The organism is Leifsonia sp. 563, assembly GCF_040545055.1.
Taxonomy (GTDB): domain Bacteria; phylum Actinomycetota; class Actinomycetes; order Actinomycetales; family Microbacteriaceae; genus Leifsonia.
The window spans coordinates 56213-169837 of the sequence record NZ_JBEPLE010000003.1 but is presented as its reverse complement, the minus strand read 5'-3'; the positions used below and the strand labels follow the sequence as shown (position 1 = coordinate 169837).

At 69.0% G+C, this 113625-nt stretch carries 108 protein-coding genes and 3 rRNA genes (2 of these 111 only partly in view); 47 read left to right on the top strand and 64 right to left on the bottom strand.

What is annotated here, in order from left to right; translation table 11 throughout:
- Both ABIC47_RS11260 and ABIC47_RS11255 read left to right on the top strand, forming a co-directional pair.
- A protein-coding gene (locus ABIC47_RS11260; RefSeq protein WP_354480436.1) for an FAD-binding monooxygenase crosses the window boundary here: on the top strand, positions 1–1870 show its 3' portion. The gene continues 23 nt to the left of window position 1, outside the view; 1870 of the gene's 1893 nt are visible here — the last part of the coding sequence; the start codon falls outside the window, past its left edge; it ends in the stop codon at positions 1868–1870.
- A gap of 36 nt (positions 1871–1906) precedes the next feature.
- Positions 1907–2812 carry an MBL fold metallo-hydrolase gene (locus tag ABIC47_RS11255; RefSeq protein WP_354480434.1) on the top strand — a complete coding sequence of 302 codons (906 nt, stop codon included), beginning with the start codon at positions 1907–1909 and terminating at the stop codon, positions 2810–2812.
- 94 nt (positions 2813–2906) lie between these two features.
- On the opposite strand, the gene ABIC47_RS11250 is transcribed toward ABIC47_RS11255, so the two are convergent.
- Complete coding sequence (locus ABIC47_RS11250; RefSeq protein WP_269457367.1) at positions 2907–3584, bottom strand: IclR family transcriptional regulator; 678 nt, start codon at positions 3582–3584, stop codon at positions 2907–2909.
- A 160-nt stretch (positions 3585–3744) separates the two neighbouring features.
- Between ABIC47_RS11250 and ABIC47_RS11245 the strand changes: the two genes are divergently transcribed.
- The gene (locus ABIC47_RS11245) at positions 3745–4305 is read left to right on the top strand and encodes an ATP-dependent Clp protease proteolytic subunit (protein ID WP_020075990.1); all 561 of its coding nucleotides are present in this window, start codon (positions 3745–3747) and stop codon (positions 4303–4305) included.
- Positions 4306–4327: 22 nt separating this feature from the next.
- Here ABIC47_RS11245 and ABIC47_RS11240 read toward each other — a convergent pair whose 3' ends face one another.
- On the bottom strand, positions 4328–4801 hold the full coding sequence (locus ABIC47_RS11240; RefSeq protein ID WP_354480431.1) for a hypothetical protein: 474 nt from the start codon (positions 4799–4801) through the stop codon (positions 4328–4330).
- Positions 4802–5026: 225 nt separating this feature from the next.
- On the opposite strand from ABIC47_RS11240, the gene ABIC47_RS11235 reads away from it, so the two are divergent.
- Complete coding sequence (locus tag ABIC47_RS11235) at positions 5027–6052, top strand: glycoside hydrolase family 6 protein (protein ID WP_354480428.1); 1026 nt, start codon at positions 5027–5029, stop codon at positions 6050–6052.
- A gap of 2 nt (positions 6053–6054) precedes the next feature.
- Positions 6055–6501 (top strand): hypothetical protein, encoded by a 447-nt coding sequence (locus ABIC47_RS11230; protein ID WP_354480426.1) that lies wholly within the window; start codon positions 6055–6057, stop codon positions 6499–6501.
- Between the two features lie 7 nt (positions 6502–6508).
- On the opposite strand, the gene ABIC47_RS11225 is transcribed toward ABIC47_RS11230, so the two are convergent.
- From ABIC47_RS11225 to ABIC47_RS11195, 7 genes are all read right to left on the bottom strand, one after another.
- Positions 6509–7387 (bottom strand): alpha/beta fold hydrolase, encoded by an 879-nt coding sequence (locus tag ABIC47_RS11225; RefSeq protein WP_354480423.1) that lies wholly within the window; start codon positions 7385–7387, stop codon positions 6509–6511.
- Between the two features lie 47 nt (positions 7388–7434).
- Positions 7435–8064 (bottom strand): HAD-IA family hydrolase, encoded by a 630-nt coding sequence (locus tag ABIC47_RS11220; protein ID WP_354480420.1) that lies wholly within the window; start codon positions 8062–8064, stop codon positions 7435–7437.
- A 130-nt stretch (positions 8065–8194) separates the two neighbouring features.
- Positions 8195–9325 (bottom strand): NAD(P)/FAD-dependent oxidoreductase, encoded by a 1131-nt coding sequence (locus ABIC47_RS11215; RefSeq protein ID WP_354480417.1) that lies wholly within the window; start codon positions 9323–9325, stop codon positions 8195–8197.
- 5 nt (positions 9326–9330) lie between these two features.
- Positions 9331–10335, bottom strand: coding sequence for a Gfo/Idh/MocA family protein (locus ABIC47_RS11210; RefSeq protein ID WP_354480414.1), 1005 nt, complete (start codon positions 10333–10335; stop codon positions 9331–9333).
- A complete protein-coding gene (locus ABIC47_RS11205; protein ID WP_354480412.1) occupies positions 10332–11102 on the bottom strand; it encodes an amino acid ABC transporter ATP-binding protein in 771 nt (256 codons plus the stop codon). Before ABIC47_RS11205 ends, ABIC47_RS11210 begins: the two co-directional genes overlap by 4 nt.
- Positions 11099–11887 carry an amino acid ABC transporter permease gene (locus tag ABIC47_RS11200; protein WP_020075997.1) on the bottom strand — a complete coding sequence of 263 codons (789 nt, stop codon included), beginning with the start codon at positions 11885–11887 and terminating at the stop codon, positions 11099–11101. The genes ABIC47_RS11205 and ABIC47_RS11200 overlap by 4 nt, the downstream gene beginning before the upstream one ends.
- Before the next feature lie 18 nt (positions 11888–11905).
- Positions 11906–12772 (bottom strand): ABC transporter substrate-binding protein, encoded by an 867-nt coding sequence (locus ABIC47_RS11195; RefSeq protein WP_018189271.1) that lies wholly within the window; start codon positions 12770–12772, stop codon positions 11906–11908.
- A gap of 190 nt (positions 12773–12962) precedes the next feature.
- Here ABIC47_RS11195 and ABIC47_RS11190 point away from each other — a divergent pair, with 190 nt between their 5' ends.
- The gene (locus ABIC47_RS11190) at positions 12963–14084 is read left to right on the top strand and encodes a LacI family DNA-binding transcriptional regulator (RefSeq protein WP_354480408.1); all 1122 of its coding nucleotides are present in this window, start codon (positions 12963–12965) and stop codon (positions 14082–14084) included.
- Positions 14085–14136: 52 nt separating this feature from the next.
- Here the strand turns inward: ABIC47_RS11190 and ABIC47_RS11185 are convergent, their stop codons facing one another.
- The gene (locus ABIC47_RS11185) at positions 14137–14352 is read right to left on the bottom strand and encodes a hypothetical protein (RefSeq protein WP_231918967.1); all 216 of its coding nucleotides are present in this window, start codon (positions 14350–14352) and stop codon (positions 14137–14139) included.
- Between the two features lie 85 nt (positions 14353–14437).
- On the opposite strand from ABIC47_RS11185, the gene ABIC47_RS11180 reads away from it, so the two are divergent.
- Entirely contained in the window at positions 14438–15388 is a 951-nt protein-coding gene (locus tag ABIC47_RS11180; RefSeq protein WP_089879847.1) for a helix-turn-helix domain-containing protein, read from the top strand.
- Here ABIC47_RS11180 and ABIC47_RS11175 read toward each other — a convergent pair.
- From ABIC47_RS11175 to ABIC47_RS11155, 5 genes are all read right to left on the bottom strand, one after another.
- Positions 15361–15678 (bottom strand): hypothetical protein, encoded by a 318-nt coding sequence (locus ABIC47_RS11175; protein ID WP_354480404.1) that lies wholly within the window; start codon positions 15676–15678, stop codon positions 15361–15363. The genes ABIC47_RS11180 and ABIC47_RS11175 overlap by 28 nt on opposite strands.
- A gap of 119 nt (positions 15679–15797) precedes the next feature.
- Positions 15798–15971 carry a CsbD family protein gene (locus tag ABIC47_RS11170; protein WP_018189266.1) on the bottom strand — a complete coding sequence of 58 codons (174 nt, stop codon included), beginning with the start codon at positions 15969–15971 and terminating at the stop codon, positions 15798–15800.
- 90 nt (positions 15972–16061) lie between these two features.
- Positions 16062–16460, bottom strand: a complete 399-nt coding sequence (locus ABIC47_RS11165; protein WP_354480402.1) for a MarR family winged helix-turn-helix transcriptional regulator — start codon at positions 16458–16460, stop codon at positions 16062–16064.
- A 111-nt stretch (positions 16461–16571) separates the two neighbouring features.
- Positions 16572–17126: a MarR family winged helix-turn-helix transcriptional regulator gene (locus ABIC47_RS11160; protein ID WP_354480399.1), complete on the bottom strand. Its 555-nt coding sequence runs from the start codon at positions 17124–17126 to the stop codon at positions 16572–16574.
- Between the two features lie 35 nt (positions 17127–17161).
- Positions 17162–17476 carry a DUF7882 family protein gene (locus ABIC47_RS11155; protein ID WP_018189263.1) on the bottom strand — a complete coding sequence of 105 codons (315 nt, stop codon included), beginning with the start codon at positions 17474–17476 and terminating at the stop codon, positions 17162–17164.
- Between the two features lie 130 nt (positions 17477–17606).
- Between ABIC47_RS11155 and treY the strand changes: the two genes are divergently transcribed.
- The 5 genes from treY to ABIC47_RS11130 all read left to right on the top strand — a co-directional run bounded on the left by treY (position 17607) and on the right by ABIC47_RS11130 (position 26536).
- A complete protein-coding gene (gene treY, locus ABIC47_RS11150) occupies positions 17607–19871 on the top strand; it encodes a malto-oligosyltrehalose synthase (RefSeq protein ID WP_354480396.1) in 2265 nt (754 codons plus the stop codon).
- Positions 19868–21568 (top strand): malto-oligosyltrehalose trehalohydrolase, encoded by a 1701-nt coding sequence (gene treZ, locus ABIC47_RS11145; protein WP_354480394.1) that lies wholly within the window; start codon positions 19868–19870, stop codon positions 21566–21568. The genes treY and treZ overlap by 4 nt, the downstream gene beginning before the upstream one ends.
- Before the next feature lie 302 nt (positions 21569–21870).
- Positions 21871–23907, top strand: coding sequence for a glycogen debranching protein GlgX (glgX, locus tag ABIC47_RS11140; RefSeq protein WP_354480392.1), 2037 nt, complete (start codon positions 21871–21873; stop codon positions 23905–23907).
- Positions 23907–24764 carry a serine/threonine-protein kinase gene (locus ABIC47_RS11135; protein WP_020076010.1) on the top strand — a complete coding sequence of 286 codons (858 nt, stop codon included), beginning with the start codon at positions 23907–23909 and terminating at the stop codon, positions 24762–24764. Before glgX ends, ABIC47_RS11135 begins: the two co-directional genes overlap by 1 nt.
- Positions 24761–26536 carry a glycoside hydrolase family 15 protein gene (locus ABIC47_RS11130; protein WP_354480389.1) on the top strand — a complete coding sequence of 592 codons (1776 nt, stop codon included), beginning with the start codon at positions 24761–24763 and terminating at the stop codon, positions 26534–26536. The genes ABIC47_RS11135 and ABIC47_RS11130 overlap by 4 nt, the downstream gene beginning before the upstream one ends.
- 122 nt (positions 26537–26658) lie before the next feature.
- Here ABIC47_RS11130 and acs read toward each other — a convergent pair whose 3' ends face one another.
- The 3 genes from acs to ABIC47_RS11115 form a co-directional block, all read right to left on the bottom strand.
- A complete protein-coding gene (gene acs, locus ABIC47_RS11125; protein WP_354480386.1) occupies positions 26659–28638 on the bottom strand; it encodes an acetate--CoA ligase in 1980 nt (659 codons plus the stop codon).
- A gap of 153 nt (positions 28639–28791) precedes the next feature.
- Complete coding sequence (locus ABIC47_RS11120) at positions 28792–31134, bottom strand: ATP-binding cassette domain-containing protein (protein WP_354480383.1); 2343 nt, start codon at positions 31132–31134, stop codon at positions 28792–28794.
- Between the two features lie 35 nt (positions 31135–31169).
- Positions 31170–31739, bottom strand: a complete 570-nt coding sequence (locus ABIC47_RS11115; RefSeq protein WP_089879816.1) for a dihydrofolate reductase family protein — start codon at positions 31737–31739, stop codon at positions 31170–31172.
- 48 nt (positions 31740–31787) lie between these two features.
- On the opposite strand from ABIC47_RS11115, the gene ABIC47_RS11110 reads away from it, so the two are divergent.
- The gene (locus ABIC47_RS11110) at positions 31788–32798 is read left to right on the top strand and encodes a PHP domain-containing protein (protein WP_354480379.1); all 1011 of its coding nucleotides are present in this window, start codon (positions 31788–31790) and stop codon (positions 32796–32798) included.
- A gap of 81 nt (positions 32799–32879) precedes the next feature.
- Here ABIC47_RS11110 and ABIC47_RS11105 read toward each other — a convergent pair whose 3' ends face one another.
- From ABIC47_RS11105 to ABIC47_RS11095, 3 genes are read right to left on the bottom strand one after another with little or no spacing between them, the layout of a single operon-like run.
- Entirely contained in the window at positions 32880–33671 is a 792-nt protein-coding gene (locus ABIC47_RS11105) for a hypothetical protein (RefSeq protein ID WP_354480377.1), read from the bottom strand.
- Between the two features lie 46 nt (positions 33672–33717).
- The gene (locus ABIC47_RS11100) at positions 33718–34212 is read right to left on the bottom strand and encodes a MarR family winged helix-turn-helix transcriptional regulator (RefSeq protein WP_231374299.1); all 495 of its coding nucleotides are present in this window, start codon (positions 34210–34212) and stop codon (positions 33718–33720) included.
- Between the two features lie 23 nt (positions 34213–34235).
- The gene (locus tag ABIC47_RS11095) at positions 34236–35915 is read right to left on the bottom strand and encodes an MDR family MFS transporter (RefSeq protein WP_354480872.1); all 1680 of its coding nucleotides are present in this window, start codon (positions 35913–35915) and stop codon (positions 34236–34238) included.
- Between the two features lie 135 nt (positions 35916–36050).
- On the opposite strand from ABIC47_RS11095, the gene ABIC47_RS11090 reads away from it, so the two are divergent.
- From ABIC47_RS11090 to ABIC47_RS11075, 4 genes are all read left to right on the top strand, one after another.
- A complete protein-coding gene (locus ABIC47_RS11090) occupies positions 36051–36704 on the top strand; it encodes a TetR/AcrR family transcriptional regulator (protein ID WP_354480375.1) in 654 nt (217 codons plus the stop codon).
- A gap of 66 nt (positions 36705–36770) precedes the next feature.
- Positions 36771–37436 (top strand): phosphatase PAP2 family protein, encoded by a 666-nt coding sequence (locus ABIC47_RS11085; RefSeq protein WP_354480372.1) that lies wholly within the window; start codon positions 36771–36773, stop codon positions 37434–37436.
- 195 nt (positions 37437–37631) lie between these two features.
- Positions 37632–39563: a sigma-70 family RNA polymerase sigma factor gene (locus ABIC47_RS11080; RefSeq protein ID WP_354480370.1), complete on the top strand. Its 1932-nt coding sequence runs from the start codon at positions 37632–37634 to the stop codon at positions 39561–39563.
- 207 nt (positions 39564–39770) lie between these two features.
- Positions 39771–40043 (top strand): hypothetical protein, encoded by a 273-nt coding sequence (locus ABIC47_RS11075; protein WP_020076022.1) that lies wholly within the window; start codon positions 39771–39773, stop codon positions 40041–40043.
- A gap of 22 nt (positions 40044–40065) precedes the next feature.
- Here ABIC47_RS11075 and ABIC47_RS11070 read toward each other — a convergent pair whose 3' ends face one another.
- Complete coding sequence (locus ABIC47_RS11070; protein WP_018189244.1) at positions 40066–41184, bottom strand: S1C family serine protease; 1119 nt, start codon at positions 41182–41184, stop codon at positions 40066–40068.
- Between the two features lie 114 nt (positions 41185–41298).
- Here ABIC47_RS11070 and ABIC47_RS11065 point away from each other — a divergent pair, with 114 nt between their 5' ends.
- The 4 genes from ABIC47_RS11065 (at position 41299) to ABIC47_RS11050 (ending at position 44520) form a co-directional block, all read left to right on the top strand.
- Positions 41299–41517 carry a hypothetical protein gene (locus ABIC47_RS11065; protein ID WP_018189243.1) on the top strand — a complete coding sequence of 73 codons (219 nt, stop codon included), beginning with the start codon at positions 41299–41301 and terminating at the stop codon, positions 41515–41517.
- An 88-nt stretch (positions 41518–41605) separates the two neighbouring features.
- Positions 41606–41788 carry a hypothetical protein gene (locus tag ABIC47_RS11060; RefSeq protein WP_354480365.1) on the top strand — a complete coding sequence of 61 codons (183 nt, stop codon included), beginning with the start codon at positions 41606–41608 and terminating at the stop codon, positions 41786–41788.
- Between the two features lie 103 nt (positions 41789–41891).
- Entirely contained in the window at positions 41892–42116 is a 225-nt protein-coding gene (locus tag ABIC47_RS11055) for a hypothetical protein (RefSeq protein WP_018189241.1), read from the top strand.
- 124 nt (positions 42117–42240) lie between these two features.
- Positions 42241–44520, top strand: coding sequence for an ATP-binding protein (locus ABIC47_RS11050; protein ID WP_354480362.1), 2280 nt, complete (start codon positions 42241–42243; stop codon positions 44518–44520).
- Positions 44521–44592: 72 nt separating this feature from the next.
- On the opposite strand, the gene ABIC47_RS11045 is transcribed toward ABIC47_RS11050, so the two are convergent.
- Positions 44593–45153, bottom strand: a complete 561-nt coding sequence (locus ABIC47_RS11045; protein WP_354480360.1) for an RNA polymerase sigma factor — start codon at positions 45151–45153, stop codon at positions 44593–44595.
- Between the two features lie 103 nt (positions 45154–45256).
- Positions 45257–46312 carry a UDP-N-acetylglucosamine 2-epimerase gene (locus ABIC47_RS11040; protein ID WP_354480357.1) on the bottom strand — a complete coding sequence of 352 codons (1056 nt, stop codon included), beginning with the start codon at positions 46310–46312 and terminating at the stop codon, positions 45257–45259.
- A gap of 90 nt (positions 46313–46402) precedes the next feature.
- On the opposite strand from ABIC47_RS11040, the gene ABIC47_RS11035 reads away from it, so the two are divergent.
- Positions 46403–46687 (top strand): GNAT family N-acetyltransferase, encoded by a 285-nt coding sequence (locus ABIC47_RS11035; RefSeq protein ID WP_018189237.1) that lies wholly within the window; start codon positions 46403–46405, stop codon positions 46685–46687.
- On the opposite strand, the gene ABIC47_RS11030 is transcribed toward ABIC47_RS11035, so the two are convergent.
- The 4 genes from ABIC47_RS11030 to ABIC47_RS11015 form a co-directional block, all read right to left on the bottom strand.
- Positions 46647–47018 (bottom strand): hypothetical protein, encoded by a 372-nt coding sequence (locus ABIC47_RS11030; protein ID WP_231918973.1) that lies wholly within the window; start codon positions 47016–47018, stop codon positions 46647–46649. The genes ABIC47_RS11035 and ABIC47_RS11030 overlap by 41 nt on opposite strands.
- Before the next feature lie 58 nt (positions 47019–47076).
- Positions 47077–48126 (bottom strand): lipoate-protein ligase LplAB, encoded by a 1050-nt coding sequence (gene lplAB / locus ABIC47_RS11025; RefSeq protein ID WP_020076029.1) that lies wholly within the window; start codon positions 48124–48126, stop codon positions 47077–47079.
- A gap of 53 nt (positions 48127–48179) precedes the next feature.
- Positions 48180–48407: a hypothetical protein gene (locus ABIC47_RS11020; protein WP_018189234.1), complete on the bottom strand. Its 228-nt coding sequence runs from the start codon at positions 48405–48407 to the stop codon at positions 48180–48182.
- Positions 48408–48563: 156 nt separating this feature from the next.
- Entirely contained in the window at positions 48564–49439 is an 876-nt protein-coding gene (locus tag ABIC47_RS11015; RefSeq protein WP_354480352.1) for an alpha/beta fold hydrolase, read from the bottom strand.
- A 72-nt stretch (positions 49440–49511) separates the two neighbouring features.
- On the opposite strand from ABIC47_RS11015, the gene ABIC47_RS11010 reads away from it, so the two are divergent.
- The 8 genes from ABIC47_RS11010 to ABIC47_RS10975 all read left to right on the top strand — a co-directional run bounded on the left by ABIC47_RS11010 (position 49512) and on the right by ABIC47_RS10975 (position 55998).
- The gene (locus tag ABIC47_RS11010) at positions 49512–49943 is read left to right on the top strand and encodes a MarR family winged helix-turn-helix transcriptional regulator (RefSeq protein WP_018189232.1); all 432 of its coding nucleotides are present in this window, start codon (positions 49512–49514) and stop codon (positions 49941–49943) included.
- Between the two features lie 5 nt (positions 49944–49948).
- The gene (locus ABIC47_RS11005; RefSeq protein WP_354480870.1) at positions 49949–51247 is read left to right on the top strand and encodes an MFS transporter; all 1299 of its coding nucleotides are present in this window, start codon (positions 49949–49951) and stop codon (positions 51245–51247) included.
- A 5-nt stretch (positions 51248–51252) separates the two neighbouring features.
- Positions 51253–52215 carry a prolyl aminopeptidase gene (pip, locus tag ABIC47_RS11000; RefSeq protein ID WP_502910239.1) on the top strand — a complete coding sequence of 321 codons (963 nt, stop codon included), beginning with the start codon at positions 51253–51255 and terminating at the stop codon, positions 52213–52215.
- 10 nt (positions 52216–52225) lie between these two features.
- Positions 52226–52918, top strand: coding sequence for a nucleoside/nucleotide kinase family protein (locus ABIC47_RS10995; protein WP_354480347.1), 693 nt, complete (start codon positions 52226–52228; stop codon positions 52916–52918).
- 9 nt (positions 52919–52927) lie between these two features.
- On the top strand, positions 52928–53185 hold the full coding sequence (locus ABIC47_RS10990; RefSeq protein WP_018189228.1) for a glutaredoxin family protein: 258 nt from the start codon (positions 52928–52930) through the stop codon (positions 53183–53185).
- A gap of 50 nt (positions 53186–53235) precedes the next feature.
- Entirely contained in the window at positions 53236–54033 is a 798-nt protein-coding gene (locus tag ABIC47_RS10985) for an alpha/beta hydrolase (RefSeq protein ID WP_354480344.1), read from the top strand.
- Between the two features lie 98 nt (positions 54034–54131).
- Positions 54132–55103: an aldo/keto reductase gene (locus ABIC47_RS10980; RefSeq protein ID WP_354480342.1), complete on the top strand. Its 972-nt coding sequence runs from the start codon at positions 54132–54134 to the stop codon at positions 55101–55103.
- Between the two features lie 31 nt (positions 55104–55134).
- A complete protein-coding gene (locus ABIC47_RS10975; RefSeq protein WP_354480339.1) occupies positions 55135–55998 on the top strand; it encodes an aldo/keto reductase in 864 nt (287 codons plus the stop codon).
- Between the two features lie 81 nt (positions 55999–56079).
- On the opposite strand, the gene ABIC47_RS10970 is transcribed toward ABIC47_RS10975, so the two are convergent.
- The 5 genes from ABIC47_RS10970 to ABIC47_RS10950 all read right to left on the bottom strand — a co-directional run bounded on the left by ABIC47_RS10970 (position 56080) and on the right by ABIC47_RS10950 (position 60451).
- Positions 56080–56985, bottom strand: coding sequence for a LysR family transcriptional regulator (locus ABIC47_RS10970; protein ID WP_089879759.1), 906 nt, complete (start codon positions 56983–56985; stop codon positions 56080–56082).
- A gap of 64 nt (positions 56986–57049) precedes the next feature.
- A complete protein-coding gene (locus ABIC47_RS10965) occupies positions 57050–57760 on the bottom strand; it encodes a winged helix-turn-helix transcriptional regulator (RefSeq protein WP_354480337.1) in 711 nt (236 codons plus the stop codon).
- Positions 57761–57773: 13 nt separating this feature from the next.
- A complete protein-coding gene (locus ABIC47_RS10960) occupies positions 57774–58229 on the bottom strand; it encodes a VOC family protein (RefSeq protein WP_354480334.1) in 456 nt (151 codons plus the stop codon).
- Between the two features lie 46 nt (positions 58230–58275).
- On the bottom strand, positions 58276–58935 hold the full coding sequence (locus ABIC47_RS10955; protein WP_354480331.1) for an MOSC domain-containing protein: 660 nt from the start codon (positions 58933–58935) through the stop codon (positions 58276–58278).
- Positions 58936–58966: 31 nt separating this feature from the next.
- Positions 58967–60451 (bottom strand): peptide MFS transporter, encoded by a 1485-nt coding sequence (locus tag ABIC47_RS10950; protein WP_502910237.1) that lies wholly within the window; start codon positions 60449–60451, stop codon positions 58967–58969.
- Between the two features lie 139 nt (positions 60452–60590).
- Here ABIC47_RS10950 and ABIC47_RS10945 point away from each other — a divergent pair, with 139 nt between their 5' ends.
- The 4 genes from ABIC47_RS10945 to ABIC47_RS10930 all read left to right on the top strand — a co-directional run bounded on the left by ABIC47_RS10945 (position 60591) and on the right by ABIC47_RS10930 (position 63760).
- A complete protein-coding gene (locus tag ABIC47_RS10945; RefSeq protein ID WP_018189220.1) occupies positions 60591–61028 on the top strand; it encodes an Lrp/AsnC family transcriptional regulator in 438 nt (145 codons plus the stop codon).
- Between the two features lie 50 nt (positions 61029–61078).
- Positions 61079–61504, top strand: coding sequence for an SRPBCC family protein (locus ABIC47_RS10940; protein ID WP_354480324.1), 426 nt, complete (start codon positions 61079–61081; stop codon positions 61502–61504).
- Positions 61505–61592: 88 nt separating this feature from the next.
- On the top strand, positions 61593–62339 hold the full coding sequence (locus ABIC47_RS10935; protein WP_354480321.1) for a response regulator transcription factor: 747 nt from the start codon (positions 61593–61595) through the stop codon (positions 62337–62339).
- The gene (locus ABIC47_RS10930) at positions 62336–63760 is read left to right on the top strand and encodes a sensor histidine kinase (protein WP_354480319.1); all 1425 of its coding nucleotides are present in this window, start codon (positions 62336–62338) and stop codon (positions 63758–63760) included. Before ABIC47_RS10935 ends, ABIC47_RS10930 begins: the two co-directional genes overlap by 4 nt.
- Positions 63761–63792: 32 nt before the next feature.
- On the opposite strand, the gene ABIC47_RS10925 is transcribed toward ABIC47_RS10930, so the two are convergent.
- A complete protein-coding gene (locus ABIC47_RS10925; protein ID WP_354480317.1) occupies positions 63793–64626 on the bottom strand; it encodes an aldo/keto reductase in 834 nt (277 codons plus the stop codon).
- Positions 64627–64677: 51 nt separating this feature from the next.
- The gene (locus ABIC47_RS10920; protein WP_354480314.1) at positions 64678–68364 is read right to left on the bottom strand and encodes a proline dehydrogenase family protein; all 3687 of its coding nucleotides are present in this window, start codon (positions 68362–68364) and stop codon (positions 64678–64680) included.
- Between the two features lie 94 nt (positions 68365–68458).
- On the opposite strand from ABIC47_RS10920, the gene ABIC47_RS10915 reads away from it, so the two are divergent.
- Both ABIC47_RS10915 and ABIC47_RS10910 read left to right on the top strand, forming a co-directional pair.
- Entirely contained in the window at positions 68459–70048 is a 1590-nt protein-coding gene (locus ABIC47_RS10915) for a phytoene desaturase family protein (protein WP_354480311.1), read from the top strand.
- An 85-nt stretch (positions 70049–70133) separates the two neighbouring features.
- On the top strand, positions 70134–70685 hold the full coding sequence (locus ABIC47_RS10910) for an SRPBCC domain-containing protein (protein ID WP_018189213.1): 552 nt from the start codon (positions 70134–70136) through the stop codon (positions 70683–70685).
- A 10-nt stretch (positions 70686–70695) separates the two neighbouring features.
- Here the strand turns inward: ABIC47_RS10910 and ABIC47_RS10905 are convergent, their stop codons facing one another.
- A complete protein-coding gene (locus ABIC47_RS10905; protein WP_354480309.1) occupies positions 70696–71679 on the bottom strand; it encodes a DNA-3-methyladenine glycosylase family protein in 984 nt (327 codons plus the stop codon).
- Positions 71680–71765: 86 nt separating this feature from the next.
- On the opposite strand from ABIC47_RS10905, the gene ABIC47_RS10900 reads away from it, so the two are divergent.
- A complete protein-coding gene (locus ABIC47_RS10900) occupies positions 71766–73136 on the top strand; it encodes an FAD-binding oxidoreductase (protein ID WP_354480306.1) in 1371 nt (456 codons plus the stop codon).
- 22 nt (positions 73137–73158) lie between these two features.
- Here the strand turns inward: ABIC47_RS10900 and ABIC47_RS10895 are convergent, their stop codons facing one another.
- The 4 genes from ABIC47_RS10895 to ABIC47_RS10880 form a co-directional block, all read right to left on the bottom strand.
- The gene (locus ABIC47_RS10895) at positions 73159–73719 is read right to left on the bottom strand and encodes an acyl-CoA thioesterase (protein WP_018189210.1); all 561 of its coding nucleotides are present in this window, start codon (positions 73717–73719) and stop codon (positions 73159–73161) included.
- A gap of 109 nt (positions 73720–73828) precedes the next feature.
- Positions 73829–74155, bottom strand: a complete 327-nt coding sequence (locus ABIC47_RS10890; protein ID WP_354480303.1) for a nuclear transport factor 2 family protein — start codon at positions 74153–74155, stop codon at positions 73829–73831.
- A gap of 48 nt (positions 74156–74203) precedes the next feature.
- Complete coding sequence (gene menD / locus ABIC47_RS10885) at positions 74204–76024, bottom strand: 2-succinyl-5-enolpyruvyl-6-hydroxy-3-cyclohexene-1-carboxylic-acid synthase (RefSeq protein ID WP_354480301.1); 1821 nt, start codon at positions 76022–76024, stop codon at positions 74204–74206.
- The gene (locus ABIC47_RS10880) at positions 76017–76373 is read right to left on the bottom strand and encodes a PLD nuclease N-terminal domain-containing protein (RefSeq protein WP_020076048.1); all 357 of its coding nucleotides are present in this window, start codon (positions 76371–76373) and stop codon (positions 76017–76019) included. Before ABIC47_RS10880 ends, menD begins: the two co-directional genes overlap by 8 nt.
- A gap of 42 nt (positions 76374–76415) precedes the next feature.
- On the opposite strand from ABIC47_RS10880, the gene ABIC47_RS10875 reads away from it, so the two are divergent.
- Positions 76416–76769, top strand: a complete 354-nt coding sequence (locus ABIC47_RS10875) for a DUF4229 domain-containing protein (RefSeq protein WP_354480298.1) — start codon at positions 76416–76418, stop codon at positions 76767–76769.
- Between the two features lie 9 nt (positions 76770–76778).
- Here the strand turns inward: ABIC47_RS10875 and ABIC47_RS10870 are convergent, their stop codons facing one another.
- From ABIC47_RS10870 to ABIC47_RS10860, 3 genes are read right to left on the bottom strand one after another with little or no spacing between them, the layout of a single operon-like run.
- A complete protein-coding gene (locus tag ABIC47_RS10870; RefSeq protein WP_354480295.1) occupies positions 76779–77762 on the bottom strand; it encodes a 1,4-dihydroxy-2-naphthoate polyprenyltransferase in 984 nt (327 codons plus the stop codon).
- Positions 77763–77788: 26 nt separating this feature from the next.
- Entirely contained in the window at positions 77789–78988 is a 1200-nt protein-coding gene (locus ABIC47_RS10865; protein ID WP_354480292.1) for an AMP-binding protein, read from the bottom strand.
- A 9-nt stretch (positions 78989–78997) separates the two neighbouring features.
- On the bottom strand, positions 78998–79909 hold the full coding sequence (locus ABIC47_RS10860; RefSeq protein WP_020076052.1) for a 1,4-dihydroxy-2-naphthoyl-CoA synthase: 912 nt from the start codon (positions 79907–79909) through the stop codon (positions 78998–79000).
- Positions 79910–79965: 56 nt separating this feature from the next.
- Here ABIC47_RS10860 and ABIC47_RS10855 point away from each other — a divergent pair, with 56 nt between their 5' ends.
- Positions 79966–80958 (top strand): o-succinylbenzoate synthase, encoded by a 993-nt coding sequence (locus ABIC47_RS10855; RefSeq protein ID WP_354480289.1) that lies wholly within the window; start codon positions 79966–79968, stop codon positions 80956–80958.
- A gap of 7 nt (positions 80959–80965) precedes the next feature.
- On the opposite strand, the gene ABIC47_RS10850 is transcribed toward ABIC47_RS10855, so the two are convergent.
- The 10 genes from ABIC47_RS10850 to ABIC47_RS10805 all read right to left on the bottom strand — a co-directional run bounded on the left by ABIC47_RS10850 (position 80966) and on the right by ABIC47_RS10805 (position 94656).
- Positions 80966–81985, bottom strand: a complete 1020-nt coding sequence (locus ABIC47_RS10850) for an HAD-IIA family hydrolase (protein ID WP_354480287.1) — start codon at positions 81983–81985, stop codon at positions 80966–80968.
- Complete coding sequence (locus ABIC47_RS10845; protein WP_354480284.1) at positions 81960–82682, bottom strand: hypothetical protein; 723 nt, start codon at positions 82680–82682, stop codon at positions 81960–81962. The genes ABIC47_RS10850 and ABIC47_RS10845 overlap by 26 nt, the downstream gene beginning before the upstream one ends.
- 1201 nt (positions 82683–83883) lie before the next feature.
- Positions 83884–84000 (bottom strand): 5S ribosomal RNA (gene rrf, locus ABIC47_RS10840).
- A gap of 134 nt (positions 84001–84134) precedes the next feature.
- Positions 84135–87248: ribosomal RNA gene (locus ABIC47_RS10835) — 23S ribosomal RNA — on the bottom strand.
- Positions 87249–87662: 414 nt separating this feature from the next.
- Positions 87663–89186, bottom strand: a 16S ribosomal RNA gene (locus ABIC47_RS10830).
- Together the 16S, 23S and 5S rRNA genes form the textbook arrangement of a ribosomal RNA operon.
- Before the next feature lie 696 nt (positions 89187–89882).
- On the bottom strand, positions 89883–90953 hold the full coding sequence (ccsB, locus tag ABIC47_RS10825) for a c-type cytochrome biogenesis protein CcsB (RefSeq protein WP_354480282.1): 1071 nt from the start codon (positions 90951–90953) through the stop codon (positions 89883–89885).
- 9 nt (positions 90954–90962) lie between these two features.
- Entirely contained in the window at positions 90963–92591 is a 1629-nt protein-coding gene (gene resB, locus ABIC47_RS10820; RefSeq protein WP_354480279.1) for a cytochrome c biogenesis protein ResB, read from the bottom strand.
- Complete coding sequence (locus ABIC47_RS10815) at positions 92575–93315, bottom strand: cytochrome c biogenesis CcdA family protein (RefSeq protein ID WP_020076057.1); 741 nt, start codon at positions 93313–93315, stop codon at positions 92575–92577. The genes resB and ABIC47_RS10815 overlap by 17 nt, the downstream gene beginning before the upstream one ends.
- Position 93316: 1 nt before the next feature.
- Entirely contained in the window at positions 93317–93934 is a 618-nt protein-coding gene (locus ABIC47_RS10810) for a TlpA disulfide reductase family protein (RefSeq protein WP_354480276.1), read from the bottom strand.
- Entirely contained in the window at positions 93931–94656 is a 726-nt protein-coding gene (locus ABIC47_RS10805) for a histidine phosphatase family protein (protein WP_354480273.1), read from the bottom strand. Before ABIC47_RS10805 ends, ABIC47_RS10810 begins: the two co-directional genes overlap by 4 nt.
- A 152-nt stretch (positions 94657–94808) precedes the next feature.
- On the opposite strand from ABIC47_RS10805, the gene ABIC47_RS10800 reads away from it, so the two are divergent.
- Complete coding sequence (locus tag ABIC47_RS10800) at positions 94809–95567, top strand: JAB domain-containing protein (protein ID WP_051087265.1); 759 nt, start codon at positions 94809–94811, stop codon at positions 95565–95567.
- On the opposite strand, the gene aspS is transcribed toward ABIC47_RS10800, so the two are convergent.
- Entirely contained in the window at positions 95497–96825 is a 1329-nt protein-coding gene (aspS, locus tag ABIC47_RS10795) for an aspartate--tRNA(Asn) ligase (protein WP_029042887.1), read from the bottom strand. The two genes, ABIC47_RS10800 and aspS, sit on opposite strands and share 71 nt — an antisense overlap.
- Positions 96826–96898: 73 nt before the next feature.
- Between aspS and ABIC47_RS10790 the strand changes: the two genes are divergently transcribed.
- Positions 96899–98083, top strand: a complete 1185-nt coding sequence (locus ABIC47_RS10790; protein WP_354480269.1) for an acetyl-CoA C-acetyltransferase — start codon at positions 96899–96901, stop codon at positions 98081–98083.
- A 47-nt stretch (positions 98084–98130) separates the two neighbouring features.
- On the opposite strand, the gene ABIC47_RS10785 is transcribed toward ABIC47_RS10790, so the two are convergent.
- From ABIC47_RS10785 to ABIC47_RS10755, 7 genes are all read right to left on the bottom strand, one after another.
- Positions 98131–99258, bottom strand: coding sequence for a bifunctional 2-methylcitrate synthase/citrate synthase (locus ABIC47_RS10785; protein ID WP_018189191.1), 1128 nt, complete (start codon positions 99256–99258; stop codon positions 98131–98133).
- Positions 99259–99477: 219 nt separating this feature from the next.
- Positions 99478–99888, bottom strand: coding sequence for a hypothetical protein (locus tag ABIC47_RS10780; RefSeq protein WP_354480266.1), 411 nt, complete (start codon positions 99886–99888; stop codon positions 99478–99480).
- Between the two features lie 19 nt (positions 99889–99907).
- A complete protein-coding gene (locus tag ABIC47_RS10775; protein ID WP_354480264.1) occupies positions 99908–101041 on the bottom strand; it encodes a chymotrypsin family serine protease in 1134 nt (377 codons plus the stop codon).
- A gap of 200 nt (positions 101042–101241) precedes the next feature.
- Positions 101242–102159 carry a recombinase family protein gene (locus tag ABIC47_RS10770; protein ID WP_502910236.1) on the bottom strand — a complete coding sequence of 306 codons (918 nt, stop codon included), beginning with the start codon at positions 102157–102159 and terminating at the stop codon, positions 101242–101244.
- Between the two features lie 78 nt (positions 102160–102237).
- Positions 102238–102636 carry a hypothetical protein gene (locus ABIC47_RS10765; protein ID WP_354480261.1) on the bottom strand — a complete coding sequence of 133 codons (399 nt, stop codon included), beginning with the start codon at positions 102634–102636 and terminating at the stop codon, positions 102238–102240.
- A 51-nt stretch (positions 102637–102687) separates the two neighbouring features.
- Entirely contained in the window at positions 102688–103632 is a 945-nt protein-coding gene (prpB, locus tag ABIC47_RS10760; RefSeq protein WP_354480258.1) for a methylisocitrate lyase, read from the bottom strand.
- On the bottom strand, positions 103633–105204 hold the full coding sequence (locus ABIC47_RS10755; protein ID WP_354480256.1) for an MmgE/PrpD family protein: 1572 nt from the start codon (positions 105202–105204) through the stop codon (positions 103633–103635).
- Positions 105205–105235: 31 nt separating this feature from the next.
- Here ABIC47_RS10755 and ABIC47_RS10750 point away from each other — a divergent pair, with 31 nt between their 5' ends.
- The gene (locus ABIC47_RS10750) at positions 105236–105874 is read left to right on the top strand and encodes a LysE family translocator (protein WP_018189188.1); all 639 of its coding nucleotides are present in this window, start codon (positions 105236–105238) and stop codon (positions 105872–105874) included.
- 58 nt (positions 105875–105932) lie between these two features.
- Here ABIC47_RS10750 and ABIC47_RS10745 read toward each other — a convergent pair whose 3' ends face one another.
- Together ABIC47_RS10745 and ABIC47_RS10740 are read right to left on the bottom strand one after the other, a co-directional pair.
- Entirely contained in the window at positions 105933–106463 is a 531-nt protein-coding gene (locus ABIC47_RS10745) for a YbhB/YbcL family Raf kinase inhibitor-like protein (protein ID WP_018189187.1), read from the bottom strand.
- A gap of 9 nt (positions 106464–106472) precedes the next feature.
- Positions 106473–107249, bottom strand: coding sequence for a polyprenol monophosphomannose synthase (locus ABIC47_RS10740; RefSeq protein ID WP_020076069.1), 777 nt, complete (start codon positions 107247–107249; stop codon positions 106473–106475).
- Positions 107250–107402: 153 nt separating this feature from the next.
- Here ABIC47_RS10740 and trhO point away from each other — a divergent pair, with 153 nt between their 5' ends.
- Positions 107403–108290: an oxygen-dependent tRNA uridine(34) hydroxylase TrhO gene (gene trhO, locus ABIC47_RS10735; RefSeq protein WP_354480251.1), complete on the top strand. Its 888-nt coding sequence runs from the start codon at positions 107403–107405 to the stop codon at positions 108288–108290.
- A 100-nt stretch (positions 108291–108390) separates the two neighbouring features.
- Positions 108391–109977, top strand: a complete 1587-nt coding sequence (locus ABIC47_RS10730; protein ID WP_231371145.1) for a Na+/H+ antiporter — start codon at positions 108391–108393, stop codon at positions 109975–109977.
- Here ABIC47_RS10730 and ABIC47_RS10725 read toward each other — a convergent pair.
- Positions 109970–111523 (bottom strand): LssY C-terminal domain-containing protein, encoded by a 1554-nt coding sequence (locus tag ABIC47_RS10725; RefSeq protein ID WP_354480248.1) that lies wholly within the window; start codon positions 111521–111523, stop codon positions 109970–109972. The two genes, ABIC47_RS10730 and ABIC47_RS10725, sit on opposite strands and share 8 nt — an antisense overlap.
- A 45-nt stretch (positions 111524–111568) precedes the next feature.
- Between ABIC47_RS10725 and ABIC47_RS10720 the strand changes: the two genes are divergently transcribed.
- The 3 genes in view from ABIC47_RS10720 to ABIC47_RS10710 are tightly spaced (at most 57 nt apart) and all read left to right on the top strand, a layout consistent with a single transcriptional unit that may run on beyond the window.
- Positions 111569–112345: an isocitrate lyase/PEP mutase family protein gene (locus tag ABIC47_RS10720; protein ID WP_354480246.1), complete on the top strand. Its 777-nt coding sequence runs from the start codon at positions 111569–111571 to the stop codon at positions 112343–112345.
- A 57-nt stretch (positions 112346–112402) separates the two neighbouring features.
- Positions 112403–113425 carry an MDR family oxidoreductase gene (locus tag ABIC47_RS10715; protein ID WP_089879683.1) on the top strand — a complete coding sequence of 341 codons (1023 nt, stop codon included), beginning with the start codon at positions 112403–112405 and terminating at the stop codon, positions 113423–113425.
- Between the two features lie 28 nt (positions 113426–113453).
- Positions 113454–113625: the beginning of a DUF1304 domain-containing protein gene (locus tag ABIC47_RS10710; RefSeq protein WP_354480243.1), read on the top strand. Its footprint extends 227 nt past the window's final position; 172 of the gene's 399 nt are visible here — the first part of the coding sequence; its start codon is at positions 113454–113456; the stop codon falls past the right edge of the window.

Genomic DNA, 113625 nt, shown 5'->3' with positions numbered 1-113625 from the left:
CGTCTCCGGCGACCCGCGCATCCACGAGCCGGCCGGCACCGGGATCGACCGCCCCGCCGAGCTGCCGGACGAGATGGATGTGCTCATCGTGGGCACCGGCCCCGCCGGGATGATCGCCGCAGCCCAGCTCTCCCAGTTCCCGAACGTCACGACACGGATCGTGGAGCGCCGCCCGGGCCGGCTCGCCATCGGGCAGGCCGACGGCATCCAGGCCCGCAGCGTCGAGACCTTCCAGGCGTTCGGCTTCGCCGAGCGGATCATCGCCGAGGCCTACCGCATCACCGAGATGGCGTTCTGGAAGCCGGACCCCGCCGACCCGTCCCGCATCGTCCGCACCGCGCGGCCGGTCGACGACCCCACCGGCGTCAGCGAGTTCCCCCACCTGATCGTCAACCAGGCCCGCGTGCTCGACTACTTCGCCGAGGTGATGGCGAACTCGCCGGCCAGGATGACACCCGACTACGGCTACGAGTTCGTGCGGCTCGAGGTCGGCGAGGGCGAGCATCCCGTCGCCGTCACCCTGCGCCGGACGGCCGGAACGGACGAGGGCGCCGAGCGCGTGGTGCACGCGAAGTACGTCGTCGGCGCGGACGGCGCGCGCAGCAAGGTCCGAGAAGCCATCGGCTGCCACCTCGCCGGCGACCAGGCGAATCACGCCTGGGGTGTGATGGATGCGCTGGCCGTCACCGACTTCCCGGACATCCGCACCAAGTGCTCGATCCAGTCGGAGGCGGGCAACATCCTGCTCATCCCCCGCGAAGGCGGCTACCTGTTCCGGATGTACGTCGACCTCGGCGAGGTCTCGACCGAAGATAAGGGGGCGATCCGGGCCACCTCCATCGAGCAGATCATCGAGCAGGCCAACCGCATCCTGCACCCGTACACGCTGGATGTGCGCAACGTCGCCTGGCACAGCGTGTACGAGGTCGGTCACCGGCTCACCGACCGCTTCGACGACGTGCCGCCGGAGGAGCTCGGGATGCGCACCCCGCGCGTCTTCATCACCGGCGACGCCTGCCACACGCACAGCGCGAAGGCCGGCCAGGGCATGAACGTCTCGATGCAGGACGGCTTCAACATCGGCTGGAAGCTCGGGCACGTGCTCGACGGCCGCAGCCCGGAGAGCCTGCTCGCCACCTACTCCGCCGAGCGGCAGGTCGTCGCGAAAGACCTCATCGACTTCGACAAGCAGTGGTCGACCCTGATGGCGAAGAAGCCGGAGGAGTTCGAGAGCCCGTCGGAGTTGGAGGACTTCTACGTGCGCACCGCCGAGTTCCCGGCCGGGTTCATGACCCAGTACGCGCCGTCGCTGATCGTCGGGAAGCAGGTCCACCAGGAGCTCGCGACCGGTTTTCCGGTCGGCAAGCGCTTCAAGTCCGCTCCCGTGGAACGGGTGTGCGACGGCAACCCCGTGCACCTGGGCCACCATGCGCGCGCCGACGGCCGGTGGCGCATCTACGTCTTCGCCGACGCCGCCCGGGCCGGGGAGCCGTCGGCCGTGGCCGACCTCGCCGGCTGGCTGTCATCGTCGCCCGAGTCGCCGCTCGCCGCGACGCCGGCCGGCGCCGACCCGGACGCCTGGTTCGACGTCAAGGTGATCTATCAGCAGGACCACACGGCGGTCGACCTCGGCGCGGTCCCCGAGTTCTTCCTCCCGCGCGTCGGGCCGTTCGGCCTGATCGACTACGAGAAGGTGTACGCCGCCGACCCGGACGACGACATCTTCGCGGACCGCGGGATCGACCGCGCCGGTGCGATCGTCGTCGTGCGGCCCGATCAGTACGTGTCGGCGGTTCTGCCCCTGGCGGCCACGGACGAGCTGGCGGCGTTCTTCCGTCCGATCCTGCTCAGCCGGGAGCTGGCCGGCTGACGCGCGAGGGTCCGACGGTCGTCTAGCCTGGCGGTCGTGGACCGCTTCGAGACGATCGCCGAGGGCGTGCACGCCGTACGCATCCCCATGCCGGGCGGCGGGCTGCCGTACAGCCTGGCCTACCTCGTCGAGGACGATCGTGGACGCCTCCATGTGATCGACCCGGGCTCCCCCACGGTCGAGGCGGCCGGCGCGCTCCTGGGCGCGGTGGATGCGCTGGGCCGCGCGCCGCGCGACATCACGTCGATCGTCATCACGCACCTCCATGCCGACCACGCGGGAGGCGCCGCGGCCGTGCGCGCAGCGAGCGGCGCCACCCTGATGATGCACGCGCGCGAGGCCGAGGCCGCCGCGGCGATCACCCGAGGGATCCCCGAGCCGGACCTCGACGCGTGGGGCGTTCCCGCCGACCGCCGCCCGGAGCTGCTCGCGGCCGTCGCCTCACCCGTCGCGGCCGGGCTGCCCGCACCGGACGCGGTGCTCGCGGACGGGGACCTTCTCGACATCCCGGGCCGTCGCCTCCGCGCGTTGTGGACGCCCGGGCACACTCCCGGCCATCTGTGCCTCCACGACGAGGATGCCGGGCTCGTCTTCACCGGAGACCACGTGCTGCCGACCGTCAACTCGGGTCTCGGCCTCGGCGGCCCGACGGCCACCAACCCGATCGCCGACTACCTCGCCGGCCTCAGCCGCATCGGGGAGCTGGACGCGCTCGCCCTGCCCGGGCACGAGCATCCCTTCACCGGCCTGGCGGAGCGCACGGCCGCCCTGCGCGAGCACCACCTCCGCCGGTCACGGGAGGTCGCCGCGCATCCCGGCGGCACCGTGTGGGAGATCGCGCGCGACCTGACCTGGACCGGCGGCTGGGACTCCCTCTCCGGCTTCACCCTGCTCTCCGCCCTCGCCCAAACCGCCCAGCACCGCGACTTCGTCGCCCCCTGACGCTCTCACCCACCGTCGAGTCCGCACAAATTGCACACCAAACGCCGTGCGAGCGTGCAAAGTTTGCGGACTCGGCGGGGGGGGGAGGGAGGGGTCAGCGGAGGTCGGACTCGATGGCGGCGGCTGCGGTGCGCAGGCGCGCTCCGATCGCGGCGGCGTCCACGTCGTTCGCGACGTAGACGACGGCGAGCGCCGCCACCGGCTGCCCGGGCGCCACGACCGGCACGGCGATCGACGCGAGACCCGCGATCACCTCGTCGTGGCTGGTCGCGTATCCCCGCCGCTGCGCGAGTGCGGCGTCGTCGCGGGGATGCTCGCCCGGCAGCGCCCGCCACTGCGCCTCGGTCAGGGCGGACTGGATGGCGATCCCCGGCGCACCCGAAGCGAGCGGGTGCCGCGTGCCCGGCCGCTGGGCGACCGTGGCGTGCGCGTGCGACGGCTCCACGGTCACCAGCGTGACCACGTCGTGGCGGTCGAGCACTGCGAGGAAGGCCGTCATCGTGAGCTCGTTCGCGACGGCCGTCAGCTGCGGAAGGGCCGCCGACTGCAGGTCGCGCGACACCGACCGTGCGAGTGTCGCCATCCGCGGCCCGAGCTCCACCGCACCGGCCGCGTCGCGCACGACGAGCCCGTGGTCCTCGAGCGTGCGGAGGATGCGGTACGTGATCGAGCGATGCAGCCCTAGCCGCGACGCGATCACCGGGATGCTGAGCGGCTCCCCCGCGTCGGCGAGCAGTTCGAGCATCCGGATGCCGCGCGACAGGGTCTGCAGCGGCGGCGTCTGCGTACTCGTCTGGCCAGAGGGTTGCGCGGCATCATCGATAGGCACGTGTTCGATTATAGAAACACGCCTCCGCCGCGGTCTGCCCTGCGCAGATTCGCGACGGGCAGAAGCCGCAGACACCGCGGTCCGCGGCTCCCACACTGGGCTCATGGACACCGACAAGACCTCTCCCGTGCAACGGCTGCTCGACGAGCGCATCGTCTTCCTCGGCAGCGAGGTGACCGACGAGGTCGCCAACGACATCTGCGCCCAGCTGCTCCTGCTGGATTCGATCGCGCCCGACCGCGACATCTTCCTCTACATCAACTCCCCGGGCGGTTCGGTCACCGCCGGGTTCGCGATCTTCGACACCATGAACTTCGTGAAGGCCGACGTCGCCACGCTCGCGCTGGGCTTCGCCGCCTCCATGGGCCAGTTCCTGCTGTCGTCGGGGAAGCGCGGCAAGCGCTACGCCCTGCCGAACTCCTCCGTGGTCATGCACCAGCCGCACGGCGGCTTCGGCGGCACCTCGGCCGACATCCAGACGCAGGCGAAGCAGATCCTGCACTTCAAGCGGCGGATGGCCGAGCTCACCAGCGAGCAGACCGGACGCCCGGTGGCGCAGATCATCGAGGACGGCGACCGCGACCGCTGGTTCACCGCCGACGAGGCCCGCGACTACGGCTTCGTGGATGAGGTGGTCGGCTCGACGACAGCGCTCAAGCCGTAGCCGGCCTCCAGCCGCGGATCCGTCAGGCGGAAACGGGCTGCCGGGTGTTGACCACATCCACCCGGGCGTCGATGAACGAGTGCACGCTCTCGTGGATGTGGTACTGCGTGTGCGAGAGGCGCGCGTCCCTGCTCCGCAGCAGCGCGCGTGCGGCCGCCCGACGAGCCCGAAGACGCCCGAGCGAGATCGCGGAGGCGAGCAGCACCGCCAGAGCCAGCGCGGCGCCTGCGCCGTCGACCGCCGCCTGCCACCCGGGAGCGGTCACGGCGAGGGCGACCGCCCAGGCGGCACCGATCACGACGAGCGCCGTGCCGGCGGTCCACAGCGTGACGCGGGCGAGCCGCAGCGGATGCGTCGCGAGCAGCGCCCGGGCCTCCGCGTTCTCGCGCTCGTGCTGACGACGGCGCTCCTTCGCCCAGTGCAGGTCGCGCTCGTGGCGGCGGGCGAGCAGTTGGGCCCGGTCGTGGGCATGGTTGTAGGGCAGGGTGGTGTGCACGATACGTCCTTTGCGCGTTCGGGTTCTCCCGCGGACCGGTTTCGGGTCGGCTCCCGCGGGGCTCAAGACAGTAACTCGGGTGTGACATCCGCGAGCATAGCCAGAAAGACCGGTCTGTGGGTCGTTTGGAGGACACGGCTCTGTACCCCAATCCGGGCGACACGGATGCGGTCCACCCGGCGCTGTTAGGGTGTGGACTTCCGGGAGTGCGCGGAAGGGGAGCGGATGCGGAAACCGGTCGTCGCAGCAGTCGTGGGGGCGCTCGCCCTCATAGCGGTCGCCGCGGCCGTCGGCGTGGGCCTCAAAGCCGCCACGCCCGCCCCGGCGGCGAGCGCACCCTCCAGCCCTCCCCCGACCACCGACCGGCAGGCGCCGGCGTTCGCGTCGCCGCGGCTCTATCTCGATCCGAACACCGAGGCCGCCGCTGCGCAGAAGCGCCTGCTCGCCCTCGGGGACACCGCCGGTGCGGCCGTCGCCGATCAGATCGCCGCGGTACCGACGGCGGTCTGGCTGGGCGAGTGGTTCCAAGGTGACCGGCTGGTGACCGAGCTCCGCAACGACATCACGGACGCCCGAGCGCAGAAGGCCACCCCGGTCTTCGTCGCCTACGGCATCCCGAACCGCGACTGCGGCGGATACTCGAAGGGCGGCCTCGCCGCCGACCAGTACCTGCCGTGGATCCGCACCATGGCATCCACCCTCCAGGGCAGTGGCGCGGTCGTGCTGCTGGAGCCCGACTCGCTGGCCATGCTGTCGTCCGAGAAGTGCGCGGGGTCGGCGGAGGTCCGTCTTCCGCTGCTGCGCTCGTCGGTGAGCATCCTCGAGGGGGCGGGCGTCGCCACCTACCTCGACGGCGGGAACGCCCGCTGGCTGTCGCCGGACGACCAGGCCGCGTGGCTGAAGCGCGCGAACATCGAGGAGGCGCACGGCTTCTTCACCAATGTCTCGAACTTCGACACGACGCAGCGCGAACGCGACTACGCGGGCCGCCTCTCGTCGAAGGTCGGCTGGAAGCACTACGTGATCGACGTCTCGCGCAACGGCAACGGCTGGACGGGCACCTGGTGCAATCCGCCGGGCGCCGCTCTCGGGCAGGACCCGAAGGTGACGGAAGGAAGCGACGGCAAGCTGGATGCGCTGCTCTGGGTGAAGCATCCCGGCGTCAGCGACGGCAGTTGCAACGGCGGTCCGGCCGCGGGCGTCTGGTGGCAGGCCGGAGCGGAAGCGCTCGTGAACGGCCGCGACAAGTGACCGTGAGCGCCTGCGAGCACCTCGCCGCTGCCTGCGACCGCCTCGCCACGCGGACTCCACCCCTGTCGCCGGGGCGGTTCCTTCGCGACCTCGGCCACGAGGTCGCGGGGGTCCGGCGCGGTCCATTCTGGTTCCTCGACGCCGGGCGCGGCGGCTCCAACCGCATCCGCGGCCGCGGCTTCCGCCGGCACGTGGACGACGGGACGGAGGGCCAGGCGCGCCACTTCGCCGGGATCGTCTCGGTCGCCGCCCGCGTGGGGCCGGGTCCGGCCCGCTGGCTGTCCATCCACGTCGGACGAGACGCGCCCGACACCGCCGACGGCCGCCTCACGGACCTCGCGCTCGACTTCGTGCGGTCCGTCCGCTCGGGCGAACTGCCGCTGAGCGACACCGGCGGCTGGGTGCGGGCGCGGCTCTGCGCGGGCGCCGCATCCTTCCAGCGCTCCTGAGCCGCCGCTACTCCGTCGACGGCAGGTGACGCCCGCGGTGGATCTCGTACAGGCTCGCGTGCCCGGGCGAATCGGGGTCGTCGACGATCGGCTGGTCGGCCATGAACAGCCGGATGATGTGGGCCAGCTCGCCGGGATGGCTGAAGTTGATCGCGTGCGCCGCTCCCTCGATCCGCACCACCAGCACGTGGTTGTCCGTCGCCGACGCGATCTCCCGCACCCGGTCCGGGCCGGGCAGCAGCGGGTCGCGGTCGCCGATCACGACGAGGGTCGGGATGCGCAGCTCCAGCAGCCGCTCCAGCGACGGGTACGACGTGAGGGCGCTGAACATCTTGAACGTGCTCGGAACCCCGAAGCGGAGGTAGTCCGGCGTCGCCACCCGCATCATCCGGGGCGGCTCACGCCCTCCGTCCCGGGTCAGCTGGCCGATGGCCCGACGCAGCGGCCTGTTGTAGACGCCTCCCGCCGGCGAGACCAGGATGGCGCGCTCGATGCGCTCGGGATAGTGGTGCGCGAACTCGAGGATGACCGGGCAGCCCATGGAGTTGCCGACGAGGGTGACCGTCTCGATGCCGCGGTCGTCGAGGAACCGCGCTGCGTCGCGCGCGAGGTCCGGGATGTCGAGACCCTGCGGCACCTTGCCGCTCCGGCCGAAGCCGGGCAGGTCGGGGACGAGGGTGTGGAACTCGTTCGCGAGCCGCTCGGCGGTGGGCAGCAGGTACCGGCCGGACAGGCCGAAGCCGTGCACGTGCATCATCGCCGGGGCGTCCGGAGGGTTCGGCGATTCGCGGTAGAACACGTCGACCCCGTCGACGACCGTCCATCGCTCGGAGAGGCTCGACGCCGGTCGGCGCGGGAGGCGCCGCGGCACGCTCTTGGTGCTCATGGCGCGATCCTGCTCGCCTCAGGCGGCCTCGCGCAATGCAGTACCTGTCAGCGCAGCGCGGCCCGGAATCCGGCGTAGTCGTTGAGCCGGTCGAGACCCGCGGTAGCCGCGGATTCGTGCGACCCCACAACGACGACGCGAGCGCCGGACGCCACGGCGGCGGCGATACCGGCCTCCGCGTCCTCGAACACGACACAGTCGCCGATCGGGACGCCGAGCTGCTCGGCGGCGCGGAGGTAGCCCTCGGGATCCGGCTTGCCGCGGGTGACGTCCTCCGCGGCGACGAGAACGTCGGGCACGGGGACTCCGGCGGCGCGGAGTCGGCCGACGGCCAGCTCGCGCGGCGCGCTGGTCACCACGGCGACCGGCACTCCGTCGGCCACGAGACGGCGGAGCAGAGCGACCGCACCCGGGATCTCGACGATGCCGTCGGTGCGGGTGACCTCTTCTGCGACGAGCCCGCCGACCAGGCCGGCCCGCTCGTCGTCGGTCAGTGCGGGGAGGAAATGCGCGACCGTGTCGACCGCCTGCCGGCCGTGGGCGTACGCGAGCAGTGCCGACGCATCCAGCCCGTGCCGGTCGGCGAAGGCCGTCCAGACGGATTCGACCACCGCCGTCGAGTCGACGAGCGTCCCATCCATGTCGAACAGGAAGCCGGCCGCCGAGATCTCATCCACGCTCCGAGCTTAGGAGACGGCAGGGGATGCGCCCCCAGCCAGACGAGAAGGGCGACGAGAGGCGCGACGACAGGGGCGGAGGGGGCCCATCCCACGGTGCCGCCGGAGCGGCGGACCCCCTCCGCGACGTTCACACCAGGGCGGCTGAGAAGCGCGCGGGGCGGAACGTGTCGAGGAGCGGCGACTTCTCGCCGGTCAGGATCTCGCGGGCGAGGAGTTCGCCCGCGATCAGCCCGAGCGTCGCGCCGCTGTGAGTGAAGGCCACGAAGTAGCCGTCGATCTGCTCCAGCTCGCCGAGCACGGGCTCGCCGTCGCCGGGGATGGGCTTGCCGCCGATGCCGAAGCCGTCGAGCTCCAGCGTCGGATGGCCGTCGAGCACGCGCGACGCCTCCTCCAGCAGGCGGTCGACGATGCCGTCCGGCACGGTCACGGAGCCGTCGTCTCCGACGATCAGCGCCTCCTCCGACCAGGCCGAGTCGAGGGCGAGGGCGCCGGTCGGGGTCGGACGGACGGCGACGTTGGGCGTATTCAGCACGGCCGTGAGCCCGGTCTGCACCGGCTTGGTCCAGACGAGGAGCGCCTCGGGGCTGCCGTCCTCGATCGTCACGCCGTGCTCGGCCACCTGGGCGGGGACGCCGGGGCCGGTCGCGAGCAGCACGGCGTCGGCGTCGAAGCGACGGCCGTCGGGGGTGACCGCACCGACGGCGCGGCCGTCCTCCACCACGACCTCGACGTGTCCGGCGTTGGTGATCAGTGTTCCGCCGCGCGACGTGAACTCCGCCGCGAGGTACGCGATGAGCGACGGCAGGTCGACCCAGCCCTCGCCCGGGTTGAAGATGGCGCCCTCGGTGGCGATGGCCGCCGGGTCGACCCCGGGGGCCCACTCGGCGATGTCGTCGGCGCTGAGCCACTGGGCGTCGTAGCCGATGGCACGCTCGTGCTCCAGGATGTGCGCGAACGACTCGCCCTCCGGCGCCCAGGTCAGTCCCCCGTCGAAGCGAAGGAACTCCGCGACGTCGGCGCGGGCCGCGAGGGTGCGGTAGCGGTCGATCCCGAGCTGGCGCAGCGCATGGTACTCCGGCGAGCGCAGGCCGGCCGTGTTGAGCCAGGACAGCGAGCGTCCGCTTGCGCCGCTGGCGAGCTCCGCCTCCGTGAGCAGCGTCACCTGGGCGCCGGAGCGGACCAGCTGGGTCGCGGTCGAGACGCCGAGGATGCCGCCGCCGATGACGACGACGCGGGTGCGGGTGGATGGTGCGGTCATGGTGCTCACTTTCGGTTCAGCGTGTGGATGGTGTCGATCAGTTCGAGGGCCGCCAGGCTCTCCCGCGGGTCCACCGGAAGCGGTGTTCCGTCCTGGAGCGCCGAGGCGAGCCCGCGGTAGAAGGCGGCGTAGTCGCCGGGCACGAGAGGGATCTCGTCGGGATGCGCGTCCGTGCCGAGACGCCCCGGCGCGGACGCCTGCCCGAGCCGCGGATCCCCGGGGAGGGTGCCGCCTGCGAGCTGCGACTCCTGCGGGTCGAGGCCCCAGGAGACGAAGCCGGAGCGTGAGCCGAGCACCCGGAACCGCGGCCCGGCGATCGGCGCGACGGCGCTCATCCAGAGGTGGCTGGTGGTGCCGGCGTCGTGCTCGAGGACGACGAAGACGTCGTCGTCGGCCCCCGCGCTTCGTCTGTTGCGCAGCTCGGCGTTCGCCACCCGGGCGGGGCCGAACAGCAGCAGGGCCTGGTCGATGAGGTGCGCGCCGAGGTCGAAGAGGATGCCGCCGCCCTCCTGCACGGACGTGGTCGACTTCCACGACTCGTCGGCCGCGGGCTTCCACCACTCGAACCGGGACTCGAAGCGGCGGACCTCGCCGAGCGCTCCCTCGTCCACGAGGCGCCGCAGGGTGAGGAAGTCGCCGTCCCACCGGCGGTTCTGGAAGACGGTGAACGGCACGCCCGCCGCTTCAGCACGCTCGATCAGGGCGCGGCCGGCCGCCGTGTCCGGCGCGAACGGCTTGTCGACGACCGTCGCCAGACCTGCCTCGATGGCGGCTGTCGCGTGGGCGACGTGCAGCGGGGTCGGCGAGGCGACGACCACCAGGCCGAGCCCGGGATGCGCGAGCAGCGCATCCACGTCCGGCACCGCCGTCGCGCCCGGATGGTCGGCGGCCAGCCGGTCCGTCCGCGAGGTGACGACCGCGGCGAGCTCGAACGCGGGGTCCGCCGCGAGGAACGGCGCATGGAAGACCCGCCCGGCGACGCCGTAGCCGATCAGGCCGACGCGGATCACAGCACCTCCGAGAGGAAACGCTGCAGGCGCGGGCTCTGCGGCCGGTCGAACAGATCGTCCGGTCGTCCCGCCTCCACGACCCGACCCTCGTCCATGAACACGACCTGGTCGGCGACCTTGCGGGCGAAGTTCATCTCGTGGGTGACGACGACCATGGTCATGCCGCGGCGACCCAGGTCGGCCATCAGGTTCAGCACGCCCTTCACGAGCTCCGGGTCGAGCGCGCTGGTGACCTCGTCGAACAGCATGACCTCGGGCTCCATGGCGAGCGCACGGGCGATGGCGACGCGCTGCTGCTGGCCGCCGGACAGGTCACGGGGGCGGTGGTCCATCCGCTCGCCGAGCCCGACCTCGACGAGGCGCTCCTCGGCGATCCGCTGCGCTTCCGCCTTGGGCATCCGCTTCACCGACCGCAGAGCCAGCATGACGTTCTGCAGCGCGGTGTGGTCGGGGAACAGGTTGAAGTGCTGGAACACCAGGCCGATGCGGCGGCGGAGCACATCCGGCTTCGTCCCGAGGATGCTCGCGCCGTCGAGGCGCACATCCCCGCCCTTCGGCTCGTGCAGCCGGTTGATGCCGCGGAGCATCGTCGACTTGCCCGAGCCCGAGGGGCCGATGACGCAGGTGGTCGTGCCGGGTGCGACGGAGATGCTGACGCCGCGGAGCACGTCGATGTCGCCGTACGCCATCGTCAGGTCGACGAGGTCGAGCGCGGAGCCGCGGAAGTCCGGCGTCTGCTGCGCGGGAAGCGGAGAGGTGTACGTCATGTGTTGCTCCCGAGGGTGATCGGCGCCGGCGGCTGGACCTCGTCCAGCTCGTCCAGTCCGCTCTTCGGCGGGGCCGGCTTGCGTCGTCCGGTGCGGAACCGGTTGTCGAAGTAGTTGACGAGGTGCGTCAGCGGCACGGTGATCACCAGGTAGAACAGTCCGGCGAGCACGAGCGGAGACAGGTTGCCGGTGAGAACCGCGGCATCCTGGCCGACGCGGAACAGCTCCCGCTCGCCCACCAGCAGCCCGAGGAAGTACACGAGGCTGGAGTCCTTCACGATGGCGATGAACTGGTTCACGAGCGCGGGGAGCACCCGGCGGATGCCCTGCGGCACGACCACCAGTGCCATCGCCTTGGCGTAGCTGAGGCCGAGCGCCCGGCAGGCCTCGAGCTGCCCGCGGTCGACGCTCTGGATGCCGGCGCGGAAGATCTCGCCGATGTACGCGGCGGCGATCAGCGACAGCGCCAGGATGCCCAGCGGGTACGGGGACGGCCCGAAGATCGACTGCGAGAACCGCGCGAAGCCCTGGCCGATGAGCAGGATGGTGAGGATCGCCGGGAGTCCGCGGAACACATCCGTGTAGATGCGGGCGGGGATGCGGAGCCAGCGCGAGGTGGAGATCCCCATGACGGCGACCACCATGCCGAGCACGACGCCGATGACGGTCGCCGCGATCGAGATGATCAGCGTGTTGACGAGTCCGACACCGAGGAGCTGCGGGAAGACCTGCAGCATCGACGGGATGTCGAAGAAGGTGTGCGTGATGGTGGTCAGCCAGTCCATGGGGATCTCCCTGAGCTCCTACTTCGACGGGGTGGGCGTCGAGGTCTGCTCCGCCTTCGGCAGGTACTGGGTCGGCATCGGGGACCCAGGGAACCACTTCTGGTAGAGCTTCTTCCAGGTGCCGTCCTCCATCGCCTCGTGGAGCGCCTTGTTCAGCGCGTTCTTCAGGGCGGGGTTGCCCTTCGCGATGGCGAAGCCGGCGGGGGCGTCGAACGAGGGGATGTCCTCCGCGTCCTTCAACGTCGGGTACTGGGCGACGTAGCTCTTGGCCGCCTCGTAGTCGAGGAAGTGCGCATCCACCGATCCGCTGTTGACCGCGGAGACGGCCGCGTTGTTGTCGGGGAAGCGCACGAGGCTCGCCTTGGGGAAGTTCTTGACGGCGTACGCCTCCTGCAGGGTGCCCTGGACGACGCCGAGGCGCTTTCCGGCGAGGTCCTTCGCGGAGTCGATGCCGCTGGCCTTCGTGGTGAGCACGGTGAGGTAACCCGCCAGGTAGCCGTCGGAGAAGTCGACCGTCTTCTTGCGCTCGTCCGTGATGCCGATGGCGGCGACGCCGACATCGAACTGGTGGTTCGCGACGGCGGCGAGCAGGCCGGAGAAGTCCTGGCCCGTGAACACGGCCTTGCCGAGGCCGGCGCGCTTGGCGACGTCGGTGAACAGTTCGACATCGAAGCCGGTGAAGTCGCCCTTGGCATCGGTGAAGGTGTACGGCTTGGCGTCACCGAGGCTGGCGACCCGAACCGTGCCCGCCTCGATGAGGCCGTAGGGGTTGTCCTTCGTCGCGGAGCCGGAGGCGCCGCCGGCGCTGCAGGCAGCCAGGACCAGGGCGGCGGTTGCCGCGGCGGCCAACAGCCCGGCCGGCCGGAGGATGGTGCGTCGTTTCACTGCGGGGGTCCAATCGTCTGGGGGATGGTCGGCGAGAAACGGGACGTGTGATCCTCGTCGATCGGTGCGGGTTGCTGAGACCGGTCTCTGGCGATTACGCTGAGACCGGTCTCAGTTGGTTTTCTGGGACGCTACATCACGTTTCCCGCGTTCGTCAACACTCGGAGTTCGCAGGAGGAAGGCGGCACCGATGTCCCCACGCCCCGCATCCCGGCGCGCCGTCACGGTCGCCGACATCGCCCGTGCGGCCAAGGTGTCCAAGGCGACGGCCGCCCGCGCCCTGGGCGATTACGGGCAGGTCAGCGACGCCGTCCGCTCGCGCGTGCTGGCCGCGGCGGAGGAACTCAACTACCGCCCGAACGCACTGGCCCGCTCCATGAACACCGGCCGCTCGAACACGATCGGCGTGGTCGTCGGCGACATCGAGAACCCGTTCTTCGCGCACGCCATGCGCGGCATCTCCGACGTCGCCAGCAAAGCCGGTTACGACGTCATCCTCACCAATTCCGACGAGGACGTGGATGCGGAGGAAGCGGCCGTCGACGTCCTGCTGGACAAGCAGGTCGACGCCCTCATCGTGGCCCCCGCATCCTCGGCTCGGGTTGCCCATCTGGCCGCTGTCGGCGCCGCCGGCCGGCCCCTCGTCCTGCTCGATCGCCGGGCCGACGGTGAGCCCTACGACTCGGTCACGGTCGACAACCGGTCAGCCGCCGCACGAGCCACCGCCGAACTCCTCGCCGAGGGGCATCGCCGCATCGCCTTCATCTCGACGCACGACCACCCGGCGTCGCACTACACGCCCGGCGATCGCATCACCATGTCCAGCGTCGCCGACCGCGTCGCCGGCGTGCTCGAGACGCTCACCGCGGCCGGCATCCCGTCACCCGAGCGCAACATCCGCCTCGACGCCCGCCGCCGTGGAGTGGATGTGGTGGCGCGCGAGCTGCTCGACGACGACGACCCCGTGACCGCGATCATCGCGTCCGACAGTCTCATCGCCATGACGGTCTTTCAGACCATCCGGACGCTCGGGCTGCGCATCCCGGACGACCTGTCCCTGATCTCGTTCGACAACCCCGAGTGGACCAGCATCACCACCCCGCCGCTGACAGTCGTGGAGCAGCCGATCTACGAGCTGGGCGCCGCCGCGGCCCGGCGGGCGCTGGAGCGCATCCACGGCGAGCGGGTGGACGACGCAGCGGTCGTCTTCGACGCCGATCTGCTGCATCGCTCGTCGGTCGGACCGGCGCCCCACGCCGCTGCCCGGCCCGTCGCCGCCCTCATCGATGCCGTGGGTCGCGACACGCCGTAATGGCGGCGCCATAACGGCGTGTTGCGCCCCCCTGCATGCGGCTGGGCCGACGTCAGCGACCCGTCTCGCGCGCCGCCTGGATCGCCCGCAGGTCGCCGAGCGCCCGCTCGCTCTCGCGGTTCACGTGTCCGCCGCGCGCGAGGATCGCCGCGGGCAGCCAGTCGCTGAGCACGAACCGGCGCCGGCGCGGCGGTTCTCCGCCGTTCGTCCGGGCCGGACGCGCGACCCAGCTGTGTTCCATCCCCTGTGTCCATGTCGTGTTCGCCATGACCTTCACGTTACGGACGTAAAGATTCGGACACGAGATGGCTTCAGGTCTATCTTCGCAAAGATACGGCCATTACACTGACGGCATGATCCGATCGGTCGCGGTTCCCCTCATCGACGAGTTCGCCATGTTCGAGTTCGGGGTCGTCTGCGAGGTCTTCGGCCTCGACCGCAGTTATGCCGGGCTCGAGCCGTTCGACTTCCGCGTCTGCTCCATCACCCCCGGCACTCCCGTCGTCAGCCCGGTCGGCGTCAGCGTCACCGCCCCCTACGGCCTCGAGGCGATGGACGACGCCGACCTTATCGCCGTCCCCGCCGCCACCATCCGCGACGAGTATCCGGAAGAGTTCCTGGATGCGCTCCGCCGGGCATACGACCGTGGCGCGATCCTGCTCAGCGTCTGCTCCGGTGCGTTCGCCCTCGGCGCCGCCGGCCTGCTCGACGGGCACGACTGCACCACGCACTGGCGCTACTCCGACCAGCTGCAGCGCCGCTTCCCGGAGGCCCGCGTCGACCCGGACGTGTTATTCGTCGACGACGGCCGCATCATCACCAGCGCGGGCACCTCGGCCGGCATCGACGCCAGCCTCCACCTCGTCCGCCGCGAGCTCGGCAGCGCCGTCGCGAACACGATCGCGCGCAACATGGTCGTGCCGCCGCAGCGCGACGGCGGCCAGCGCCAGTACATCGACAAGCCGGTCAGCGACTGCGAGGACGACACCTTCAGCGAGCTCATCGACTACCTCACCGAGCGCCTCGACGAGACCCACACCGTCGGCAGTCTCGCCGAGCGGACGCACATGTCGACCCGCAGCTTCTCGCGTCGCTTCGTCGCGGAGACCGGCGTGCCCCCGATGCAGTGGCTCACCACCCAGCGCATCCTGCACGCCCGGCTGCTGCTGGAGACCACCGACCTGCCCATCGACGAGGTGGCGCGCCAGTGCGGTTTCGGCAGTGCCACCCTCCTGCGCCACCACTTCGACGCCGAGGTCGGCGTGCCCCCGACGCGCTACCGGGCGGCCTTCGCGCGCGCCTGACGTGCCGGCACGTGGCGCCGCGCGTCCGCATCCCGCGAAACCGGATGGTGCGGCGGCACCAGATCGTCGCCACGGTAGTGCCGCAGCAGCCGCCGGTTGCGGAGGGCGAAGTCGCTGCACAGGCCGACAGTGACCAGCCCGCACACGATCACGCCCCAGGCACGCGGGTTCTCCCCCTGCGTCGGGATGGCGACGGCGAGCGCGATCGTCGCGACCAGGGTGAGGAGCGCCAGCAATGCGCCGATCCCCGCCCTCCGCGCCGCCCTGGCGCGATCCGTCCGGTCTCCCATGCACCGGAAACTACTCCGCGGACCGGGTGAACGATAGGCAACATCCGTTCGACATGCCGGTGAACACGACGAAGCCCCCGACCGGAATCCGGGTCGGGGGCCTCGTGGTCGTCTGAGGGTCAGTGCTTGAAGGCGTCCTTGATCTTCTCGCCGGCCTGCTTGACGTCGGCCTTGATCTGGTCGCCCTTGCCTTCGGCCTCGAGACGCTCGTCGCCGGTGGCCTTACCCGTGGCCTCCTTGGCGTTTCCGCCCAGCTTCTCTCCGGCGTTCTCGATCTTGTCGTCCAGTCCCATGACGTCCCCTTTCGTGGTCCGTTTCGTCATCGACGCTCCCACCGTTGCAGAGGCGGGTCTACCCCCGCGGAGCGACCTCTCACGTGACGCTCAGGAGGGGCTGTCGCCGCGGTCCAGGTCTTCGAGCGCGGAGGACATCCGGCCGAGGAAACTCTTCACGATCTCCGCCTGGCGCTCGTCCAGCTCCGAGGCGGCCTCGAGCATCCGGCGGTGCATCGCGTCCAGGGTGTGCCGCACCTCTTCGTCGGCTCCGGGCGTTGCGACGATCACCAGGCTGCGCCGGTCGACAGGATGCGGCTGCCGGGTGACCCAGCCGGCCACGGTCAGGCGGTCGAGCATGACGGTGACCGACGACGACTTCAGCTTGAGGAGAGCACCGAGCTCGGCGGGGGTCGCCGGGACCCCCTCGTTCTGCCGCTTGAGCAGGAACCGCAGAGCGCGCAGATCGTTCTCGCCCATCCGCATGGACTCGCGGGTACGGCGACGCATCGCCTGCTCGGCGGCGCGGTAGTCGCGCAGCGCATTCAGGACGTCAACGGTATGCGGGTCCGCACGGTCGTACCAGTACCGCCCGCCGGTCTGTGCTTCGATGGTCCGATTTTACGTGCTGCTGCGCGTGCGGTCGCCGGACCGGTTCGGTGTACCCGCCGCTTCCGCCGCGTCGATGTGGTCGACCGCCTCGCGCATCCTCTGCAGGAAGTCGATGACGACCGCAGCGTCTTCCGGGTCGAGGGATGCCGCCACGTCGACCAGCTCCTGGCGCATGTCGCCGAGGATCGCCCGCTGCAGTTCGTCCTCCGGAACGGTCGGGACGACGATCAGAGCGCGCCGATCGAAGGGACTCGACTGGCGCTGGATGTGGCCGGCGCGCTCCAGCCGATCGAGCAGGGCGGTCACCGACGAGCTCTGGATGCCGAGGTACTCGGCCAGCTCCTTCGGACCGACCGTGCGGCCGGCCTCCTGCGCGCGGAGCAGGTAGCGCATCGCGGAGACGTCGTTCTCGCTCATGCGCAGCACGCCCTCGGAGCGTCGGCGCATGGCCGACTCGGCGACGCCGTAGGCGCGCATCGCCTCGAGCACCTCGATGCCGGGAGTGCGCTGGCCCGCGCGCTCCTCGTACCAGTAGTGCGCCGATCCCTGGGTCTCGGACGTCATGCCCTTAACGATAGAGCACCTACAAACTAGACGGCCTAGCTTTTCCCTTTCGGACCTGACGACGGCGAGGGTTCTGGCGTGACGAGGAGCCCGTTGGGCCGGTGCGTGCCGTCCATCAGCGACTCGAGCCACTCGCGGTTGAGCGGCGCGATCACTCCCTCGTCGTAGCGGAAGCGGATGGGAAGACCGTTGTCGACCCAGATGGCCTCGCGGCCACCGTCGCCCTCGCGAATCCAGCTGAGGGCGAAGGACTCCCGGCGCCGCAGCTTCGTCGTGATCACGACCTGCACGTGGGCCAGCAGCCGATCCGAGAACTCGTAGTCGGCTCCCCCGTAGCTCAGTACTCCCACCCCACGTCCTCCTCGGTTCCTTCGCTGATCCAGCGGATATGTAGTTAGTCTAATCATATTGCTTGCTCGTCTAGCAAAATGCCGGGCGATCCATTTCAAGCCCTACTCGGCGGCCCCGCCCTCCCGGAGAATGAACGCTGTGAGCACCTACCGCCTCCAGATCTCGCCCGCCTTCACCCTCCGCGACGCCACGCAGGTGCTCGACCACATCCAGCGCCTCGGCGCGGACTGGGTCTACCTGTCGCCCCTCCTGGAGGCGGAGCCGGGTTCGATGCACGGCTACGACGTGGTCGACCACAGTCGAGTGGATGCGTCGCGCGGGGGCCCTGCGGCGCTGCGCGAGTTCGCCGACGCCGCGCACGGCCGGGGCCTCAAGGTGCTCGTCGACATCGTCCCCAACCACATGGGCGTCGCCACCCCCGCGGTCAACGCCTGGTGGTGGGATGTGCTCGAGAACGGCCAGGAGTCGCCGTATGCCTCGTACTTCGACATCGACTGGGAGTTCGGACACGGACGTCTGCGTCTCCCCATCTTCGGGGACGGCCCGGACGAGGAGGACGCGCTCCGCATCGAGGACGGCGAGCTGCGCTACTACGACCACCGCTTCCCGATCGCGCCCGGCACCGGCGATGGAACACCTCGCGAGGTCCACGCCCGCCAGCACTACGAGCTGATGTCCTGGCGCCGGGCCGACGCCGAGCTCAACTACCGCCGGTTCTTCGCCGTCAGCACCCTCGCCGGGCTCCGCGTCGAGGACCAGCGGGTGTTCGACGACACGCACCGCGAGATCGGCCGCTGGCTCAGCGAGGGGCTCGTCGACGGCCTCCGCGTCGATCACCCGGACGGCCTCCGCGACCCCGGCCAGTACCTGGAGCGCCTGCGCGACCTCGCCGGCGACGCCCCGATCTGGGTCGAGAAGATCATCGAGGGCGACGAGCGGATGCCGGACTGGCCCGTGCAGGGCACCACCGGGTATGACGCCCTCGCGATCATCGACCGCGTCTTCGTCGACCCCTCGGGAGAGGGACCGCTGACCGCTCTCGCGGGTGAGATCGACGAGCGCGAGGAGAGCCAGGACTGGGTGGAGCTCGTCCACCGCCGCAAGCGCGCCGTCGCCGACGGCATCCTGCGCTCCGAGGTGCTCCGGGTCGTCCGCGAGCTCGGCGAGGGGACGGACGAGGAGATCGCGGACGCCGTCGCGGAGCTGGCGGCGTGGTTCCCCGTGTACCGCAGCTACCTGCCGTACGGCGACGAGTACCTGGAGGAGGCACGTCAGGCCGCCGCGGCGACGCGGCCGGACCTCGCACCCGTGATCGCTCGTATCGTCGACCGCCTGGGCGACCGGTTCGAGCAGACCACCGGCGCCATCATGGCGAAGGGCGTGGAGGACAACGCCTTCTACCGCTTCACGCGGCTCGTCTCGCTGACGGAGGTCGGCGCGGACCCGTCCGAGTTCGCGCTCTCGCCGGAGGAGTTCCACCGTCGGCAGAGCGACCGCGAGCGCCGGCTCCCCGAGTCGATGACGGTGCTGTCGACCCACGACACCAAGCGCGGAGAGGACACTCGGGCGCGCATCCACGTGCTGGCCGAGCTGCCGGGCCGCTGGGAGCGGTTCCTGCGGACGGTGCGCGAGCGCGTCGGCTTCGGCGACGGCTCGCTCGAGAGCCTGCTGTGGCAGTCGATCGTCGGCGCGTGGCCCGCGTCGCGCGAGCGCCTGCACGACTACGCCCTGAAAGCAGCGCGCGAGGCGGGCGCATCCACCGGCTGGACCGATCCCGACGAGGCGTTCGAGGAACGGATGTTCGCCGCTGTCGACGCCGCCTTCGACGACGAGCGCGTGCGGGCCGAGGTCGAGGCGCTGGCGGCGGTGATCGAGGCGCCCGGCGCGAGCAACGGCCTCGGCGCCAAGCTCCTGCAGCTGATGGCGCCCGGCATCCCGGACGTGTACCAGGGGTCCGAGCGCTGGGAGCGCTCGCTCGTCGACCCCGACAACCGCCGTCCCGTCGAGTTCGACGCGGCAGCCGCCCTCCTCGCCCACATCGATGAGGGATGGCAGCCCGAGATCGACTCGTCGGGCGCGGCGAAAGAGCTGGTCACCGCCAAGGCGCTCCGCCTGCGCCGCGACCGGCCGGAGCTGTTCAGCGGCTACCGCCCCGTCTACGCCGAGGGCTCGCGTGCCGGCCACCTCGTCGGCTTCGACCGCGGCGGTGCGATCGCACTCGCCACCCGCCTGCCCGTCGGGCTCTCCGCGACCGGCGGATGGGCGGACACCACCATCGACCTGGGAGAGGAGCCCATGCGCGACGAACTCACCGGACGCGACTACTCGGGCCGCGTCCCGCTCGCCGCCGTGTTCGAGACCTACCCGGTCGCCCTGCTGGCGGTGGCCCGATGACCGCCGCCGACCGCCGGTTCCCCGTGTGGGCCCCGGAGGCGCGATCGGTGGATGTGGTGCTCGGCGGCCTGGGCACCTTCCCGCTCGCGCGTGTGCCCGCGTCCGACGCGAGCCCGACCGGGGGATGGTGGGAGCTGGCGGAGGCGCCGGAGCTCCCGACCGAGCCCCTCGACTACGGCTTCCTCGTCGACGGCGACGGCCCTTTCCCCGATCCGAGGTCGCGCCGCCAGCCGAACGGCGTGCACGAGCTGAGCCGGGAGTTCGACCCGCGTGCCCACGCCTGGGACGACGGCGCGTGGGAGGGCCGCGACCTGACCGGCGCCGTGATCTACGAGCTGCACATCGGCACGTTCACACCCGAGGGCACCCTCGACGCCGCCGCCGCGCGGCTCGACCACCTGATCGCCCTCGACGTCGACGCGATCGAGCTGCTCCCGGTGAACGCCTTCAACGGGACGCACAACTGGGGCTACGACGGCGTGCTCTGGTACGCCGTCCAGGAGCAGTACGGCGGACCGGCGGCGTATCAGCGCTTCGTGGAGGAGTGCCACCGCCGGGGTCTCGCCGTCATCCAGGACGTCGTCTACAACCACCTCGGCCCGAGCGGCAACTACCTGCCGAAGTTCGGCCCGTACCTCGGCCAGGGCGCCAGCACCTGGGGTGTGAACATCAACCTCGACGGCCCGCAGTCCGACGAGGTGCGCCGCTACATCCTCGACAACGCCGAGTACTGGTTGCGCGAGATGCACGTCGACGGTCTGCGGCTGGATGCGGTGCACGCCCTGCAGGACCACCGAGCCACCCACCTGCTCGAGGAGCTCGCGCTCCTCGCCGACGAGCTCGCCGGGGAGACCGGCCGGCCGCGCACCCTGATCGCCGAGAGCGACCTGAACGACCCGAAGCTGATCCGCACCCGCTCGCACCACGGCTACGGCCTCCACGCACAGTGGGACGACGACGTGCACCACGCGATCCACGCCACCCTGAGCGGCGAGGACACGGGCTACTACAGCGATTTCGCCCGACCGGAGGCGCTGGTGAAGGTGTTCCAGCGCGGCTTCTTCCACGACGGCACCTGGTCGAGCTTCCGCGAGCGCCACCACGGCCGCCCGATCGACCCGGACATCCCCTTCACCCGCCTGGTCGTGTTCAGCCAGGACCACGACCAGATCGGCAACCGCGCCGCGGGCGACCGCCTCACCGCGACGCTCGACCCCGGACGTCTCGCGGCGGCCGCAGCCCTCACCCTGCTCGGCCCGTTCACGCCGATGCTCTTCATGGGCGAGGAGTGGGCCGCGACAACCCCGTGGCAGTTCTTCACCTCGCATCCCGAGCCCGAGTTGGGGAAGGCGACCGCCGAGGGCCGCATCGCGGAGTTCGCCAAGATGGGTTGGGACCCCGCCATCGTGCCCGACCCGCAGGACCCGGAGACCTTCCTGCGCTCCAAGCTCGACTGGTCGGAGCCGGAGCGACCGCAGAACGCGCGGATGCTCGACTGGTACCGCACCCTCACCGGCCTGCGCCGGACGATCCCCGCCGACGCGCCCGCGACCGAGGTGGCGTACACGGACGGCGTCTTCCGGTTCCGGCGCGGCGAGCTGCTCGTCGAGGTGAGCCTGTCGGGCACGGGCCTCGGCGAAGCCCCGACGGATGCGGTCGCGGCGTTCGGTGAGGCGGTGCGCGCGACGCGGCGGTAGGTCCGCTTATATATGCAATACTTCTCTCGATAGGGTGGAGGGATGACAGCCGCGGCGCATGACCCCACCACGCAGCAGATGATCGATCGCATCGTCAGCCGCAACTCCGGCCTGCTCGAGCGCCTGCGCGACGCGTAAGCCGCGCGCCTAACGGTCCGCAACCCCCGTGTCAATGCCTGGATGGGTGTGTCACCGCGCAGGTATCGTGGCGTTCTACCGAACGGAGGCACCGTGTCCCGACCCTGCCCCCGGCCCTATCGCCGGACCACCCCCAGCGCACGCCGCTCGCAGGGGTCGTCCCTGTGACGGCCGCCTCCACGCCGTACCCGCTCGGGGTGACCCTGCGCGACGGCGGTGCGAATGTCGCCGTCTACAGCGAGCGCGCCGACAAGGTCATCGTCTCGATCTTCGACCACCGCGGCCGTGAGAAGCAGACCGTGCTCACCGAGCGCACGGGGCATGTCTTCCACGGGTTCGTCCCCGACCTCACCGCAGGAACGCGCTACGGACTCCGCGTCGATGGACCGTGGGATCCGGCCAACGGGCTCCGGTTCTCCCCCGCCAAGGTCCTCCTCGCGCCGCAGGCCCGTGCAGTGACCGGGTCGTGGGACAACACGCAGGCCGTCTTCGGCCACCAGCTCGGCCGCCCGAAGCGCCGCAGCGACACCAACGGCGCCCGCCACGTCGCCCTCGGCATCGCCATCGACCCGCAGGAGTTCGACTGGGGCGACCATGAGCGCCCGCACACCCCGCTCAGCGAGACCATCATCTACGAGCTGCACGTGAAGGGCTTCACGAAGCTGATGGAGTGGGTGCCTGAGGAGTTCCGCGGCACCTACGCCGGGCTGGCGCATCCCGCCGCCGTCGAGTACCTCAAGAACCTCGGCGTCACCGCAGTGGAGCTTCTGCCCATCCACCAGTTCGTTCAGGATGCGCACCTGCAGGAGAAGGGCCTCCGCAACTACTGGGGCTACAACTCCATCGGCTTCTTCGCCCCGCACAACGAGTACTCGGCGACCGGTGACACCGGGCACCAGGTCGACGAGTTCAAGGGCATGGTGAAGGCCCTGCACGCCGCCGGCATCGAGGTCATCCTCGACGTGGTCTACAACCACACCGCGGAGGGCAACGACCTCGGGCCGACGTACAGCTTCAAGGGCATCGACAACCCGTCGTATTACCGGCTGGTCGAGGGGGATGCCGCCCATTACTTCGACACGACCGGCACCGGCAACAGCTTCAACGTGAGCCACCCGGCCGCCCTGCAGGTCATCATGGACTCGCTGCGGTACTGGGTCGAGGACATGCACATCGACGGGTTCCGCTTCGACCTGGCCACGACGCTGACGCGCCAGGGCGGCGACGCCAGCCTCCACAGCGCCTTCCTGACGCTGATCCAGCAGGACCCGACGCTCGCGCAGGTGAAGCTGATCGCCGAGCCGTGGGACGTCGCCGGCTACCAGCTGGGCGGGTTCCCTGCGGGCTGGGCGGAGTGGAACGGCAAGTTCCGCGACGACGTCCGCGACTACTGGCGCGGCACTCCCGGGGTGCTGTCCACCCTGTCCCAGCGTGTGCTCGGCAGCCCGGACATCTACGAGGATTCGCGCCGCGCCCCTCTGTCGAGCGTCAACTTCGTCACCGCGCACGACGGCTTCACGCTCGCCGACCTCACCAGCTACAACGAGAAGCACAACGAGGCGAACGGCGAGGACAACCGCGACGGCGAATCCGACAACCGCTCCAGCAACTACGGCGTCGAGGGTCCGACGGACGACCCCGGCATCAACGCTTTCCGCACGCGGCAGCGCAAGAACTTCCTCGCCACCGTGCTGCTGTCGGCCGGCGTCCCGATGATCCTCGGCGGCGACGAGATCGGGCGCACGCAGCGGGGCAACAACAACGCCTACTGCCAGGACAACGAGATCTCCTGGTTCGACTGGCAGAACGCCGACTGGGAGCTGCACGAGTTCACCTCCAAGCTCATCCGCCTGCGCCGCACCGAGCCCGCCCTCCGGCCGGAGTGGTACCGGCACGCACCCGACGTCGGCGGCCCGGATGTCGTCTGCATCGTCCGGGCGGACGGCGAGCCGTTCGCCGACGAGGACTGGGCGGATCCCGAGGCGCGCTCGATCGCGTTCGAGCTGCGGCACGAAGGGGCCGACTCGTTCCTGCTCATGCTGAACGCGGCCGGCAACGGTGTGGAGTTCGTGCTCCCCGACGCCCCGGGCTCGCACTGGGAGCTGGAGCTCTCGAGCGACCCCGAGCTTGCCTTGGCCGACGGCGAGAGCGTCATCCTCGGCGAGTCGTCCTTCGCCCTACTGAGGTCGCGGAGCAGCTGATGCCCGAGTCCACCATCCCCGCGCTGCTCGGTCGCTACCGGCCGCAGCACGTCATCGGCCGCGGCGGCGAGGCCAGCATCTTCCGCGCGACCGACGAGCTGCTCGGGCGCGAGGTCGCCATCAAGCTGTACCGGTCGGGCGGCGAGGAGGAGATGGCGCAGTACCGCACCGAGCAGGCGGCGCTCGCGCGGTTGAGCCACCACGGCATCGTCTCGCTGATCGACGCCGGGATCGACTACTCCTCTCCGAAGGACCCGCGGCCGTTCCTCATCATGGAGCTGGTCTCCGGCACCGACCTCGCCAGCATGCTGGCCCAGCGGGAGCTGACGCTGGAGGAGATCGCGGAGGTCGCCTACGACATCTCCGAAGCGCTCGAGTACGTGCACGCCAACGGGGTGGTGCACCGCGACATCAAGCCGTCGAACATCATGCTCGTGTCGTACGGCACGACGACCTTCCGGGCACGGGCGCGGCTCACCGACTTCGGGATCGCCAGCGGCATCGTCGGGACGCCCTCCCAGCCGGACGAGGGCAAGACGACCGGCACGGCGGCCTACCTCAGCCCCGAGCAGGCGATGCGTCAGCCGGCCACCTCGGCGAGCGATATCTACTCGCTGGGGCTCGTCCTGCTGGAGTGCTTCACACGCTCGGTCGCGTACCCCGGCGCCGCCGTCGAGTCGGCGATGGCCCGGCTGGAGCACGAGCCGCCCATCCCGGACGGCCTGCCGGACGACTGGTCACGCATCCTCCACGCCATGACCTCCATGGATCCGGCCGCGCGTCCCACCGCCGAGCAGCTGACACCGCTGTTCCGCGAGGCCGTCATCTCGGCGGCCGGTCTCCAGCAGCGGGCGTGACGGCGGACCGGATGGAGGCTGCGGCCGCGATCGAGGACCACGCCGCCCTCGGCGACGGCCGCACCGTCGCCCTGATCGACCGCTCCGGCACGGTCGACTGGCTGCCCGTCCCCAACCTCGACTCCGCCCCCGCCTTCGCGGCGCTGCTCGATCCGGAGCGCGGAGGCCGCATCCTGCTGCGTCCCGTCACCGCGTTCCGGACCCGTCGGCGGTACCTCCCCGGCACCAACGTTCTCGAGACGACCTTCATCGCGGAGAACGGCACGGTGCGGGTCACCGACGCACTGGTCACCGGCGTCGCCGGACGCCTGCCGTGGCTGGAGCTGGCACGCCGCATCGAGGGGGTCAGCGGAACGGTCGTCATGGACTGGGCGGTCGAGCCCGGCACGATGCTCGGCGGGAGCAGCCCGTGGGCGGAGCGCGTGGACGGCAAGCGCATCCTCCGCGTCGGGAAGGTCAACATCGGGGTCACCGGCCTCAACGACGCCGAGGAGGATGCGGATGCGCCCCGGTTCCGCGGCCGCATCCGGGTCGTCGAGGGCTCCCGCCGGACGCTCACCATCGTCGCGACCGACGACGAGCCGCTGCACCTGCCCGACCCGGGCAACGTCGACATCGGGATCGACCGGACGATCGGCAACTGGGAGCTATGGTCCCGGACCTTCTCGTATCAGGGGCCGTGGGATGACGCCGTACAGCGCAGCGCGCTCGCTCTGAAGCTGTTGCTGTACGCGCCGACCGGCGCCATCGCGGCCGCCGCGACCACCTCCCTCCCCGAGACCGACCGCGGCGGCAAGAACTGGGACTACCGCTTCGCGTGGGTCCGCGACACCGCGTACACGCTGCGCGCCCTGGCGCGCTTCGGTCTGCGGGAGGAGACGCACGCCGCGATCTCGTGGCTGCTCCGCGCCGTGAAGGGCGACGTCTCCGAACTGCGGGTGCTGTACGGGCTGCGGGAGGAGTCGACAGCCGAGCCGCAGACGCACGACGTGCCCGGGTGGCGCGGCATCGGACCGGTCGTCACCGGCAACCGGGCGGCCGGCCAGCTGCAACTCGGCGTGTACGGCGATCTCCTCAGCGTCGCGCTCGCCTACGCCGCCGCCGGCAACGTGCTCGACGTCCCGACCCGCCGACTGGTCGCAGACGTGGCCGACCGCGTCTGCGACATCTGGCGCCTGCCCGACTCCGGGATGTGGGAGCTCAGCGAACTCCGCCACCACACCTCGTCGAAGATGGGATGCTGGCAGGCGCTGCAGGCCGCCCTGCAGCTCGTCGGGCTGGGCCAGATCGAAGGCAATCCGTCGCGCTGGCGTCGGGAGGCCGACGCCATCCACGCCTGGGTGAATGAGCGGTGCTGGTCCGAGCGCCTCGGCGCGTACACGATGGCCGCCGACGAGGACGAGCTCGATGCGTCGGTGCTGCTCCATGCTCCAAGCGGCTTCGACCGGGGCGAACGGATGCGCTCCACCATCGTCGCGCTCCGGCGCGAGCTGGGCGACGGTCCGCTGCTCTACCGCTTCACCGGCGCGGCAGCCGAGGGCGAGCGTCCATTCACCGCGTGCTCCTTCTGGCTCGCCGCCGCCCTGGCCTGCGTCGGCGAGATCGAGGGGGCGACGACGCTGATGGATGACCTGGTCGGCCGCGCGAACGACGTCGGCCTCTACGCCGAGATGATGGATGCGGACGGCGCCTTCTGGGGCAACTTCCCGCAGGCGCTCTCCCACCTGGGACTGATCGACGCGGCCCTGACCATCGCCGACCTGCGTCCCTGAGCGCGCGCGCCGCCGCGGGAAACGGAGGACATCGTGCGGGCTCCGCCCCGCACCCGCCTCCGTTCGGCCCATTCCGCCGGCGTGTCGGCCCGCGGCACCTCCCTTTCGCGCACGCCGCCCGGTCAGCGCGCCCGTGCGGCCAGCGTCTCCGCGATCGCGTGCGGAACCGTCTCGTCCTGCAGCGATGTCGTATCGCCGAGCGGCCGGCCGTCGAACAGGTCGACCAGCAGGCGGCGCATGATCTTGCCCGACCGCGTCTTCGGGAGGTCCCCGACGATGACCACGTGACGCGGCTTCGCGATCGCGCCGATCTCGCGCGTGACCTGGTCGCGGAGGTCGGCCTCCCCCGGCGTCTCCCCCGACGGCACCACGAAAGCGGCCACCGCCTGGCCGGTCGTGTCGTCGCCCACGCCGACGACGGCCGCCTCGGCGACCCGGGGATGCGCGACCAGCGCCGACTCGATCTCGATGGTCGACAGCCGGTGACCGGAGACGTTGATCACGTCGTCGAGACGGCCGAGCAGCCAGATGTATCCATCGTCGTCGACCGCGGCGCCGTCTCCGGCCAGGAAGTACCCGCGGTCGGCGTACGGCCGCCAGTACGAGTCGCGGTAGCGCTCCGGGTCGCCCCATACCGTGCGCGACATGGCCGGCCACGTGCCGTCGATGACGATCGAGCCGCCCGAGCCGCGGGGCACATCCTCGCCTCGCTCGTCGACGACCCGCACCGTGACGCCGGGCACAGCGACCGTCGCCGAGCCGGGCTTCAGCGCGGTCACCCCGGGCAGCGGGGCGACGATCGCGGCGCCGGACTCGGACTGCCACCACGTGTCGACCACCGGCGCGCGTCCCGCACCGAGGTTCTCGCGGAACCAGACCCACGCCTCCGGGTTGATCGCCTCGCCGACCGTGCCGAGAAGCCGGATGCTGGAGAGGTCCCAGCCCTCCCCCGGCCCATCCGGGAACCAGGTCATGAAGGTGCGGATCAGCGTCGGCGCCGTGTAGTAGGTGGTCACGCCGTAGCGCTCGATGATCTCGAAGTGCCGGCCGGTGTGCGGGGTGTTCGGCGTCCCCTCGTAGATGACGGAGGTCGCGCCGTTCGAAAGCGGACCGTACAGCACGTAGGTGTGCGCGGTGACCCAGGCGAGGTCCGCCGTGCACCAGTACACGTCGTCGTCCTTGGCGTCGAACAGCGCCCAGTGGCTCCACGACGCCTGGGTCAGGTAGCCGCCGGTGGTGTGGACGACGCCCTTCGGTCGCCCCGTCGTCCCGGACGTGTAGATGATGAACAGCGGCGTCTCGGCGTCGAAGGATTCAGCCTTGTGCACGTCGGGCGCCGTCTCGACGACCTCGTGCCACCACACGTCGCGTCCGGGCGTCCAGGGCACGTCCGGCGTCAGGTCGCCCGTCCGCCGGACGACCAGCACATGCTCGATCGCGTTGTCGCCGACGACCGCCGCATCCGCATTCGCCTTGACGGCCACGGCGGATCCCCGGCGGAACTGCCCGTCGGAGGTCACCAGCAGTTTGGCTCCCGTGTCCTCCACCCGGAAGCGCAGCGCCTCCGCCGAGAAGCCACCGAACACGAGCGAGTGGATGGCGCCCACGCGCGCGATGGCAAGGGTGATGACGACCGTCTCGGGGATGACGGGGAGGTACACGACGACGCGGTCCCCCTTCCCGACGCCCAACGCCGTGAGGGCGTTCGCCGCCTGCGCCACCCGCCGCTGAAGGTCCGCGTACGTGATCGTCTCGCGGTCGCCCGGCTCGCCCTCGAAGTGCAGGGCGACGCGGTCGCCCCGGCCCGCGGCGACGTGTCGGTCGACGCAGTTGACGGCCGCGTTGAGGCGGCCGCCCGCGAACCACTCGGCCCGCGGGACCGTCAGCTCGCCGTCGACACCGGGCGCGGCCGGTTGCCACGTGTGTGCCGTGTGCCACGGTTCCGCCCAGTCGAGGCGGGCGGCCTGGCGCTCCCAGAACGCCACCGGGTCGGCGGCGGCCTCCGCGAACACGGAGGCGTCGACGTTCGCCTGCGCCGCGAACTCCTCGGACGGCCGGTACAGCCGCGTCTCGCGGCCGAGGTTCTCGATCGGGGTGCTCACCCTCCGACGCTATCCGCCCCGCCGCGTGCGCCCCTCCGCCCTCGCAACCTTCCGTAACCCGCCGCATCCCCACCGTCGAGTCCTCAAACTTTGCACGCCGCGACGGTGATTCGTGTGCAATTTGTGCGGACTCGACGGTGGGGGGATGCGGGGTCAGGCGCCGACGTAGCGGGCGAGGTGCTCGCCGGTGAGGGTGGAGCGGGCGGCGACGAGGTCGGCGGGGGTGCCCTCGAAGACGAGTCGGCCGCCGTCGTGGCCGGCTCCGGGCCCGAGGTCGATGATCCAGTCGGCGTGCGCCATCACGGCCTGGTGGTGCTCGATCACGATCACCGACTTCCCCGCGTCGACCAGCCGATCGAGAAGTCCGAGCAGCTGCTCCACGTCTGCCAGGTGCAGGCCGGTCGTCGGCTCGTCGAGCACGTACACCCCGCCCTTCTCGGCCATGTGCGTCGCCAGCTTGAGCCGCTGCCGTTCGCCGCCCGAGAGCGTGGTGAGCGGCTGACCGATCGTCAGATAGCCGAGCCCCACATCCGACAGCCGCTGCAGGATGGCGTGCGCAGCGGGCAGCTTCGCCTCCCCTCCCGCGAAGAACTCCTCGGCCTCGGTGACCGGCATCGCCAGCACCTCGCTGATGTCGCGGCCGCCCAGGTGGTACTCGAGCACCGACTCGTCGAAGCGCTTGCCCTCGCACACCTCGCACACCGTCGAGACGCCGGCCATCACGCCGAGGTCGGTGTAGATGACCCCGGCGCCGTTGCAGTTCGGGCACGCGCCCTCGGAGTTGGCGCTGAACAGAGCCGGCTTCACCCCGTTGGCCTTCGCGAACGCCTTGCGGATCGGCTCCAGCATCCCGGTGTAGGTCGCCGGGTTGCTGCGGCGCGAGCCGCGGATCGCGCCCTGATCGACCGACACGACGCCGTCGCGCGGCGCCACGGACCCGTGGATGAGGGAGCTCTTCCCCGACCCGGCCACCCCCGTGACGACCACCAGCACGCCGAGCGGGATGTCGACATCCACTCCCTGCAGGTTGTGCTCGGAGGCGCCGCGCACCTCGAGTGCTCCCTTCGGCGTCCGCACCGTCTCCTTGAGGTGCGCGCGGTCGTCGAGGTGCCGCCCGGTGAGGGTGTCGCTCGAGCGGAGCTCCTCCACCGTGCCCTCGAAGACGACCTCGCCTCCGGCCGAGCCGGCTCGCGGACCGAGGTCCACGACGTGGTCCGCGATCGCGATCGCCTCGGGTTTGTGCTCGACCACGAGCACCGTGTTCCCCTTGTCGCGCAGCTGCAGCAGGAGTTCGTTCATCCGCTGGATGTCGTGCGGATGCAGCCCGACGGTCGGCTCGTCGAAGACATACGTCACATCGGTGAGCGACGACCCCAGGTGGCGGATCATCTTCGTGCGCTGCGCCTCGCCGCCCGACAGCGTGCCGGAGGGCCGGTCGAGCGACAGGTAACCGAGCCCGATGTCGACGAACGAGTCGAGCAGGTGCTGCAGGTTCTTGAGCAGTGGACGGACGGACGGCTCATCGAGCCCGCGCACCCAGTCCGACAGGTCGGTGATCTGCATGGCACAGGCGTCGGCGATGCTGATGCCGGCGATCTTCGACGACCGGGCGCCCTCGCTCAGCCGGGTGCCGCCGCATTCGGGACACGTCGCGAAGGTGACGGCGCGCTCCACGAACGCGCGGATGTGCGGCTGCATCGCGTCGACATCCTTCGACAGCATCGACTTCTGGACCTTGGGGACGAGTCCCTCGTAGGTCATGTTGATGCCCTCGATCTTCACCTTGACCGGCTCTTTGTAGAGGAAGTCCTGGCGTTCTTGCTCGGTGAACTCGCGGATCGGCTTGTCCGCGGGAACGAAGCCCGAGCTCCCGATGATGCGCACCGACCAGCCGTCGGCCGTGTAGCCCGGGATGGTGATGGCGCCCTCCGCGAGCGACTTGCTGTCGTCGAAGAGCTGGGTGAGGTCGATGTCGCTCACGCTGCCCATGCCCTCGCAGCGCGGACACATACCGCCGAGCTGCGTGAACTCGCGCGATTCCGTCTTGCCGCCGACGGTGATCGCGCCGCGTCCGGTGACCGAGGGGATGTTGAACGAGAAGGCCTGCGGCGAGCCGATGTGCGGCTGACCGAGCCGGCTGAACAGGATGCGCAGCATCGCGTTCGCGTCGGTCACCGTGCCGACCGTCGACCGCGCGTTCGCGCCCATGCGCTCCTGGTCGACGATGATGGCGGTCGTCAGCCCTTCGAGCACGTCAACGTCCGGTCGGGCCAGCGACGGCATGAATCCCTGGACGAACGCGCTGTAGGTCTCGTTGATCATGCGCTGCGACTCGGCGGCGATCGTGCCGAACACCAGCGAGCTCTTGCCCGACCCCGAGACGCCTGTGAACACCGTCAGCCGCCGCTTGGGCAGCTCGACGCTGACGTCTTTCAGGTTGTTCTCGCGCGCCCCCTGGACGCGGATCAGATCGTGGCTGTCGGCCGCTGCGGTCATGTCGAATCCCTCCGTCGAACGCGACCCACGGTATATCAGGCGGTCGATTCTGCGGCCAGGATGCGGTAACGCAGCCGGGCGAACTGACCGACCGCCTCCGCGGATTCGAGGTGCAGGCGGTCGGACTCCACCCGCCGCGGGAAGAGCGGCGCGCCGCCGGTCAGCGCGACCGGCGCGATCGACACCGCCAGCTCATCCAGCGCGCCTGCGTCGAAGAACTGCCCCGCCAGGTCCCCTCCCCCGACGACCCAGATGTCGCCGTCGCCCGCCGCCTCGCGGATCGCGGGCAGCGCATCCGCCACCGAGCCGGAGACGAAGCGGATGTCCGCTCCCTCGGGCACCGGCAGCTCGCGGTGGGTGAACACGAAGGTCGGGCGCGTGCCGTGGAATTCCTGCCACTTCTCCGGCGCCTCGAGGATGCCGCTCTCGCGCAGCACCCACTCGTACGTCGTGCGCCCCTCGACCATCACGGTCGCTCCACGGGGGATCAGGCTCTCGTCCGGCTCCTCTCCGCCGGGCACCGCGAACAGCCAGGACAGCGAGTCGTGCTCATCGGCGATCCACCCGTTGATGGTCGCGGCCGTGTCGAAGACGATTCTCCCCATGCGCCCGACGGTACCGGCCACCACCGACACGGTGGGAGCATGGTGCGCATGGATGCCGTCGACGCGCTGAACGAGATCGCCTTCTGGCTGGAGCGGGAGCTCGCCCCGAGCTTCAAAGTGCAGGCCTTCCGCCGCGCGGCCGCCACGATCGCGCCCTTCGACCAGGAGGAGCTCGCCGCGCGGGTCGCCGACGGCAGGCTCAAGCGCACCAAGGGGATCGGCGACCGCACGTTCCAGGTCATCGCGCAGGCGGTGGAGGGCGGCGTACCGGACTACCTGGCCGACCTGCGCGAGCGCAACGCGCAGCCCCTCGAGACGGCAGGCGCGGACCTGCTCGCTCAGCTCCGAGGCGACCTGCACAGCCACACCGAGTGGTCCGACGGCACCGTCCCGATCGAGGTCATGGCCGCCGCCGCCGCGACGCTCGGCCGCGAGTACCAGGCGATCACCGACCACTCCCCCACACTCACGGTGGCGAGCGGGCTCAGTGCCGAGCGCCTGGAGGAGCAGCTGGACGTCATCGCAAGCCTCGACACCGGCTCCGTGACCCTGCTCCGCGGGATCGAGGTCGACATCCTCGAGGACGGCACGCTCGATCAGACGCCCGACCTGCTCGGCCGATTGGATGTGGTGGTCGGCAGCGTCCACTCCAAGCTCCGCTCCGACAAGCTGACGATGACGAAGCGCATGCTGGGCGGCATCCGCGACCCGCACACGAACGTCCTCGGCCACTGCACCGGCCGCCTGGTGCAGGGCTCGCGCGGCACCCGGCCGCCGTCGGAGTTCGATGCGGATGCGGTGTTCGCCGCGTGCGTCGAGAACCAGGTCGCCGTCGAGATCAACTCGCGGCCGGAACGTCAGGACCCGCCGGACGACCTCATCCAGCGCGCCCTCGACGCGGGATGCTTCTTCTCGATCGACACGGACGCGCACGCACCCGGCCAGCTCGACTTCCTCGCGTACGGCGCAGCGCGCGCCGCCGCGAACGGCGTTCCCGCCGACCGCATCATCACGACCTGGCCGCTGGACCGCCTGCGCACCTGGCTCGCCAAGTCCTAACCAGCATCGTCGAGGTGCACGTCGTTGTGCCCAACACGCCGCAGGAGTGCGCAACAAGGTGCACTTCGGCGGAGGAGGGGGTCAGAGCCCCCAGGCGGAGGCGGGAGCCTGCACGATCTCGACCGGGCGCGTGCTCCAGTGCGTGCCGTTGCCGTAGTGGCTGGTCGCCCAGGGCGAGGCCCAGATCGCGGCGGCGGTCGCATCGGCGGAGGTGCCGGCTTCGAGCCCGGCCACGATGTCCGGGTAGCCGCGCTGCAGGTTCTTCGCGCAGTACTCGGCCGCGGTGATCAGGTCCGGGTAGCTGCCGAGGCCCGCTCCACCGCCCGAGCCGTAGCCGTTGTTGAGAGGATTGTTACGGTTCCACCAGTCCGGCGGACCGTTCTCCTGGCGCATCCAGCGCAGCATCACCGTCACGTTCGCGTCGGTCTGCGGCCAGCCGCCGAACATCAACACCAGCTTCGCCCAGGCCTCGTTGGTGCCGACACGGGCGAGCGTCTGCAGCCCGTCGGTCGCGCTCAGGTCCTCGCGGTTGACGACAGGGGCGGCGATCGTCGCATCGACCAGCAGCTCCTGGGCGGGCGCCGGTGCAGCCGCAGCGGCCGTGGTCGAGCCGGACGCGCCGTCACCCGGCGCGAGCGTCGTCGACGGCGCGACGAGGAGGGTGGATGCGAGCGCGTCATCCGTCGGAACGATCGAGAATCCGCACACCAGGCCGATGACCGCGAGGCTCACGCCGATGCGGTGCTGAAGCGGCAGCAGGGGGCGTCTCCGCGACCTCGGCAGCCGGATCCGCACGCGCTGCGTCGGCACAGCGGCGCGACGGCCTGCCGAGCGGCGGCCGCGGGAACGACGGGGGGCGGATGCGGACTGCATACCCGACGAAGGGTACCAGCGTCACGCTGAATCGCCACCGGGAGTTCTAGCCGGTGACCTCGTTGAGGCGGCCGAGCAACTCCGCCAGGCGACGCACATCCTCTTCGCCCCAGCGCCGGAGGCCCCGGTACAGCGTCGCCTGGTCGGCGGCGCGCACCTCGTTGACCTTCTCGATGGCCTCGGGCGTCGCCGCGATGAAGCTGGCCCGCCGGTCGGTCGGGTCGGTCTTGCGCTCGATGAAGCCCATGTCCTCCAGCAGCTTCACCTGCCGGCTGATCACGCTCTTGTCGGTGTAGAGCATGGCGGCGAGGGCTCCGGCGTGGATGGGGCCGCTGCGCACGATCGTCGTCAGCAGTTTGTAGCTTCCCGGCTGCAGGTCCGGGTGGATGCGCACCGCGCGATCGCGCATCGCCGTGCCGACCTGGTTGAACAGCCGGGTGAACTGCTCCTCCACCTCGGAGATGGCCGCGTCGCTCGCCGGTTCCGGGGCGGCGGGAAGGGTGGCGGCGGAGCCCGCCGCCACCCGATCCGTGTTGTCCATGGCCGCGATCATAACGTGACCGTCTAGCGGCCGTTCCCAGCCGGGCTGTCGCCGTCGCCGGCTCGCCGGACCGCGGCGACCGAACCGGTGGCCGGGGCGCCGATCAGCGCTTCCGCGACCTCCACCGCGTTCTCCTCCGCGGCCTCGAGCGGTGTCTCGGCGTTCTCCTCGCGCATCCGCTCGATGGCGGTCTTGCTGCCGAGCTTGATGTTCGGGAGGAAGAGGATGGCGATGACGGAGATGATCGCGAGCGGGACGGCGACCAGGAAGATGTCAGCGACGGCCTGGCCGTAGACCGACTCGACGATGGTCCGGATCGGCACCGGGAGGGTGTTGACCTCGGGGAGCGTCCCGCTCTGCAGCGACTTGGCGGCGGCGACGCCCTTCGCGCCGAGCTTGCCGACGGCGGTCAGCAGCTCCTGGTGGCGGTCGGCCATCATGTCCTTCACCGCGGTGCCCAGGATGGATCCCATCACCGAGACGCCGATGGTGCCGCCGAGGCTGCGGAAGAACGCGACGTTCGAGCTGGCGGCGCCGAGCTGGTCCGGGCGGACCGTGTTCTGGACGATGAGCACCAGGTTCTGCATGACCATGCCGACGCCAGCGCCGAGCACGAGCATGTAGAGGGAGACGAGCCCGTAGTTCGTGTCGTACTCGATGGTGCTCATCAGGTACAGGCCGGCGGTGAGCAGCACGGACCCGGCGATCATGAAGCCCTTCCATTTGCCGAACCGGCTGATCAGGTTGCCCACGATCATGGAGGAGAGCAGCAGTCCGAGGATCATCGGCAGCGTCAGCAGACCGGACTCCGTCGGCGTCGCGCCGCGGGCGAGCTGCATGTACTGACCGAGGAAGACGGACGTGCCGAACATGGCGACACCGACCGAGATCGACGCGATGACGGCGAGCGTGAACGTGCGGTTCTTGAACATCCCGAGCGGGATGATCGGCTCCTTCACGACGAGCTCTGTCACGATCGTCGCGACGATGAGCGCGATCGAGCCTCCCACCATCCACATGGTCTCAGCGCTCCACCAGTCGAAGTTCTTGCCCGCGAGCGAGACCCAGATCAGCAGGAGCGAGACGCCGGCCGCGAGGAAGATCGCGCCGAGGTAGTCGATGCGCACCTTCCGCGCCGGACGCTTCGGCAGGCGAAGCGTGAACTGGAGCAGGATGATCGCGACCACCGCGACGGGCACGCCGACGAAGAAGTTCCAGCGCCAGCCGATCGAGTCGGTCAGCAGGCCGCCGATCAGCGGGCCGCCGACCGTTCCGACGGCCATGACACCGCCGAACAGGCCCATGTACCGGCCGCGCTCACGCGGGCTGATGATGTCGGCCATGATGATCTGGCTGAGTGCGGTCAGGCCGCCGGCGCCGAGGCCCTGGACCACGCGGAAGCCGATGAGCATGTTGGTGTCCTGCGAGAAGCCGGCCATCGCGGAGCCCGCGACGAAGATCACGAGGGCGAGCTGGATGAGCAACTTGCGGTTGAGCAGGTCGGCGAGCTTGCCCCAGATGGGCGTCGACACCGTGGTGGCGAGCAGCGTGCTGGTGACGACCCAGGTGTAGGCGGTCTGGTCGCCGTGCAGTTCGGAGATGATCCGCGGCATCGAGGTCGACACGACCGTGCCCGCGAGGATCGAGACGAACATCCCGAGCAGGAGTCCGGAGAGGGATTCGAGCACCTGCCGGTGCGACATCACGACCGGTGACCCATCCCTGGAGAGCGTTGTTGACATGTGGATCCTTCGCACGATTGGTTGACGACGATCAACCATATATAATTAGGTGACCAAAGTCAACTAACAGCGTACACGACTGCAAACTTTCCTCCTATGCAAAGTTCAACAACCGACGGCCTCCGCGAGCGCAAGAAGGCCCAGGTCAGAGCCGACCTCGAACGCGCCACCCTGGAACTCGCGCTGGAGCGCGACCTCGACGAGGTGACGGTCGACGAGATCTGTGCGCGCGTTCCGGTCTCCCACCGCACCTTCTTCAACTACTTCGACACGAAGGAGGACGCGCTCTTCGACGTGCGGCGCGCGTGGGGCGACCCGGTGTGGATCGGCGGCCGCCTGACCGACGCGTACCGGGGAAGCGTCGTCGCCGCCCTCGTCGACACCCTGTTCACCGCATCGCTCCCGGACGAGCAGGATGCGGAGCTCCGCGAGGCGCGCATGCTCATCGCCGCGCGTCACTCAGGCCTCCTCCGGCGCCGTCTCGGACGGTTCGACGACCTGCGATCGGGACTCGTCTCCGCCGTCGCCGCGTTCCTGACGGACATCTGCCGGGACGACGACGATGTGCCCCGAGGAGCCTTGGGCGAGGAGGACGCCGCCGCCCGCGCCGAGCTGCTCGTCGTCGCGTGCATCGCCGCCATCCGCATCGCCGTCCGCGAATGGGCCGAGGCGGGCGGGGACGGCTCCGCCGCCGAGGTCGCCGACCGCGCCGTGGCGATCACGCGGTCGGTCGCACCGTTCGTCCGCTGAGCGTCTTCACACCGTCGGGCGGCGGACGTCCAGTCTTCGCGCGCGGCCGCTCCCTACGCTGAGGGGATGCACTCGCGGCGACAGGCCTCGTGGGCCCTGCGCGCCCCGGCCCACTGGATCGTCTGGACCGTCGTCCTCTTCGCGGTCACGATCGGGCTCGGCTTCGCTGCGAAGGCGCTGCCCGCACTGCGCTTCGACGGTCTCGACGCGGCCGTGAACCGGGTCAACTCCCCTCTGCTCGACGACGCCGCCCTGCTGCTCGACCGCCTCGACCATCCCGTCGTGGTGGCGGCGATCCTCGTCGTCGTGTTCGTCATCCTGCTGTTCGCGGTGGGATGGCGCCGAGCGCTGGGCGCGTGCGTCGTCACAGGCGCCGGCTGGCTGACCACGCTGGTCGTCAAGACGGTCGTCGCGCAGCCGCGGCCGTCCACTGCCGACCTGACCCACGTCCTGCACATCTCGCCGGCGACGCTCAGCTACCCCAGCGGGCACGTGGTCTTCGCCGCGGCGCTCGTGACGGCCCTGGCCATGGTGTGCCGCGCGGGGCTCCCCCGAGCCATCGTGGTCGTCGTGGGCGCCGTGTTCGTGCTGGCCGTCGCCTGGTCGCGACTCTATGTCGGCGTCCACTACGGCACGGATGTCGTGGGCGGCGTGCTGAACGGTGTCGCCGGCGCCGTGCTGTTCGCCGGTCTCTGGAACCTGGCGACGCGCGGCCGCCGCCGCACGCGCTGACCGGGCGGGTCGTCCGACCTACGCAGTCTCTCCGCAGTCCGACGGTCCCGTGACCGCGGGGACGGGCGGGATGGTGGTGCCACACCATCCCCGATCGACGACGAAGAACTTTCTTTCTTCGATCGCGTCATGATCCGCAATTCACTGCGTCCAAGTCAGTGAACGCCCGTACCGCTATTCAAGGACCCGACCCTTATGACCGGTGAACTCGACGACCTCTCCGACGCCGACCTGATCGTCCTCGCACGAGACGGAGACACGCTCGCCTACGGCGTGCTCTGGAAGCGGCATTGGCAGGCCGGCCGCGCCATGGCGGCCTCCATCACCGGCCGGTTCGACCCCGACGATCTCGCGTCGGAGGCGTTCGCGCGCATCCTGACCTCGCTCGGCCGCGGCAAGGGCCCCACCTCGGGATTCCGCTCCTACCTCGCGACGACGGTCCGCAACGTGGCCATCGACTGGTCGCGCCGGAAGACGACGCCGAACATCGAAGACGCCGACGTCATCGAAGACTGGACCTTCAGCGAGGTCACGGCCCTCGATCGCATGGACAGGCAGACGATGGCGAAGGCCTTCTACGCCCTGCCCGACAAGTGGCAGGAGGTGCTCTGGTACACCGAGATCGAAGACATGGCGCCCCGTGAGGTGGCGCCGCTCATGGGCCTCAACGCCAACGCGGTCTCCGCGCTCGCGCTCCGCGCACGCGAAGGGCTCCGGCAGTCCTGGATCAACGCCCACCTGGCGAGCGCGCCGACCGAGGACCCGATCCACGCGTGGACGCTGAAGAAGCTCGGCCCGTTCGTTCGAGGGCGCCTCGCCAAGGCCGACCGCCGCAAGGTGACACAGCACCTCGACGCCTGCGAGCGCTGCGCGGACGCCGCCTCCGAGGCCGACCGCGTTGGCTCGCGGATTGCTCTCGGAATCCTGCCCCTGTTCCTGGGGCTCGCCGGCGCGACCGTGTACCTCTCGACGATCGGCGGATCGGGAACCGCCGTCGCGGCGACGCTCACCGAAACGACGCCGGCCGGTCGGGCGGCCACCGATCCGGCGGCCACCGTCCGCACCGGCGGCCGGCTGCGGCAGCTGTCGAGCGCGGCGACGGGTAGTTCCAAGGCCGGGATGGCCGCCGTCGCGGCCAGTGTGGTGGCGGCGGCAGCCCTCACCTGCGGGGTGGTCGTCGCCGCACCCGGGTCGGAGCTCGCCGCGGCCGAGACCGGGAGCGGCTCCACGTCCGGCTCGCAAAGCGCGGGCGGCGACGGGCCCGACCGCGTGGCCGAGACGTCACGCCCCACGCCGGAGCAGAAGGCTCAACTCAAGCCGGAGGCTCCCGCGACGGGCGTCTCGCCCGTCCCCGATCCGGATGGCGACGGCAGCACTCCGCCCGTGGTCGACTCTCCGATCACCGAGCCCATCGTCCCCGTGGTTCCGAGCGGGCCCGGCGCCGAGGCGCCGGTGCTCCCGCCGGACGCCGCCCCCGCGCCCACTCCGCAGGGCTGCGTCGCCGCCATCCAGGCGATCCCGGCGGCCGACACGCTGCTCGCGTACCGACTGGACGACGAGTCCGGAGCCCGCACCGCGACGGACCTCGTCCACGGGAGCACCGCACGCTATGCGGGACACCCCGGCGCGGGCGAGTGGAACCTGACGGACGAGACGCTTCGGCAGCCCGTCGACCGGTTCACCATCCAGATCTGGTTCCAGGCGACCGAGGGCGGCGGCCGGCTGCTGGGGTTCAGCGGATCGAGCGACGGAGTCTCGGCGTACTACGACCGCCACCTGTTCCTGACGGATGACGGCCGTCTGGTGTTCGGTGTCTTCCCGGAGGCCGTCCGAACCGTGACCTCCACATCCAGCTACACCGATGGCCGCTGGCACCAGGCCACCGCGACGTTGTCGGACGACGGCATGGCGCTGTACGTCGACGGCGAGAGGGTCGCTCACGACGGCTCCGTCACGCAGGCGCACGCGTTTCCCGGCCATTGGCGCATCGGAGCCGACAACCTCGACAACTGGGGGCCGGAGACTCCGTCGGCACGGCAGATCACGGGGAGCCTCGCTTTCGCGGCCGTCTACGGCGTCCCGTTGTCTGCCGACCAGGTGCGCGCCCAATGGAAGCTGTGCAGCTGAGTTCGTCGCGTCACGATCGCTCGGCAACAACGTCTACATAAGCGGAGAGCGCGTCATCGGGCTTCGCGCGTCTCCACCGGAGCGCCCCCAATGGGCCTCCCTTTCGGAGTGGCTCGGCCCGCTCGTCGGGTATCGAACCGGCCGGGCCGCTCCGTCACAACACACCGCAACGTGCCGACGAGAGGACGCGAGGACGAGATGAGGCTGATGCACTGGAATCCGCGGGAGCGTGCTGCCGGGCTCGTCAGTGTGACGACCGATGGATGGCGCGGCGAGATCGTCACGCCACTGATCCCCCGTGACCCCACCTCGCCGCTCCGTTCGGCTCTCCTCAACGAGCGGGCCGAGCGCCTGGGCGAGCTCCGCATCCTCGACTTCCGGGTCTACGACACGGTACGCGTCGAGGAGAACGGCCCGGGCGACAGCTACCGGATCATCGACCGGTTCAAGATCGCGATCGGCGTCGAGCGCCCCGCCTGAGCCGCTCAGCCCGCTCGCCCGCTCAGCCGCTACCGAGAGTCACCGTGGTGGTCTGGCGCCGGCCGTCCCGCACGTAGACCACGTCGACACCGTCGCCGGGTTTGCTCGTGAGCTGGATCGCCGTGAGGTCGTCGACGCTGCCGACGGGCCTGCCGTCGACGCGGGTGATCACATCCCCCGCCCGCAGGCCTGCCTGCTGCGACGGTCCACCGGGCGTCACCGACTGCACGTACAGTCCCGGCTGGTCGTTGTCGCCCTGGCCGGGCTGGATGGGCGTGACCGAGATCCCGAAGATCGGATAGGTCACCTTGCCGGTCGAGATGATCTGCTGCGCGATCGGCATCGCCACCGCCTGCGGGACCGCGAAGCCGATGCCGACGCTCCCGCCGCCCGCTTCCCCGGAGGCGCCGGGAACGGTCGCGATGGCCGAGTTCACTCCGATGAGCCGGCCGTCGCAGTCGACGAGCGCGCCCCCCGAGTTACCGGGATTGATCGAGGCGTCGGTCTGGATCGCATCCGCCAGCACAGCGTTGCGGTCGCTGTCGCTCTGCACCGGGACGGTGCGACCGAGGGCGCTCACCACTCCCGTCGTGACCGTGCTGGAGAGGCCCAGCGGGGCGCCGAGCGCGACCACCGGCTGGCCGACCTTGAGCGTTGTGGAGTCCCCCTGCTTGATGACGGGAAGTCCGCTGGCCTCCACCTTCACCACGGCGATGTCGGCGCGCGGCGAACGCCCGACGAGCTTCGCCGGGTGAGTGGTCCCGTCGTTGTAGAGGACGGTGATCTTCGCGCCCTCCGCCGCGGGGGCGATGACATGGTTGTTGGTGAGGATGTAACCGTCGGCGGAGATGATCTCCCCGCTGCCGGTGCCGCCTGACCCGTCGCCGGCGACCACCCCGATCGTCACGATCGAGGGGAGCACGTCGCTCGCGATGCGTTCGGCGTCGCACACCGACGCGGACGACAGCGAAGCGGACCGGGCCGGCGCCATCCCGAGTGTTGATGCACCCGAGCGGAGGGTGAGACCGCCGAGCACGCCCGATCCCAGCAGGATGACCGCGCCCAGCACGGCGAGCAGCACGGTCGCCCACACCGGGAACCGCCCGGGTCGGTCCGTCCTCTTCTGGTCGGTCGACGTCATCTCTCGCGCCCCCTCGCTTCTGTTCGGGGTCATGGTGTCTCGACCGGTCGAGAGCTGGATAGACAGTTGGGTCGAGAGCTACGCCACGAGGGACGCGAGGACTAATGTGAACGCATGGATTTCGGCGACGATGTGTTCACCGCATTCCTCGTGCACCCCGACCAGCCCGGGCTGGACCGGTCGATCGACCTCCCGGTGCTCGAAACGCATCCCCCTGTCCGCGTACGCATCCCGGCGGACCAGGCGATGGAGGTCTACGAACTGGTGACCGCGGACGATTGGCCTCGCGAGGCGATCTACCGGCACGTCGGCCGCGAGTCGTCTGCCTCCTGACCACTCGATGGACTAGCGGAATCGCGTGGGTTCACGTCAAGCTACTTCTCGACGCCGGTCGATGTGCGACGGGGAGGGGTGGGGTGCGGTGAACGAGGACGCGAACGCCTTTCCGGAGCGGGGATCACCCGGGTGGATGCGCGTGCAGGGCCACCCCGACGTCGCCAGGATGGAGGTCGTCGGCCGCACGATACGCGTCCGGCTGGTCTCCGGCGTCGAGCTGGAATGGCGGCGCGACGACGATTCGGTGGACGACCGTTCGCACGCGTGACTTTATGGAAAACAGCTAGTCCCCAACGGACGCTCGAAGGTGCATCATGGCCACGCCGCCATCGACGGGTCCGACTCCCGCCGGGCGGGAGGAGGCACAGAAGATGGCTGACGAATTCGACTACATCCACCCACCGCACCCTCCGCGCCTCCGTGAGCATGTCGGCCTGATCCGCTGGACCCACGACTCCGAGGGCGGGTGGGTGACGGAGACCGTCACCGGCCAGTTTGCCGGGGGCGACTCGCAGCGCTGGCTGCTTCGGCTCTACTCCGGAGTCGAGCTCGAATACGACCTGGAGACGTGGGCGCCGTATCAGCCACACCTGTGACAGCTGTCTTTCGAGCCGTACCCGCTCCTGACACCATGCGAGACGTAACACCCAACAGGGGCGTCGGCTCATGGATCAGACGACGGTCAGGGCCGGCGCCCCGCCCCGGCTGACGGGGGTCGGTATGCAGACATCGAACTCCACGCACGGGCTCCCCGTGCGCCTGGACCCGATGGTCGGGCGTCGCGAGGAGGTTTCGCTGATCCGCCGCCTGCTGCAGACCTCCACCCGTCTGGTGACCGTCACAGGAACCGCCGGCGTCGGGAAGAGCCGCGTCGCGATCGCGGCCGCGGAGTCGCTGCGGCGCTCGGTGTCGGGCGTCTGGTACGTGGATGTGCGCGGTCGCGGGCAGGATGTCGCACTGGCGGTCGCGCAGGAGCTGAAGGTCGATCCGGGCGACGACGCCCTCGGCGCCGTGATCGCCGCGATCGGCGACGAGGACGCACTGCTCCTGATCGACGACGCGGACGAGGCCGTGGCCGAGACCTCGGCGGTGATCGACGCCCTCCTCCTGACGTGCCCGGGCGTGCGAGCCATCGTGACCTCCCGCGAGCCGCCCTCCTCCACCGCGCAGGCGCTCGTGGCGATCGGCCCCTTCGCCCACCACGACTTGACCGCCAGCAGCGACGCCGTCCGGCTGTTCGCGGATCGCGCCGCATCGGGCGACGCCCTGTTCTCCGTCGACGGAAGCACGTTGCCGGAGGTCGTCGCGATCTGCGAGGCGACCTACGGCGTCCCGCTGGCGATCGAGCTGGCCGCCGCGCAGCTGCAGTTCATGGATGTGCGAACGCTCGCGAGCCGCATCTCCCACCAGCTGGACACCCTGGAGCCGGCCGCGGCGGAGTCCCGGTCCCTCCGCGCCGCCGTCGAGGACAGCTGGGATCGCTGCACCGAGACGGAGCGGCGCGTCTGGTCGGATCTCGCGGTCCTGGCCCCGGGCTGGGATCTCGATCTCGGAGAGGCCATGGCCGCCCTCAGCGCCGCGACCCCGAGAGATGCGAGCGCCGCGCTCAAGCAGCTCATCCGGCGTTCGGTCGTCCATCGCCGACGCGTCGAGGGGGATGTGCGCTACGAGCTGCTGCCCGCACTGCGGGAGTTCGGGGCCGAGCGGGCGACGCATCCACAGGACGCCCAGGGGCACTTCGTGTCGTGCATGCTGCTCCGGTTGCACGACGCGGAGGACAACTGGTTCAGTGGCCGCCAACGCGAGATCCTGCAGCGGCTGCGCGGCGACATCGCCAACATCCGCCGGGCGGTGTCGACGGCAGCGGCGCTCGGCGACGCCGATCGCGCCGTCGAAGTCGCGGTGACGGCCTGGCGGCAGGCGTGGATGCTGCACGGCAGCGGTGACGAGGTCGCGACCTGGCTCGGCATCGCGTTCGCTTCGGGTCGGCCGTCGCCGTTCTGGGCGGCGCAGGGGCACGCCCTCCGCGCGGCCGTCTTCGGCCAGACGGGGAAGCCGGGCCTTGCCCGCAGCGAGCTGGCCATCGCCCGCGCTGCTCTCGAGGAGGTTGCGAACGGCGACGATGCCGAGGCGGCGCAGGACTGCGCGGTCAGCGTTCGGAGCGCGGCCGAAGTCGTCGACACGGACGACAGGCGCGCGCTGGAGCTGCTGCGCATCCTGATGGACGAACTCGGCGAGGACGCCTACCGGTTCGGCCGCACGAACACGCCGCAACGCCTCGCCGCCCGGCTGCACGCCCTCGGCGAGCGCGCGGAGGGCTCCCGCGCCGACGACGACATCACCGAACGCGCACTCCTGGTCGGCGACCGCTTCGAGCGGTCCTTCGCGCTCACGACGCGGGCCTCGGCGTGCGCCGCCGCCGGTGAGTACGAGACGACCGAGGCGGACGCACGGGAGGCGCTGGTGGTGAAACGCGGACTCGGCAACGGTCTGGGGGTCGCCCAGGCGCTCGAACTGCTCGCCGACGTCGCGCGCGAGCACGCGGATCCTGCGCGAGGCGCGACCCTGCTGGGTGCGGCGGCGGCCCGATGGCGTGACGCCGGAGCGATCCGCGCCAACTATCCGCCGTACTTCTATGATCGGGCGGCCACCGAGCGAGCGCTTCGTCACCGACTCGGCTCCGATTCGTTCGACCGCGCGTTCGCCTACGGGGCGGCGCTGAGCGAGGAGGAGAGTATCGACTTCGCCTTGCACGGGATGGTCGAGGCCCGGACGCGCACCGGCATTCCAGCCTCGTCGCGGACACCGGAGCTGACACCGCGTGAGGCGCAGGTGGCGGCCCTGGTGGCAGACGGCGCCTCCAACAAGGAGATCGCCCGGCAACTCTTCGTGTCGATCCGCACGGTCGAGACGCACGTGCAGAACGCCCTGGTGAAGCTGGGATTGCGCTCCCGCACCGAGCTGGCGCTGTGGCATCGGGAGCAGACGCCTCAGGGATGAGCAGTCGATGAGCTCCGGGCGACCGCTCACCCGGAGGACACGGCGGCAGCGCGCGCCCTCCGGGGCGGACATTCAGGCGGCGAGGGTGAGGTCCTCGCCGGCGACACCGGTGACGGCCGCACGCAGACCGGTGCGGGCTCGGGCGGCGAGCGCGGCGGCGGCGCCGGGCGTCATCCCGAGGATCTCTGCGGCGGCGGACAGCGGCAGGCCGTGCACGCAGGTCAACAGCAGGATGCGCTGCCAGCGCTCGGGGAGGCTGCGGAACGGGTGCTCCAGCTCGCCCAGGTCGACCACCTCGAACTCGTAGACCGGATGGGCGGCCTCGTCGCCGAGGGGCACGACGGTGACCCGGGCGTCGCGCGCACCCCAGGTGGCCGCGACGTTGCGGATCGCCGTACGCAGATAGTGGGCGAAACCCTCCGTCGGCCCGTTGCCGTTGCGCAGGGCGGTGAGCACCTTGGTGAAGGCCTCCTGGACGATGTCCTCCGCGTCGTAGCGCGAAGTCGTGCGGCGGGCGACGTGGTGGGCCCACCCCTCGTACCGGGTCCACAGGTCGGCGAAGACCGCGTGCTCGCCGCGACGGACCCGGTGCAGCAGCTCCAGGTCGGTCGGACGGACGGCGTTCGCTGGCATCCGGTCTCCTCGGTCGTACTCGGTGGACCGGCGGCTCGCCGGTCGAGTGACTCCAGGGTCCGTTGCGGACTGACGTGCGCGGCACCGCAGAACTACCGAGGAACTACCGAGATGCCAGTCCCATCTCGACGCGCGGCACGAAGTCCGGCCACCGCTCGCCGCGGCCGAGCAGAGCCGACAGGGCCGCGACGATCCGGTCCGCTGCGCGTCCGTCTCCGAAGGGGGTTGGTCGCCGCGCCATGGCGACATGACGGAGCGGGTCGGCAAGAAGCGCGGACGCCTCGTCGACGATCGTCTCCACGCGCGTCCCGACAGTGCGCGACGTCCCCGCGAGGACGCCGGTCGGTCGGTCGGTCGTCGCCGCGAGGACCAGGACCGGCACGTCGAGGCTCGGCGCCGCCTCCTCCAGCTCACCGCAATCGGTGAGCACGAGCGTCGCGTCGGCGAGAAGCCGGACGAGACCGGCGAACGGCGGCAGCGGTGTCGACAGGATGTTCGGCGCCCGGCCTGCTGCGGTGGTCAATCCCGCATGCACCGCGAGCTCCGGCCCGGAGCACAGCACGAACACGTGGCCGGGAAATCGCGCCGCCAGCACGCGCACAGCGGAGCCGATCCGCTGCATCGGAGCCCCACGGTTCTCCCGCCGGTGGGCGACGACGAGCACGACGCGCCGGTCTTCCGGTGCCACGGTGGCGGTGTCGGCCGACAGCACCGCGTCGACGAGAGGATCGCCGGTGACGACGATCCGTCCCTCTGGGACGGCGGACGCCAGCAGGACGCGCCGCGCGTGCTCCGTCGGCGCCAGCTGGAGGGTGGCGATCCGCCCGAGCATCCGTCGAACGGGCTCGTTCGGGAGGGCGTCGGTGACATCGCCGTCGCAGCGTCCGGCATCCAGGTGCGCAACCGGGATGCCGCGCTCGGACGCAGCCGTCGCGGCTGCCAGTGCCGCTGCCGAGCCGCCGTGGACGAGCACGACGCGTGGCCGGTGCTGCTCGATGAGGTCCGTAGGATCCGCCGCAGCATCCAGCGTAGGAGAGGACGGATCGGCGACGGGCACCAGGAACCCGGCCCGGCTGAGCGCGTCGACGACCGGACGCATCCGGATCTCGGAGTCCCGGCTGCCGTAGAGGGATAGAGCGACGGGAAGGACGATCGGCACGGCGGCCTCCTCTCGACGAGGGCGACGGATCCGCCCTCACCCATAGAGACGCGGAAAAGAGGCACGACCTGACGGGGTAGCGTGAGATTCATGAGCCTGAGCGTCGAGAAACAGCCGGAGCAGTCCCGTTACGCCCTGCTTCAGGACGGCGAGGTGATCGGCGTCGCCGAGTACGAACTGCGGCACGACGCGATCGTCTTCACGCACACCGAGGTCGACGAGGAGAAGCGCGAGAAGGGGATGGCGTCCACGCTCGTGCAGACGGCGCTCGACGACGTGCGCGACAACACCGACCTGCGCGTCATCGCCTCCTGCCCCTACGTGCGGAGCTGGCTCAGCGAGCACCCCGACTACGCGGAGCTGCAGAAGCGGTAGCGCGGCCGTCCTCGCTGGGGGCACGGCCCTCGGCGCGCTGGCCGTGACCGGCAGGGCCCAGGTCGAGCGTGATCTTGCCGCCCTCCCAGGCACCGTCGCCCTTGTCGCCGGGGAGCGGTGCGGGAGCGGGCAGCAGGGACTGACGGTCCATCTCCTGCTGCGCCTCGTGACGGGCGGGCGCGAAGATCTCGTCGAACGATCCGCCGATCGCGCCGCTCATGGTGCCCGAGCCGCGCTGCGCCTTGTTCGAGAGGTCGATCCAGCCCAGCTTCACGGCGACGACGATCAGGGCGACGAACGCCGCAATGATCCCCACGACCCACCAATTCACGCCCTCCAGGGTACCGGAGGACCTGTGCGCTGCCTGAGGATCGGCTGGCTCCGCGGCCTCACGGGACGCGGTAGAGCCACTCCTCGGTCTCGAACTTCTCGGCGACCAGCTTCTCGGCGGCGGCGTACTCGGCGTCGGTGAGGTCGCCGTCCGTCGCCCCGTAGAGGCTCTTGAAAGTCAGCTTCATCTGCTCGATGATCTCGGCGCGGCTGAGGCCGGTCTGGCTGCGGAGCGGATCGACGCGCTTCGCCGCGCTGGTGATGCCCTTGTCGCTGATCTTCTCGCGGCCGATGCGGAGCACCTCGGTCATCTTCTGGCCGTCCATGTCGTAGCTCATGGTGACGTGGTGCAACACCGCGCCCGAGCCCAGCCGCTTCTGCGCGGCACCGCCGATCTTGCCGGACGGGCTCGTGATGTCGTTCAGCGGCTGGTAGACGGCGTCGATCCCGAGCGACTTGAGGGCGATGATCGCCCACTCGTCCAGGAAGGCGTAGCTGTCGGCGAAGCTCATGCCCTGCACCAGGTCGGCCGGGGCGTAGATCGAGTACGTGACGACCGATCCCGCCTCCATGAACATGGCGCCGCCGCCCGAGATGCGGCGCACGACCTGGATGCCGTACTTCTTCGCGTTCTCCGGGTCGACCTCGTTCTTCACCGACTGGAAGCTGCCGATCACGACCGCGGGCTCGTCCCACTCCCAGATGCGCAGGGTCGGCCCGCGGCGACCCTCGCCCACCTCGTTGGCGAGCACCTCATCCAGGGCGAGGTGCATCTGCGGAGAGACGGCCTTCGCGTGCACGATCTCCCAGTCGTAGTCGCGCCAGCTGGTCGCTTTCGCCAGAGCGCGGCGGACCGTCACCGCGACGGCTTCCGGCGAGAACCCGAGCAGGCTGGCGCCCTCGGGCAGGGCGTCCTTGACGGCCGCCGCGATCGTCTTCGCGTCCGACTCCGCGGGCAGGCCGTTCACGGCCGCGTCGATAGCCTCCAGCGCAGAGTCCGGCTCGAGGAAGAAGTCGCCGGCGAGCTGGAAATCCGCGATCCTGCCGTCCACCACCTCCAGGTCGACGACGACGAGCTTGCCCCCGGGGACCTTGTACTCACCATGCATACCCTTACCCTACGTCCGCCCGAAGGCGGTCGGGCGGGCGGACCAGCCGGCGGTCACGCCGGTGGCGGTGTGCCTCCCGGCGGGTTCCTCGGGTTGCCCCACTCGTCGAGCTCCCGCTCCGGGCTGCGCAGGAACGTCACGCCCAGGCCGATGAGCAGGATGACGAGCAGCACACCGAGGATCACGAGGATCCACGCGAGGTCGGTGTCGTGCCCGCTGAAGTTCGCGGGGTTGTCGATCGGCGTGAACCGAGACAGTCCGCTCAGGATGTGTTCTCCCATGACGCCCTCCCGCCCCCAGTGTCCGCGCACTCCCCTCCGTCGCGCTAGACACTCCCGTACCCCCTCCACTCCCGCCGTCGAGTCCGCAAAAACTGCACGCTGATCGGGCGATCGGTGTGCAGTTTTTGCGGACTCGATGGGGGGCGGAGCCTGGGGCTAGTCGCGGGCGGGGAAGCGCTGGGTGAGCCAGGCGGTGAGGTCGGCGAACACCTCGGCGCGATTGGTCTCGTTGAAGATCTCGTGGCGGGCGCCCTCGTAGACGATCGTGGTGACGTCAGACAGGTGCGAGCGGTTGCGATAGGCCTGCTCCAGCCGTCGGGCGCTGACCGGCCCGCCGAGCGGGTCGTCCGAGCCCACCTGGATGAGGACGGGGAGGTCGTGAGCCAGGTTTCGGGCGGGTCGGCCGAGCAGGCGGGCGGCATCCACCATCCCGAAGAGCTTCTGCAACGGCGTCAGCGTCGTGAGCGGGTCGTCGACGAACGCCTGTGCCACCGCGGGATCGCGACTGAGCCACTCGGCGCCTGTCGTGCCGAGGTGGGCGTGCCGCTTGTTGAGGTCGCCGCCGTTCATCGACCCGAGCGCGCGGTACGCGGTGCCGGACAGCACCATCCCGTCATACTCGTCGCTGTGACGGTTGAGCACGATCTGCCCGATCAGCGATCCCCAGCTGTGGCCGACGTAGACCAGCGGCAGATCGGGGTTCTCGGCCCGGATGAGATCGCTGAAGGCGTGGACGTCGCGGATCGCCGCGCGCAGGCCGCCTGACCCGAGCTTTCCGAGGCGCGTGGCGTCGCCCTCCCACTGCTCCATCCCGGTGCGCCCGTGGCCGAGGTGGTCGTCGGCGTAGACGGCGTACCCCGCGGCGGCCAGATGGGTGGCCAGCTCGCGGTACCGGCCGGCGTGCTCTCCCACGCCGTGGGCCAGCTGGATGGCGGCCGCGGGCGGTGTGCCCTCTGGCGTCGGCGTGTACACATCGAAATAGACGAGGACGCCGTCCTCGTCGTTGAAACTCCGGCCCTGCTCACTGTGCACGGCCCCAGTCTGGCGTACGCCGGCAGCGAAGGGGGTTTAGTTAGCCAGCCTAATTTGTTAGGCTAACTATGTATGAGCGCACGACTGTCGACCCACGATCTGAGCGGCGCACTCCGCATCGCGGTGGCGCGGCTGTCCCGACGTCTGCGCTCTGAGAAAGAGGACCACGAGCTCTCCGACTCCCAGACGGCCGCTCTCGGCTACCTGGTGCGCGAGGGCTCGGCGACGATCGGTGCACTGAGCGATTTCGAGCGCGTCAAGCCGCCCTCGATGAACCGCACCGTCAACCGGCTGGAGCAGGCCGGCTACGTCGCCCGCACCGCCGACGAGGCCGACGGACGCAGGGTCGTCGTCGTCCCGACCGAACGCGGCGTCGAGCTCGTCGCCGAGACGCGCAAGCGCCGGGACGCCTGGCTGCATCAGCGGCTCCGTACGCTCACCGCCGAGCAGCGCACCACCCTCGCCGAGGCCGCCGAGATCATGCGGGAGCTCGCCGACTCGTGAGTTCCATGTTCCGCTCGCTCGCCGGCGTCAACTACCGCATCTGGGCAGCCGGCGCGATCGTGTCGAACGTCGGCACCTGGATGCAGCGGACGGCCCAGGACTGGATCGTCCTGACCCAGCTCACCCACAACAACGCAGCGGCCGTCGGCTTCGTGATGGCGCTGCAGTTCGGCCCGCAGTTGCTTCTACTGCCGGTGACGGGATGGGCGGCCGACCACCTCGACCGCCGCAAGCTCCTGATGGCGACGCAGGGCGCGATGGGGCTGCTCGGACTCGGCCTCGGAATCCTCACCGTGACCGGTGTCGTCCAGCTGTGGCACGTCTATCTCTTCGCACTCCTGCTCGGAGTCGTCGCCGCCTTCGACGCGCCTGCCCGCCAGACGTTCGTGTCCGACCTGGTCGCCGGCCCGAACCTGTCGAACGCGGTGGCACTGAACTCCGCCTCGTTCAACGCCGCGCGCCTTCTCGGCCCCGCGGTGGCGGGCCTCCTCACGGCGGCCGTCGGCGCCGGCTGGGTCTTCCTGATCAACGCCGCAACCTTCGGAGCGGTGCTGTTCTCGCTCGCAATGCTCCGGCGCGAGCAGCTCTACCGCACGGAGCGCGCGAAGCGCTCGCGGGGCAGCCTGGTCGACGGGTTCCGGTATGTGCGGCGCCGCCCGGACATCCTCGTCATCCTGATCATGGTGTTCCTGATCGGCACGTTCGGTCTGAACTTCCCGATCTTCATCTCGACCATGTCGGTGAGCGTCTTCCACCAGGGCGCCGGGGAGTACGGCATCCTCTCGTCGATTATGGCCGTGGGATCGGTGGTCGGCGCCCTGCTCTCCGCCCGGCGCGACCGGCCGCGCGTCTCCCTGCTGTTCGCCGGCGCAGCGTTGTTCGGCCTCGGCTGCGCGCTGGCCGCCGTGATGCCGACGTACTGGCTGTTCGCCGCAGCCCTCATCGTGATCGGCGTCTCATCTCAGACGCTCATGACGACGGCGAACGGCACGGTGCAGATGACGACGGATCCGGTGCTCCGCGGTCGCGTCATGGCGATCTACATGGCGATCTTCATGGGAGGCACCCCGGTCGGCGCGCCGATCGTCGGCTGGGTGGCCGACACCTTCGGCCCGCGCTGGGCGATGGGCGTCGGCGCCGCCAGCGGCTTCGCGGCCGCGCTGGTCGGCGTGATCTACCTCGTGAAGTACCGCGGGCTGCGCGTCCGGTTCGCCGGTCTCCGCCCGCGGGTCGTGCTCGCGCCGCGGGAAGTGGTCCGCGAGGAGCTCGAGGAGACCGAGGCGACGGCCACCCGCACCTCCTGATCGGGATGCGATACCGTGCGGGCATGTTCCCTGTGGTCGAGCCGTACGCGCACGGATGGGTGGAGAACCCCGACGGAGACAGCCTCTACTGGGAGACCAGCGGCAACCCGGACGGTATCCCCGTCCTCTGGCTGCACGGCGGGCCCGGCAGCGGCCTCGGGCCGGGCAACTACCGCAAGCGCTACGACCCCGAGAGGTTCCGCCTCGTCGGCATCGACCAGCGGGGATGCGGCCGCAGCACCCCATCCGTCGTGGATGCGCTCGACCGACTGCCCGCGAACACCACCGATGGACTCATCGCCGACATCGAGCTGGTCCGCGCCGAACTCGGGATCGACCGCTGGATCGTGACCGGCGGATCGTGGGGGTCGACGCTCTCGCTCGCCTACGCTCTGGCGCATCCCGAGCGGGTGACCGGCATCGTGCTCGGCGCGGTGACGACCACCGGTCGCGCCGAGGTCGACTGGATCACGGAGACGATGGGTCGTATCTTCCCGGAGGCGTGGGAGGCGCTCGAGCGGTCATCGCACCGCCGCCCCGGCGAGCGCGTGATCGACGCGTACGCACGCGTGCTCGCGACGGGCACCCGGGAGGAGCGGATTGCCGCGGCCGACGCCTGGGACGCGTGGGAGTCGACCCACGTCTCCCTCGACCCGAACTTCGTTCCGGGCCCCATGCACACCGATCCGACGCAGCGGCTCGTATTCGCAACACTGGTGACGCACTACTGGGCCAACGACGCGTTCCTCCCCGGCGAGCGCGCCATCCTGAATCGCGTCGACGAGCTGGCGCACATCCCGGCGGTGCTCATCCACGGCCGTCACGACGTCAGCGGTCCGGTCATCACCCCCTGGCTGCTGCACAAGCAGTGGCCCGCGAGCCGGCTGATCGTCGTCGAAGGAGAGGGGCACGGCGGACCGCTGTTGTCGGAGCTGATGGCGGAGGCGATCAGTGGATTCGCGCGCTGACCCCAGCAGAATGGGACGCGTGACCACCGAATCCCCCGCTTCGCCCGTCTCCGACGTCTCGGCCCTCGCCCGACGCGCACTCGCGCTCGCACCGACGGGCGGCCGGGCGATCATCGGTGTCGCGGGCAGCCCCGGATCGGGCAAGACAACGCTCGCCCGGCACGTCGCCGACCGGGTGAACGACCTGGCCGGGGGCGGCACCGCGGTCCACCTCCCGATGGACGGCTTCCATCTCGCCAACGCGACCCTCGACGCGCTGGGACGTCACGACCGCAAAGGTGCGATCGACACCTTCGACGGGTGGGGATTCGCGGCCCTGCTGCAGCGCGTGCTGACCGAGACCGGCAACCCGGTCTACGCGCCGGCGTTCGAGCGAACGGTGGACGAACCGGTCGCCGGCTCCATCGCCGTGCCTCCGGCCACGCGGATCGTCGTGGTCGAGGGCAACTACCTCCTCATCGACGCCGACCCGTGGTCGCGCATCCCCGCACTCCTCGCCGAGTCGTGGTTCGTGGAGACGCCGGAGGACGAACGGATGCGCCGGCTGGTCGACCGGCACACCCGCCACGGCCGGTCGGCCGAGGCGGCGGCGGCGTGGGCGCGCGACGTCGACGGCGCGAACGCCGTGCTCATCGAGGCGTCCAAGACCCGCGCCACGCTGCTGGTGGACGGCACCACCGGACTCTCAGGCGACGGCGCTTAACCTGGAGCAATGACCTCTCCGACCGCGTCCTTCGACCGTGTGACCGTCTTCGGCGCCGACTGGTGCCGCGACTGCATCCGCTCCAAGTCCCTCCTCGACCGACTCGGCGCCGACTACGAGTACATCGACCTCGTCGCGCGCCCCGAGGAGGCCGACCGCGCGCAGCAGATCAGCGGACGCACCAACATCCCGGTCATCGTCTTCCCGGACGGCCGCCACCTGGTGGAGCCGACCGACCCCGAGCTCGAGGCCGCCCTCCGCGCCTGACCCGGCTATGCGATGCGGGCGCATCCCGCCGCCGGTGGGATGCTGAACCCATGGTCGATCCCGATGTCGCGCTGCTGCGTGCCGGGGCCTGCGCGCGTGCCCTGGCGCGCCCACGCGTGCCCTTCGACGGCGTCGTCGCCGACGAACGCGTCGGCGACGTGACCGCGCGCCGGTATACGCCGACGACAGCGACGCGCCTGGATGCCGCGGTGGTGTTCCTGCACGGCGGCTACGGCATCCTCGGCGACCTGGAGCTGCAGGACGGATACTGCCGTCGGATCGCGGGCATCCTGGGTGTCCCGGTGCTCTCGGTCGACTACCGGCTGGCGCCAGAGACTCGTCTCGCCGACTCCGCCGACGATGCGGTCGCCGCTGCGGACACGCTTGGTCGCGAGGGAAAGGGCCATGTCGTGCTGTGGGGCGACTCCGCCGGGGGTGCGGTCGCGCTCGCGGCCGCACGCTTCACCGATGCGGACGGCCTGGTCCTCACCAACCCGAACGTCGACCTCAGCCTCGCGCGCTACGACGACGCCGCGCCGGGTGGGCCCGGTCGCGAACTCTCCGAGTGGGCGTTCCTGCACTGGACGGGCGTCGACCGCCTCGAAGACGCCCCGGACCTCGCCGCCGATGCGGCAGGGCTACCGCCGGTGTTCATCGCCGTCGGCTCGGAGGACTCGCTGCTCCCGGATGCGCAGCACCTGGAGGCACGATGCGAGGCGGCAGGCGTCCCGGCGCTGCTCCGCGTGGTGCCCGGGGCATCGCACGGCTTCATGGGCGGGCCGGACACCGAGACCATCGATGCGGTGATCCGCGAGGCTGGGCAGCGCATGGTCGACGCAGACGCGTGATGCCCCGCTGGGCCTGACGCGATTCATCACCACGACCGCGCAATCCCATCCACACCTCCTGTTGGACATCTGACTCGGCGGGGCGTTGAGTGGCGGATATGGAGTACACACACCTGGGCCGGTCCGGCCTGAAGGTCTCGCGCCTCGTCCTCGGCACGATGAACTTCGGTCCGCAGACCAGCGAAGAGGATTCCCATCAGATCATGGATGCCGCCCACGATGCCGGCATCAACTACTTCGACACCGCCAACGTCTACGGCCAGCACAAGGGACGCGGCGCCACTGAGACGATCATCGGCAACTGGTTCGCGCAGGGCGGCGGCCGCCGCGAGCGCACCGTCATCGCGACCAAGCTGTACGGCGACATGGGCGACTGGCCGAACGAGAACCGGCTGTCGGCGCTGAACATCCGCCGCGCCCTCGATGCCAGCCTGAAGCGCCTGCAGACCGACTACATCGACATCTACCAGTTCCACCACGTCGACCGGGACACCCCGTGGGACGAGATCTGGCAGGGCATCGAGACCGCGATCGCGCAGGGCAAGATCCTGTACGCCGGATCGAGCAACTTCGCCGGCTGGCACATCGCCACGGCACAGGCCGAGGCTCGCAAGCGCAACCTGCTCGGGCTCGTGAGCGAGCAGTCGATCTACAACCTCCTCACCCGCCAGGTCGAACTGGAGGTGCTGCCCGCCGCGCAGGCGAACGGCGTCGGCGTCATCGCCTGGTCGCCGCTTCACGGTGGCCTCCTGGGCGGTGTCATCCGCAAGCAGAACGAGGGCAAGCGCCGGCTCGAGGGCCGCGCCGCCGAGACGCTCGAGAAGCACCGCGACGCGATCGAGGCCTATGAGGACTTCGCCGCCGAACTCGGCCACGAGCCGGGCGACCTCGCCCTGGCCTGGCTGCTGACGCGCCCCGGCGTGACCGGCCCGATCATCGGCCCGCGCACGCACGAACAGCTCGACGGCGGCCTGCGCGCCCTCGACATCCACCTCGACGAGGCGGCGCTCGCGCGGCTCGACGAGATCTTCCCGGGCCACAAGACGGCCCCCGAGGACTACGCCTGGTGACCCCGGGCCACACCGACACGAAGGAGAACGAGTGAAGACACGTACCATCGGCGACGTCCAGGTCTCAGCCATCGGCCTGGGCGGCATGCCCATGTCGATCGAAGGACGCCCCGACCGCGAGCGTTCGATCAAGACCATCCACGCGGCGCTCGACGAGGGCATCACCTTCATCGACACGGCCGACGCGTACCACCTGCACGCGGACGAGGTCGGCCACAACGAGGAGCTCATCGCCGAGGCGCTGCGCACGTGGACCGGCGGCGACGCGTCGGCCGTGCTGGTCGCCACCAAGGGCGGTCACCTGCGCCCGGGCGACGGATCCTGGACGCAGAACGGGCACCCGGACTACATCAAGCAGGCCGCGAAGGAGTCCCTCCGCCGACTCGGCGGCGACGCCATCGGGCTCTACCAGTTCCACCGGCCCGACCCCGAGGTCCCGTACGCGGACTCGGTGGGCGCGATCCGCGACCTGCTGGACGACGGTGTGATCCGGATGGCGGGCATCTCGAACGCGAACCCCGACCAGATCCGGGAGGCGCAGGAGATCCTGGGCGGCCGTCTGGTGTCGGTGCAGAACCAGTTCTCGCCTGCGTTCCGATCGAGCGAGCCGGAACTCCGCCTCGCTGACGAGCTCGGGATCGCCTTCCTCCCGTGGAGCCCGCTCGGCGGCATCACCTCGGCCGGCGACCTCGGCAGCCGGTTCGAGCCGTTCAAGGACGTGGCGGACGCCCGCGGCATCAGCCCGCAGGTGGTCGCGCTCGCGTGGCACCTGGCGCAGAGCCCGCACGTCATCCCCATCCCGGGCTCGTCGCGTCCCGAGACGATCCGCGACTCCGTCACAGCCGTCGACGTCGAGCTGACGCCCGAGGAGCTCTCCCGCCTCAACGCCGCCTGACCCGCGGCATCCACGCCCTCGGCTCCCCCGCCATCGGCTCCTGAGTTTTTCGCCCCCGAACGCCGTTTCTGGCGGAAAAACTCAGGAGCCGGCGGCCGCGGTGGCGGGAGCCGGGGTCAGGGCGACCGGGTCGAGCTGCGTGAGGAACGCGGAGGCTGCGGGGCTCGGCTGCTCGGCGACCGCCACGGCGACGGTCCAGACCGGAGCGTCCTGAAGGCGGACCGCCCGCAGGGCGTCAGGACGCTTGCGGGCGAAGCTCTCCGGAACCACCGCGACGCCGAGGTTGTACCCGACGAGGTCGAGCAGAGGATGCACGTCGTTGACCTCCATCGCCGCCCGATAGTCGAACCCGGAGGCGGCGAACGCCCGCCGGCTCAGCGCCTGCGCGCCCCAGCCCTCCTGGAAGCCGACCAGAGGTTCCCCGCGCAGCGCGTCGAGCGGGATGCTCTGCTCCGCGGCAAAGGGGTGGTCCGGGTGGCAGAGCACCAGCATCTGCTGCGTGCTCAGCGGCCGCAGGTGCACGCCTGCCGGCGTGTGGCCCGTGTCGACGACCAGCGCGACGTCGGCGCGGCCGCCGGCCACGTCATCCACCAGCTCCTCGGATCCCGAGTAGCGCAGGCGCACCTCGACGCCGGGATTCGCGGTCCGGAACGCCGCGAGCTCGGCGGGAAGGTCGACCGAGCCGAGACACGGCTCCGCGCCGATGGTCAGGCGTCCGCGCAGGAGCCCCCGCACGGCGGCGACCGCATCGCGCGCCGCGGCGGCACTCGCGAGGGTGCGCACGGAGTCGGCCAGGAGCGCCTGACCGGCAGCGGTCAGCTCCACTCGCCGGGTGCTGCGGATGAACAGTGAGGTGCCCAGTTCCTGCTCGAGAGAGCGGATCGACGCGGACAACCCCGACTGCGATATGCGCAGCAGCTCTGCCGCGCGAGTGAAGTGGCGTTCCTCGGCCACGGTGACGAAGTGCTCCAGCTGCCGCAATTCCATTGTGCGATCGTACTGCTGAATCGTGGGCCGCTGATACGCGACGTCGATACCGGTCCGGGATGCGTCAGGCGACCGAGGCGTCCGCGGTCACGTCTTCGCCGGGCGCGGCGTCGAAGCGGAAGGTCCGGCGGAAACGGTCCACGAGGCCGCGGTCGCCGGTCTCGACATCGAGCGGTGGAGTGTCCCCGCTGAGGAGTTCACTCAAGCGCTCGCGCTCGACGCGGAACTCCAGCACGTCCGCCGGCGGCGGGATCGCGACCCGGCGCTGCGGCTGCGGGAGCGCGTCGGGGCCGACGTCCATCACGTCGAGGGTGCCTGCGTCTACGACGGCGCTCACGGACGTCTCCCCCGTGTGGATGACGTACTCGGTCGGCGGGAACCCGGCCGCGACCTCGCCGCGGAACGCCGCCCGCAACGTCACGGCCAGCGCATCGGCGGTCAGCACCTCACCCTCCGCCGGTTCGCCGGGTGCGGCCCAGCCCCAGCGTTCGAGCGCGAGGATGACCGGCTCGAGCTGGCGGCCGAGCGGTGTCAGCTCGTACCCGCCGCGAACGGTCGGGACGCGGCGGATGATGCCCGCCTGCTGCAGTTCTTTGAGCCGATCGCTGAGGATGTTGGTCGGGATCCGCGGCAGGCCGGCCTTGAGGTCGCTGTAGCGGCGCGCGCCGGCGAGCAGGTCGCGGACGATGAGCAGCGCCCACCGTTCGCCGACCCGCTCCACCGTGCGCGCCACTCCTCCGGCCTGGCCGAAGCCGCGGGGCGCCCGTGCCGCCATCCGGGATGCCGTGTCAGGCCTGCGCCGGAGCTTCGGCGCCGTGCTCGGCCATGTACGCCTCCCGGCCCTTCTCGACGGCCTCGGGTGCCATGTAGAGGTAGGACAGGTTGTTGCCGTCCGGGTCCTCCAGGTCGCGCGAGTACATGAACCCGTAGTCCTGTGCCGGCCGCGGCTCCGTGCCGCCCGCCTCGAGACCGCGCGCGACGATCGCGTCGACGTCCTCGCGGGAGTCCTGGCTGAGGGCGATGGTCGCACCGGTCTGGGTGGCCGGGTCGATGATCTGCTTGTCGGTGAAGGTGGCGAGGAACTCGCGCGTCTGCACCATGAAGTAGATGGTGTCGCTGAGGACGACGCAGGCCGCGTTGTCGTCGGTGAACATGGGGTTGATCGTGTACCCGAGAGCCTCGTAGAAGGTCTTCGCGCGCTCGAGGTCGTTCGTCGGGAAGTTGACGAAGATGTTCGTGGTCATGGTGTCCTCCGGTCGTCGGTGTGGCACTAGCTTGCTCTTTGCAAGTTCACTTGTCAAGAACAAGTAAACGTCTCGAGCGCAGCTTGTCGATGCCCTCCCGTATCTCGTGCACCAGGGTGATCGATCCGTCCGCCTCCGCTGCCTCTAGAGCGTCTGCCTGGGCGCTGTCGGCTCCCGTGAACCACGAGGCGATCGTCACCCCGTGGCCGGGGCGGGACAGCACCTCGACGCGGTCGCCCGCCCCGACGCTGCCCGACTTCACGACGGAGAGGTACGCCCCGGGGCGGCCTCTCTCCGTGAAGCGCTTGACCCACTGCGGCTCTCGCATGCGCCGCTGGAACACAGCGCAGGGCTCCCGCGGGCAGGTGACTCCGACCACGAGTTCGTCGCCGATCCGCCAGCGCTCCCCGATCTCGGCTGCGTTCACGTCGATCCCCACCGTGCGGAGGTTCTCGCCGAACAGGCCGGGCGGGATGTCGCGGCCGAGCTCCGAGGCCCACTCCTGTGCATCCTCGTCGGCGTAGGCGTACAGCGCCTTCGACGCTCCACCGTGGTGCTTCCGGTCGGCCTGGACGTCGCCGTGCAGCCCGAGCGGTCTTACCCGCAGCCGCCTGTCCACCGGTCGCTTGTCGATGGCCGTGACACCGATCGTCCCGCTGTCGTGAAGGAGCTGTTCGACGCGGCACACCGCGAGAATCTCTGCCATCGACCCAGTATTCCAGCAGCCGTGCGCCGACTCATCGCACCCCGCGCATCAGCCTGAGCACCCACGGACTGAGCAGGGCAAGGAGCACCCCGATCCCGATCGCGATCCCGCCGATGATGCTGAAGTAGATCCCTTCCGGCACTGTCGTGAAGAGCTTGCCGAGCTGGCCGGCCATCGCCGTCCCGAGGGCCACGGACAGGAAGTACAGCGCCACCATCTGCGCCTGGAACGAGCGTGGCGCCAGCTTGGTCGTCACGGACAGCCCGGGAGGCGAGATCAGCAGCTCCGCGACCGTGAAGACGAAGAGGATGCCGATCATGGCCAGCAGCGGCGTGCTGTGCTCCCCTCCACCAGCCCAGAACAGGAACAGGAAGAAGGCGAGTCCCATGAGGACCGTCCCCGCGGCGAACTTGATCGGCGTCGACGGTTGCTTCTCCCCCCACTTCGTCCAGATCGCCGCGAAGACGCCCGAGAGCACGATGATGAAGATCGGGTTGATGGACTGCACCCACGAGACCGGGAACTCCCAGCCGAAGAGATTCCGGTCCAGGCGCTTGTCGGAGTAGATGGTGACCACCGTGAACTGCTGCTGGTAGAGCGTCCAGAACGCCGCATTGGTGATGAACAGCGGGATGAAGGCGAAGAGCCGGCTGCGCTCCTCGGCGTTCAGGAGCTTCGACGTCAGGATGACGGCGAAGTAGGCGATGGCAGCCACGACGGTCACGGCGATCACCCACAGCGCGAGATTGGATGCGTTGATGAGCCCGGTGAGCACCAGAACGACGATCACGACGAGCCCGGCAACCCCGATGCCGATCATCAGCGGGTACCGCGAGCGTTCGAGAGGATGCGGCACCTGCCGCGCCTGGTCGGGGAGCCGCTTCCGGCCGAGCGAGTACTGGATGAGCCCGATCGCCATGCCGACCGCGGCGAGCGCGAAGCCCCAGTGGAAGCCGAGCGTCGACTGCAGCAGTCCGGTGAGGAGGGGTCCGAAGAAGGCGCCCAGGTTGATGCCGAGATAGAAGAGCGAGAATCCGGCATCGCGCCGCGGGTCTTTCTCCGAGTACAGCGTCCCGACGATCCGGGTGGCGTTCGCCTTCAGGCCGCCGCTTCCCAGGGCGACGAACAGAAGGCCCACGAGCACGCCGGCAACACCGGGAATGACGGCAAGCGAGATGTGGCCGGCCATGATGACGACGGCGCTCCAGAACAGCACCCGTTCCGACCCGAACAGCCGGTCGGCGAGCCAGGCGCCGAGGATCGTAGAGAGGTAGACGGCGCCGCCATAGGCACCGACCACACCGGTGGCCGTCGCCTCGTCGATGCCGAGGCCGCCGCGTTCGGCCGAGTAGTACAGGTAGATGAGCAGGATGCCCTGCATGCCGTAGAAGGAGAACCGCTCCCACATCTCGACGCCGAAGATGTTGGCGAGCGCGCGCGGCTGACCGAAGAAGCCGTGGCTGCTGTCGTCGTCGCGTCGCGCTGGTGCGGTGTCCGTTCTGCTCATGGCGACCATGCTCCCACCGCCGATCGCCCGGGTGAACGCCCGGTCGAGGACCGGTGGATAACTTACGCGGCGCCACCATTGTGCAAACGGACGCACAAAACGGTCACTTCCCTGGCTTTCACGCAACGATTCACCATATGCTCGGCCCGTGGACAATCTCGATCGCAGCATCCTCGACCTGCTCCGTCAGAACGCCCGGGCGGGATACGGCGACATCGGTTCCGTCGTCGGGCTCTCGGCCTCAGCCGTGAAGCGCCGCGTGGACCGCCTGGTGGCCGATGGCGTGATCCGCGGGTTCACCATCCAGGTCGATCCCGCGATCGACGGGATGAGCACGGAGGCCTACGTCGAACTGTTCTGCCGGGGCACCGTGTCGCCGGAGGAGTTGCTGCGCATCCTCTCCGCCGTGCCCGAAGTCGTCGACGCGGGCACGGTGACCGGAAGCGCCGACGCCATCGTCCACATCCGCTCGCGCGACATCCCGAGCCTGGAGGCCGCGCTCGAGAAGGTACGGCTCGCCCCGAACGTCGATCACACGCGCAGCGCCATCGTGCTGTCGCGCCTCATCAACCGCGGCAACGCCTGAGCGTCGCGAAACTTCAAGACCCCGCCGCCCGAAGGGATGAGACTGGCGGCATGAGTACGACAGCACGCGCAGACATCCGCATCGACGCGTCCCGCGACCGCCTCTGGGCGGCCCTGACCGACCCGGACACGATCGCCCGCTACCTCTTCGGCAGCCGCGTCTCGACCGATTGGAAGGCGGGCAGCACGATCGTCTATCGCGGCGAGTGGGAAGGCAAGCCCTACGAGGACAAGGGCACCATCCTGGAGATCGTCCCCGGCGAGCGCCTCGTCACCAGCTATTACAGTCCGCTGAGCGGGAAGCCGGACATCCCTGAGAGCTATCAGACCGTCTCGTACCTCCTCGCCGACGACGGCGACGGCACTGTCGTGACGATCACGCAGGACGGCTGCGCCGACGACGCGGAGGCCGAGCGATCGAGCGGCAACTGGCGCATGGTGCTCGACAGCATGAAGTCGGTCGTCGAGCGCGGCTGACCGTCTCCTGCGAGAACGTTCAGCGCGCCGACCCGGCGCGAGGGCACGATCCGAGCACCGGCACGGGGAACAGTGGCACGATGGGCGCATGAAACTGCTCGTTGTCGAAGACGATCCCGACATGGGAGGCCTCGTCCAGCGCGGTCTGGCGGCCGAGGGCTACGACGTCACCCTGGTCACCAATGGCGTCGACGCGCTCATCGCCCTGCGCGGCGACACGTTCTCCGCTGCGGCGATCGACGTGATGCTGCCCGGCATGAGCGGCTTCGAGCTGTGCCGTCACATCCGTGAGGCGTCGAACCCGATGCCCATCCTCCTGCTGACGGCGCGCGATGCAATCGAGGACCGCGTCCACGGCCTCGACTCGGGAGCGGACGACTACCTGACGAAGCCGTTCGCGTTCGCCGAGCTCGCGGCCCGGGTCCGCGCCCTGCTGCGCCGCGAGCCCACGGGGATGCGGCCTCAGGTGAGCGTCGGACGCCTGACGATCGACTCGCACGAGCACCAGGCACTGGTCGCCGGGCACGAGATGCCGTTGAGCCGCCGGGAGTTCACCCTCTTGCGCCTCTTCGCCACCAACCCGGACAAGACGCTGTCGCGCTCCGACATCCTCGAGTCGGTGTGGGGCACCACCGAGAACATCGGCACCAACGTCATCGACCAGTACGTCTCGTACCTCCGGAAGAAGCTGGATGCGGCGGGCGCCGGACTGAACATCGTCACCGAGCGGGGCCGCGGCTACCGTCTCGATGCCCGCAATGCGGTCGACACCAAGCGCCCGACGCCGGGCGGCGACCACGTCCCGAGTAGCCACGACACCGCATCCACCTCGTGAATCGGCTGCGGCGCCTCTCGATCACGGCGCGCATCACGATCGGCAGTCTGATCGTCGCGGCGCTGTTCGGTCTGGTCGCCGTCTTCATCATCCGTGTCGGGGTGTCGTCCATCCTCCACAACGCGACAGTCACTCTCCTGAGTAATGACGTCGCAGCGCCGGTGGAGTCGCTGCCGTCGAAGCCGACGGGTCCGTTCGACCTGCCGGGCGGCGGCCAGGAGCTCGCGATCGTCGCCGAGGACGGCACCATCCTCGCGTCGACCATGCCGCAGGGGCTCGAGGACCGCATCGGGCGGCTGATCGATCAGGGCCGTGAGCCGCGCGAGGTGCAGGTGGGCGACGACCACTATCTCGTCCTCTCGCGCAGCGTCACCACGTCGGACGGCGTGATGCACGTCGTCGCCGCGCGGAACGACGAGACGACCGCGCTCATCCTCGACCGGCTGACGGCAGCCCTGCTCGCGGGCGCCGGTGTGCTGATCCTCGCGTTCGGCGCGGCGTCGTGGCTGCTCGCGCGGGCGGCGCTGCGGCCGGTGAGCCGGATGCGGGAGCAGGCGGATCGCATCGCCGGCTCGACCCCGCAGGAGGCGGCCCTGTTGACGGTCGGGCCGGCCCAGGACGAGTTGTCGGAGCTCGCGACGACGCTCAACGATCTGATCCTGCGCCTCCGTGCGTCGGCGGAACGAGAGCGTCAGATGGTGTCCGACGCCAGCCATGAGCTGCGCACGCCGCTGGCCGTGCTGCGCGGGCAGCTGGAGCTGGCCGAGCTGGATGCGGGGGATCCGAACGCCCTGCTGACCGACATCCGGGCCTCCCACGCGACGGCGATCCGCCTGGCGGCCCTCGCGAACAACCTGCTGGAGCTGTCGCGGATCGAGGCCGGCCCGTCGAGCGGTCGGATCGACTGGCGGACCCTGGTGGACGAGCTGACGGACGCGATCGACCGGGCGCGCCTGCTGGTGAGCAGCGAGGACGAAGCCGCCGGCATCTCGGTCGACTTCGAGTACGACCCCCGACAGCGACCCGACCCGGAAGCACGCATCGCCCTGTCCCCCACCGATTTCGGGCGCATCCTCGACAACCTGCTGGCGAACGCGATCATCGCCATCCGATCCTGTGGCGAAGACCGCCCTGAGGCGACCGTCGTTGCCGCGCTGTCGCTCGCGGACGGCACGGACGGCAGCGAGTCGGTGGTGCTGACGGTCCGGGATTCCGGCCCGGGGATGCCGGAGGAGTTCATCCCCGTCGCCCTGGACCGCTTCACACGCGCCGACGGGTCCCGTACGGGTCAGTCGGGTGGCGGGCTGGGGCTCGCGATCGTTGGCGCGTTGGCGGATGCAGCCGGCGGACGCGTCCGGCTCGCGAACGCCGAGCCCAACGGGCTCACGGTGACGGTGATCCTGCCCCTGCGCCGCGACTGACGGTCGGCGGCCCGACCGTCAGCGTCCCGACGTCAGTGGCCGGACCGGTCCGAGTCCACGCCCGCGTCGGGGCCTTCGTCGAGGGTGTCGAGCGCGCTCAGGTCGTCCGAATCGAGCTCGAAGTCGAACACCGACAGGTTCTCGGCCATGCGCTCTGGGTTGCGCGACTTCGGGATGGCGACGAGCCCGTTCTGCACATGCCAGCGGAGCACGATCTGGCCGGGAGTCCGGCCGTGCTTCTCGGCGAGCCGGGTGAGCGCCGGCTCGGCGAGAAGGTCGCCCGTTCCGCCGATCGGGCTCCACGATTCGGTGACGATGCCGTGCTCACTGTCGTAGGCGCGCTGTTCGCGGCGCGGGATGGCGGGGCTGAGCTGGATCTGGTTCACCGCCGGCGTGACGCCCGTCTCGGCGATCAGGCGGTCGATGTGCGCCGGCTTGAAGTTCGAGACGCCGATGGCGCGCGCCTTGCCGGCGTCGCGCAGGCGGATGAAGGTCTGCCACGTTGAGACGTACTGGTCGCGTTGCGGCAGCGGCCAGTGGATGAGCAGCAGGTCGACGTAGTCGAGCCCGAGACGTGCCAGGCTGTCGTCGAGGCCGGCCACGGCCCGGTCATCGCCCTGATAGGTGCCGTCCAGCTTGGTCGTGACGAACCAGTCCTCGCGAGCGAGGCCGCTCCGTGCGAGCCCTCGCCCGACGCCGACCTCGTTGGCGTACTTGACCGCCGTGTCGACGTGCCGGTAGCCGATCTCGGCGGCGGCGACGATCGCCTTTTCGACCTCGGCGTCGTCCAGCGGCCACGTGCCCAGACCGAGTTGCGGGATGCTGCCGCCACCGGCGAGAGGCAGAGCGGGAATCGAAGGGGTCATGTCGGTCACAGTACGCGCTGCCTTCCACTCGGGGGTGCGGTCGGGGATGGGTCAGAGGATGTCGTCCGACAGGTGCGTCGGGTTGCCGAAGCGGTGGTTCGTGATCGAGATGGCCTGCTCGTGGAGGAACGTGAGCACCTCGACCCTCCCGGACGGCGTGACCGGTCCGCTGTAGACCGCGACGTCGGGGCTGCCGCCCAGAGCCGTCGCGAGCGCTACCGGATCCCCACCGATGAGTCGGATGCGATGGGCCGGGACGCGGTGCGCCCGGATTCGGGACAGCCAGTGAGCGTCGGACTCGACCACGACCTCGATCTCCCGCTCGCGCAGAAGCGCGTGCATCCCCCGCGGCAGCTTCACCGGAGTGCTGACCGAGAACGGCGAGCGTGCCACCGTCCCGGCCGCCATCACGCGGAGCAGTTCGGGCAGCGAGCTGCCCTCGGAGAGCCGGATGGCTACGGGCACCGGCCGGTACCGGAAGAGGTTGCGTTCGACGCCGAGCCCCGAGACGTCCTTCACCCGGTGGTATTCGGTCGCGACGGCGATGGCGTCACTCAGGGCGGACCGCCGGACGAGGTCGAACGACGGATAATCCATCGATGACTGCCCGGACTCGATGAGGTCGGAGACCCGGGTCTCCAAACCCCGGAGGTGCAGGCTCGAGCTCGAGTGCCCGGCCTCGGGGATCCAGCTCCCGAGCCCGAGCAGATAGTTGGGTCCTCCGGCCTTGGTTCCGGCTCCGACGGAGGACCGCTTCCACCCACCGAACGGCTGTCGGCGCACGATGGCACCGGTGATTCCGCGGTTCACGTACAGGTTGCCTGCCTCGACAGTGTCGAGCCAGTGCACGAGCTCGTCCCGGTCGAGAGAGTGCAGCCCGGCGGTGAGCCCGTACTCGACGGCGTTCTGATAGCGGATCGCCTCGTCCAGGTCACGCGCGGTCATGATGCCCAGTACCGGCCCGAAGAACTCCGTCAGGTGGAAGTACGAGCCGGGCTGGACGCCGGTGCGCACTCCGGGGGTCCAGAGCCGCCCGGTGTCGTCGAGGCGGCGCGGTTCGACGAGCCACTCCTCCTCGGCGCCCAGAGTCGTGAGCGCGTGGAGCAGCTTGCCCGACGCCGGCTCGATGAGCGGACCCATCTGGCTGGCCGCATCCTGCGGGTAGCCGACCCGCAGGCTGACCACCGCATCCACGAGCTGGTTGCGGAAGCGTTCGGACTTGGCGACCGAGCCGACCAGGATGACGAGGCTCGCGGCGGAGCACTTCTGACCGGCATGGCCGAAGGCGCTCTTGACGATGTCGGAGACAGCGAGGTCGTAGTCGGCGCTCGGAGTCACGATGATGGCGTTCTTGCCGCTGGTCTCGGCGAGGAGCGGCAGATCCGGACGCCAGGATCGGAACAGCTTCGCCGTCTCGTACGAACCGGTGAGGATGACCCGGTCGACCCGGCGGTCGGCGATCAGCTGCTGGCCGAGCTCGTTCTCGGCGACGTCGACCAAGGCGAGCAGGTGCCGAGGGATGCCGGACTCCCAGAGCGCCTCCACCATCACTGCAGCGGACCGCCGGGCCTGGGGAGCCGGCTTGATGATCACACCGCTCCCAGCGGCGAGCGCGGCCAGCACCGACCCGGCGGGGATGGCGACGGGGAAGTTCCACGGCGGAGCCACAACGGTCAGGGCACTCGGGACGAACTGCGCGCCCTGTACCGCGTCCAGCTCCCGGGCGCGGGTGGCGTAGTAGTGGGCGAAGTCGGCCGCTTCGCTGACCTCCGGGTCCGCTTCCGCGATGGTCTTGCCGGTCTCGGCCGCCATCACCTCGATCAGGCGATCTCGGTTGGCCTCGAGAGCATGCCCGGCGCGGTCGAGGATCGCTGCGCGGTCGTGGCCGGAACGCGCACCCCACTCCCGACCGGCCTCGGCGATCATTCCGAGGATGGCGTCGAGACGTCCCGCGTCCCGGACGGCCGCACCGGCGATGGTCTCCGCGCCGAGGGACGAGGTGGCGGAGCGGGCGAGGATACGCTTGCCCCACGCGCGGTTCGCCGCGCGGGACGGGTCGGTGTCCGGCGCATTCCGGAAGTCGTCGGCCTCAGCCGACGGGACCACCGCGGCGGCAGTGCCGGGCGCCGCAGCCTCGTCCGGCGGAGTCAGCTCGATGCCGCCCGACCCTCGGGTCAGTCCCAGCACCACGCTCGTGAGCCCCTGCTCTTCGGGCGTCACGGGCGCGGCGGGCGCGGGCGGTGCCGGAGGACGCGTGAAGGACGGCGCCGACGCTTCTTCCCACTCGCGCGCGCGATCCTGCTGCCGGTTCGGGACCGGCGCAGTACCGCGCGGCCCGGAGTCGCTCTCGAACTCGGCGACGGACGCGAGGAAGCGCTGCTTCTCACGCTCGAACAGCTCCGGGTCGGAGCCGAGCTGGAACACGGCCGACATGAAGTTCTCGGGACTGGCGTTCTCTTCCAGACGGCGGATCAGGTACGAGATCGCCACGTCGAACTCTCGGGGGTCGACGACCGGGGTGTACAGAAGGAGCTCACCCACCGTGCGCTTGACCGCCTCCGCCTGGGCGGTCGCCATTCCGAGCAGCATCTCGAAGTCGATCCGGGCAGTGACTCCCCGCTTCTGTGCGAGCAGCCAGGCGTACGCGATGTCGAAGAGGTTGTGCCCCGCGATGCCGATCTTGACGGCATCCGTGTGTTCCGGAGTCAGAGCCCAGTCGAGCACCCGCTTGTAGTTCGCGTCGGTCGACTGCTTCGTGCCGTACGTGGCGAGCGGCCAGCCGTGGATCGTTGCATCCACGCGCTCCATCGCGAGGTTCGCTCCCTTGACGACCCGGATCTTGATCGGCGCTCCACCCTGCGCGCGCCGCTGGGTCGACCACTCGGTCAGCGTCTGCAGCGCGTCCAGAGCGTCCGGCAGGTACGCCTGCAGCACGATGCCCGCCTCGAGCCCGAGCAGCTGCGGCTTGCTGAGGATGCTGGTGAAGACCGCCATCGTCAGATCGAGGTCGCGGTACTCCTCCATATCGAGGTTGATGAACTTCGGGGTCGGCGACGCCGCGGCGAACTCGTACAGAGGGCTGAGCCGTTCCACCACGCGCTCGACCGTCTCGTCGAACGCCCACATCGACAGCTGCGACGCGATCGAGGACACCTTGATGGAGACGTAGTCCACGTCGTCCCGGGCGAGAAGGGTCCGGGTCCCCTCAAGCCGCCGAAGCGCCTCCTTCTCGCCGAGCACCGCCTCCCCGAGCAGGTTCAGGTTGAGCCGCGCGCCATGGCCGTCGGGGTCGTCGGGCGACCGGAGCCGCGCGATCGCGGGCCCCAGCTTCTCGGGTGTCGCATCGACCACGAGGTGCCCCACCATCCGCCGCAGCACGCGGCGGGCGATCGGGATCACCACCCAGGGAAGGACCGGACCGAAAACGCCGCCCAGCCAGATCGCGAACCGCATGTACCACGGCAGGAAGGCAGGGATGCGCTTGGCCACCCGCTGCAGGTTGTAGCCGGCGACGAACAGGTCTTGCGGTCGAGCCACGCCGTCGACGAAGCCCACGGCGAAGTCGAGACCGTGCGGGTCGCTGAGCACCCCCGCGAGTCTCTCGGCGGCGGGATCCTGGCGGGGCGCGGTGCCGTCGTCCCCACGCGCGCTCTCGGCGAGCCAGCGCTGCACCAGCTCGACCGCCTCGTGAGCGATCGTCGCCGGGCGCGCCTCGGCGCCATCCGTTGTGTCGACCATGATGACGACACTATTACCCGGCGCTGGGCGGCCCCGGAAGCGACCTGAAGATGTGGAGAACTGACGGTTATCCACCGCGGCTAGAGTCGATTCCATGACCGACCGCTCCCCCTCGTCCACCGCCGCGACGCACGACATCGTGATCGTCGGAGGCGGGCACAACGGCCTCACCGCGGCGGCGTACCTCGCGCGCGCCGGCAAGTCCGTCATCCTGCTCGAACGGCTGGACGAGGTGGGCGGCGCCGCGGTCAGCGCGCAGGCGTTCGCGGGCGTCGAAGCGCGCCTCTCGCGCTACTCCTATCTGGTCAGCCTGCTGCCGCAGCGCATCATCGACGACCTCGGCCTCCACATCCGCCTGGCCCGCCGCCGCTACTCGTCGTACACGCCGGTTCCCGGCGACCCCGACGGCGCGGGACTGCTGATCGACAACACGGACGCGACGGCGACCGCGGCATCCTTCGCCCGAATCGGCGCGGCCGACGACGCGGACGCCTTCGACGGCGTCTACGAGAGCACCGGCGAGCTGGCCCGCGCACTCTGGCCGACCGTGACCGAGCCCCTCCTGACGCGAACGGAGGCGCGGGCGCTGGTCGGCGACGACGAGCTGTGGCAGGCGATCATCGAGCGGCCCATCGGCGAGTTCATCGAATCCCGCCTCCAGAGCGACCTGGTGCGCGGGGTCGTCGCGACCGACGCGCTCATCGGCACCTTCGCCAGCCTCGGCGATCTGGAACTCGCGCAGAACCGGTGCTTCCTCTATCACGTCATCGGCCAGGGGACGGGCGAGTGGGATGTCCCGGTCGGCGGGATGGGCGCCGTCACCGGCGAGCTCGCCCGTGTCGCGCGTGAGGCCGGCGCCCGCATCGTGACCGGCGCGGAGGTGACGAGGATCGATCCGGAGGGGACCGTCGAGTACCGGCGCAACGGCCACGAGCGACGGGTGGTCGGGCGCCACGTGCTCGCCAACGTCGCCCCCGGCGTCCTCGACCGGCTGCTGGGCGAGACCGCAGAGCCGGCCGCTCCGAAGGCCGAGGGCGCCCAGGTGAAGGTCAACCTGCTCCTGAAGCGCCTCCCGCGACTGCGCGACGAGGCGATCGACCCGAAGGCGGCGTTCGGCGGGACCTTTCACATCAACGAGACCTACACACAGCTCGAGGAGGCCTACTCGGGCATGACCCGCGGAGTGATGCCCGACCTCCTCCCCTGCGAGATCTACTGCCACACCCTGGCCGACCCGAGCATCCTCGACCCGGAGCTCGCCGAGACCGGCGCCCAGACCATCACGGTGTTCGGGCTACACACGCCCGACCGTTGGCTCACGGACGAGAACAACGACGCCACCCGGCAGCGGCTTCAGGATGCGGTGCTCGCCTCCCTCAACTCGGTCCTGGCCGAGCCGGTCGAAGACCTCCTGCTGACCGACGCGGACGGCAACCCGTGCATCGAGACGAAGACCACGCGCGACCTCGAGCAGGCGCTCAACATGCCGGGCGGCAACATCTTCCACGGCCCCCTCTCCTGGCCGTTCGCCGAGGACGACGACACCCTCGACACCCCGGCCGAGCGCTGGGGCGTCGCGACGCGGCATGCGCGCATCCTGATGTGCGGGTCCGGCGCGCGGCGTGGTGGCGCGGTGAGCGGACTCGGCGGACACAACGCGGCGATGGCGGTGCTCGAAGGCTGAGAGCACTCGCAAGCCGCCCTCTGCCGATTCCGGGCGTGCGTGACTAGTGTGTGGATCACCAGAGGCTGAGCCGACGGAGGTCATCATGATGCCGCAGCCGACAGGAAGACTGGTCCGCAAGGACGACGGGGTCTACCTCGTCCTCGACCGGATGTTCAAAGCGCCCATCGAGGAGGTGTGGACCTTCTTCAGCCGCTCCCCGCGGCTCGCGGAATGGCTGGGCGAATACAAAGGCACCGGGTCGACCGGGGCGGTCAAGTTCCGTCTGACCGCCGACGGCGACGACGCCGAGTGGCAGGACGTCTCCGTGATGGAGTGCTCGGCGCCGCACCGGCTCCACGCGGACGTCGGAGGAGCGGGCGCATCCCACCGGATGTTCGTGCATCTTCGCGAGGCGAGTGGCCACACCACGGTCACCCTCGGCCGACGGTTGCGGTCGCTCGTGGAGGAGGCGGACTCCGGGCCCCGCTGGGACTACTACCTCGACCGTCTGGTGGCCGCGCACGATCACAAGCCGCTTCCCGAGTGGAGCAGCTACAGCCCCGCGATGACCGATCACTACCGGACGTTGTGCCGCGAACTCGACCGCGACCTGCGGTCGGAGCACACCGCCGCGCGGGCGGGAACGACCGGCTGACCTCAGCTGTTCAGTGCCAGCGGTGCTCCTGCAGCGTCACGCGCGGGCCGCGCCGCTGGAAGCGGAAGCCGCTCGCGAAGATCAGGCGCACGACGCGCTGCCGATGACCGGCCCAGGGCTCAAGCAGTTCGAGCATCCCGTCGTCGTCGACCCGTCGGCCGATGAGCGCTTCACCGACCTGGTGCGCGAGGTGGTAATCGCCGACGCTGACCAGATCGGGGTGGCCGTGAGAGCGCTGAAGCGTCTCCGCCGCCGTCCACAGGCCGACGCCGGGGATGGTCTGCAGCACCGTCTCCGCCTCGGCGAGGGTCGACGCCCTGTCGGTCGCACGTTCGAGGGACGGCGCCACGGCGAGCACCGCCTGCACTGCTCGCGCCCGGCGAGGATCGACACCTGCGCGGTGCCACTCCCACGACGGGATGCCGCGCCACTGCTCGAGTGTCGGCGTGACACGCATCCCCTCCGGAGCAGGACCCGGTGCGGGCTCGCCGTACCAGCGGAGGAGCCGTGACCACGAACGGTAGGCCTCGATGCTGGTCACGCGCTGCTCGATGATGGCGGGGATGAGCGCCTCCAGCATCCGGCCGGTCCGCGCCAGCCGCAGACCCGGATTGCGGTGCAGGCTGTCGCGGAGCAGGGGATGACGCGCGACGTCGAGCCCCGACCAGTCGTCGTCCCGGCCGAGCAGGCTCGGAACGGCATCGATCGCCCATTCCGCTCCCGGCCCCCACGCGGCGGCCGAGACGTCGCCGCCGGACACCCGATGGATGCGCAGAGTCGCCGCGCCCATCGGCGTACGCCAGGTGCGCCACATCCCCCGCAGGTCCCACGTCGTGGTGGGGTCGTACGGACCACGACCGAGCGGCGCGAGCGTCCCCGAGAGATCGAGCGTCCCGGCCGGCCGGTACACCGTCTCGGCGTCCGGCGCCGATGCCGCGGCGCGCGCCGCCGCACCCGCCGCTGACGCGGGAGCGGAGGGCAGGACGGCGGACATGCTCGAATGCTACGTCACGCACCTGACACCGACCCGTCACGAAGATGGGGTTCCCTCATGTCGGTGGCCTCCCCTACATTTCCCCCATGGGAATCGAACTCGACACGAACGCTGTCGCGCGCCTGCGCGACGCCATCAGCGGCACCGTCTACGTCCGAGGCGACGAGGGCCTCGCGGCGGAGGTCGCCTGCTTCAACCCGGCGATCCGCCACGATCCGGACATCGTGGTCGCTGTCGAATCCGAGGACGACGTCGCGGAGGCTGTGCGCTTCGCCCGGGAAGCCGGAGTCCCGGTGCGCGTACAGGCGACCGGCCACGGCGCGGAGGCACCGATCGTCGGGGGCATGATCGTCTCGACGCGCGGCCTCGACGGGCTCTCCATCGACCCCGCGTCCCGGCTGGCCCGCATCGGCGCAGGCCTGCACTGGGCGCCGGTGATCGTCGCCGCGGCCGAGCACGGACTGGCTCCGGTCACCGGCTCGTCGACCAGCGTCGGTGCGGTCGGCTACACCCTGGGCGGCGGGGTCGGACCGCTCGTCCGCCGCTACGGCTTCACCAGCGACTGGGTGCGCGGGTTCCGTGTCGTCACCGCGGACGGCGAGCTGGTCACCGCCGACCGCGAGACGAATCCAGACCTCTTCTGGGCGCTCCGTGGTGGCAAGGGCGGGCTGGCCATCGTCACCGAGATGACCCTGGAGCTGGTGGAGCTGCGCTCGCTCTACGGCGGCAGCGTGTTCTTCGAAGGCGGGGCCATCGAGCCGGCGTTGCGCGCCTGGGTCGACTGGTCGGCGGAGCTGCCGGACGAGGCGACCACCTCGGTGGTGCTTCTCAACGTGCCGGACGTGGACGGACCGCCTCCCTTCCTGCGCGGCCGCACACTCCTCAGCGTCCGGTTCGCCTACCCGGGTGATCCGGCCGAGGGCGAGCGGCTCTTCGCTCCCATCCGGGCGGCGGCCCCGGTCTCCCTCGACTTCGTGGCCGAGATGCCGACCACCGCCGTTGCGAGCATCCACAGCGATCCCGAGGAGGGCGGTCCGACCTGGATCCGTGGACTCATGCTCGACTCCTTCGACCAGGACTCGGCCGACGTGATCCTCGAACTCGCTGGGCCGGGGTCCGGATCGCCATTCGTCGCGACCGAGATCCGCCAACTGGGCGGAGCGACCGCACGCGACACGGAGGACGGCAGCTCGGTCGGCGGCCGGGACAGCGGCTACACGCTCAGCCTGATCGCGGGCGATCCGTCGAGTTTCGCCGACGCCGCACCCGCCCGTGCCCAGGCGATCGCCGAGGCGTTGCAGGACACGGTCTCCGCGATCACCAACGTCAACTTCGCGGGCGACCTTTCAGACCGTGCTGCGTTCGAGAGGGTGTGGCCGCCGGTGATCTCGGAACGGCTCGAGGTCGTCCGTCGTCAGTGGGATCCCGACCGCGTCTTCGCGTTCGGGCCGGCCTGACCGGCGGCCCGGTCCGCGGGCGTCACTCGCTCCAGATGCTCGGCGCCTCGACGCGCGTCGACGGGAGGGCCGCATCCGCTCCCCAGGCACGCAGCCACTCGGGGACGGTGACATCGGTCGGCGACGGGCCGACGGCCTCCAGCAGTTCGTCGATCGTGACGATGCCGCCGCCGCGCTTGAGGAAGCGCCCGCGGATGAACGCCTGCGTGTAGATCTCGCCGTCGACGGTGAACCTCTGCTCGACGTAGACGGCCTTCTCGTCGAAGCCGAGGATGCGCGACTCGACGACGAACGGCTGCCACAGCTCCAGCGACTTGCGGAAGGAGATGGTCTCCGACGCGACGACCGGGTACCAGCCGCGCTTCTTGAAGATGGCCCAGACGCCATTGCGCATCAACAGGTCGAAGCGGCCGATGTCGGCGATGGACAGGTACACGCCGTTGTTCATGTGCTTCAGGATGTCGAGGTCCGTCGGCAGGACGCGGAACTTCGTGCGCGCCACATCCCAGTGGCCGAGCCGCGCTCCGAATCGGGAGATGATCGCGTGAAGCATCGTCCGAAAGATCATGTGCACGGCGATCATGTTAGTGATCCGCCACCGCAACGGCGCATTCGTTGTGCGATGTCTCCAAGCACCGGTCGGCCGGGGTGGATGCGGCTTGTGCGCTCCGCATCACATCGACGGGATGAGATCAGCTGATGCGAAGGCTGGCGATGCAACCGTCCCGCAGCTGGAACTCCATCGGGCCCGTCCCGTTGAATCCGTTGCCCGTCACCGTCAGGGTGACGATCCAGGTGCCGGGCGAGCCTTCGTGGGCGTCGACGAGCTCGAAGTGCGACTTCACGCCGATGTTGTCGGTGCTGTCCCAGCTCCGCACACCGGCGTGGCCATGGAACTCCCGACCCCAGTCGTTCAGGTAGGCGTCGTCGGTGAAAGTGTCGACGAACGCGGCGGAATCGCCCTCGTTGGTCGTGTCGATGAACCGCTGGATGGGTTCGGGCAGTCCGTCCTGCGCCATGGCTGTCTCCTGTCTTCGTCGGTGGGTCCGAGCAGAATCTCAGCACGTTCAGCGCGGCAGCGGAACCTCCACGATGCTCGTGCCCGCCGGCGGTGCGGAGAGCGCCTGGTCGAGCTCGCCCTTGGTGCGGGCGACGGCGTGGTGCCAGCCATAGGCTTTCGCGAGCGCCGAGATGTCGACCGCCTGGGGCGTGTAGAGGACGCGGTCGAAGGCGTCGGAGCTGGCGGTGGCGGCGACCTCCAGCCCGTCGAAGATCGTGCCGCCGCCGTCGTTGCCCACGATGACCTGCAGGTGCGGGCGTGTCTCCCCCGCGCCAAAGAGCAGTGAACCGACGTCGTGCAGCAGTGCCAGGTCACCCAGCAGAACACGGGTGACTCCGCTCGGGGTGCCGGCCGCGCGTGCCGCTGTCTGGCTCGCGAGCGCGATCCCGGTCGCCGTGGCGATGGTTCCGTCGATGCCGGCGAGCCCGCGGTTGGCGTGCACGACGATCTTCTTGCCCGGCACGATGCGGTCCACGTCCCGGATGAGGCGGGATGCGCCGAGTACCAGCCGGTCGTGCGGCCAGGTGTAGCGCCAGACCGCCTCCGCGAGCAGTGCGCGCGTGATCGGAGCCCTGATGGCCGCGAGTTCGGCGGAGGCGAAGGCGAGGGCGTCGGCCGGATTGAACGAGCGGGCCTTCTCCACATCCGGTGCGACCGCGGCGGGGTCCGCTTCGCGTTCCGCGAGCTCGGCGATGCGCCGGCTGGCGAACACCCACCGGCCGACCCATCCCCTGACCTCTGGCGAGCGGACGTCGATCGTCTCGGCGGCCCGGACCCCGCCGACGATGCGCGCCCGGTGCCCGGGGTTGTACGCCTGCGCCCCGGTGGGAGCGACGACGACGACCTCCACATCGTCACGGGTGAGCAACGCCGGCACTTCCCTGCTGAGCGTGGGATGCCCGAACACGATCGCCCGCTCGACGGCACCGCCGAACGTGTCGTCGCTCAGCAGCTCCCGGTACGACACGACGAGGTTCGGTCCGAAGTGGGCGCCGCTGGAGACCTCGGCCAGGAGCGGGAACCCGCCGTCGCGGGCGAATTCCTCGGCCATCGGCCCCGCGTCGGCGCCCGCGACGACGACGGTCTTCGGTCCGCCCCCGACCGAGACGACCTCGCGTCCGAGCGCGTCCGGCCCGGCGGTCACGGGCAGCGTGCCCGCGATCGGTTCGGGCAGCGGCGGGACGGCCACGGAGAGCGGTTCGCGGAACGCGACGTTCAGGTGGACCGGCCCGGGATCCGCGGTGTCGGCGCCGACTGCTGCGCGGACCGCCGCTGCACCAAGGGCGGACGCGCGATCGGCCTCTCCTGGCTCACCCGTCGGCGCGTCCACATCGTCCGACCAGTGGACAGCGGATGCGTAGAGACCGTCCTGCTGCGTGGTCTGGTTCGAGCGGATGCCGCGGAGCTCCTCCGGTCGATCACCCGTGACGATGACCAGCGGGATGCCGGCCTCGTGCGCTTCGAGGACGGCCGGGTGCAGGTTCGCGGTGGCGGTGCCGCTCGTGGTGACGACCACGGCGGGCGCACCGGTCTCGCGGGCCAGCCCCAGGGCGAGGAAGCCGCCGGAGCGCTCGTCGATGCGCACGTGCAGCCGCGCGGAGCCGGATCGCTCGAGCTCGGCCGCGGCGAGCGCGAGCGCCTGCGACCGGGAACCCGGGCTCACGACCAGGTCACGCACACCGTTTCGTACGAGGGCGCTCAGAAGCGCCAGCGAGAAGTCCGTCGCCGGATTCCCGGTGACCGCGCTGCCGCTGACGGCGCTCATGCCCGGATCGACCGGACTCGTGCCGACCGAGGTGACGTCGCCCGCGTGCGGGCGGTCACCCATCCCGGCGGCCGGTCTGATCGTTGTCGGGACCGTTGTCGTCCAGCTCGGCGAGCTCCTTCTCGAGCTGCCGGATGCGCTCCTCCTGGTCGTGGTCCATCCGGAGCTTGCCCAGGAATTCGGGGTCGTCGTCCGGTGCGCTCACGCGACGCGCGAGGTCCGCCTTCCGACGGCCCCGGCCTATCAGGAACCAGAGGATCCCGCCGATGACCGGGAACAGGATGATGACGAGCAGCCACACGGGCTTCGGAAGGCCACGCACACGAGAACGGTCGAACAGGGCGCAGTCTGCCACCGAATAGATGTAGAACACCACGGCTGCGACGCCGAGGGCTATCCAGAGGCGAACCATGGGTCAATCGTAACTCTCAGAGACGCTCTCTAAGCTGGGAGGGTGAAGCGGATTCCCTCTTGGATCACCTACACCGTGCTGCGCCTTCTGGTGTTCGCGGTGCCGCTCGTGATCCTGCTTCTGGTGGGCATCGTCTGGTGGCTCGCCGTCATCGCGGCCGCGCTGATCGGACTGTGCCTCTCGTACATCTTCCTGAGCCGTCCGCGCAACGCGGTGTCGTCCGATCTGTATGCGGTCCGTCACCGCGAGAAGCCGGTGCGGTCGGAGGACGACGACGTCGAGGACGCGGCGGTCGACAACGCGGCGGTCGACAACGCGGCGGTCGACAACGCTGAGGCCGACGAGGCCACGGTCGACAACGCCACCGCCGAGCCGCAGGAGCGCAAGCGGGACTGACGCCGCGCGTCAGAACGCGTACGCAGCGCCGAGGGCGATCCCCACCAGTAGACCCGTGAGACTCGTCAACTGCAACGCGGTGATGAGCTCGCGCGGCGTACGGCTGAAGAGTGTGATCACACAGGCGGGCAGCGCCGCGAGGAGGGCGAACATCCCGTACCAGGCGAACGGGTAGAACACGGCCAGCACCGCGAGGATGCCGAAGGGCACCAACAGCAGCACGCAGAACACGATGCGGGATGCGACCCGGCCGAGCAGGACCGCGAGCGTCCGCTTACCTGCCAGCTTGTCCGGTTCGATGTCGCGGATGTTGTTCACCATGAGGACGGCACACGCGATGAGACCGGCGATCACCCCGCCGTACCAGGCCTCCTGGTTGACGAGGCCGGCAAGCATGTAGGTCGTTCCGGCCGTGGCGACGAGCCCGAAGAAGACGAAGACGAAGACCTCGCCGAGACCGTAATACCCGTAGGGCCGCTTGCCGCCGGTGTAGAACCACGCCGCCGCAATGGCGGCAGCGCCGACGATCAGGACCCACCAGTACTGCGTCAGGATCACCAGGATGAGACCGGCGACGGCCGCGAGGCCGAAGAAGGTGAGGGCGACGATCAGCACAGCGCGCGGTGTCGCCTTGCCGGACCCGGTGAGGCGCCCCGGTCCGACCCGGAACTCGTCCGTTCCCCGGACGCCGTCCGAGTAGTCGTTGGCGTAGTTGACGCCGATCTGCAGCAGGACGGCGACGGCGAGACACAGCAACGCCCGGACCGGGTGCCAGACGCCCGGCCCCTCGGCGACCTTCGCGGCGCCGACACCGATCAGGACCGGTGCGATGGCGAGCGGAAGGGTGCGGAGGCGCGCGCCGGCGATCCAGTCGGCGGTCGTCGCGGGCTTCGCGGGAGCGGAGGCGGCTCCGGGACGTCGACTTCGGCCGCCGCGCGGCCCGCGGGAGGTCTGCGGCGCCATGCGCTCCATGCGGGGCTTGTTCTGACTCATCACAGAGCGAATTGTAACGACACGGGCTATGCCTCCAGCGCAGCGGCCAGCCGCGCGAGCGCGACCCGATCCGGCTTGCCGCTGTCCAGCCGGGGAAGACGGTCCACTTCGACGATCCGGGCCGGCGCAGCCGCACGCCCCAGACGCTCTCTGACGGCACGGCGCAGCACCTCGAGCGTCGCCGAGGATGTCGCCTCGCCACTCACCTCGACAACCACCACGGGCACCTGTCCCCAGCGTGCATCCTCCGCCGCGACCACGACGGCCTCGTGAAGCCCAGGGTGTTCGCGCACCGCCCGCTCGACCGCGTCGAGCAGCACCTTCTCGCCGCCGGAGATGATCACGTTGTCCGCTCGACCCAGCACCGTCACGCGTCCGGCGTCATCCACGGAGCCGAGGTCGCCCGTCCGGTACCAGCGAGCATCGTCCGCCTCGTGGAATGCGGCCGCGGTCCGATCGGGATCGCCCAGGTACCCTTCCGCGAGCATTGGCCCGGAGATCTCCAGCTGTCCGTCCACTGTGCGCACGACCGCCGTCCCGATCGGGACCCCATCGTACACGCACCCGCCCGCGGTCTCGCTCGAACCGTAGGTGCTCACGATGCGCGCTCCGATCGCCTCCGCGCGCTCGCGCAGCTGCGTCGAGAGCGCCTGTCCGCCGACCAAGATGCCGTCGAACCGCCGCAATGCGTCCGCCACGGTGCGGGAACCCGCTTCCGCCGCTTCCACGAGCCGCGCCAATTGGACCGGGACGAGCGACGTGAAGCGCAGGTCGTGGTCGAGCTCCTGGGCGAGGGATGCGAACCGTTCCGCCTCGAAGTGCCCTCCACCGTAGAGGATGGGCTCGGTCTCGGCGGCGAGCGATCTCACAAGCACCTGCGCGCCGGCCACGTAGTGCGTGGGGAGCGCCAGCAGCCACTGACCTTGTCCACCGAGAGTACTCGCGGACGCAGCCGCGCTCGCCAGCAGGGCATCCGCGGAGAGGGCGACCCGCTTCGGCACACCCGTCGATCCGGACGTCTCGATCACGAGCGCCACGTTCTGCGCGACGCGCTCTCCCGCACTCGGCCACGGCTCCGGTGCTGCCCCAGGCTCCGGCACTGATCGAGTGCCGGAGGGAGCACTGCGAGGAACGACCGCCGCACCCCCGGCGGTCAGCGCCTCCCGCAAGGCGACAAACACCTCCTCCGGACGCGACGCATCGACGACGCGGAGCTCTCGGGTCATCTCGCTGCCTCAGTACTGCCAGGGGAACGGCGACCAGTCCGGCTCCCGCTTCTCCAGGAACGCGTCGCGGCCTTCGACCGCCTCGTCCGTCCCGTAGGCGAGCCGTGTCGCCTCCCCCGCGAACAGCTGCTGGCCCACCAGCCCGTCATCGACCGCATTGAAGGCGTACTTGAGCATCCGGATGGCGGTGGGCGACTTCGTCAGGATCTCGTTCGCCCATTCGACCGCCACGGACTCCAACTCCTCGTGCGGAACGACCGCGTTGACGGCGCCGCGCTCATACGCCCGTTGCGCCGAGTACTCCCGCGCCAGGAAGAACACCTCCCGACCGAACTTCTGGCCGACTTGCCGCGCAAAGTAAGCGGAGCCGTAACCCGCGTCGAAGGACCCCACATCGGCATCCGTCTGCTTGAACCGGCCGTGCTCCGCGCTCGCGATCGTGAGATCGCACACGACATGCAGCGAGTGCCCGCCGCCGGCAGCCCACCCGGGGACCACCGCGATCACGACCTTCGGCATGAAGCGGATCAGGCGCTGCACCTCCAGAATGTGCAATCGGCCGCCGCGGGCGGCGTCGATGGAGGACGCCGTCTCACCCTCCGCATACTTGTAGCCGTCGCGCCCCCGGATCCGCTGGTCGCCGCCCGAGCAGAACGCCCAGCCGCCGTCTTTCGGGCTCGGACCGTTGCCGGTCAGGAGCACCACACCGATCCGGGGATTGGTGCGGGCGTCTTCCAGCACCGCATAGAGCTCGTCGACCGTGCGCGGGCGGAAGGCGTTCCGCACCTCCGGGCGGTCGAACGCCACCCGTGCGATCCTCCCGCTGACGTCGTGATGGTAGGTGATGTCGGTGAGGCCATCGAAGCCGGTGACCTCGCGCCATACCTCCGGGTCGAAGAGTTCTGAGACGTCCGCTTGCATGGATCCAGCCTACGGTTCGCCGTCCCGCGCCGACCGGCTCGTGCAAAACTTGTGGAATGGTGCCGGACCTCGCCGACCTGTTGGCAACTTCACGCGTGGTCTCGCTCCCGATGACCACCCGCTTCCGCGGGATCACGGTGCGCGAGGCGGTGCTCATCGAGGGCCCATTCGGGTGGACGGAGTTCTCGCCGTTCGTCGAATACGACGACGAGGAAGCGACCTCCTGGCTGCGGGCGGCGATCGACTTCGGCTGGAGGGCGACGCCCACGCCTCTCCGGGACCGCATCCCGGTGAACGCCACGGTCCCGGCCGTCGCCGCCGACGAGGTGCCGACTGTGCTCGCTCGGTTCCCCGGCGCCCGGACCGCGAAGGTCAAGGTCGCCGAACGCGGCCAGACCCTGGCCGACGATGTCGCGCGGGTGCAGGCGGTCCGCGAGGTGCTCGGCCCCGAGGGCCGCGTGCGCGTCGACGCCAACACGCTCTGGAACCTCGATGAGGCGGAGCACGCCATCCATGCCCTCGCGCCCTTCGATCTCGAATACGTGGAGCAGCCGTGCGCGACCGTCGACGAGCTCGCCGAACTGCGAGGTCGCATCCACTACATGGGCATTCCGATCGCGGCGGATGAGAGCGTGCGGAAGGCCGCCGATCCACTCGCGGTCGCCCGGGCGGGAGCGGCCGACATCGTCATCGTGAAGGCGCAGCCCTTGGGCGGGGTGCATGCGGCGCAGCGCATCGTCGCCGAGGCGGGGCTTCCGGCGGTGGTCTCCAGCGCCCTCGACACCTCGGTGGGAATCGCCATGGGAGCGCACCTGGCGGCGGCGCTTCCCGAGCTGGAGTTCGACTGCGGGCTCGGAACGGTCGCCCTGTTCGAGCAGGATGTCGCCGACGAACCGCTTCTTCCGGTGGACGGGAGCATCCCGGTCATTCGTCCGAGCGTGTCATCCACGCGACTGGACCAGCTGCAGGCCGACCCCGAGCGCACCGGATGGTGGCTCGACCGCCTCGCACGGTGTCACCGCCTCCTCGAGCGCGGAATCGCACTCTGATCCGGCGTCAGCTGTAGAGGCGCTCGGGCACCTCGAGCCCGTAGATGGCTCGGCCCGAGTTCCAGATCGCCGCACACGCCGCACGAAGGAGATCGAGCTCGTCGTTTCCCTCGGACACGATGCGGACGTCGTTCCCGTCGATCGTGACGGTTGCGTCACGTACGCTGACCGCGCCGTTCCGCGCCGTCTTCACCTCGGGATAGGGCTCGCTGAGTCCGCGCAGGTCGCGCACGATGAACGTCGGCCGCGAGTCCGCATGGGCAGCGAGCAGCTGCTTTCCGCCGTCGATCCCGGTGAGGACGAGGACGGAGGCGATGCCCGCCCGGTTGGCACCCAGGATGTCCGTGTCGAGCCGATCGCCGATGAAGAGAGGGCTCTGCGCCTGGAAGCGCGCGACCGCCTCGTCGAAGATCGCCCGCTCCGGCTTGCCTGCCACCAGGGGCAAGCGGCCGACCGCTGTGTGGACGGCCGAGACCAGGGTGCCGTTGCCCGGCGCGATGCCTCGGGCGACCGGGATCGTCCAGTCGGTGTTGGTCGCGATCCAGGGCCGCTCGTCGTCGGTGCGCCCCTGCAGGGCGAAGGCGGCCTCGGCGAGGTCGGCCCAGCCCACGTCGGGCGAGAAGCCCTGGATGACCGCCGCCGGCGACTCGTCGGCCGAGCGTGTGACCGTGAAGCCCCCCTTCACGACCTCGTCGACCAGCCCGTCCCCACCGACCACCAGGATGCTGGAACCGGCGGGCACGTGCTGGGCCAGGAGTCGCACGGCCGCCTGCGGGGACGTGACGACATCGCTCGGCTCGACGTGCAGACCGAGCTGATTCAGGTGCTCGGCGACGGACGCATCTGTGCGCGAGGCGTTGTTCGTGATGTAACCGACTCGTGTGGTCTCAGCAACGGCGTTGAGGCTTTCGACGGCATGCGGGATGGCGTCGGGTCCTTTGTAGACGACACCGTCCAGATCGGCGAGGACGAGATCAACGCCGTCGAGCGGCGCCCGGCCCTCACTGCTCCGTCGAAACAGGGCCATCGGTCGGCTCACCCTCCTCGTCGTCGGTGCGATCGTCTTCCTCGACATCGTCTTCCTCGCTGAGGAGCGCTTCCACCTCGAGCTCGTCCTCGCTGAGGGGAGCCTCGTCGGAGAATTCCTCGGGGTCGAGAAGCACCTCCTCCTCGATGACGTCGATGGTCTCGAGTTCGTCGGTCGCGTGTGCCTGCTCGAAGGCCTCTTCAGCGCGCTGTGCCAGTTCTCGCCACCGCGCCGCATCGGCGTCGCGACCGAGTTCTTCGAGCACTTCCGCGTAGGCGTGGAAAAGGTCGGCGCTGTACGAGAACGCCCGGGTGGGGTCGAGTTGCGGTATCTCCAACTCGGCCAACGCCGCTTCCGGCTGTTCGAGGTCGAGGCGAGCTCCGGACATGGCAATGGCGAGCGATACCTGCACGTCGGCCGGCAGGGTGGCCCGGTCGACGGAGCGTCCGAGTTCGAGGGCGCGGTCAGGTCGACCGACCCCGCGCTCGCTGTCCACCATCAGCGGCAGCTGGTCATTGGATCCGGAGATGCGACGGTACGTGCGCAGCTCACGCAGCGCGAGGGCGAAATCGCCGATCGCATACGCGGTTATCGCGAGGGTCTCGCGGACCACGGCGACCCGCCCGGCTCGACGTGCCGCCGAGAGGGCGTGCTGGTGTGCGAGCTCCGGGTCCGTCTCGATCAGGCGGCTCGCCATCACCAGGTGCTTGGCGACCCAGTCGGCGTTGTCCTTGCTGAGCGTCTTCAGTTCGACGCGAGCCTCGCCGGGCAGATCCCGGGCCTGAATGTCCTCGGGGATGAGCGGGTCATCGTGGCGTGGACGGACGGACTGCAGCTCTCGTGCGAGCTGCGCCTCCTCGTCCGTACGCCAGCTCTCGTCTCGGGCGTCCCGATCGCCTCGCGCCGGACGTCCGTCGCGGGTCCAGAGCCCATCCTTCTGAGGAGGCCGCCCCTGACGGTCGTTACGGAACCCACCGGAACGCGGCCCATCACCGGATCGGCTCGGCCGATCGTTGCTCCGGCCGCGGTCTCCGCCGGCGCGGTACCGGTCGCCGCCATCGCCGCGCGGCTTCCACTCGCGCGACTGCCGATCGTCACCACGCGGCTTCCACTCGCGCGAGCGTCCATCGTTGTCACCACGCGGCTTCCACTCGCGGGCGGGACGCCCGTCGTTGGATCGCGGCTTCCACTCGCGGGCGGGGCCCTCGTTCGATCGCGGCTTCCACTCGCGGGAGGGACGCCCGTCGTTCGAACGGGGCTGACGGTCGTCGCGCGAACGTCCGCGGTCCCGGTCGGATCCAGCGCGTTCCGGGCGGTCTCCGCGGTACTGAGGTGCGCCGCCGCGGTCGGAACGATAGCCGCCCGAACGACGCTCGTCCGAGCCGGAGCCGCCGTCGCGGTTGCTACGCCAGTTGCCGCCACCCGATACCGAACGGTCGCGGGATGCACCGCCACCGGCACGGGGTCGACCGCCGTGGTCTCCATCGTTCCGGTTGGGACGGTACCCGTCTCCGCCGGTCCGCGGACGGCCAGTGTCTGCGCGGTCGCCGCGGGGACGGTCGCCGTCGCCGCTGCGCGACGGACGGTATCCGTCGCCTCTCCGCGGTGCGCGACCGCCCTGATCTCCGTCACGGGAGGAGCGGTACCCGCCGTCCTCGCGCGGGCGCCGGCTCTGGCCGGAGCCGCCACGATCGGGTCGGTACCCGGCGCCGTCGCGACGCGATCGGTCGGGCTGCTGGCGCCGCGGTCGCTCGTTCCGGGCGTTCTCGTCTGCCGGTGTGTCGCTCACGGCTTCTCCTGTCGAGTCGGCGGGTCGAGCCCAGCCTATGCTTCGTGCTGCTAGTGACCCCGTTAACGCGAAATGGCCACCCATCACTGGGTGGCCATCTCACAAAGAAGTCCGGCGGTGTCCTACTCTCCCACAGGGTCCCCCCTGCAGTACCATCGGCGCAGAGAGTCTTAGCTTCCGGGTTCGGAATGTAACCGGGCGTTTCCCTCTCGCTATGGCCGCCGAAACACTATTGATGTATCAAAGTGAACGATCAAGCTTTAGCTTGAATCAGTTCTCGACCGTACATCGAGAACCACATAGTGGACGCGAACAATCTTGGCCCCTCATAGCTGCCTTACAACGTTTATGAGAGTGGTGATTATCAAGTTATCGGCTTATTAGTACCGGTCAGCTCCATGGGTCTTTAGTCCCCACTTCCACATCCGGCCTATCAACCCAGTAGTCTAGCTGGGAGCCTCTCGCCCGAAGGCATGGAAATCTCATCTTGAGGCCGGCTTCCCGCTTAGATGCTTTCAGCGGTTATCCATCCCGAACGTAGCTAACCAGCGGTGCTCTTGGCAGAACAACTGGCACACCAGAGGTTCGTCCAACCCGGTCCTCTCGTACTAGGGTCAGATCCTCTCAAATTTCCTACGCGCGCAGCGGATAGGGACCGAACTGTCTCACGACGTTCTAAACCCAGCTCGCGTACCGCTTTAATGGGCGAACAGCCCAACCCTTGGGACCTACTCCAGCCCCAGGATGCGACGAGCCGACATCGAGGTGCCAAACCATGCCGTCGATATGGACTCTTGGGCAAGATCAGCCTGTTATCCCCGAGGTACCTTTTATCCGTTGAGCGACAGCGCTTCCACAAGCCACTGCCGGATCACTAGTCCCGACTTTCGTCCCTGCTCGACTTGTCAGTCTCACAGTCAAGCTCCCTTGTGCACTTACACTCGACACCTGATTGCCAACCAGGTTGAGGGAACCTTTGGGCGCCTCCGTTACTTTTTGGGAGGCAACCGCCCCAGTTAAACTACCCACCAGGCACTGTCCCTGAACCGGATTACGGTTCTAAGTTAGATATCCAGAGTGACCAGAGTGGTATTTCAACATTGACTCCACCGACACTGGCGTGCCGGCTTCAAAGTCTCCCACCTATCCTACACAAGCCACACCGAACACCAATACCAAGCTGTAGTAAAGGTCACGGGGTCTTTCCGTCCTGCTGCGCGTAACGAGCATCTTTACTCGTAGTGCAATTTCGCCGAGTTCGCGGTTGAGACAGCTGGGAAGTCGTTACGCCATTCGTGCAGGTCGGAACTTACCCGACAAGGAATTTCGCTACCTTAGGATGGTTATAGTTACCACCGCCGTTTACTGGGGCTTAAATTCTGAGCTTCGCCGAAGCTAACCCTTCCTCTTAACCTTCCAGCACCGGGCAGGCGTCAGTCCGTATACATCGTCTTGCGACTTGGCACGGACCTGTGTTTTTAGTAAACAGTCGCTTCCCACTGGTCTCTGCGGCCTTCAAACGCTCCAGGAGTAAATCCCTTCACGCCTCAGGCCCCCCTTCTCCCGAAGTTACGGGGGCATTTTGCCGAGTTCCTTAACCACGATTCTCTCGATCTCCTTGGTATTCTCTACCTGACCACCTGAGTCGGTTTGGGGTACGGGCGGCTGGAACCTCGCGTCGATGCTTTTCTTGGCAGCATAGGATCACCCATTTCGTCAATGAAGACTACGCATCGTGCCTGGGCCTATATGAGAGACGGATTTGCCTATCCCTCGGCTTACACACTTACACCGGGACAACCATCGCCCGGCTGGGCTACCTTCCTGCGTCACACCTGTTAATACGCTAGCCGCACCAGCATGGGGTCGAGCGTTAGGCCCGGACCTTCACCCCGAAGGGATCCGTGTCCAGGATTAGGACTCTTAGCACCACTGGATTAGCTTGGGCGGTTCTTCGCCGGTACGGGAATATCAACCCGTTGTCCATCGACTACGCCTGTCGGCCTCGCCTTAGGTCCCGACTTACCCAGGGCGGATTAGCCTGGCCCTGGAACCCTTGGTCTTTCGGAGGACGGGTTTCTCACCCGTCTTTCGCTACTCATGCCTGCATTCTCACTCGTGTGGCGTCCACGGCTGGTTTACACCGCCGCTTCACTCGCCACACGACGCTCTCCTACCCATCAACACGGCTGGACCACGAAGGCCTACCAATAATGTCAATGCCACAACTTCGGTGGCGTGCTTGAGCCCCGTTACATTGTCGGCGCGGAATCACTTGACCAGTGAGCTATTACGCACTCTTTCAAGGGTGGCTGCTTCTAAGCCAACCTCCTGGTTGTCTGTGCAACTCCACATCCTTTCCCACTTAGCACGCGCTTAGGGACCTTAGTTGGTGGTCTGGGTTGTTTCCCTCTCGACGATGAAGCTTATCCCCCACCGTCTCACTGCTGCGCTCTCACTTACCGGCATTCGGAGTTTGGCTGACGTCAGTAACCTTTTGGGGCCCATCGGCCATCCAGTAGCTCTACCTCCGGCAAGAAACACGCAACGCTGCACCTAAATGCATTTCGGAGAGAACCAGCTATCACGAAGTTTGATTGGCCTTTCACCCCTATCCACAGCTCATCCCCTCAGTTTTCAACCTAAGTGGGTTCGGTCCTCCACGACGTCTTACCGTCGCTTCAACCTGGCCATGGATAGATCACTTCGCTTCGGGTCTAGGACATGCGACTGAATCGCCCTATTCAGACTCGCTTTCGCTACGGCTACCCCTCACGGGTTAACCTCGCCACATATCGCTAACTCGCAGGCTCATTCTTCAAAAGGCACGCTGTCACCCCTACAAGGAGGCTCCAACGGTTTGTAAGCAAACGGTTTCAGGTACTATTTCACTCCCCTCCCGGGGTACTTTTCACCTTTCCCTCACGGTACTTGTCCGCTATCGGTCATCTGGGAGTATTTAGGCTTATCAGGTGGTCCTGACAGATTCACACGGGATTTCTCGGGCCCCGTGCTACTTGGGATACTCTTCGCGCCATTGGACCATTTCGGCTACGGGGTTGGCACCCTCTATGACTGGCCTTTCAATACCATTCGCCTATGATCCTTTGTAACGCTTGCAGTTCGGCAGAAGCTGCTGAAAAGTCCCGCAACCCCGACCATGCAACGCCTGCCGGCTATCACACATGATCGGTTTAGCCTCTTCCGGGTTCGCTCGCCACTACTAACGGAATCGCTTTTGCTTTCTCTTCCTGTGGGTACTGAGATGTTTCACTTCCCCACGTTCCCTCTACCCGCCCTATATATTCAGGCGGGAGTCACTGGGTCACCCAAAGGGCCCAGCGGGGTTTCCCCATTCGGAAATCCTCGGATCAAAGTTCGCTTATCAACTCCCCGAGGCTTATCGCAGATTGCTACGTCCTTCTTCGGCTCCAGATGCCAAGGCATCCACCGTTTGCTCTTAGAAACTTGAAATCACATGAGTTTTAGAATCGATCGACTCATCCGAAGATGAGCAGATTGACCAATGATCTAATAAATCAGATCATCTTTGTGATCCGAACCCGAAGGTTCGAATCTAAGATGCTCGCGTCCACTGTGTAGTTCTCAAAGTACGGGCGGTACCTTCTCCGCCGGCCGAGTTATGACCGACAAGAAAAGGTCCAGAGGATTCGGTTCTCATCTTTTCCGATGAGGTCCGGTCCCTCAGGACCCAACAGCGTGCATGTGCGAAGCTTCGCAGTCCGAACCGTTCCTATCCCGAAGGATGTACTGAGTTCGAGCCGATCGGCTCCGCACCAATGTCAATGTTCCACCCATGAGCTAACCGGCTGAGACGTTCGCTCAGATCCGGCGCCTGGACACCCGAGGGTGCCAGTTGCTCCTTAGAAAGGAGGTGATCCAGCCGCACCTTCCGGTACGGCTACCTTGTTACGACTTAGTCCTAATCACCGATCCCACCTTCGACGGCTCCCTCCACAAGGGTTGGGCCACCGGCTTCGGGTGTTACCGACTTTCATGACTTGACGGGCGGTGTGTACAAGGCCCGGGAACGTATTCACCGCAGCGTTGCTGATCTGCGATTACTAGCGACTCCGACTTCATGAGGTCGAGTTGCAGACCTCAATCCGAACTGAGACCGGCTTTTTGGGATTCGCTCCACCTTACGGTATTGCAGCCCTTTGTACCGGCCATTGTAGCATGCGTGAAGCCCAAGACATAAGGGGCATGATGATTTGACGTCATCCCCACCTTCCTCCGAGTTGACCCCGGCAGTCTCCTATGAGTTCCCACCATTACGTGCTGGCAACATAGAACGAGGGTTGCGCTCGTTGCGGGACTTAACCCAACATCTCACGACACGAGCTGACGACAACCATGCACCACCTGTTTACGAGTGTCCAAAGAGTTGACCATTTCTGGCCCGTTCTCGTATATGTCAAGCCTTGGTAAGGTTCTTCGCGTTGCATCGAATTAATCCGCATGCTCCGCCGCTTGTGCGGGCCCCCGTCAATTCCTTTGAGTTTTAGCCTTGCGGCCGTACTCCCCAGGCGGGGCGCTTAATGCGTTAGCTGCGACACGGAAACCGTGGAATGGTCCCCACATCTAGCGCCCAACGTTTACGGCGTGGACTACCAGGGTATCTAATCCTGTTCGCTCCCCACGCTTTCGCTCCTCAGCGTCAGTTACGGCCCAGAGAACTGCCTTCGCCATCGGTGTTCCTCCTGATATCTGCGCATTCCACCGCTACACCAGGAATTCCATTCTCCCCTACCGCACTCTAGTCTGCCCGTACCCACTGCAGGCCCGAGGTTGAGCCTCGGGTTTTCACAGCAGACGCGACAGACCGCCTACGAGCTCTTTACGCCCAATAATTCCGGACAACGCTCGCACCCTACGTATTACCGCGGCTGCTGGCACGTAGTTAGCCGGTGCTTTTTCTGCAGGTACCGTCACTTTCGCTTCTTCCCTACTAAAAGAGGTTTACAACCCGAAGGCCGTCATCCCTCACGCGGCGTTGCTGCATCAGGCTTGCGCCCATTGTGCAATATTCCCCACTGCTGCCTCCCGTAGGAGTCTGGGCCGTGTCTCAGTCCCAGTGTGGCCGGTCACCCTCTCAGGCCGGCTACCCGTCGTAGGCTTGGTGGGCCGTTACCTCACCAACTACCTGATAGGCCGCGAGTCCATCCTTGACCGAAATTCTTTCCACGTACAGGAGATGCCTCCGTACGTCATATCCGGTATTAGCTTCCGTTTCCGGAGGTTATCCCAGAGTCAAGGGCAGGTTACTCACGTGTTACTCACCCGTTCGCCACTAATTCCCCAGAGCAAGCTCCGGGTTCATCGTTCGACTTGCATGTGTTAAGCACGCCGCCAGCGTTCGTCCTGAGCCAGGATCAAACTCTCCGTAAAATGTTTAGCTCCACGATCGCAAGCGACCGGGAAACATAGTGCAGGCTTGGACAGGAAATATGTCCACGCACTGCGAGTTTGTCTTGACTAGTTTCGAATATCTACTGACATTCTGTTTCTAATCCAAAGGAATCTCGCATCGACCACTAGACTAGGTCTAGACAGTCAATGCCGAGGTTGTTTGGCATTTGACATTGTGCACGCTGTTGAGTTCTCAAGGATCGGACGCTCTCGCCTTCCAGCCTGTCGGCTTTCTCTGCGAGGCAACTTCTCTACCTTACCACTCTCAGTCAGTTTGTCAAGTCGGCGTTTCGTGTTCCTCGTTGGCCCGATATGTGGTGGGCACAACCGATCACACGATCCGAACCGGTTAGACCTGCTCAGTGAGTGGGTGTTAATCCTAAGCGCAGCAACCGAACTAATTCAAGTTCAGGTTTGCCGCTAGGCTAAGGATTTGGTCCCGCTTGAGGCCGGGGAGCTCTTCCGCTCTCCCGCACCTTTGGGGTGACAAGTAAGTACTTTACGCAGGCCTTCGTAGACGTGCAAATTCCGCCCGCAGCCCGGGCGTGTCGCGCTTGACATCCCCGGAATTCCGCGGATCTGCCCGGCGGCATCTCTGTCGAGGCCCCAAACGGGAGAACCCCCTCGAAGCCGAAGCTCCGAGGGGGTTCTGTCCGTGCGGCGGGATCTTCGGGCTCACAGTCCCGAGTACGCGTGCAGTCCGTGGAAGAACACGTTCACGATCCCGAAGTTGAAGAGCACGGCCGCGAAGCCGATGATCGCGAGCCATGCGGACCGCGAGCCGCGCCATCCACGAGTTGCGCGCGCGTGGATGTAGCCGGCGTAGATCACCCAGATGATGAACGTCCACACTTCCTTGGTGTCCCAACCCCAGTACCGACCCCATGCCTTCTCGGCCCAGATGGCACCGGCGATGAGCGTGAAGGTCCAGGCGATGAAGCCGACGATGTTGATCCGGTACGCCAGGTTCTCGAGAGCGACCGAGCTCGGAAGAGTGGCCAGGAAGCGAAACTGCTGCGGGCGCGACTCGGCGACTTGCCGTTCCCGGCGGTACTGCAGCAGCTGCAACCCCGACAGCGCGAACCCGAGCGCGAAGAACGCCGTACCCAAGACGGCCACGATGATGTGGATGACGAGCCAGTACGACTGTAGCGCCGGCTGCAACGGGACGACGGGTACGTAGTACCGCAGCAATGCGATCCCCTGCAGCACCAGCACCAACCCGAGCACGAACGTTCCGACGTACTTGATCTGCCACTTGAGGTTGGCCACCAGGAACACTCCGATGATGACGAGTGTCCCCGTCATCGAGAACTCCCACATGTTGGCCCACGGCACGCGAGCGGCGGCGACGCCTCTCAGCACGACCGCGACCAGGTGGAACGCGAAGCCGATGATCGTGAGCGCGAACGCCCACCTCATCGAAACCGAGTTCGCCGACCCGTTCACCAGGTCGTCCTCGACCCGGCTGCTGATCCGCGACGACAGACGGCCGAGCGCGGAGGACGGCTCCGGCGGCGCATCGCTCGCTCCGCCGCCGCCGATCACCGTCGTCGTGGGGGCCCCCACCGGGGCGGCCACCTCAGCTCGGCGCGCAACCGCGCTCGGAACAACGGCGGCCTCGACCGCCGTCGCTCGTGCCCCACGGCGCGCGAGGTCGAGCGCGAAGGCGATGAATGCCGCCGCGTAGAGTCCCATCGCCGCGTACAAGAACACGGTCGACAGCTGAGCGAGTGTCTCGGTCACAATGCAAGCCTAAGTCTTCGGGGAGCCGGCCAGGGCTCGGGAGTGCTGATCGGCGACCGCGGTCACGGCTGCCAGGAGGTTGGGGTCCTCGCCGCGGGCGAGCCCGGCGTACTCGAGCGTCAGGGAACCGTCCGGGTTCTCCACCGCCTTCACCCAGAGCCGGCGCCGGGGTACGAACAGCGACGTGAGCAGCCCGGCGAGGATGAGGATCGCGAACACCAGCACCCAGATCTGGGCCGGATCGTGGTGCACCTCCAGGGTCGCGAACCGCTTGACGCCGTCGAGGGAGATCGTGCCGAGCCCGTTCGGCAGCTCCACCGTCTGTCCCGGCTTCAGCTGAAGGGCCTTCGTCTTGGTCGGCGGCCCGGCCAGCTGCTTGAGAGTGTCGGTGTTGAGGCTGTAGACAGACTGCGGGACGCCGTCGTCGACGCCGAGATCGCCCGCGTAGACGTTCAGGCTCAAGACGGGATCGTTCAGACCGGGGAACTTCGACGCCAACGCGCCTCCGCCGGTCGAACTCTCCGTGACGGTCGGGTAGAAGAACCCGATCATCCCCACCTGCTGCTTCAAGCCGTCCGGCACCTTCACGAAACCGAGCGATGTCAGGTTGGGGTCCGCCTGCGGGATGAACGGGACCGAGTCGTTGAACACCACCTTGCCCGCCGGGTCCTTCACCGTGATCGTCGGTGCGTATCCGTTGCCCAGGAGGTACACGTTCGTCCCGCCGATCGCGAGCGGCTCGTTCACCTTGATCGTGGTGTCGGAGGACGCATCCCCGGGTCCCGTCGTCTTCACATGCGCGGTGTAGTCGAGCGGCGTGCCGATCGCATCCCGGTTCTTGGTCTCGTACGCCACATCCAGCTTGTCGACGGCGATCGAGAACGGGACCAGCGACGCGTCGTTGAAGAACCGGCCCGGGTTGAACGAGTTGTACGACGGCAGGCTGTTCACGAAGCTCTGTCCCTCGACCACGATCTTCTGGCCGGTGTAACCGAAGCCGCCGCCCACGCCGATCGCCAGCAGCACACCGAGCAGGGCGATGTGGAAGACCAGGTTGCCCGTCTCGCGCAGATAGCCGCGCTCCGCCGAGACCGACGTCGACCGCGCGTCCTGGTACAGGGCGACCCGATAGCGATTCGCCTTCAGCACATCGCGCGCGGTGAGGATCGGATCCGGCGCATCCGGGCGGAGCGCCGCGGGCAGGATGCGCGCCTGGAAGCCCGACATGCGCGTCAAGCGCACCGGCGTCCGCGGCGGCTTCGCGCGCATCGCCTCGAAGTGGTGGCGCGTGCGCGGGATGATGCAGCCGATCAGGGAGGCGAACAGCAGCAGGTAGATCGCCGAGAACCACACGGACGTGTAGACGTCGAAGAACTGCAGCTTGTCGAGCACGGGAGCGAGAGACGGGTTCTCGCTGAAGTACTTGGTGACGCCGTTGGGGTCGGAGCTCCGCTGCGGGACGAGGGACCCGGGCACGGCCGCGATCGCCAGCAGGAGCAGCAGGAACAACGCCGTGCGCATGCTGGTGAGCTGCCGCCAGAACCAGCGGATCCACCCGATCGGTCCCAGCTTCGGCTGGACGACCTCCGGGTCCTCCCGCTGGGGAGGCGCGTCGATGTGATCAGAGGGCCGGCTCAAAACCTTGGATCACCGCCAAGAACTGGGACATGAGCTCGCTCCAGAGACCGGTGACCATCAGGACCCCGATGGCCACGAGCAGGACGCCGCCGATGATGTTGATGACACGGATGTGCCGCTTGATGAACGCGACGGAACCCGCCACCCAGTCGAAGCCGAGGGCCACGAGGAGGAACGGGATGCCGAGGCCGATGCAGTAGAACAGCCCGAGCAGAGCGCCTCGCCACGGCGAACCGCTTCCGACGCTCAATGCGCTGATGGCGGCGAGCGTCGGTCCGATGCACGGCGTCCATCCCAGTCCGAAGACGATTCCGAGAAGCGGGGCGCCGATCAGCCCGGTCGCCGGACGCCACGACGGTTTGATGGTCCGCTGCAGGAAGGAGAACTGGCCGATGAACACCAGCCCCATGACGATGACGAGGGCTCCGAGCACGCGGACGACGACATCCTGCCAGCGCACCAGCCAGTAGCCGAGCGCACCGAACGCCGCTCCGTAGGCGACGAACACGATGGCGAACCCCAGGACGAACAGCGCAACACCGGTCAGCACGCGGGACCGGTCGCGCTTCGCTCCTGGATCGCTCATCCCGCCGACATAGGCCAGATATCCCGGGACCAGCGGGAGGACGCACGGGGACGCGAACGAGACCAGCCCCGCGAGGAGGGCGATCGGCAGCGCCAGCAGAAGCTGACCGCTGAAGACGATCTGACCGACGTCGCCCACGTCAGTTCTCGGCCACGGCGTCGGAGATGAGCGAGTCGAGGATGCTCTTGTCGGGGATCGCTCCGAGGATGCGCGCGGCGACGCGACCCTTCTTGTCGACGACCAGCGTCGTCGGCGTGGCCTTCGGCGGGACGGTCTTGCTGAACGCGAGGAGGACGGAGCCGGTGTCGCGGTCGAGCACGGACGGGTAGGTGACGCCCTTCTCCTTCTCGAAGCTCTCCGCCGTCTGCGCCGAGTCGTACAGGTTGACGCCGAGGAAGCCGACGCCCTGCGCCTTGTACTTGTTGCTCAGCGATTCGAGATCGGGGGCCTCGACCCGGCACGGCGGGCAACCGGCGTACCAGAAGTTCACGACGAGGACCTTGCCTGCGTAGTCGGCCGAGGACACCGTGCTGCCGTCCTGCAGTTTGCCCGTGAAGGAGACCGCGTCACCGCGGTTGCCGGCAGCGAACTCGCTGACCGTGCCATCCCCCGCGATGTAGTTCTGGCCGTTGCCGGAGCGGTACTGGTTCGCGAGGCTGTCGTTGGCGGTGCAGCCGGAGAGCGCGAGCGCGGTCGCCGCAGCGAGGGCGGCGGCGGGCAGCAGGATGCGCGAGCGGAGACGGGACACGGCGCTCACACCGCCCCCACATCGGTGGCGGCGGCCTGGAGGCTTGCGGCGGGTTCGACGTAGCCGACCTCGACGAGACGCTGCGCTTCGGGGGTCCGGCCCGGATGGATGGGGTGCTCGGTCGTGGTTTCGGCGCCGGCTGCGGGTGTCGTGCTCGTGCTCGGCGGCTCGGCGGTCACCCGTTCGAACGTCGTGATGCTCGACAAGGCGCAGCGGCGCTTGCGCGGATCGTGCGGGTAGCGCTCGCCGGCGACGGAGAGGTGAGCGACCCAGATCGGCAGCTGGTGGCTGACCAGGACGACGTCGCCCGACTCGGCCGAATCGAAGGCGTCGTGGATGGCGGCGAGCATCCGCCGCTCGATGCTCGTGTAGGCCTCGCCCCAGCTCGGGCGAAGCGGGTTAACGAGATAGGGCCAGTACTTGGGGTTGCGGACCGCGCGCTTCATGCGCGTTCCCTCGAAGCGGTTGGTCGGCTCGATGATCCGCTCGTCGATGATCGGATCGAGGCCGAAGGCTGCAGCCACCGGAGCCGCGGACTCCCGGGTGCGCTGGAGCGGCGAGACGCGGAGTGCACTGATCGGACGGGACCGCTCGCGCAGGTCATCGGCCGCGGCCTGGGCCATGCGGTGGCCGAGTTTGGAGAGGCCGAATCCCGGCAGCCTGCCGTACAGGATGCCGTCGGGATTGAACACCTCGCCATGACGGACGAGGTGAACCTGGCTCGCTACCACCGCTCCAGTCTACGGAGGGGGTTCCCTTGAATTCACTGAGCGCCCGCGGGGCTCGCGTGACAGGAACCGTCCACAGGCTGAGAGGACTCGCACTTCTCCACAGATTCCCGGCGTCGCGTCCGGTTCGCGGGCCGTCTTCGTAGCGTCGACTCATGGCCGACGAAGAAGAGGAAGTGGCTCTTGCGAACATCCCGAACCACGACCGCCCCCGTGAGCGGATGCGGCGACTGGGCGTCGGGTCCCTCACCGACGACGAGGTGCTCGCCCTGGTGCTGGGGTCCGGACAGACAGGACGCAGCGTTCTCGCGCTTGCTCGATCCGTGCTCCGCAGGACCGGCGGATTCCCGGGGCTGGCGACGATGGACTTCGCCCGGCTCGAACGCTTGCCGGGTGTCGGCCCGGCGACGGCCGGCCGGCTTGTCGCGATCATCGAGATCTGGCGCCGGGCCGGAGCGTCATCTGCCTGGACCAGGCTCACCGACCACAAGGCAGTCGCCGACGTCGTCCGCCCCGAACTCCTCCACCGCGACTCGGAGCGCTTCGTGGTGGTCGTCGCCGATCGCGCGTCGCGTCCGCTCGAGCTGGTGCTCCTGCAGGACGGCGGTGTGGATGAGACCAGTGTCCAACCCGCGGACGTGCTTCAGGCGGTCCTCACGCGCGGCGGTCGATCATTCGCGGTCGCGCACAACCATCCGTCCGGCGTGCTCGACGCCTCCGTCGCAGACCTCATGCTCACCCGGCGACTCGACCAATCCGCCGCGACGCTCGGCCTTCGTTTCCTGGGCCACGTCCTGGTGGCGGGCGACAGCTGGACGGCTCTGCCCACCGCCGGCTCCGGCGCTACGGCGTCAGGCGGGTCGGCCCACGGAAGAGGTAGGTCGTCTCGCGCAGGTTCGAGAGGTGCAGCATGAGCATCAGCACGCGTGCCAGGCCCATCCCGAAACCGCCGTGCGGCGGGATGCCGTACCGGAAGAACGCCAGGACGTCCTCGAGCTCCTCGACCGAGAGGCCCTTCTCGACGGCCTGCTTCTCGAGGATGTCGACGCGGTGCTCGCGCTGAGCTCCGGTCGAGATCTCGACGCCGTTGAAGATCAGGTCGTAGCTGCGCGTGATCGACGGGTCCTCCGGATGACGCATGTGATAGTACGGGCGGATGCTCGCGGCGTAGTCCGTCAGGAAGACGAACTCGTGTCCGTAGGTCTCCTTGACGTACGCGGAGATCTGGCGCTCGCCCTCCGGGTCCATGTCGTCGTCCTCGCGCTGCACCTCGTAGCCGCGCTCGGCGACGATGCGCTTCGCCTCAGCGAGCGGGATGCGCGGGAACGGCGTCGACGGGACGGTGACCTCGACGCCGAAGAGACGCTCGATCTCCTCGCCATGCTTCTCCTTGACGGCGGTGAAACCGGCGACCAGGAGGTCCTCGTGCACCTTCATGACGTCTTCGTGGCTGTCGATCCAGCTGATCTCCGTGTCGACGCTCGTGAACTCGGTGGCGTGCCGGCTGGTGAAGCTGGGGTCGGCGCGGAACGCCGGCCCGATCTCGAAGACGCGTCCGAATCCGGCCGCCTGTGCCATCTGCTTGAAGATCTGAGGGCTCTGAGCCAGATAAGCCGTGGTCTCGAAGTACGGCAGCTCGAACAGCTCGGCGCGCGACTCGGAAGCCGAGGCCATCAGCTTGGGGGTGTGGATCTCGACGAATCCGTTCTCCACCCAGTACTGGCGGAGCGCGTGCTCGAACGTGGTCTGCACGCGGAAGATGAGGTTGTGGCGCGGGTCGCGCAGATCGAGGAAACGCCAGTCCATGCGCTTGTCGATGCCGCTATCGGCGGCGATCGGCGTCTCAGGGATGGCGGCCGTCTCCACCTCGAGGGAGGTGAGCTTGATCTCGATACCGCCGAGCTTGACGCGCTCGTCGTGCTTCAGCTCCCCGGTGGCTCGAACGAAGCTGCCCTGCGAGAGGCCGGAGATGGTGGTGGCAGGCTCGTCCGCAATCACCGCGCCGTCGTCGCCGACGGTCCGCGGGTTGACCAACTGGACGGCTCCCGACTCGTCGCGCAGAACGACGAACTGCACCTTCTTCTGGTCGCGGACAGTCTCGACCCATCCGGCGACGCTCACGGGGCCGTCGGGAAGAGCGGCCAGGTCCTTGATCAAAACGCGTGCAGTCACGAGCCCCAAGCCTACCGGTGCGCCCGTCGTGCGCGGTGTGACAATGGGAGGACAAGGCACGAAGGAGTAGCCCATGAGTACCGACGACGTCGTCATCCTGTCCGCCGCCCGCACCCCGTTGGGGAAGATCAAGGGGGCGCTCGCCTCGCTGACCGCGGTGCAGTTGGGAACGATCGCCGTGAAGCAAGCCCTCGAGCGGTCGGGGATCGGAGCCGAGGCAGTCGACACGGTGCTCTTCGGCCAGGTGCTGCAGGCCGGTGCCGGACAGAACCCGGCCCGGCAGACGGCAATCGGTGCGGGGATCGGTTGGGACGTGCCGGCAACGACGATCAACAAGGTGTGCCTGTCGGGCCTCGCCGCCGTGATCGACGCCGCACGACTGATCCGCACCGGGGAGGCGACGGTGGTCGTGGCCGGAGGGCAGGAGTCGATGACGAACGCGCCTCACATCCTGCCCGGCTCACGGCTGGGCTGGAACTACGGGTCCATTCAGGCGCTCGACTCGGCCGCGCACGACGGGCTCACGGATGCCTTCGACGGTATCTCGATGGGCGCCTCGACAGAGAGCTACACGGAGAAGCTCGGGCTGACGAGGGAGGCGCAGGACGACTTCGCAGCGCGATCGCATCAACGGGCGGGAGCGGCAGCCGACGCCGGAGTGTTCGACGACGAGATCGCGCCCGTCACCATCCCGCAGCGCAAGGGCGAGCCGCTCGTCGTGCGAACGGACGAGGGCGTCCGACCGGATTCGACGACGGAGACGCTCTCGCGGCTGCGACCGAGCTTCGCAGAGGGCGGGACCCTCACCGCCGGCAACTCCTCCCCTCTCAGCGACGGTGCCGCGGCGCTGGTGCTGACCAGCCGCGAGAACGCCGAGCGCCTCGGCCTTTCGTGGCTGGCGCTGGTCGGGGCGAGCGGGCAGGTCGCCGGCCCGGACAACTCGCTGCACTCGCAGCCGTCCCGCGCGATCGACGCCGCCCTCAAGCGTGCGAACTGGGACGTGTCGGAACTCGACCTGATCGAGATCAACGAAGCGTTCGCGGCCGTGGCGCTGCAGTCGATGGCCGACCTGGGGCTCGATCCGGAGAGAGTGAACCTGCACGGCGGCGCGATCGCGCTCGGACACCCCATCGGTGCGTCCGGCGCACGGCTCGCCGGTCACGCGGCGCACGAGTTGGCTCGGCGTGGTTCCGGGCGAGCTGCGGTCGCGCTGTGCGGTGGTGGTGGGCAGGGCGACGCGCTGCTGCTCTATCGCTGATCGGACGCTGCCGGAGACTGTTTGCACTCGGAGTGCCGGCCGGAGGGTCAGCGCTCCAGGTGACGCTCCGCCGGGCCGGTGTACTGCGACAGCGGCCGGATCAACGAGTTGGCGGCGTACTGCTCGAAGATGTGCGCCGTCCAGCCGGTGACCCGTGCCGCCGCGAACAGCGGAGTGAACGTCTCGGTGTCGAAGCCCATCAGGTTGTAGGCCGGACCGGACGGGTAGTCCAGGTTCGGCTTGATGTTCTTGCGCTCGCCCATCGCGCTCTCCAGAGCGTCGTACAGGTCGAGGAGATCGCGACGGTCGTAGTGCTCGGCGAGGACCACCAGCGACGCGCGCATCGTCGGGACGCGGGAGTCGCCGTTCTTGTACACGCGATGGCCGAAGCCCATGATCTTGCGCTTCTCGGCGAGAGCCGCGTCGAGCCACTCCTCTGCGCGGTCGGCGCTCTGGATCTCGTCGAAGGCGTGCATGACGGCCTCGTTCGCGCCGCCGTGGAGGGGGCCCTTCAACGCTCCGACGGCACCGGTCACCGCCGAGTAGACATCCGACAGCGTCGAAGCGATCACCCGAGCCGTGAAGGTCGACGCGTTGAACGAGTGCTCCGCATACAGGACGAGCGAGACGCGGAACGCGTCCACGACCACGTCGTCCGGCACCTCGCCGAACGTCATCCAGAGGAAATTGCGCGAGTAGTCGAGGTCGTCGCGCGGCTCCACCACATCGAGACCGCGGCGGCGGCGCTGGATGTAGGCAACGATGGCGGGCAGCTGCGCGAACAGGTAGATGGCACGGCCCTCGTTGAGCTCGGGATCGAGGATGCTGTCGGGCTGCTGCAGCGTGGCGTCGAGGCCACCGAGCTGGCTGACCGCGGTTCGCAGGGCGTCCATCGGGTGGGCCGACACGGGGATGTCATCCAGCGCGCGGCGCGTGCGGTCATCCAGGCGACGCAGCGACCGCTCCAGGGACTCGAAGGCGACCAGCTCATCCGCAGTCGGCAGTTCGCCGTGCCACAGGAGGTAGGCGACCTCTTCGAACGAGCAGTGCTCGGCCAACTCCTGGACCGGGTAGCCGCGATACAGCAGCGAGTTCGTCTGCGGGTTCACCGAGGAGATGGTCGTCGTGTCCACGACGACACCGGCGAGGCCCTTGTGGATCTCGGGGTCGGTCATGTGAGCTCCTTCGCTGCTGACGGGATGGCCGCCGGTGAGCGGCATCGAGAGAGGGCGCTACTTCCGCACGTCGAAGTTGTACACCGACGTGTCCAATGCACTTCCTCAAACATACAGCGGGGGTCTCAGCGCCAGACGGGTACACCATACTGTTCAGCCACCCTTCGCATCAGAGCAGACGTAAGGAACTTTCGTTGCGAGTCGGCGTCCTTCACAGCGTCAATCGGATGGCCCGTGAAGCACTCGTTTACTTTCAAGATCGTTACCGACCGAGACATATCCGACGAAGGTCAAGGCTTCGGCGCTACACGGTGCCTTGTCACGGGTGCCCTCGATTGTGAGCACCACTTCGTGCGTGCGCTCGTCGATGTGGGCGCGGGTTGGCCGGACGCACGTGTCGTCGCTGCGTGCCGAGAAGTAGATCCGGTTGTCGGCCGGATCGATGCGAATGAGGTGCCAGGGAACGAACGGTCCTGAGGGTTTAGCTGCCCGGTCCAGAGGCAACTGGCCCGTCGGCGTCGACGACGTGGGAGACGCGGAAGCGATGCGTGTCGTGGGCGCCTCGGCGGGCTGGCCGGCGGTGCAGCCGGCCAGCCCGAGGGTGACCGTCGCGCAGATGGCGGCAGTCACGACGGAAATGTGTTGTCTTCTATCCAAGAGCCGGCGATACTCCGAAGATTTGCACCTGGTACCCAACGTCAGCGAACAGCCCTTCGTGGCCGTTCATGTTGTTGGCGCTGATCGTTCCAGCGATTCGAGCCACGCTACCCAGCGTCGGGTCTGTCGTCACGTTGGCCAAAACCGGACCTCCGCTATCTCCCGGCTCAACGATGACCGCGTTGGGGTCCTGCGCGATATCCAATCCGCAGACGGTGTACGTCTTTCCGTCCTCCGTGACGGCCGCGCAGGCGTTCGTGGCTCCCACAGTCGCGCCACAAACCCAGCCCGTCGTAGACCCGTCGAAGCAGACCGAGGAGCCAGGTGCGACTGTGGCGGCGCCGCGGATATTGCGTGCTGATACCGACCCGTCCTGGTTCGATTGGTACACGAATCCCGAGTAGGTTGAGCCGCTCACGAGCTCACTGTCGGTGCGGTTGTCGCCCCATTGCACTGTGGCGACGTTGCCGACGTTTCCATAGGTGTGGACGTTGGTTCCGTCGAAGTACCCCTGCTGCCAGTTGGTCCCAGTTGGAGCGCAGTGTCCCCCGGTCATTATGTAGCTGCTGCCGTATGCGCCTGTCGTGGTGCACTCGATCCAGAATGGCGAGCCGTTGATCGTTTGGTAGCTGATGATTCGGTCTCCTCCGTACCAGGGAGTGCCGAGAATATCGGCGTATGGCGGGCCGCCGTTTGGGGTGAGGTTGAGCGGGGACAGTTTCGATACCTGTGCGTGCTTGGCGGTGGCGGTGCTCTTGGGAGCCTCCTGGATCACCTTGATTCCTGGCGTGGCAGGCGTGCGCTTCTCGGCCGTGGTCCACGGCCCCTCCGCGAATACCTTCACCGGCTTATCCAGCCGATTTGCGAGCGCGTTCTGTGCCGCGGCTGTTGGGCTTGACAGGCCGACGTAGATGACGCCGTCCCGCTCGTACCAGGTATTCAGCTGATTGCGGAGCCCCGCTGCGGTGGCCGCGGCCGGAACGGTCGTGCGGAACGCCAGATCGGAGGCGGCAGCAGGAGGAGCGGTGGGGGGAGGCGTAGCAGCGACGCTCGCTTGCGCTCCGAGCAGCGAGACGCTCGCCGCCATGCACACAACTAGTGCTCCGAGGAACTTTGATCTTGCCATTGAAGAAGTACCCTTCGTTGGGTCTGCTTCGGGTTTCGGCGGGGCGGGGGCAGCCGTCGCCGGCTACAACTGGAGCCTTTCGCATGAAGTTATCGCGGGTCAACTACCCATCGCGCTTCGGCTCCTTCGAACCTTCTCAGAAACGGTTCTCCGCCATCCGCGGGTGGATAGGGGCTATCACGCAGAGCAATGCCGGGGTTCTAGACATACAGCTCGGGGTTGCGAGGAACGACGCGGAAGCCGGTTCGGCCGTCGCCCTTCCGTGCGGGCGGTATCACCTCGACGTGGTCGATAATCGCGGCGAGGGCGGTGCGGAGTTCGAGGGGTGATGCTGCGTCCCACAGGTAGGTGACGCGGACGGCGAGTTCGCGGACTTCCTCGACGGTGATGTCGGGGGCGGCGGGGGCAGTGTCGCGGGTGTTGAGTCGGTCGATCTCGGCTTGGAGGCGCTCGGCGGCGGCGTTGTAGGCGTCCTCGCTGATGCGGCCTTCGACCCAGCGGACGGTGAGCGCGCCAAGTGCGGCTCGTGACTTCGCGAGTCGGCGCGCTGCGGCGGCGCCGTCGTCAATCGCTGTGACGGCTCGGCGTTCCAGTGCCGCGGCGCGGGCGCCGTCCTGGATCTCGGCGGCGCGTTCGAGCACCCATGCTTTCACTGCGGCGATGACGTTGTGCTCGAGGCAGGACACGAGCCTCCGGCCGTCGCAGTACTGGTACCACCGGGTGCACACGAACCCGGGTGCCATCTGCCCGCCGGCGGATGGCCACTTCGCGAGCCGCATGCTGCCACCGCAGTCGGCGCAGCGCAGCTGCCCGGAGAGTGGGGAGCGCGGCTCGACTTGGCGGGAGGGTCGGGGCGCTTCGCCGCGGCGGCGCAGGTACGCCTGCCACAGTTCGGCGCTGATGATCGCCGGGTGGCGCCCCGGATGGTAGGTGCGCCCCTCTGCGGTCATCTGCACGATCAGCCCGGCGGCGAACCCGGAGTCCAGGATGCGGGTCACCACGGGGATGGACCAGCTGCCGCCGCGCGCCGTGGGCACGCCTTCGCTGTTCAGCCACCGGGTGATGCGGGAGAACCCGTGCTCATCCTCGGTGTATCGGCGGTACGCCTCCGCGAGCACGATCGACTGCTCGGGGTGAAGCTCGTAGGTGTCCTTCTCGCCGCGGATGTACCCGAACCGGTCGCCGCCCGAGCTGCGCTACTTCTCGGTGAGAGTGAGGTCGAGTCCGTTGTCGGGATGATACGTCCACGACGCATCCACGCCGTCCCAGGTGCCCTCCTGGCGACCGTCAAGCGCCCGTGTGGTCTCGATCTCGTTGAGGATGGCGTCTGTGACGTTCAGTGCCTTCAGGATGCAGAGCTCGGTCTCCGCGCTCATCCCGTCGGAGTCTTCTTTGCCCTTGCCGTCGAGAATGAGCGTGTGCTTACCGTCACCGAGCGATAGGCCGGGCGAGACGCCAATCAAGTCGCACTTGTCCATCGCCTTCTGCATCACGGTACGGGTCTCCGTCGGGGTCGGCTTGGCCGTCGGGGAGGCGCATCCGCTGAGTGCGAGCGCGAGGCCCACCACAGCGACAACAAGGAGGCGGTTCTTCATGCTCGCGAGCGTACCGGACGGTCGGATGATGCACCCGTCCCGCGTTCGGGGTCAGGATGCTGCAGGAGGGTCAGCCCTACGGCGGTCCCGGTCCTCGCGCAGGCCACTGTACGTTTCAAAAATCACGTTGTCGAAGGCGTTGTAGCCCTCGTAGTCAATCAGGTCGTACAGATCGGCGCGATGCTGCATGTCGTCCAGCATCGGCTTCAACGTCCCCTCGCCGACCAGCTGGTCAAGGCCACGCTCGGCGGCGCCCATCGCCAGGCGCAGAAGGGATACCGGCCAGATGACGATGTTCACGCCGACGTCACGCAACTGGTCGACGGTGAACAGGTCGCTCTTTCCGAACTCGGTCATGTTCGCCAGCACAGGTACGTCCACGGCGGCACGGACGGCCTCGAACTCGGACAGATCAGCCATCGCCTCGGGGAACAGGGCGTCCGCACCGGCATCGACCAAGGCCTTCGCGCGGTCGATCGCCGCGGCGAGACCCTCGACAGCACGAATGTCCGTCCGCGCCATGATGAGGAGGTTGCCATCGCGCCGAGCATCCACGGCGGCCCGGATCCGCTTCAGAGCGGTGTCCTCATCCACCACCTGCTTGCCGTCGAGGTGACCGCACCGCTTGGGGTTGACCTGATCCTCGATGTGCAGGCCGGCGACGCCGGCATCCTCCAACGCCTGGACCGTGCGCGCGACGTTCATCGGCTCGCCGAAGCCGGTGTCCGCGTCGACGAGCGCAGGCAGGTCCGTCATGCGCGTGATCTGCGCGGATCGGCCGGCGACCTCCGTCTGCGTGGTCAGGCCGATGTCCGGCAGGCCGAGGTCTGCGGAGAGGACGGCGCCCGAGATGTAGACGCCCTCGAAGCCCTTGCGCTCGATCAGGCGCGCGCTCAACGGATTGAAGGCCCCAGGCATGCGGATCAGCTCACCCGACGCCAGCCGGGCTCGGAACGCTGCACGCTTCTCGTGCGCGGGAACCGACGAATACAGCATTTAGAAGAGTCCCTTCGGCGCGGGGGTCGCGGCCAGAAGTCCGGGACGCGCGGTGATGGTGAGGCCGGCGAGTTCGGAGGCGCTCAGTTCGGGCAGGCGTTCGGCCAGCGCCAGGAATCGCTCGATCTCGTCCTGCTCCAGAACGTCGGCCGCGAGCATGCGGAACTTCGCGACGTAGTCCGCCCGGGCGAAGGGCCGAGCACCCAGCGGGTGAGCATCGGCCACGGCGATCTCGTCCTCGATGACCCGGCCATCAGCCAGACGGATCACCACGCGACCACCGAAAGCCTTCTCCGAAGGGTCGGTGGAGTGGTAGCGGCGGGTCCACTCCGGATCCTCCGATGTGGTCACCTTCCCCCACAGCTCGACGGTGTCCGGGCGAGCCGCACGCGACGGCAGGTACGACTCCACGTGGTGCCAGCCGCCGTCCTGAAGGGCAACCGTGAAGATGTACGGGATGCTGTGGTCGAGCGTCTCGCGCGATGCGGTCGGGTCGTACTTCTGCGGGTCGTTCGCCCCCGAGCCGATCACGTAATGCGTGTGGTGGGACGTATGGATGACGATGCTCTCCACACGAGACGGGTCGGCCACCTCCGGATGCTCGCGGTGCAGCTTCCTCGCCAGGTCGATCCAGGCCTGGGCCTGGTACTCAGCGGAATGCTCTTTGGTGTACGAGTCGAGGATCGCCCGCTTCGCCTCTCCTGCGTCCGGCAGAGGCACGTCGTACGACGCGTCCGGACCGTCGAGCAGCCAAGCGATCACGCCGTCCTCGCCCTCGTAGATCGGGGTCGGGCTGGTCTCGCCACGCAGCGCCCTGTCGATCGCCTCGACCGCCATCTTGCCGGCGAAGGCGGGCGCGTGCGCCTTCCAGCTGGAGATCTCGCCCTTGCGCGACTGACGTGTCGCCGTGGTCGTGTGCAGCGCCTGGCCGATCGCCTGGTAGATCGTCTCGGCCGGGAGGCGGAGCAGAGTACCGATGCCCGCCGCGGCGGACGGTCCGAGGTGGGCGACGTGATCGATCTTGTGCCGGTGCAGGCTGATCGCTCGCGCGAGGTCGATCTGGATCTCGTAGCCCGTCGCGATGCCGCGGACGAGGTCCCGGCCTGTCAGCCCGTAGGCCCGCCCGGCGTGCTGCGCGACCGCGGTGATCGGAGGGATGTTGTCACCGGGATGCGAGTACTCGGCGGCGAGGAACGTGTCGTGGTAGTCCAGCTCCCGCACCGCGACTCCGTTGGCCCAGGCCGCCCACTCCGGCGAGACGCGGACGGTCTGCTGCTCACCGAAGACGGTCGAGCCGTCCTGCGGGTGCTCAACGGACTCGGTGAGTTCCTCCAACTGGCGGGACGGGATCGGGTGCGCGAGAGCCTGCGACCGCGCCGAGACCACCGGCCGTCGGGTCAAGGACGCTGCGGCGACGGCTGCGTTGTCGATCACCCGGTTGATGACCATCTCGGTGACGTCCGCATCCACCTCCACCGGGTCGGTCGCGACCTGCGCGATCTTCCATGCGAGCTGGTCCTGACGGGCGAGGTTCTCCTCGCTGCTGTGCACACGAACGTTGTGGAGCTTCACGTAACGAACCTACCTCCCCTACGCTCGGCTCATGGTTCCCGGCCCGTCGCTGCTCGCGTTCGCCCTCGCGTCGATCGCCCTCATCGTCATCCCCGGGCCGAGCGTGCTGTTCGTGATCGGGCGCTCTCTGGCGCTGGGACGGCTGGGCGGTCTGCTCAGCGTCGTGGGGAACGCTCTGGGAATGCTCCCGCTCGTCATCGCCGTGGCCCTGGGGATCGGCGCCGTCGTCGCGCAATCCCTGGTCCTGTTCACGATCATCAAGTTCGCGGGTGCCGCCTACCTCGTCTACCTGGGCATCCAGGCGATCCGTCACCGGCGGCACACCGCGGTCACCCACGAGGCCGCTCCGCCCCGGCGATCCTGGATGCGCATCCTCGGCGAAGGATTCGTCGTCGGGCTGACGAATCCGAAGTCGCTCGTCTTCTTCGTCGCGGTGCTCCCGCAGTTCGTCGACTACCGCGCGGGCGGGATCCCCCTGCAACTGTTCGAACTCGGGGTGATCTTCCTCGTGCTCGCGCTGATGTTCGACAGCGTGTGGGCGCTCGCCGCCGGCACCGCCCGTCAGTGGTTCGGGCGCTCGCCCAAGCGCGTGGAACGGCTCGGAGCGACGGGAGGCGTCCTCATGATCGGCCTCGGCGGGGTGCTCGCCTTCACCGGCGTCAAGCACTGAAAACGCAGCGAGCCGGCGCCAGCTCGATCGCTGACGCCGGCACGCTCACGAACTCCGATCAGATGTCCCCCGCGGTGGCGACGGGCGCGATCACCGCCCGGGCGAGCGTGTGGAAATGCACGTTGAAGCCGAGAACGGCCGGCGTCGACTCGGGGTCGAGATCCAGATGCTCGACGTCCAGGGCGTGGACCACGATGTCGTAGCGGTGGGTTCCCGTCCCGGGAGGAGGTCCGGCACCCGTGAAGCTCTTCGACCGCATCTCGTTCGAGAGCATCGACGCGCCTGCGGGCAGGTTCGCTCCGCCCTCTGCGCCGGCGCCCGCCGGAAGCTCGGTGACGGAGGCAGGGATGTTGTAGACGGCCCAGTGCCAGAAACCCGAACCCGTGGGGGCATCCGGGTCGTGGATGGTCACCGCGAAACTCTTGGTCTCCGCAGGGAAGCCGCTCCACGAGAGCTGGGGCGAGACGTCGCCGCCGCCACCGCCCGCACCCCACTGGGCGCGAGACAGGGGACGTCCGTCGGCGACATCCTCACTGGACACGATGAAAAGGGGGACAGCGCCGAAGCGCTCCAGAGGATCGTTGGCCATGCAGCCACGCTACGCCCGCGCGGCCGATTCCGTCTCCGCCGGCGACGGACGCCTGCGGAACCGTCGAGGCAGGCCGGTCAGACCCCACAGAGTCACTCTCAGCATCGCCTCCACCACGATGCCGCCACCCATCTTCGACGCGCCGCGTTCCCGCTCCACGAAGGTGATGGGCACCTCGACGATCCGCAGGCCCGCGTCGTAGGCGCGACGCGTCATGTCGATCTGGAAGCAGTAGCCCTGACTCTCGGTCCGGTCGAAATGCAGCCGCCGCAGCGCGTCCGCGGTGAACGCGCGGTAGCCGCCCGTGACATCCCGGATCGGCAGCCCGAGAGCCAGCCGCGAGTACGTACTGCCCCCACGGGAGATCAGGCGACGACGAGCCGGCCAGTTCACCACGCCACCGCCGTCGACCCAGCGTGAGCCCAGGACGACATCGGCGCCGGTCGGCAGCTCAGGCGAGCGAACCGCCTCCAGAAGACGCGGCAGCTGCTCCGGCTGGTGCGAGCCATCGGCATCCATCTCCACCACGACTTCGTAGCCGGCGTCGAGTGCCCACTGCATCCCCGCTCGGTAGGCGGCCCCCAAGCCGTCCTTCCCGGTGCGGTGCAGGACGTGCACGCTGGCGTCGGTCGCGGCGAGCGCGTCCGCCAGCTCACCCGTGCCGTCCGGCGAGTTGTCGTCGACGATGAGCACGTCGGCGTCCGGCACGGACGCGCGCACCCGTCCGACGATCGAGCCGACGTTCTCTCGCTCGTCATAGGTCGGGATGATGACCAGGGTTCGCAACAACCCGCCTTTCTGTCAGGGGCACGCCCCGGAGGAACGCATTCGACCCTGTCCTACCAGTCTGAACGGCAGGCGAACGAGACTGCGGGCGTTCACAGCCTCCACGATCCTACGATCGGGTCCACTCCGGAACCGCTCGCCTACGATGAGGCGGTGGCCGTACCCAAGATCCTGCTCTTCTACGTCTTCGCGCCGCTCGCCGACCCGGAAGCCGTCCGGCTCTGGCAGCGGGAACTGTGCGAACGTCTGGGACTGCGGGGGCGCATCCTGCTCTCGCCGCACGGGATCAACGGGACACTGGGCGGCGAGCTCGACGCCCTCAAGCGCTACCTCCGCGTCACCAAGGAGTACGAGCCGTTCCGACGCCTCGACGCCAAATGGAGCGAGGGATCCGGCCTTGATGCGGACGGCGCGAGCATCGACTTTCCGCGCCTCTCGGTGAAGGTGCGTGACGAGATCGTCTCCTTCGGGGCGCCCGACGAGCTGGCGGTCGACGAGAACGGCGTGCTCGGCGGCGGCGAGCGCCTCGCCCCCGCACAACTGCACGCGCTCGCCGCGGAACGCGACGACCTCGTCTTCTTCGACGGCCGGAACCGCTTCGAAGCCGGGATCGGCCGCTTCCGTGACGCGGTCGTGCCCGATGTGGCCAACACGCGAGAGTTCGTCGAGGCGCTCGACAGCGGGGCCTACGACCACCTCAAAGACAAGGCCGTCGTCACCTACTGCACCGGCGGCATCCGCTGCGAAGTGCTGTCGTCGCTGATGCGCTCCCGCGGATTCCAGGAGGTCTACCAGCTCGAAGGCGGGATCGCCCGCTACGGCGAGACGTACGGCGACGACGGACTCTGGGAGGGTGCCCTCTACGTCTTCGACGGGCGCGGCTCGCTCACCTTCAGCGACCACGCCGCCGTCCTCGGGCGGTGCGTCACGTGCGGCGAGGCGACCAGCCGGATGCGGAACTGCTCCGACCCCGCCTGTCGCGAGCGGCTCGTGGTCTGCGACGACTGCGGGATCGCGACCTGCGAGGCCCACGCCGCCTGAGCGACGGCGAAACCGTCCACATCGCCGAGGGCGAACGCGTTCTCCACCGACTCGCGGGAAACCTTGGCGGCCTCTTCGTGTTGCCGCCATCATGAACAGCATGGATCCGGTCTCCACCATCGTCTGGATCGTGTCGTTCGTCGTCGTCACGGTCACGGTCACCGGCCTGTCCCGACGGGTCGGCTGGTCGGCCCCCGTCGTGCTCGTCTTCGTCGGAGCGGCCGCATCCTTCGTACCGGGCGTTCCGGAGGTGACGCTGGAACCGGAGGTCGTCCTGTTCGGCCTTCTCCCGCCGCTGCTCTTCGCGGCGGCCATCCAGACCTCGATCGTGGATGTGCGTGCCAGGCGCGACGGCATCCTGCTGCTGTCCGTCGGGCTGGTGGCGTTCACGGTCGTGGTGGTGGGATTCGCGACCTACCTGGTGGTCCCGGCCATCACTCTCGCGGCCGCGTTCGCCTTCGGTGCGGTGGTCGCGCCGACCGACACGGTGGCCGTACAGGCGGTCGCCGGCCGGGTGAAGCTCCCGCGGCGACTCGTCACCGTGCTGGAGGGCGAGAGCCTGCTCAACGACGCCACGGCCCTCGTCGCGCTCAACGCCAGCATCGCGGCGATCGTCAGCGTGGTGAACCCGGTCGCCGTCGGCGTCGACTTCGTGCTCGCCGTCGTGGTCGGCATCGGTGTCGGACTCCTCGTGGGGCTCGTCCTCGCGGCGATCCGCAAGCAGTTGAGGTCGCCGGTGCTCGACACGTCGCTCGCGCTGGTGACGCCATACCTCGCGTTCATTCCGGCCCAGCTGTTCCACGGGTCCGGCATTCTCGCGGTGGTCGTCGCCGGGCTGTACCTCGGTTACCGCTCCCCCACCATCCAGACGGCGGAGGCTCGGATCGCGGAGACGATCAACTGGCGGACGGTCAGCTTCCTGCTCGAGAACGCCGTCTTCCTCTTCATCGGGCTCGAGCTGCGGTCGATCCTCACGGCGGCCTTCACATCGGGCATCACGGTCCCGCAGACGATCGTCATCAGCATCGTCGTGCTGCTGGCCATCTTCCTCGCGCGCTTCCTGTGGATGATCGGCACGACCGCGCTCTACCGCTACGGTCCGCAGCGGCTGCGGGAGCGCGGCTGGTCGTGGCCCACGGGCATCGCCGTCTCCTTCGCGGGTATCCGTGGTGTGGTGACGTTGGCCGCGGTGTTCCTCCTTCCGGAGGACACGCCGCACCGGGAGTTCCTGCAGTTCCTCGCGTTCGTCGTCGTGGTCGGCACGCTGCTCGAAGGTCTCGCGCTGCCCTGGGTGATCCGCAGGCTCAAGCTGCCGCCGCCTGACTTCGCGCAGGAGGCCAGCGAGATGCAACGGCTGCTCGCCGAGGCGCAGTCAGCAGGGCTCGAGCACCTGGAATCGCAGGTCACCGGCGACGAGGACGAACGGGTCATCCAGCGGCTGCGGATCAATGCGCTGTTCCTGTCCGACGCCCTGGAGAACCCGTCGCCGGACGACCGCACCGACCTGCCGCTCGAGTACCGGCGCCTGCGCCGGACCATGATCACCGCCGAGCGTCAGGCGGTGCTGGAGGCGCGGGCGGAGGGGCGCTACCAGGAGCCGGCGGTGCGGTCCGTGCTCGCCTTCCTCGATGCGGAGGAGTCCGCGCTCAAGGCGGGCGGAGCCGACGGGAAGAAGCCGCTCATGTGAGCGTGGTCGAGTCCGCGGGCGCTGAGCCGGAGGGCGCAGAGCCGGCGGGCGCGGAGCCGGCGGGCGCAGAGCCGGCGGGCGCAGAGCCGGCGGGCGCAGAGCCGGCGGGCGCAGAGCCGGCGGGCGCAGAGCCGGCGGGCGCAGAGCCGGCGGGCGTCGGCCCTGCGGTCGCGAGCGGCGCAGCGGCGGGACGTCCGCGACCCCGGCGGGCGCGCGGGCGCCGAGCCCACAGGCGCGAGCGCTTCGAGGACAGGGCGAGCACCACCAGGATGTCCAGGGCCAACCCCAGCAGGTTGTTGCGCAGCGAGATCTGCGGGCCGCCGTTGAAGTAATCGATCGCCGAAACGATGATGATCAGCGAGCTGTACGACATCGCGGCGATACGGGCCCAGTTGCTCCCGAAGAACACCAGCAGGGCGAGCAGGAAGTACAGCACCAGTCCCGCGCCGAACGCCCCCATCGCGATGCCGAGCACCAGGCTCACCGCGTCGCGCTGGCTAGCCGTCACCACCTCGCCGGCCAGCTCCGACATCACGAAGCGTTGCCAGTCGAGCAGGTTCAGCGCGATGTAGCCGACGCCCGCCAGCACACGCAACGCCATCAGCAGCGCACCGAGCGCCGTCGGCACGGGACGGCGCTCCGCCAGAGCCTCGCGGCGGGCATCCGCGTCGGCCGCGACCGTCGCGGCCTGCGCATCCACCGGGACCGCGCGCAGATCCACGATCGGGAGGTCGCCGTCCGTCTCGATCGTGTCACCCCCGCCGTTCCGCGAGTGGTACCCGGTCGAGAAGTCACGGATCACGGAGACCTCGGCCCCCACGTCCGCGGCCAGGAGCGTCGAGACGATGTGGTCGCGCTCGATATCGGTGTTCGCGTCGATCTTGTGCGTGATCTGCAAGGTGAACAGCGAGAAGCCGACCGAGCGGTCGAACGTCCCGGCCGCCAGCCAGTCCACCCCGTAGCCACCCGGGAGCAGCCACCCCTCCGGACACCGCCAGAACCGCACGTGGTGCCGCTTCGCCGGGTTGCCCTTCACCTCCTGCTGGTACGCCACATCTTGCTGACGGCCGAACAGGAAGAGCGGACTCACCGGCGCCTCGTCATAGCTGCGCCGCAACAGGGTCGACGTGATGATCCGGCGGCTCGAACGCAGGGTGACATCGTCCGCGCGCGTCCAGCCGGCCTCGCGCATCGCGTCGTCCAACTGCGCCTCCGACCCGAGCAGCGCCAGGTTGATCGGGTCGCCGAGCAACCCGTCGCTCGTGCGCGCGCGGCCGATGAAATAGTCGGGGACGTAGATCTCGGTCAGGATGCGGTGCAGCCGCGGGAGCACCAGATAGGCGAGCACCACCCAGAACACCACGAAGAAGAGGATGAGGAACCAGCCCCACTCGAAGCTGTCCGTGAGCAGCAGCACCGCCAGCCAGACCGCGGCGACACCGCCGAACACGAAGAACGCGTAGTCGATCACCGTGCTCGCCGAGGCACGCCGGCCCGGCGCCGATCGGCTCTTCGGCACCTCCATCGGCTCCCCCGTGCGGGCCATGCCGCCATCCTAGAGCGAGGACCCGCCGCGACGTAGGGTGAGCGCATGACAGACATCCAGGCGCGTGGCGCCGAACTCCGCCGACTGCACGATGCACCCGAGCTGCTGCAGGTCGTCAATGTCTGGGATGCGATCAGCGCCCGCGTGATCGCCGACCTCCCCGACACCCGCGCCCTCGCGACCGCGAGCCACTCCATCGCGGCAACCCTCGGCTACGAGGACGGCGAGAAGATCCCGCTCGACCTGATGCTCGACATGGTCGGGCGCATCGTCGCGGCCACCGACCTGCCCGTGAGCGCCGACCTCGAAGGCGGCTACGGCGACTCCGGCGAGACCATCCGGCGCGCGATCGGCGTCGGAGCGGTCGGCGCCAACCTCGAAGACCAGCTCCGCCCCTTGGACGACGCCGTCGCGTCCGTGCGGGCCGCGATCCGGGCGGCGGACTCCGAAGGCGTGCCGTTCGCGCTGAACGCGCGCACCGACGTGTTCCTCCGTGACACCTTCCCGACCGACCACGAGAAGGTGGAGGAGGCCATCCGACGGGGCCGCGCGTTCCTCGACGAGGGTGCCACTTGCGTGTTCGTCCCCGGCAAGCTCGACGAGCGGACGGTCGAACAACTGGTCGGCGGCCTCGGCGCGCGCAAGCTCAGCGTCATCGCCGTCCCGGGATCGGTCGCCCCGGCGCGGCTGGAGGAGCTGGGCGTCGCCCGCGTCTCCTACGGGCCGTGGACACAACGGGTCGCCCTCACCGCACTCAAGAACACGGCGCTCGAGCTGTACGCGGGCGGGGCGCTGCCCCTCGGCACGGAGCAGCTCAACTGAGGCAGGCGGCCGCAGGGCCGCCCGAGGCCCCAGAACCGCCCGGCGTAGGGTGAGGGCATGAGCGATTTCCGGGCGATCGTGATCGAGCAGCAGGTCGACGGCGGACGGATCACCGCACACACCGCCGAGGTCCGGCGCGTCACCGACGACTTCCTCATGCCGGGGGATGTGACGATCGACGTCGAGTTCACCGACCTCAACTACAAGGACGGACTGGCCATCGGCGGGCGGCCCGGTGTCGCCCGCGTCTCGCCGCTCATTCCGGGGATCGACGTGGTCGGCACGGTCCGGCTCTCCGACGACCCGCGGTGGCGTCCGGGCGACCGGGTCGTCCTCAACGGCGCCGGACTCGGCGAGAACCACCACGGCGGGATGGCGGAAAGGGCGCGCGTGAACGGCGACGCCCTGGTCCGCATCCCCGACTCCATCACCTCCGAACAGGCGGCCGCCATCGGCACGGCGGGCTTTACGGCGATGCTGGCCGTGCTCGCACTCGAGCGGAACGGCGTGGATCCTCAGGACGTGACCGACCGCGGCGACAGCGTCCTGGTCACGGGTGCGGCGGGAGGCGTCGGCTCGGTCGCCATCGCCCTCCTGGCGAAACTGGGTTACCCGGTCACCGCATCCACCGGCCGAGTGGAAGAGGCGAGCGACTACCTGACCGACCTCGGCGCCACGACGATCATCGACCGGTCGGAACTCGACGCCCCGGGCAAGCCCCTGCAGTCGCAGCGCTGGGCCGGCGCGGTCGACTCCGTCGGCAGCCAGACCCTTGCGACGGTGCTCGCGCAGACCCGTTACGGCGGCACGGTCACCGCGTGCGGCCTGGCGCAAGGCCCCGACCTTCCGGCGACGGTGCTCCCGTTCATCCTGCGCGCGGTCTCACTGGTCGGGATCAACTCGGTGGATGCGCCTGCAGCGCTGCGCGAGACCGCGTGGCGTCGGCTCGCCACCGACCTCGATGAGGAGGCGCTCGCCGCGATGACGCGTTTCGTGCCGCTCGCGGAGGCGATTCCGGCGGCCGAGGACATCCTGGCCGGGCGCCTGCGCGGCCGGACTGTGGTGGACGTGCGCGGCTGACCCGCAGAACGCTCGGTATGCTGGCGCCATGATCGTCGTCGCCACCGTCGTGGTCACCCTCGCCGCCGCCCTCCACATCGCGATCTTCTTCATGGAGAGCGTCGCCTGGACCCGTCCGACGGTCTGGCGCCGGTTCGGCGTGGCCAGCCAGGAGGCGGCCGACACGGTCCGGCCGATGGCGTACAACCAGGGGTTCTACA

Bases quoted from the DNA above. Each gene is read 5' to 3' on its own strand.
- ABIC47_RS11245 (WP_020075990.1), top strand. From the start codon at position 3,745: ATGGACACCGACAAGACCTCTCCCGTGCAACGGCTGCTCGACGAGCGC.
- ABIC47_RS11235 (WP_354480428.1), top strand. From the start codon at position 5,027: ATGCGGAAACCGGTCGTCGCAGCAGTCGTGGGGGCGCTCGCCCTCATA.
- ABIC47_RS11225 (WP_354480423.1), bottom strand. From the start codon at position 7,387: ATGAGCACCAAGAGCGTGCCGCGGCGCCTCCCGCGCCGACCGGCGTCG.
- ABIC47_RS11215 (WP_354480417.1), bottom strand. From the start codon at position 9,325: ATGACCGCACCATCCACCCGCACCCGCGTCGTCGTCATCGGCGGCGGC.
- ABIC47_RS11205 (WP_354480412.1), bottom strand. From the start codon at position 11,102: ATGACGTACACCTCTCCGCTTCCCGCGCAGCAGACGCCGGACTTCCGC.
- ABIC47_RS11200 (WP_020075997.1), bottom strand. From the start codon at position 11,887: ATGGACTGGCTGACCACCATCACGCACACCTTCTTCGACATCCCGTCG.
- ABIC47_RS11190 (WP_354480408.1), top strand. From the start codon at position 12,963: ATGTCCCCACGCCCCGCATCCCGGCGCGCCGTCACGGTCGCCGACATC.
- ABIC47_RS11185 (WP_231918967.1), bottom strand. From the start codon at position 14,352: ATGGCGAACACGACATGGACACAGGGGATGGAACACAGCTGGGTCGCG.
- ABIC47_RS11180 (WP_089879847.1), top strand. From the start codon at position 14,438: ATGATCCGATCGGTCGCGGTTCCCCTCATCGACGAGTTCGCCATGTTC.
- ABIC47_RS11175 (WP_354480404.1), bottom strand. From the start codon at position 15,678: ATGGGAGACCGGACGGATCGCGCCAGGGCGGCGCGGAGGGCGGGGATC.
- ABIC47_RS11170 (WP_018189266.1), bottom strand. From the start codon at position 15,971: ATGGGACTGGACGACAAGATCGAGAACGCCGGAGAGAAGCTGGGCGGA.
- ABIC47_RS11165 (WP_354480402.1), bottom strand. From the start codon at position 16,460: ATGCGTCGCCGTACCCGCGAGTCCATGCGGATGGGCGAGAACGATCTG.
- ABIC47_RS11160 (WP_354480399.1), bottom strand. From the start codon at position 17,126: ATGACGTCCGAGACCCAGGGATCGGCGCACTACTGGTACGAGGAGCGC.
- treY (WP_354480396.1), top strand. From the start codon at position 17,607: ATGAACGCTGTGAGCACCTACCGCCTCCAGATCTCGCCCGCCTTCACC.
- treZ (WP_354480394.1), top strand. From the start codon at position 19,868: ATGACCGCCGCCGACCGCCGGTTCCCCGTGTGGGCCCCGGAGGCGCGA.
- ABIC47_RS11135 (WP_020076010.1), top strand. From the start codon at position 23,907: ATGCCCGAGTCCACCATCCCCGCGCTGCTCGGTCGCTACCGGCCGCAG.
- ABIC47_RS11120 (WP_354480383.1), bottom strand. From the start codon at position 31,134: ATGACCGCAGCGGCCGACAGCCACGATCTGATCCGCGTCCAGGGGGCG.
- ABIC47_RS11115 (WP_089879816.1), bottom strand. From the start codon at position 31,739: ATGGGGAGAATCGTCTTCGACACGGCCGCGACCATCAACGGGTGGATC.
- ABIC47_RS11110 (WP_354480379.1), top strand. From the start codon at position 31,788: ATGGATGCCGTCGACGCGCTGAACGAGATCGCCTTCTGGCTGGAGCGG.
- ABIC47_RS11105 (WP_354480377.1), bottom strand. From the start codon at position 33,671: ATGCAGTCCGCATCCGCCCCCCGTCGTTCCCGCGGCCGCCGCTCGGCA.
- ABIC47_RS11100 (WP_231374299.1), bottom strand. From the start codon at position 34,212: ATGGACAACACGGATCGGGTGGCGGCGGGCTCCGCCGCCACCCTTCCC.
- ABIC47_RS11095 (WP_354480872.1), bottom strand. From the start codon at position 35,915: ATGTCGCACCGGCAGGTGCTCGAATCCCTCTCCGGACTCCTGCTCGGG.
- ABIC47_RS11090 (WP_354480375.1), top strand. From the start codon at position 36,051: ATGCAAAGTTCAACAACCGACGGCCTCCGCGAGCGCAAGAAGGCCCAG.
- ABIC47_RS11085 (WP_354480372.1), top strand. From the start codon at position 36,771: ATGCACTCGCGGCGACAGGCCTCGTGGGCCCTGCGCGCCCCGGCCCAC.
- ABIC47_RS11080 (WP_354480370.1), top strand. From the start codon at position 37,632: ATGACCGGTGAACTCGACGACCTCTCCGACGCCGACCTGATCGTCCTC.
- ABIC47_RS11075 (WP_020076022.1), top strand. From the start codon at position 39,771: ATGCACTGGAATCCGCGGGAGCGTGCTGCCGGGCTCGTCAGTGTGACG.
- ABIC47_RS11070 (WP_018189244.1), bottom strand. From the start codon at position 41,184: ATGACGTCGACCGACCAGAAGAGGACGGACCGACCCGGGCGGTTCCCG.
- ABIC47_RS11065 (WP_018189243.1), top strand. From the start codon at position 41,299: ATGGATTTCGGCGACGATGTGTTCACCGCATTCCTCGTGCACCCCGAC.
- ABIC47_RS11055 (WP_018189241.1), top strand. From the start codon at position 41,892: ATGGCTGACGAATTCGACTACATCCACCCACCGCACCCTCCGCGCCTC.
- ABIC47_RS11050 (WP_354480362.1), top strand. From the start codon at position 42,241: ATGCAGACATCGAACTCCACGCACGGGCTCCCCGTGCGCCTGGACCCG.
- ABIC47_RS11045 (WP_354480360.1), bottom strand. From the start codon at position 45,153: ATGCCAGCGAACGCCGTCCGTCCGACCGACCTGGAGCTGCTGCACCGG.
- ABIC47_RS11035 (WP_018189237.1), top strand. From the start codon at position 46,403: ATGAGCCTGAGCGTCGAGAAACAGCCGGAGCAGTCCCGTTACGCCCTG.
- lplAB (WP_020076029.1), bottom strand. From the start codon at position 48,126: ATGCATGGTGAGTACAAGGTCCCCGGGGGCAAGCTCGTCGTCGTCGAC.
- ABIC47_RS11020 (WP_018189234.1), bottom strand. From the start codon at position 48,407: ATGGGAGAACACATCCTGAGCGGACTGTCTCGGTTCACGCCGATCGAC.
- ABIC47_RS11010 (WP_018189232.1), top strand. From the start codon at position 49,512: ATGAGCGCACGACTGTCGACCCACGATCTGAGCGGCGCACTCCGCATC.
- ABIC47_RS11005 (WP_354480870.1), top strand. From the start codon at position 49,949: ATGTTCCGCTCGCTCGCCGGCGTCAACTACCGCATCTGGGCAGCCGGC.
- pip (WP_502910239.1), top strand. From the start codon at position 51,253: ATGCGATACCGTGCGGGCATGTTCCCTGTGGTCGAGCCGTACGCGCAC.
- ABIC47_RS10995 (WP_354480347.1), top strand. From the start codon at position 52,226: ATGGGACGCGTGACCACCGAATCCCCCGCTTCGCCCGTCTCCGACGTC.
- ABIC47_RS10990 (WP_018189228.1), top strand. From the start codon at position 52,928: ATGACCTCTCCGACCGCGTCCTTCGACCGTGTGACCGTCTTCGGCGCC.
- ABIC47_RS10985 (WP_354480344.1), top strand. From the start codon at position 53,236: ATGGTCGATCCCGATGTCGCGCTGCTGCGTGCCGGGGCCTGCGCGCGT.
- ABIC47_RS10980 (WP_354480342.1), top strand. From the start codon at position 54,132: ATGGAGTACACACACCTGGGCCGGTCCGGCCTGAAGGTCTCGCGCCTC.
- ABIC47_RS10970 (WP_089879759.1), bottom strand. From the start codon at position 56,985: ATGGAATTGCGGCAGCTGGAGCACTTCGTCACCGTGGCCGAGGAACGC.
- ABIC47_RS10965 (WP_354480337.1), bottom strand. From the start codon at position 57,760: ATGGCGGCACGGGCGCCCCGCGGCTTCGGCCAGGCCGGAGGAGTGGCG.
- ABIC47_RS10960 (WP_354480334.1), bottom strand. From the start codon at position 58,229: ATGACCACGAACATCTTCGTCAACTTCCCGACGAACGACCTCGAGCGC.
- ABIC47_RS10955 (WP_354480331.1), bottom strand. From the start codon at position 58,935: ATGGCAGAGATTCTCGCGGTGTGCCGCGTCGAACAGCTCCTTCACGAC.
- ABIC47_RS10950 (WP_502910237.1), bottom strand. From the start codon at position 60,451: ATGGTCGCCATGAGCAGAACGGACACCGCACCAGCGCGACGCGACGAC.
- ABIC47_RS10940 (WP_354480324.1), top strand. From the start codon at position 61,079: ATGAGTACGACAGCACGCGCAGACATCCGCATCGACGCGTCCCGCGAC.
- ABIC47_RS10935 (WP_354480321.1), top strand. From the start codon at position 61,593: ATGAAACTGCTCGTTGTCGAAGACGATCCCGACATGGGAGGCCTCGTC.
- ABIC47_RS10925 (WP_354480317.1), bottom strand. From the start codon at position 64,626: ATGACCCCTTCGATTCCCGCTCTGCCTCTCGCCGGTGGCGGCAGCATC.
- ABIC47_RS10920 (WP_354480314.1), bottom strand. From the start codon at position 68,364: ATGGTCGACACAACGGATGGCGCCGAGGCGCGCCCGGCGACGATCGCT.
- ABIC47_RS10915 (WP_354480311.1), top strand. From the start codon at position 68,459: ATGACCGACCGCTCCCCCTCGTCCACCGCCGCGACGCACGACATCGTG.
- ABIC47_RS10910 (WP_018189213.1), top strand. From the start codon at position 70,134: ATGATGCCGCAGCCGACAGGAAGACTGGTCCGCAAGGACGACGGGGTC.
- ABIC47_RS10905 (WP_354480309.1), bottom strand. From the start codon at position 71,679: ATGTCCGCCGTCCTGCCCTCCGCTCCCGCGTCAGCGGCGGGTGCGGCG.
- ABIC47_RS10900 (WP_354480306.1), top strand. From the start codon at position 71,766: ATGGGAATCGAACTCGACACGAACGCTGTCGCGCGCCTGCGCGACGCC.
- ABIC47_RS10895 (WP_018189210.1), bottom strand. From the start codon at position 73,719: ATGATCGCCGTGCACATGATCTTTCGGACGATGCTTCACGCGATCATC.
- ABIC47_RS10890 (WP_354480303.1), bottom strand. From the start codon at position 74,155: ATGGCGCAGGACGGACTGCCCGAACCCATCCAGCGGTTCATCGACACG.
- menD (WP_354480301.1), bottom strand. From the start codon at position 76,024: ATGGGTGACCGCCCGCACGCGGGCGACGTCACCTCGGTCGGCACGAGT.
- ABIC47_RS10880 (WP_020076048.1), bottom strand. From the start codon at position 76,373: ATGGTTCGCCTCTGGATAGCCCTCGGCGTCGCAGCCGTGGTGTTCTAC.
- ABIC47_RS10870 (WP_354480295.1), bottom strand. From the start codon at position 77,762: ATGAGTCAGAACAAGCCCCGCATGGAGCGCATGGCGCCGCAGACCTCC.
- ABIC47_RS10865 (WP_354480292.1), bottom strand. From the start codon at position 78,988: ATGACCCGAGAGCTCCGCGTCGTCGATGCGTCGCGTCCGGAGGAGGTG.
- ABIC47_RS10860 (WP_020076052.1), bottom strand. From the start codon at position 79,909: ATGCAAGCGGACGTCTCAGAACTCTTCGACCCGGAGGTATGGCGCGAG.
- ABIC47_RS10855 (WP_354480289.1), top strand. From the start codon at position 79,966: ATGGTGCCGGACCTCGCCGACCTGTTGGCAACTTCACGCGTGGTCTCG.
- ABIC47_RS10850 (WP_354480287.1), bottom strand. From the start codon at position 81,985: ATGGCCCTGTTTCGACGGAGCAGTGAGGGCCGGGCGCCGCTCGACGGC.
- ABIC47_RS10845 (WP_354480284.1), bottom strand. From the start codon at position 82,682: ATGGCGAGCCGCCTGATCGAGACGGACCCGGAGCTCGCACACCAGCAC.
- ABIC47_RS10800 (WP_051087265.1), top strand. From the start codon at position 94,809: ATGGCCGACGAAGAAGAGGAAGTGGCTCTTGCGAACATCCCGAACCAC.
- ABIC47_RS10790 (WP_354480269.1), top strand. From the start codon at position 96,899: ATGAGTACCGACGACGTCGTCATCCTGTCCGCCGCCCGCACCCCGTTG.
- ABIC47_RS10785 (WP_018189191.1), bottom strand. From the start codon at position 99,258: ATGACCGACCCCGAGATCCACAAGGGCCTCGCCGGTGTCGTCGTGGAC.
- ABIC47_RS10775 (WP_354480264.1), bottom strand. From the start codon at position 101,041: ATGGCAAGATCAAAGTTCCTCGGAGCACTAGTTGTGTGCATGGCGGCG.
- ABIC47_RS10765 (WP_354480261.1), bottom strand. From the start codon at position 102,636: ATGAAGAACCGCCTCCTTGTTGTCGCTGTGGTGGGCCTCGCGCTCGCA.
- prpB (WP_354480258.1), bottom strand. From the start codon at position 103,632: ATGCTGTATTCGTCGGTTCCCGCGCACGAGAAGCGTGCAGCGTTCCGA.
- ABIC47_RS10750 (WP_018189188.1), top strand. From the start codon at position 105,236: ATGGTTCCCGGCCCGTCGCTGCTCGCGTTCGCCCTCGCGTCGATCGCC.
- ABIC47_RS10745 (WP_018189187.1), bottom strand. From the start codon at position 106,463: ATGGCCAACGATCCTCTGGAGCGCTTCGGCGCTGTCCCCCTTTTCATC.
- ABIC47_RS10730 (WP_231371145.1), top strand. From the start codon at position 108,391: ATGGATCCGGTCTCCACCATCGTCTGGATCGTGTCGTTCGTCGTCGTC.
- ABIC47_RS10725 (WP_354480248.1), bottom strand. From the start codon at position 111,523: ATGGCCCGCACGGGGGAGCCGATGGAGGTGCCGAAGAGCCGATCGGCG.
- ABIC47_RS10720 (WP_354480246.1), top strand. From the start codon at position 111,569: ATGACAGACATCCAGGCGCGTGGCGCCGAACTCCGCCGACTGCACGAT.
- ABIC47_RS10715 (WP_089879683.1), top strand. From the start codon at position 112,403: ATGAGCGATTTCCGGGCGATCGTGATCGAGCAGCAGGTCGACGGCGGA.